Source organism: Dactylosporangium sp. NPDC051087 (assembly GCF_055586325.1).
The window spans coordinates 7,501-122,843 of record NZ_JBVJIJ010000029.1 but is presented as its reverse complement, the minus strand read 5'-3'; the positions used below and the strand labels follow the sequence as shown (position 1 = coordinate 122,843).

97 protein-coding genes and 2 pseudogenes (1 of these 99 running past the window's edge) are annotated in these 115,343 nt (G+C 70.5%); 32 read left to right on the top strand and 67 right to left on the bottom strand.

The features are described from left to right. The 5 genes from ACZ6TV_RS42735 to ACZ6TV_RS42715 form a co-directional block, all read right to left on the bottom strand. A protein-coding gene (locus tag ACZ6TV_RS42735; RefSeq protein WP_465305022.1) for a hypothetical protein crosses the window boundary here: on the bottom strand, positions 1–290 show its 5' end (the start). Its footprint begins 946 nt before the window's first position; the window shows 290 of its 1,236 coding nt (coding positions 1–290); the start codon lies at positions 288–290; its stop codon lies beyond the left edge, outside the window. After that, a complete protein-coding gene (locus ACZ6TV_RS42730; protein WP_465305020.1) occupies positions 281–823 on the bottom strand; it encodes a hypothetical protein in 543 nt (180 codons plus the stop codon). The genes ACZ6TV_RS42735 and ACZ6TV_RS42730 overlap by 10 nt, the downstream gene beginning before the upstream one ends. Positions 824–909: 86 nt before the next feature. Further along, positions 910–3,267, bottom strand: a complete 2,358-nt coding sequence (locus tag ACZ6TV_RS42725; RefSeq protein ID WP_465305018.1) for a sodium-translocating pyrophosphatase — start codon at positions 3,265–3,267, stop codon at positions 910–912. A gap of 253 nt (positions 3,268–3,520) precedes the next feature. After that, a complete protein-coding gene (locus ACZ6TV_RS42720; protein WP_465305016.1) occupies positions 3,521–4,003 on the bottom strand; it encodes an ATP-binding protein in 483 nt (160 codons plus the stop codon). Positions 4,004–4,007: 4 nt separating this feature from the next. Beyond that, positions 4,008–4,370, bottom strand: coding sequence for an STAS domain-containing protein (locus ACZ6TV_RS42715; RefSeq protein WP_465305014.1), 363 nt, complete (start codon positions 4,368–4,370; stop codon positions 4,008–4,010). Between the two features lie 174 nt (positions 4,371–4,544). Here ACZ6TV_RS42715 and ACZ6TV_RS42710 point away from each other — a divergent pair, with 174 nt between their 5' ends. Then, the gene (locus ACZ6TV_RS42710; RefSeq protein ID WP_465305070.1) at positions 4,545–7,373 is read left to right on the top strand and encodes a DEAD/DEAH box helicase; all 2,829 of its coding nucleotides are present in this window, start codon (positions 4,545–4,547) and stop codon (positions 7,371–7,373) included. A gap of 116 nt (positions 7,374–7,489) precedes the next feature. Here ACZ6TV_RS42710 and ACZ6TV_RS42705 read toward each other — a convergent pair whose 3' ends face one another. The 7 genes from ACZ6TV_RS42705 to ssd form a co-directional block, all read right to left on the bottom strand. Next, the gene (locus ACZ6TV_RS42705; protein WP_465305068.1) at positions 7,490–7,894 is read right to left on the bottom strand and encodes an Rv3654c family TadE-like protein; all 405 of its coding nucleotides are present in this window, start codon (positions 7,892–7,894) and stop codon (positions 7,490–7,492) included. 292 nt (positions 7,895–8,186) lie between these two features. Next, on the bottom strand, positions 8,187–8,486 hold the full coding sequence (locus ACZ6TV_RS42700) for a TadE family type IV pilus minor pilin (RefSeq protein ID WP_465305012.1): 300 nt from the start codon (positions 8,484–8,486) through the stop codon (positions 8,187–8,189). 110 nt (positions 8,487–8,596) lie between these two features. Continuing rightward, on the bottom strand, positions 8,597–8,776 hold the full coding sequence (locus ACZ6TV_RS42695) for a DUF4244 domain-containing protein (protein ID WP_465305010.1): 180 nt from the start codon (positions 8,774–8,776) through the stop codon (positions 8,597–8,599). Between the two features lie 50 nt (positions 8,777–8,826). After that, complete coding sequence (locus tag ACZ6TV_RS42690; RefSeq protein WP_465305008.1) at positions 8,827–9,432, bottom strand: type II secretion system F family protein; 606 nt, start codon at positions 9,430–9,432, stop codon at positions 8,827–8,829. Then, the gene (locus tag ACZ6TV_RS42685; RefSeq protein ID WP_465305006.1) at positions 9,432–10,502 is read right to left on the bottom strand and encodes a type II secretion system F family protein; all 1,071 of its coding nucleotides are present in this window, start codon (positions 10,500–10,502) and stop codon (positions 9,432–9,434) included. Before ACZ6TV_RS42685 ends, ACZ6TV_RS42690 begins: the two co-directional genes overlap by 1 nt. Continuing rightward, positions 10,499–11,785, bottom strand: coding sequence for a TadA family conjugal transfer-associated ATPase (locus ACZ6TV_RS42680; RefSeq protein ID WP_465305004.1), 1,287 nt, complete (start codon positions 11,783–11,785; stop codon positions 10,499–10,501). The genes ACZ6TV_RS42685 and ACZ6TV_RS42680 overlap by 4 nt, the downstream gene beginning before the upstream one ends. After that, on the bottom strand, positions 11,782–12,864 hold the full coding sequence (ssd, locus tag ACZ6TV_RS42675; protein ID WP_465305002.1) for a septum site-determining protein Ssd: 1,083 nt from the start codon (positions 12,862–12,864) through the stop codon (positions 11,782–11,784). Before ssd ends, ACZ6TV_RS42680 begins: the two co-directional genes overlap by 4 nt. Positions 12,865–13,530: 666 nt before the next feature. On the opposite strand from ssd, the gene ACZ6TV_RS42670 reads away from it, so the two are divergent. Continuing rightward, the gene (locus ACZ6TV_RS42670; protein ID WP_465305000.1) at positions 13,531–14,343 is read left to right on the top strand and encodes an HAD family hydrolase; all 813 of its coding nucleotides are present in this window, start codon (positions 13,531–13,533) and stop codon (positions 14,341–14,343) included. Positions 14,344–14,585: 242 nt separating this feature from the next. Here the strand turns inward: ACZ6TV_RS42670 and ACZ6TV_RS42665 are convergent, their stop codons facing one another. Then, positions 14,586–15,329, bottom strand: a complete 744-nt coding sequence (locus ACZ6TV_RS42665) for a Fic family protein (protein WP_465305066.1) — start codon at positions 15,327–15,329, stop codon at positions 14,586–14,588. A gap of 151 nt (positions 15,330–15,480) precedes the next feature. Between ACZ6TV_RS42665 and acs the strand changes: the two genes are divergently transcribed. Beyond that, on the top strand, positions 15,481–17,445 hold the full coding sequence (gene acs / locus ACZ6TV_RS42660) for an acetate--CoA ligase (RefSeq protein WP_465304998.1): 1,965 nt from the start codon (positions 15,481–15,483) through the stop codon (positions 17,443–17,445). A gap of 841 nt (positions 17,446–18,286) precedes the next feature. On the opposite strand, the gene ACZ6TV_RS42655 is transcribed toward acs, so the two are convergent. The 3 genes from ACZ6TV_RS42655 to ACZ6TV_RS42645 form a co-directional block, all read right to left on the bottom strand. Beyond that, a complete protein-coding gene (locus ACZ6TV_RS42655; protein ID WP_465304996.1) occupies positions 18,287–19,660 on the bottom strand; it encodes a DUF1501 domain-containing protein in 1,374 nt (457 codons plus the stop codon). Positions 19,661–19,686: 26 nt separating this feature from the next. Continuing rightward, positions 19,687–21,663, bottom strand: a complete 1,977-nt coding sequence (locus tag ACZ6TV_RS42650; protein ID WP_465304994.1) for a DUF1800 domain-containing protein — start codon at positions 21,661–21,663, stop codon at positions 19,687–19,689. 278 nt (positions 21,664–21,941) lie between these two features. Beyond that, complete coding sequence (locus ACZ6TV_RS42645; RefSeq protein WP_465304992.1) at positions 21,942–23,090, bottom strand: C45 family autoproteolytic acyltransferase/hydolase; 1,149 nt, start codon at positions 23,088–23,090, stop codon at positions 21,942–21,944. Positions 23,091–23,150: 60 nt separating this feature from the next. On the opposite strand from ACZ6TV_RS42645, the gene ACZ6TV_RS42640 reads away from it, so the two are divergent. Next, the gene (locus ACZ6TV_RS42640; protein WP_465304990.1) at positions 23,151–24,074 is read left to right on the top strand and encodes an alpha/beta fold hydrolase; all 924 of its coding nucleotides are present in this window, start codon (positions 23,151–23,153) and stop codon (positions 24,072–24,074) included. Here ACZ6TV_RS42640 and ACZ6TV_RS42635 read toward each other — a convergent pair. Then, the gene (locus ACZ6TV_RS42635) at positions 24,071–24,433 is read right to left on the bottom strand and encodes a hypothetical protein (RefSeq protein WP_465304988.1); all 363 of its coding nucleotides are present in this window, start codon (positions 24,431–24,433) and stop codon (positions 24,071–24,073) included. The two genes, ACZ6TV_RS42640 and ACZ6TV_RS42635, sit on opposite strands and share 4 nt — an antisense overlap. Beyond that, positions 24,430–26,727: an SseB family protein gene (locus ACZ6TV_RS42630; protein WP_465304986.1), complete on the bottom strand. Its 2,298-nt coding sequence runs from the start codon at positions 26,725–26,727 to the stop codon at positions 24,430–24,432. The genes ACZ6TV_RS42635 and ACZ6TV_RS42630 overlap by 4 nt, the downstream gene beginning before the upstream one ends. A 1,804-nt stretch (positions 26,728–28,531) precedes the next feature. Between ACZ6TV_RS42630 and ACZ6TV_RS42625 the strand changes: the two genes are divergently transcribed. Both ACZ6TV_RS42625 and mycP read left to right on the top strand, forming a co-directional pair. After that, the gene (locus tag ACZ6TV_RS42625) at positions 28,532–28,897 is read left to right on the top strand and encodes a hypothetical protein (protein WP_465304984.1); all 366 of its coding nucleotides are present in this window, start codon (positions 28,532–28,534) and stop codon (positions 28,895–28,897) included. A gap of 514 nt (positions 28,898–29,411) precedes the next feature. Next, positions 29,412–30,650 (top strand): type VII secretion-associated serine protease mycosin, encoded by a 1,239-nt coding sequence (gene mycP / locus ACZ6TV_RS42620; protein ID WP_465304982.1) that lies wholly within the window; start codon positions 29,412–29,414, stop codon positions 30,648–30,650. Positions 30,651–30,717: 67 nt separating this feature from the next. Here mycP and ACZ6TV_RS42615 read toward each other — a convergent pair whose 3' ends face one another. Beyond that, complete coding sequence (locus ACZ6TV_RS42615; protein ID WP_354781498.1) at positions 30,718–31,014, bottom strand: WXG100 family type VII secretion target; 297 nt, start codon at positions 31,012–31,014, stop codon at positions 30,718–30,720. A gap of 16 nt (positions 31,015–31,030) precedes the next feature. Then, positions 31,031–31,348: a WXG100 family type VII secretion target gene (locus ACZ6TV_RS42610; protein ID WP_465304980.1), complete on the bottom strand. Its 318-nt coding sequence runs from the start codon at positions 31,346–31,348 to the stop codon at positions 31,031–31,033. Positions 31,349–31,474: 126 nt separating this feature from the next. Between ACZ6TV_RS42610 and ACZ6TV_RS42605 the strand changes: the two genes are divergently transcribed. Continuing rightward, complete coding sequence (locus tag ACZ6TV_RS42605) at positions 31,475–32,272, top strand: DNA adenine methylase (RefSeq protein ID WP_465304978.1); 798 nt, start codon at positions 31,475–31,477, stop codon at positions 32,270–32,272. On the opposite strand, the gene eccB is transcribed toward ACZ6TV_RS42605, so the two are convergent. Continuing rightward, a complete protein-coding gene (eccB, locus tag ACZ6TV_RS42600) occupies positions 32,259–33,566 on the bottom strand; it encodes a type VII secretion protein EccB (protein ID WP_465304976.1) in 1,308 nt (435 codons plus the stop codon). The genes ACZ6TV_RS42605 and eccB overlap by 14 nt on opposite strands. 67 nt (positions 33,567–33,633) lie before the next feature. Between eccB and ACZ6TV_RS42595 the strand changes: the two genes are divergently transcribed. From ACZ6TV_RS42595 to rarD, 3 genes and pseudogenes are all read left to right on the top strand, one after another. Then, entirely contained in the window at positions 33,634–35,379 is a 1,746-nt protein-coding gene (locus ACZ6TV_RS42595) for a type VII secretion protein EccE (RefSeq protein ID WP_465304974.1), read from the top strand. A gap of 602 nt (positions 35,380–35,981) precedes the next feature. Next, positions 35,982–36,341, top strand: a pseudogene (locus tag ACZ6TV_RS42590) (phage holin family protein); the annotation flags it as partial. Between the two features lie 155 nt (positions 36,342–36,496). After that, on the top strand, positions 36,497–37,444 hold the full coding sequence (rarD, locus tag ACZ6TV_RS42585; protein WP_465304972.1) for an EamA family transporter RarD: 948 nt from the start codon (positions 36,497–36,499) through the stop codon (positions 37,442–37,444). Here the strand turns inward: rarD and ACZ6TV_RS42580 are convergent. Then, positions 37,441–38,109 carry a zf-HC2 domain-containing protein gene (locus ACZ6TV_RS42580; RefSeq protein ID WP_465304970.1) on the bottom strand — a complete coding sequence of 223 codons (669 nt, stop codon included), beginning with the start codon at positions 38,107–38,109 and terminating at the stop codon, positions 37,441–37,443. The two genes, rarD and ACZ6TV_RS42580, sit on opposite strands and share 4 nt — an antisense overlap. 19 nt (positions 38,110–38,128) lie before the next feature. Then, positions 38,129–38,653 (bottom strand): sigma-70 family RNA polymerase sigma factor, encoded by a 525-nt coding sequence (locus ACZ6TV_RS42575; RefSeq protein WP_465304968.1) that lies wholly within the window; start codon positions 38,651–38,653, stop codon positions 38,129–38,131. 141 nt (positions 38,654–38,794) lie between these two features. Between ACZ6TV_RS42575 and ACZ6TV_RS42570 the strand changes: the two genes are divergently transcribed. Further along, the gene (locus ACZ6TV_RS42570) at positions 38,795–40,909 is read left to right on the top strand and encodes a PhoX family protein (RefSeq protein WP_465304966.1); all 2,115 of its coding nucleotides are present in this window, start codon (positions 38,795–38,797) and stop codon (positions 40,907–40,909) included. Between the two features lie 153 nt (positions 40,910–41,062). On the opposite strand, the gene ACZ6TV_RS42565 is transcribed toward ACZ6TV_RS42570, so the two are convergent. From ACZ6TV_RS42565 to ACZ6TV_RS42485, 17 genes are all read right to left on the bottom strand, one after another. After that, positions 41,063–41,839 (bottom strand): IclR family transcriptional regulator, encoded by a 777-nt coding sequence (locus ACZ6TV_RS42565; RefSeq protein ID WP_465304964.1) that lies wholly within the window; start codon positions 41,837–41,839, stop codon positions 41,063–41,065. Between the two features lie 410 nt (positions 41,840–42,249). Then, a complete protein-coding gene (locus ACZ6TV_RS42560; RefSeq protein ID WP_465304962.1) occupies positions 42,250–43,323 on the bottom strand; it encodes a polyprenyl synthetase family protein in 1,074 nt (357 codons plus the stop codon). A gap of 64 nt (positions 43,324–43,387) precedes the next feature. Next, on the bottom strand, positions 43,388–44,926 hold the full coding sequence (gene nuoN / locus ACZ6TV_RS42555; protein ID WP_465304960.1) for an NADH-quinone oxidoreductase subunit NuoN: 1,539 nt from the start codon (positions 44,924–44,926) through the stop codon (positions 43,388–43,390). After that, the gene (locus ACZ6TV_RS42550; RefSeq protein ID WP_465304958.1) at positions 44,923–46,452 is read right to left on the bottom strand and encodes an NADH-quinone oxidoreductase subunit M; all 1,530 of its coding nucleotides are present in this window, start codon (positions 46,450–46,452) and stop codon (positions 44,923–44,925) included. The genes nuoN and ACZ6TV_RS42550 overlap by 4 nt, the downstream gene beginning before the upstream one ends. Continuing rightward, complete coding sequence (gene nuoL / locus ACZ6TV_RS42545; RefSeq protein WP_465304956.1) at positions 46,449–48,359, bottom strand: NADH-quinone oxidoreductase subunit L; 1,911 nt, start codon at positions 48,357–48,359, stop codon at positions 46,449–46,451. The genes ACZ6TV_RS42550 and nuoL overlap by 4 nt, the downstream gene beginning before the upstream one ends. Positions 48,360–48,369: 10 nt before the next feature. Continuing rightward, positions 48,370–48,669 carry an NADH-quinone oxidoreductase subunit NuoK gene (gene nuoK, locus ACZ6TV_RS42540; protein ID WP_033363255.1) on the bottom strand — a complete coding sequence of 100 codons (300 nt, stop codon included), beginning with the start codon at positions 48,667–48,669 and terminating at the stop codon, positions 48,370–48,372. Further along, positions 48,666–49,439: an NADH-quinone oxidoreductase subunit J gene (locus ACZ6TV_RS42535; protein ID WP_465304953.1), complete on the bottom strand. Its 774-nt coding sequence runs from the start codon at positions 49,437–49,439 to the stop codon at positions 48,666–48,668. Before ACZ6TV_RS42535 ends, nuoK begins: the two co-directional genes overlap by 4 nt. Next, positions 49,436–49,984 (bottom strand): NADH-quinone oxidoreductase subunit NuoI, encoded by a 549-nt coding sequence (gene nuoI, locus ACZ6TV_RS42530; RefSeq protein ID WP_344509025.1) that lies wholly within the window; start codon positions 49,982–49,984, stop codon positions 49,436–49,438. The genes ACZ6TV_RS42535 and nuoI overlap by 4 nt, the downstream gene beginning before the upstream one ends. A gap of 82 nt (positions 49,985–50,066) precedes the next feature. After that, complete coding sequence (gene nuoH / locus ACZ6TV_RS42525; RefSeq protein ID WP_465304951.1) at positions 50,067–51,416, bottom strand: NADH-quinone oxidoreductase subunit NuoH; 1,350 nt, start codon at positions 51,414–51,416, stop codon at positions 50,067–50,069. After that, on the bottom strand, positions 51,413–53,872 hold the full coding sequence (locus ACZ6TV_RS42520; protein WP_465304949.1) for an NADH-quinone oxidoreductase subunit G: 2,460 nt from the start codon (positions 53,870–53,872) through the stop codon (positions 51,413–51,415). The genes nuoH and ACZ6TV_RS42520 overlap by 4 nt, the downstream gene beginning before the upstream one ends. Then, positions 53,872–55,194 carry an NADH-quinone oxidoreductase subunit NuoF gene (gene nuoF / locus ACZ6TV_RS42515; protein WP_465304947.1) on the bottom strand — a complete coding sequence of 441 codons (1,323 nt, stop codon included), beginning with the start codon at positions 55,192–55,194 and terminating at the stop codon, positions 53,872–53,874. The genes ACZ6TV_RS42520 and nuoF overlap by 1 nt, the downstream gene beginning before the upstream one ends. Then, positions 55,191–55,985 carry an NADH-quinone oxidoreductase subunit NuoE gene (gene nuoE / locus ACZ6TV_RS42510; RefSeq protein ID WP_465304945.1) on the bottom strand — a complete coding sequence of 265 codons (795 nt, stop codon included), beginning with the start codon at positions 55,983–55,985 and terminating at the stop codon, positions 55,191–55,193. Before nuoE ends, nuoF begins: the two co-directional genes overlap by 4 nt. Further along, the gene (locus ACZ6TV_RS42505) at positions 55,985–57,301 is read right to left on the bottom strand and encodes an NADH-quinone oxidoreductase subunit D (RefSeq protein WP_465304943.1); all 1,317 of its coding nucleotides are present in this window, start codon (positions 57,299–57,301) and stop codon (positions 55,985–55,987) included. The genes nuoE and ACZ6TV_RS42505 overlap by 1 nt, the downstream gene beginning before the upstream one ends. Beyond that, a complete protein-coding gene (locus ACZ6TV_RS42500; RefSeq protein WP_465304941.1) occupies positions 57,298–57,996 on the bottom strand; it encodes an NADH-quinone oxidoreductase subunit C in 699 nt (232 codons plus the stop codon). Before ACZ6TV_RS42500 ends, ACZ6TV_RS42505 begins: the two co-directional genes overlap by 4 nt. Continuing rightward, a complete protein-coding gene (locus tag ACZ6TV_RS42495) occupies positions 57,993–58,664 on the bottom strand; it encodes a NuoB/complex I 20 kDa subunit family protein (RefSeq protein ID WP_033363264.1) in 672 nt (223 codons plus the stop codon). Before ACZ6TV_RS42495 ends, ACZ6TV_RS42500 begins: the two co-directional genes overlap by 4 nt. 3 nt (positions 58,665–58,667) lie before the next feature. Continuing rightward, complete coding sequence (locus tag ACZ6TV_RS42490; protein ID WP_354785618.1) at positions 58,668–59,033, bottom strand: NADH-quinone oxidoreductase subunit A; 366 nt, start codon at positions 59,031–59,033, stop codon at positions 58,668–58,670. 204 nt (positions 59,034–59,237) lie between these two features. Further along, the gene (locus ACZ6TV_RS42485; RefSeq protein ID WP_465304938.1) at positions 59,238–60,512 is read right to left on the bottom strand and encodes a geranylgeranyl reductase family protein; all 1,275 of its coding nucleotides are present in this window, start codon (positions 60,510–60,512) and stop codon (positions 59,238–59,240) included. A gap of 417 nt (positions 60,513–60,929) precedes the next feature. Here ACZ6TV_RS42485 and ACZ6TV_RS42480 point away from each other — a divergent pair, with 417 nt between their 5' ends. Then, the gene (locus ACZ6TV_RS42480) at positions 60,930–61,673 is read left to right on the top strand and encodes a hypothetical protein (RefSeq protein WP_465304936.1); all 744 of its coding nucleotides are present in this window, start codon (positions 60,930–60,932) and stop codon (positions 61,671–61,673) included. Positions 61,674–62,516: 843 nt separating this feature from the next. On the opposite strand, the gene ACZ6TV_RS42475 is transcribed toward ACZ6TV_RS42480, so the two are convergent. Beyond that, a complete protein-coding gene (locus ACZ6TV_RS42475) occupies positions 62,517–63,209 on the bottom strand; it encodes a demethylmenaquinone methyltransferase (protein ID WP_354785612.1) in 693 nt (230 codons plus the stop codon). After that, positions 63,206–64,444 carry a cyclic dehypoxanthinyl futalosine synthase gene (mqnC, locus tag ACZ6TV_RS42470; RefSeq protein ID WP_465304934.1) on the bottom strand — a complete coding sequence of 413 codons (1,239 nt, stop codon included), beginning with the start codon at positions 64,442–64,444 and terminating at the stop codon, positions 63,206–63,208. Before mqnC ends, ACZ6TV_RS42475 begins: the two co-directional genes overlap by 4 nt. Before the next feature lie 80 nt (positions 64,445–64,524). On the opposite strand from mqnC, the gene ACZ6TV_RS42465 reads away from it, so the two are divergent. After that, positions 64,525–65,472, top strand: a complete 948-nt coding sequence (locus tag ACZ6TV_RS42465; protein WP_465305064.1) for an aldo/keto reductase — start codon at positions 64,525–64,527, stop codon at positions 65,470–65,472. On the opposite strand, the gene ACZ6TV_RS42460 is transcribed toward ACZ6TV_RS42465, so the two are convergent. The 7 genes from ACZ6TV_RS42460 to paaA are packed head-to-tail and all read right to left on the bottom strand — an operon-like array spanning position 65,462 to position 70,372. Next, complete coding sequence (locus ACZ6TV_RS42460) at positions 65,462–66,163, bottom strand: anti-sigma factor (RefSeq protein ID WP_465304932.1); 702 nt, start codon at positions 66,161–66,163, stop codon at positions 65,462–65,464. The two genes, ACZ6TV_RS42465 and ACZ6TV_RS42460, sit on opposite strands and share 11 nt — an antisense overlap. Then, positions 66,163–66,771 (bottom strand): ECF RNA polymerase sigma factor SigK, encoded by a 609-nt coding sequence (gene sigK, locus ACZ6TV_RS42455; RefSeq protein ID WP_465304930.1) that lies wholly within the window; start codon positions 66,769–66,771, stop codon positions 66,163–66,165. The genes ACZ6TV_RS42460 and sigK overlap by 1 nt, the downstream gene beginning before the upstream one ends. A 39-nt stretch (positions 66,772–66,810) precedes the next feature. Then, on the bottom strand, positions 66,811–67,899 hold the full coding sequence (gene paaE / locus ACZ6TV_RS42450; protein ID WP_465304928.1) for a 1,2-phenylacetyl-CoA epoxidase subunit PaaE: 1,089 nt from the start codon (positions 67,897–67,899) through the stop codon (positions 66,811–66,813). After that, positions 67,896–68,348 carry a 1,2-phenylacetyl-CoA epoxidase subunit PaaD gene (gene paaD, locus ACZ6TV_RS42445; RefSeq protein WP_465305062.1) on the bottom strand — a complete coding sequence of 151 codons (453 nt, stop codon included), beginning with the start codon at positions 68,346–68,348 and terminating at the stop codon, positions 67,896–67,898. Before paaD ends, paaE begins: the two co-directional genes overlap by 4 nt. After that, positions 68,342–69,097, bottom strand: coding sequence for a 1,2-phenylacetyl-CoA epoxidase subunit PaaC (paaC, locus tag ACZ6TV_RS42440; protein ID WP_465304926.1), 756 nt, complete (start codon positions 69,095–69,097; stop codon positions 68,342–68,344). The genes paaD and paaC overlap by 7 nt, the downstream gene beginning before the upstream one ends. Further along, the gene (gene paaB, locus ACZ6TV_RS42435; RefSeq protein WP_465304924.1) at positions 69,094–69,384 is read right to left on the bottom strand and encodes a 1,2-phenylacetyl-CoA epoxidase subunit PaaB; all 291 of its coding nucleotides are present in this window, start codon (positions 69,382–69,384) and stop codon (positions 69,094–69,096) included. Before paaB ends, paaC begins: the two co-directional genes overlap by 4 nt. Next, on the bottom strand, positions 69,353–70,372 hold the full coding sequence (gene paaA, locus ACZ6TV_RS42430) for a 1,2-phenylacetyl-CoA epoxidase subunit PaaA (protein ID WP_465304922.1): 1,020 nt from the start codon (positions 70,370–70,372) through the stop codon (positions 69,353–69,355). The genes paaB and paaA overlap by 32 nt, the downstream gene beginning before the upstream one ends. Positions 70,373–70,611: 239 nt before the next feature. Between paaA and ACZ6TV_RS42425 the strand changes: the two genes are divergently transcribed. Then, entirely contained in the window at positions 70,612–71,490 is an 879-nt protein-coding gene (locus ACZ6TV_RS42425) for a serine hydrolase (protein WP_465304920.1), read from the top strand. Positions 71,491–71,499: 9 nt separating this feature from the next. On the opposite strand, the gene ACZ6TV_RS42420 is transcribed toward ACZ6TV_RS42425, so the two are convergent. After that, the gene (locus ACZ6TV_RS42420) at positions 71,500–72,357 is read right to left on the bottom strand and encodes a menaquinone biosynthetic enzyme MqnA/MqnD family protein (protein ID WP_465304918.1); all 858 of its coding nucleotides are present in this window, start codon (positions 72,355–72,357) and stop codon (positions 71,500–71,502) included. A gap of 65 nt (positions 72,358–72,422) precedes the next feature. Here ACZ6TV_RS42420 and ACZ6TV_RS42415 point away from each other — a divergent pair, with 65 nt between their 5' ends. Further along, on the top strand, positions 72,423–73,274 hold the full coding sequence (locus tag ACZ6TV_RS42415; RefSeq protein WP_465304916.1) for a serine hydrolase: 852 nt from the start codon (positions 72,423–72,425) through the stop codon (positions 73,272–73,274). On the opposite strand, the gene ACZ6TV_RS42410 is transcribed toward ACZ6TV_RS42415, so the two are convergent. Both ACZ6TV_RS42410 and ACZ6TV_RS42405 read right to left on the bottom strand, forming a co-directional pair. Continuing rightward, positions 73,180–74,427, bottom strand: coding sequence for an MFS transporter (locus ACZ6TV_RS42410; RefSeq protein WP_465304914.1), 1,248 nt, complete (start codon positions 74,425–74,427; stop codon positions 73,180–73,182). The genes ACZ6TV_RS42415 and ACZ6TV_RS42410 overlap by 95 nt on opposite strands. A 45-nt stretch (positions 74,428–74,472) precedes the next feature. After that, complete coding sequence (locus tag ACZ6TV_RS42405) at positions 74,473–75,060, bottom strand: ArsR/SmtB family transcription factor (RefSeq protein WP_465304912.1); 588 nt, start codon at positions 75,058–75,060, stop codon at positions 74,473–74,475. A 92-nt stretch (positions 75,061–75,152) separates the two neighbouring features. Between ACZ6TV_RS42405 and ACZ6TV_RS42400 the strand changes: the two genes are divergently transcribed. Beyond that, entirely contained in the window at positions 75,153–75,923 is a 771-nt protein-coding gene (locus ACZ6TV_RS42400) for a VOC family protein (protein ID WP_465304910.1), read from the top strand. On the opposite strand, the gene ACZ6TV_RS42395 is transcribed toward ACZ6TV_RS42400, so the two are convergent. Continuing rightward, positions 75,855–76,367 carry a MarR family winged helix-turn-helix transcriptional regulator gene (locus tag ACZ6TV_RS42395; protein WP_465304908.1) on the bottom strand — a complete coding sequence of 171 codons (513 nt, stop codon included), beginning with the start codon at positions 76,365–76,367 and terminating at the stop codon, positions 75,855–75,857. The two genes, ACZ6TV_RS42400 and ACZ6TV_RS42395, sit on opposite strands and share 69 nt — an antisense overlap. Before the next feature lie 75 nt (positions 76,368–76,442). Here ACZ6TV_RS42395 and ACZ6TV_RS42390 point away from each other — a divergent pair, with 75 nt between their 5' ends. The 7 genes and pseudogenes from ACZ6TV_RS42390 to ACZ6TV_RS42360 form a co-directional block, all read left to right on the top strand. Further along, positions 76,443–77,471: an LLM class flavin-dependent oxidoreductase gene (locus ACZ6TV_RS42390; RefSeq protein ID WP_465304906.1), complete on the top strand. Its 1,029-nt coding sequence runs from the start codon at positions 76,443–76,445 to the stop codon at positions 77,469–77,471. Next, on the top strand, positions 77,468–78,076 hold the full coding sequence (locus ACZ6TV_RS42385; RefSeq protein WP_465304904.1) for an NADPH-dependent F420 reductase: 609 nt from the start codon (positions 77,468–77,470) through the stop codon (positions 78,074–78,076). Before ACZ6TV_RS42390 ends, ACZ6TV_RS42385 begins: the two co-directional genes overlap by 4 nt. 155 nt (positions 78,077–78,231) lie before the next feature. Beyond that, entirely contained in the window at positions 78,232–80,367 is a 2,136-nt protein-coding gene (locus tag ACZ6TV_RS42380; RefSeq protein WP_465304902.1) for a carboxypeptidase regulatory-like domain-containing protein, read from the top strand. Between the two features lie 143 nt (positions 80,368–80,510). Then, entirely contained in the window at positions 80,511–81,452 is a 942-nt protein-coding gene (locus ACZ6TV_RS42375) for a ricin-type beta-trefoil lectin domain protein (protein WP_465304900.1), read from the top strand. Between the two features lie 107 nt (positions 81,453–81,559). Further along, positions 81,560–83,086: a S8 family peptidase gene (locus ACZ6TV_RS42370; RefSeq protein WP_465304898.1), complete on the top strand. Its 1,527-nt coding sequence runs from the start codon at positions 81,560–81,562 to the stop codon at positions 83,084–83,086. A 123-nt stretch (positions 83,087–83,209) separates the two neighbouring features. Beyond that, positions 83,210–84,529, top strand: a complete 1,320-nt coding sequence (locus tag ACZ6TV_RS42365) for a glycoside hydrolase family 18 protein (protein ID WP_465304896.1) — start codon at positions 83,210–83,212, stop codon at positions 84,527–84,529. 193 nt (positions 84,530–84,722) lie between these two features. Then, a pseudogene (locus ACZ6TV_RS42360) lies at positions 84,723–85,337 on the top strand (AAA family ATPase); the annotation flags it as partial. Between the two features lie 36 nt (positions 85,338–85,373). Here ACZ6TV_RS42360 and ACZ6TV_RS42355 read toward each other — a convergent pair. After that, complete coding sequence (locus ACZ6TV_RS42355) at positions 85,374–85,931, bottom strand: Uma2 family endonuclease (RefSeq protein ID WP_465304894.1); 558 nt, start codon at positions 85,929–85,931, stop codon at positions 85,374–85,376. A 100-nt stretch (positions 85,932–86,031) separates the two neighbouring features. Beyond that, the gene (locus ACZ6TV_RS42350; protein ID WP_465304892.1) at positions 86,032–89,013 is read right to left on the bottom strand and encodes a DEAD/DEAH box helicase; all 2,982 of its coding nucleotides are present in this window, start codon (positions 89,011–89,013) and stop codon (positions 86,032–86,034) included. Between the two features lie 278 nt (positions 89,014–89,291). On the opposite strand from ACZ6TV_RS42350, the gene ACZ6TV_RS42345 reads away from it, so the two are divergent. Next, positions 89,292–91,232 carry a HelD family protein gene (locus ACZ6TV_RS42345; protein WP_465305060.1) on the top strand — a complete coding sequence of 647 codons (1,941 nt, stop codon included), beginning with the start codon at positions 89,292–89,294 and terminating at the stop codon, positions 91,230–91,232. A gap of 54 nt (positions 91,233–91,286) precedes the next feature. Beyond that, a complete protein-coding gene (locus tag ACZ6TV_RS42340; RefSeq protein ID WP_465304890.1) occupies positions 91,287–92,027 on the top strand; it encodes a VOC family protein in 741 nt (246 codons plus the stop codon). A 27-nt stretch (positions 92,028–92,054) separates the two neighbouring features. On the opposite strand, the gene ACZ6TV_RS42335 is transcribed toward ACZ6TV_RS42340, so the two are convergent. From ACZ6TV_RS42335 to mqnE, 3 genes are read right to left on the bottom strand one after another with little or no spacing between them, the layout of a single operon-like run. Further along, positions 92,055–93,842 (bottom strand): M14 family zinc carboxypeptidase, encoded by a 1,788-nt coding sequence (locus tag ACZ6TV_RS42335; RefSeq protein ID WP_465304888.1) that lies wholly within the window; start codon positions 93,840–93,842, stop codon positions 92,055–92,057. Positions 93,843–93,885: 43 nt separating this feature from the next. After that, positions 93,886–94,170: a DUF4229 domain-containing protein gene (locus ACZ6TV_RS42330; RefSeq protein ID WP_465304886.1), complete on the bottom strand. Its 285-nt coding sequence runs from the start codon at positions 94,168–94,170 to the stop codon at positions 93,886–93,888. Positions 94,171–94,179: 9 nt separating this feature from the next. Beyond that, positions 94,180–95,349: an aminofutalosine synthase MqnE gene (mqnE, locus tag ACZ6TV_RS42325; RefSeq protein ID WP_465304884.1), complete on the bottom strand. Its 1,170-nt coding sequence runs from the start codon at positions 95,347–95,349 to the stop codon at positions 94,180–94,182. A gap of 344 nt (positions 95,350–95,693) precedes the next feature. Between mqnE and ACZ6TV_RS42320 the strand changes: the two genes are divergently transcribed. Next, positions 95,694–97,172, top strand: coding sequence for a C40 family peptidase (locus tag ACZ6TV_RS42320; RefSeq protein WP_465304882.1), 1,479 nt, complete (start codon positions 95,694–95,696; stop codon positions 97,170–97,172). A 2,708-nt stretch (positions 97,173–99,880) separates the two neighbouring features. Here the strand turns inward: ACZ6TV_RS42320 and ACZ6TV_RS42315 are convergent. Continuing rightward, the gene (locus tag ACZ6TV_RS42315; protein WP_465304880.1) at positions 99,881–101,041 is read right to left on the bottom strand and encodes a hypothetical protein; all 1,161 of its coding nucleotides are present in this window, start codon (positions 101,039–101,041) and stop codon (positions 99,881–99,883) included. Here ACZ6TV_RS42315 and ACZ6TV_RS42310 point away from each other — a divergent pair. The 3 genes from ACZ6TV_RS42310 (at position 101,040) to ACZ6TV_RS42300 (ending at position 103,978) form a co-directional block, all read left to right on the top strand. Next, positions 101,040–101,897, top strand: a complete 858-nt coding sequence (locus tag ACZ6TV_RS42310; RefSeq protein ID WP_465304878.1) for a hypothetical protein — start codon at positions 101,040–101,042, stop codon at positions 101,895–101,897. The genes ACZ6TV_RS42315 and ACZ6TV_RS42310 overlap by 2 nt on opposite strands. A gap of 113 nt (positions 101,898–102,010) precedes the next feature. Beyond that, positions 102,011–103,303 carry a DEAD/DEAH box helicase gene (locus ACZ6TV_RS42305; protein WP_465305058.1) on the top strand — a complete coding sequence of 431 codons (1,293 nt, stop codon included), beginning with the start codon at positions 102,011–102,013 and terminating at the stop codon, positions 103,301–103,303. A 69-nt stretch (positions 103,304–103,372) separates the two neighbouring features. Then, on the top strand, positions 103,373–103,978 hold the full coding sequence (locus ACZ6TV_RS42300) for a putative glycolipid-binding domain-containing protein (RefSeq protein WP_465304876.1): 606 nt from the start codon (positions 103,373–103,375) through the stop codon (positions 103,976–103,978). Here the strand turns inward: ACZ6TV_RS42300 and ACZ6TV_RS42295 are convergent. Further along, a complete protein-coding gene (locus ACZ6TV_RS42295; RefSeq protein ID WP_465304874.1) occupies positions 103,975–104,421 on the bottom strand; it encodes an Lrp/AsnC family transcriptional regulator in 447 nt (148 codons plus the stop codon). The two genes, ACZ6TV_RS42300 and ACZ6TV_RS42295, sit on opposite strands and share 4 nt — an antisense overlap. A 187-nt stretch (positions 104,422–104,608) precedes the next feature. Here ACZ6TV_RS42295 and ACZ6TV_RS42290 point away from each other — a divergent pair, with 187 nt between their 5' ends. Further along, positions 104,609–104,836, top strand: a complete 228-nt coding sequence (locus ACZ6TV_RS42290; protein ID WP_033363294.1) for a BldC family transcriptional regulator — start codon at positions 104,609–104,611, stop codon at positions 104,834–104,836. Here the strand turns inward: ACZ6TV_RS42290 and ACZ6TV_RS42285 are convergent. Further along, positions 104,799–105,425 (bottom strand): UbiX family flavin prenyltransferase, encoded by a 627-nt coding sequence (locus ACZ6TV_RS42285; RefSeq protein ID WP_465305056.1) that lies wholly within the window; start codon positions 105,423–105,425, stop codon positions 104,799–104,801. The genes ACZ6TV_RS42290 and ACZ6TV_RS42285 overlap by 38 nt on opposite strands. A gap of 91 nt (positions 105,426–105,516) precedes the next feature. On the opposite strand from ACZ6TV_RS42285, the gene ACZ6TV_RS42280 reads away from it, so the two are divergent. Beyond that, positions 105,517–106,977 (top strand): menaquinone biosynthesis decarboxylase, encoded by a 1,461-nt coding sequence (locus ACZ6TV_RS42280; protein WP_354785533.1) that lies wholly within the window; start codon positions 105,517–105,519, stop codon positions 106,975–106,977. Next, positions 106,974–107,876, top strand: coding sequence for a menaquinone biosynthesis prenyltransferase MqnP (gene mqnP, locus ACZ6TV_RS42275; RefSeq protein ID WP_465304871.1), 903 nt, complete (start codon positions 106,974–106,976; stop codon positions 107,874–107,876). Before ACZ6TV_RS42280 ends, mqnP begins: the two co-directional genes overlap by 4 nt. A gap of 1,465 nt (positions 107,877–109,341) precedes the next feature. On the opposite strand, the gene ccsB is transcribed toward mqnP, so the two are convergent. From ccsB to hemL, 6 genes are read right to left on the bottom strand one after another with little or no spacing between them, the layout of a single operon-like run. Continuing rightward, positions 109,342–110,271 carry a c-type cytochrome biogenesis protein CcsB gene (gene ccsB / locus ACZ6TV_RS42270; RefSeq protein ID WP_465304869.1) on the bottom strand — a complete coding sequence of 310 codons (930 nt, stop codon included), beginning with the start codon at positions 110,269–110,271 and terminating at the stop codon, positions 109,342–109,344. Then, the gene (gene resB, locus ACZ6TV_RS42265; protein WP_465304867.1) at positions 110,271–111,821 is read right to left on the bottom strand and encodes a cytochrome c biogenesis protein ResB; all 1,551 of its coding nucleotides are present in this window, start codon (positions 111,819–111,821) and stop codon (positions 110,271–110,273) included. Before resB ends, ccsB begins: the two co-directional genes overlap by 1 nt. After that, the gene (locus tag ACZ6TV_RS42260; protein WP_465304865.1) at positions 111,821–112,573 is read right to left on the bottom strand and encodes a cytochrome c biogenesis CcdA family protein; all 753 of its coding nucleotides are present in this window, start codon (positions 112,571–112,573) and stop codon (positions 111,821–111,823) included. The genes resB and ACZ6TV_RS42260 overlap by 1 nt, the downstream gene beginning before the upstream one ends. A 3-nt stretch (positions 112,574–112,576) precedes the next feature. Continuing rightward, a complete protein-coding gene (locus ACZ6TV_RS42255) occupies positions 112,577–113,113 on the bottom strand; it encodes a TlpA family protein disulfide reductase (protein ID WP_465304863.1) in 537 nt (178 codons plus the stop codon). Then, on the bottom strand, positions 113,113–113,763 hold the full coding sequence (locus ACZ6TV_RS42250) for a histidine phosphatase family protein (RefSeq protein WP_465304861.1): 651 nt from the start codon (positions 113,761–113,763) through the stop codon (positions 113,113–113,115). The genes ACZ6TV_RS42255 and ACZ6TV_RS42250 overlap by 1 nt, the downstream gene beginning before the upstream one ends. After that, positions 113,760–115,100, bottom strand: coding sequence for a glutamate-1-semialdehyde 2,1-aminomutase (hemL, locus tag ACZ6TV_RS42245; RefSeq protein ID WP_465304859.1), 1,341 nt, complete (start codon positions 115,098–115,100; stop codon positions 113,760–113,762). The genes ACZ6TV_RS42250 and hemL overlap by 4 nt, the downstream gene beginning before the upstream one ends. Between the last annotated feature and the right edge of the window lie 243 nt (positions 115,101–115,343).

The following is a 115,343-nucleotide window of genomic DNA, read 5'->3' as shown; positions in this document are numbered from 1 at the left end:
CAGCGGGCCGCGAGAGGGGCCAGCAGCGCGGCATACGCGGTCCGGACCGTCCACCGGTCCTCGACCCCGGTCGGCTCGCTGGCCACGACCAGCCCCCGCTGCTCACACTCGGCGCGCAGGACGTCGGCCCGCCAAGCGTCCTCGACCTCGATGGACACCTTCGCGGTGCCGCCCATCCGGCCGACCTCGCCCGCGCCGGCCAGCAGACCCTCGAGGTCCATGGGGGTCGGCGGGCGCGCCTCGACCCCGAACAGCGACAGTTGCCGGCTCCGGGCCGGCGTCACCGACACTCGGGCACCTCGCTGAAGGCCTTCTGCAGATCCTTCTGGCCGACGTGCTTCGGGTCGATGGCGCTCTGCTCGTATTCCTCCTTGAGGACCGCGAACGCCGTCCCGACCGAGCCGTAGAACGCCTTCGCGTCAGCGGTCGGCAGCCCCTCGACCGAGCGCTTCGCGTTGCCATACGCGTCGCGGGCCTTCGACAGCGAGGCGGTGAACTGCTGCGCCACCTTGTCGCCGCCGGAGACGTCCGGTACACCAGCGCCGCTGATGCCGAGCCTGGCCTTCTCACTGGCGGTCTCGGCCCCGGCGAGCAGGTCCACGATGTTGGTCTTGGTCTGCGCGGCGGTTTTCGCCGCCTGGAGCTGCTGCTGGGCCTTCGTCGTCAGGTCGGAGATCTCGGCCCGCCAGGGGGCGAGCGCCGTGCACACCTGCTGCGCCCACACCTTCGGCGCCACGTCGCCGGCACCGTCAGCGCCGCAGCCACCCGTTCCCGCCGAAACGAGGACGAAAAGGAGGCCGGTGGCGACGAGGCGGATGTGCATGAATGGAAGCCTAGAACCGATCGTCTGTTCGACAAATACGACGCCCCGGCCGGAATGATCCGGCCGGGGCGTCTGGGTGTCGCGAGTCAGGCGGTGACCCGCTCCGGGGCCGCCTCCTGCGAGGGGGTGTCGTCGCCGTTACCGGCGTCGACCGAAACCGGCTTGCGCTTGTTGATGATCACGGCGGCGGCGATGATCAGCGCCGCGCCGATCGCGATGGAGAACCGGATCCCCGGGTTGCCATCGCCGGTGGTGTAGACGACCACGGCGGGTGCGATCAGCAGCGCGACCAGGTTCATCACCTTGATCAGCGGGTTGATCGCCGGGCCGGCGGTGTCCTTGAACGGGTCACCGACGGTGTCACCGATGATCGTCGCCTCGTGCGCCGGCGAGCCCTTGCCGCCGTGCGTACCGTCCTCGACGAGCTTCTTGGCGTTGTCCCATGCCCCACCGGAGTTGGACAGGAAGACCGCCATGAGCGTGCCCGCGCCGATCGCACCGGCGAGGTAGGCGGCGAGCGGGCCGACACCGAGGCCGAAGCCGACCGCGATCGGCGCCATCACCGCGAGCAGACCAGGCGTGATGAGCTCACGCTGGGCGTCCCGGGTGCAGATGTCGACGACCTTGCCGTACTCCGGGCGCTGGCTGTAGTCCATGATGCCCGGGAACTCGCGGAACTGACGACGCACCTCGATCACGACCGAACCGGCCGAGCGGGCGACGGCGTTGACGGCCAGGCCCGAGAAGAGGAACACGACCGCGGCACCGATGAGCAGGCCGACCAGGTTGCCCGGGTTGGCCACGTTCAGGAACTTGTCCACCTCTACCTGGGTGAACTCCTTCAGGATCGAGTCGGTGTAGGACCCGAACAGCGCCGTCGCGGCGAGGACCGCCGTGGCGATCGCGATGCCCTTGGTGATCGCCTTGGTGGTGTTGCCGACCGCGTCGAGCTCGGTCAGCGTGCGGGCGCCGCGCTCGTCGATGTCACCGGACATCTCGGCGATGCCCTGCGCGTTGTCGCTGATCGGGCCGAACGTGTCCATCGCGACGATGACGCCGACGGTGGTGAGCAGGCCGGTGCCGGCCATGGCGACCGCGAACAGCGACAGCGTGATCGAGCCGCCGCCGAGCAGGAACGCGCCGAACACGCCGGCGCCGATGACGAGTGCGGAGTAGACGGCCGACTCGAAGCCGACGCTGATGCCGGCGAGCACCACGGTGGCGGGACCGGTGAGCGCGCTCTTGCCGATGTCCTTGACGGGGCGGCGCTCAGTCTCGGTGAAGTACCCGGTCAGCGCCAGGACGACGGCGGCGAGCACGATGCCGATGGCGCAGGCGATGATCGCGGTGACGTTCGGGCCGAACGGCGGGGCGTCGCCGCCGGCCAGCGCCTTGATCGCCTTCAGGCTGTCGCTTTCGCCGGTCAGGCCGGACCACTTGGCCGGCAGGTAGAACAGCGCGGCACCGGCGACCAACACGATGGAGACGACGGCGGAGATGTAGAACGCCCGGTTGATGGCGACCAGGCCGTTGCGGTCGGACGGGCGCAGGCGGGTGAGCGCCACCCCGAGGATCGCGACGATGACGCCGATCGTGGAGACGATGAGCGGGAAGACCAGGCCCTGCTCGCCGAACGCGGCGCGGCCGAGGATCAGCGCGGCGACCAGGGTCACGGCGTAGGACTCGAAGAGGTCCGCGGCCATGCCGGCGCAGTCACCCACGTTGTCACCGACGTTGTCGGCGATGGTGGCGGCGTTGCGCGGGTCGTCCTCGGGGATGCCCTTCTCGATCTTGCCGACCAGGTCGGCGCCGACGTCGGCGGCCTTGGTGAAGATGCCGCCGCCGACCCGCATGAACATCGCGAGCAGCGCGGCACCGAAGCCGAAGCCCTCCAGGACCGTCGGGGCGTCACTCTTGAAGATCAGCACGACCAGCGCCGCACCGAACAGGCCGAGGCCCACGGTGAGGAAGCCGACGACGCCACCGGTGCGGAAGGCGATCTGCATCGCCTTCTCCCGGCCGCCGTCTTCCCGGGCCGCCGCCGCGACGCGCAGGTTGGCGCGGGTGGCCAGCGCCATACCGGCGCCGCCGATGAAGGCCGAGAAGACCGCGCCGACGATGAAGAACGCCGACCTGCCGATCTTGATCATGGTCTCGTTGTCCCCGGTTTCACCCACGGGGAGCAGGAACAGCACCACAACGGCGATGACGACGAAGATGCCGAGGGTCTTGAACTGGCGCGTGAGGTACGCGGTCGCGCCCTCCTGCACCGCCCCGGCGATCTCCTGCATCTTCGGGGTGCCCCGACCGGTTGCGAGGACAGCCTTGACCAACGCGGCCGCGAAACCCAGCGCCACGAAGGCGATGACGAGCGCGACGACGACATAGGTCAGGTTGTTCCCGCTGAGGGAAATCTCGTCGGCTGCGACGAGTGTTGCGGACATTCGTTGTCCTCCTGTACCGACACATGACAGCGCCGCGAGCGGTCAGGCCGGCGGCGGGTTCTCCCCAAGGGGAGTCGTGTTGGACGGTCGAGGTACCCAATGACCAGGCCCGTCATACACGATCGCCGTACTCTAGCCGCAGAGCGTGTCTGTGGTCACACCGACTTGCGCGTTTCAGGAGATCGCTTTTCGTCGATCGACCCTCGTCGGTCGCGCTTTGGTGCGCCTTTGTCGGCCCGTGTGCCCGCTCGTCCTACTCCGCCGGACGCTCCAACGGCCACGACATCCGGACCTGCGTCCCGACGCCTTCGGCCAGCTCGGACACGTTGAGATCATCGACGAGCCCGGCAAGCAGGGCCAGCCCCATCCTCGCCGCGACCGCCTCCTCCGCCAGCAGGTCAGGCGGGGTGGTCAGCGGCAGCGCCGGGTCCGACAGCACGATCACTTCATCACCGGTTTCACCCTCGGTCCGGGCCACCATCGCCCCGTTCGCCGCGCGGTCCACCACCAGCACGGTGAAGCGGTCGCCGTCGGCCATCGCGACGTCGACCAGATCATCCAGCCCGTGCGACCGGTGCAGGGCCACGGCACGGGAGCAGGCCTCACCGATCGCGAGCCTGACCTCTTCCAGCAGCTCCTCAGCGACGCCGGCGCGCCGCGCGACAGCCACACCGACCAGACGGGCGGTGCGGACGTGTGCGGCCGCCGGCGAGAACGAGAGCCTGACTGTGGGCATGAACCTACGCCGTGGGTTCGGTGTCCGAGCCGGCCGCGGCGGTCGCGGCGGCCACGGAGTCGTACAGGGAGAACACCCGATCCAGGGCGGTGATCCGGAAGATCTTCAGGAGCCTCTCGTGCGCGCACACCAGCCCGAACGTGCCGTTGACACCCCGCAGCCGCTTCAACGCGCCGACGAGCACACCGAGCCCGGTCGAGTCGAGGAACTCCACCCGGCTCAAATCGACCACGACGTGACGGGCACCCGCCTCGACGAGCTCGACCAGCTTCTCGCGAAGCCGCGGAGCGGTGTACACATCCACCTCACCGCCGACTTCGAGCACTGTGTGGTCGCCGGAGTCGTACGTCGACAACGACAGCTCCATGCGGACCTCCTCTTCTGGCGGTTCGGGGCTTCACTGCTCTTCCGCGGACGTCGCCCGCATTGAGCCTCTCGGGCATCTAACCATCGACGCCCCCACAAGGCGACGCGTCCACCCTGTTTCCCACAATTGCCACACGTGTACCGCGCCATCTCTTCGAACATTTGTCTTAGAGTGCTGGACGTGACGGCCGTGCTTCCGCTCTCTTTCCTACCGTCCCGCCGCGCCGAGTCGCTCACCCATGTCGAGCACGTGCCGCCCCGGGCCGGGTCGACCGCTCCATGGCCCTCGTGGGCACCGCCCGCGCTCACGGCCGCGTTCGGCGTCGCGCTCCCGTGGACCCACCAGGCGACCGCAGCCTCGCTGGCGTGGTCCGGCACCCACACCGTCATCGCCACCGGCACGGGGTCCGGCAAGTCCCTCGCCTACCAGCTGCCGGCCCTCGCCGCCCTGCTGCGCGACGACAAAGCGACCGTGCTTTACATCTCACCGACGAAGGCCCTGGCCGCCGACCAGCTCCGCTCGCTCCGCGCCCTCGACCTGCCCGGCATCCGCCCCGCAACGTACGACGGCGACACCTCCCGCGAGGAACGCGACTGGGTCCGCCAGCACGCCCGCTTCGTCCTCACCAACCCCGACATGCTCCACCACGGCATCCTGCCCAACCACGCCTCGTGGACCCGTTTCCTGCGCGGCCTGCGCTTCGTGGTCGTCGACGAGTGCCACACGTACCGCGGTGTCTTCGGCTCCCACGTCGCCCACGTCCTGCGCCGTCTCCGCCGGGTGACTGCCCGCTACACGCCGCGCGGCCTGCCCGCTCCGTGCTTCGTCCTGGCCTCGGCGACCTCAGGCGACCCCCAGGCGTCGGGGTCCAGGCTGGTCGGCCTGCCGATGACCGCCGTGACCGAGGACTCTTCGCCACGGGGCGGGGTGACGTTCGCGCTGTGGGAGCCACCACTGCTGCCCCCGGAGCCGGACTTCGCTGATTCTTCGCTTTCCTCGTCGCCTTCTTTGTCGTCTCCCTTGTCGCTTTCGTTGTCGACTTCCTCGTCGCCTTCTTCGTTCGAGGGCGTTCTTTCGGGCGTTGCCGGCTCGGGCTTCTCCGAAAGCCCTGTCTTCGCCACCGTCGCGGACGCGGTCACGGCCGCCACCGTCGCGGACGCGGTCACGGCCGCCACCGTCGCGGACGCGGTCACGGCCGCCGCCGTCGCGGACGCGGTCACCGCCTCCGCCGCCGTCACGGACGCGGTCACGGCCGCCGCCGCGGACGCGGTCTCGGCCGCCACAGGCGTCGCGGACGCGGTCACCGCCTCCGCCGCAGGCGTCGCCCTTGCCGCCAGACCACATGACGCCGCCCTCTGCGCCGCCGGCAACACCCCCGCCGGCAGCTCACGTGACGCCGCCCTGGCCACAGTCCCCAGCACAGACTTCGGTGACGCCGCCACCGGCGAAGCCGGCCTCCCCACACTGCCCGGCGCCGGTGTCGCTGTTGCCGCCGAGCGGGTTGCGGGCTTCGCGGTGCGGGACGCGGAGCCGGTGCGGCGGTCGGCGTTGCGGGAGACCGCTGACCTGCTGACCGAGGCGGTCATCACCGGCGTACGGACACTCGCCTTCGTCCGGTCACGCAAGGGCGCCGAGGTGGTGGCCAGCATGACCCGCCGGTCGCTCGACCACGCCGTGCCGGGCCTCGGCGAACGGGTCGCCGCCTACCGCGCCGGCTACCTCCGCGAAGAGCGCCGCGCCCTCGAACGCGACCTCATGGACGGCACCCTGCTCGGCCTCGCCTCCACCAACGCCCTCGAACTCGGCGTCGACCTCGTCGGTCTCGACGCGGTCCTGATCTCAGGCTATCCAGGCACCCTCGCCTCCCTGTGGCAACAGGCCGGCCGCGCCGGGCGGGCAGGCCGCGACGCGATGTGTGTACTGGTCGCGCGGGACGACCCGCTGGACACCTACCTCGTGCATCACCCCGAGGCCCTCTTCGGCAAGCCGGTCGAGGCGACCGTCCTCGACCCCGCCAACCCGCACGTCCTCGGCCCCCAACTGTGCTGCGCCGCCGCCGAGATGCCGATCACCCCGGCGGATCTGCCGCTCTTCGGCCCGACCGCCGAGGAGACGCTGGACGCCCTCGTCGCCGCCGGGATCCTGCGGAGGCGGCCCAGCGGCTGGTACTGGACGGAACGCCAACGCCCCGACGTCGACCTCCGTGGTGCGGGCGGCGGACCGATCGCCGTTGTCGAGGAGGCCACCGGCCGGCTGCTCGGCACCGTCGACACCGGCTCCGCGCATCACCAGGTCCACACCGGTGCGGTCCATCTGCACCAGGGCACGGCGTACGTCGTGGACAAGCTCGACCTGGCCGACTCCGTCGCTCTCGTCCACGCCGAGGAACCCGACTGGAGCACCCATCCCCGCGACGTCACCTCCCTCACCGTCCTCTCGGTCCGCCAGACCCGCACCGCGGGCCCGGTCACGCTCTCGCTCGGGGAGGTCGAGGTGACCTCGCAGGTCGTCAGCTACCAGCGCCGCCGCATCTCCAGCGGCGAGGTCATCGACACCTGCCAGCTCGACCTCCCCGAACGCATCCTCAAAACCGTCGCCGTCTGGTGGACCGTGTCCCCCGAGGCCTTGGACGCGGCCGGCATCGCCGAGGTCGACTGGCCGGGCGCCCTGCACGCCGCCGAGCACGCGTCGATCGGCTTGCTGCCGCTCGTCGCCACCTGCGACCGCTGGGACATCGGCGGCCTGTCCACCGCCCTGCACGCCGACACCGCCCTGCCGACCGTCTTCGTCTACGACGGTCATCCCGGCGGCGCCGGCTTCGCGGAACGCGCCTTCGACGTGGCCACCGACTGGCTCGGCGCGACCCGAGCCGTCGTCGCCGAATGCCGCTGCGAGCAGGGCTGCCCATCCTGCGTGCAGTCCCCCAAGTGCGGCAACGGCAACAATCCACTCAACAAACACGACGCCGTCCAAGTCCTGTCACTCGTCCTCGCCTCGCTGTAGCGCTTCTCAGTCGCCACTCGTCAGTCCGCGACCCACTGCCCCCGCCGGTGTGCGCCGCCCCGCCGGGCATGATCGGTCAACGTCAGGGGGTCAGTCTCATCGGCGGCTGTGCAAGGTCATTCACCGTCGGCTCCCGTGCCGAAGTCGCGGACCGGCCCGGCACGGGCGCTTGCTCTGCCCGCGGGTATCCCGTCGCCCATGGGGACCTCGACGGTCACGCGGACGTCGAGCCCGTCGACCGCGCAACTGACCAGTCTGGCGTCATTGGCCGCAACCACCCGGCCGGCAATCGCACAGGCGGCCTGCGAACCGTCGACCGCCCACACCGCGCCGGCCAGCGCACCCGCGTCGGCGGCGTTCTGCGCCCTGTGCCGCGCGACGCGGGTGCCACCCAGCCCGAGCCCGATGACGAGCGCCGCGACGCACACCACCCCGACGATGACCATCACCAGCGAGATCGACCCTCGATCCCGCTCCGCGGCACCCTGCCCACCGACCGTGCCACCGCCGACCCGAGTCACGACCTCCCGCAGCCGGGTCATTGCTCTTCTGTCCTGCATCACAACTCCCCGCAAGCTGCCAACGACTCCTCGCCCCAGGCCGCGGACCACCGAAGGCGGCGAGCGGCCCTTCGGGCCTGGACCACCAACTCCCGCAAACGGCCTACGACAACGACCTCCCACAGCCGGCTATTGACCCCTCGACCGCCGGCCACGACCTTCCGCAGGCGGCTATTGACCCCTCGACCGCCGGTCACGACCTTCCGCAGGCGGCCGGTGGGCGCTCGGCCGCCTGCTGCGGCTGGTTCGCGGGTCATGGGGTGTTGCTTTCGGGTTCGGCCAGGGCGGTTGCCTGCTCGTGGAGGGTGATCGAGGGCAGCGGGCCGAGGCTGACGCGTTGGCGCACTGTCACCCGCACGAGGTCGCCGTCGCGGTGGACCGAGATCGTGGCGCCCGCCGGCATGGTGTCGCGGGCGATGGACTCCTGCGGCTCGCCGCGGGCCGCCGCCCGTGCCGCCAGACCTGCCGCGTCGGTGAGGCGCACCTTGGCCGCTAAGGCGCTCCATCCGGCGAGGAAGATCAGCAGCAGGACGACGACTCCAGGAAGTGCCACGGCGAACTCGACCGTCGCCGACCCGCGGTCGTCGGCGCGGCCGGTGCGAAGCGTCCATCTCCGCCGGCGCCACGGACCCCCACGGCAGGCGCCACGATCCCGGTCGTCTCTCATCCCAGCGCTCCGCCGATCAGCCGGAACATGGCGGCATACGTCGAATCCGACATGACCACCTTCAGCAGCACCGCGGCGAGTGCCACCCCGACGCCGATGACCAGGACGTATTCGATGCTGTGCGATCCACGGTCTTCCCTGCGCAAGGCACGGAAACGGGCGCGGAGGTTGGGCACTGGTGCTCCTTCACGGTGACGCTGGACGAAATCAATCGACGAACTACGACTCACAGCACCCTCACCAGGTCGCGGATGACGGCGGCGACGACCGGCACGACACCGATCAGCACGAACGCGGGAAGGAAACACACCCCGAGCGGCAGCACCACCAGCACGCCGACCCGGCGCGCCGACGCCTCGCCGGCGGCGGCCTTCGCGACCCGCAGGTCGGCCGCCTGACGCTCGAGGGCCTGGGTCAACGCCGTGCCACGGTCGGCGCTGCGGGCGGCGACCCGGGAAAGCCGCCGCCCGCCGGGCAGGTCGGCCAGGTGCGCCCAGGCGTCCCGCGGCGACGCACCGAGCCGCAGTGCCCGTCCGACGAGCGTCAACCTGGACCCGACCGGCCCGCCGACGGCCTCCCCGACCACGACCGCCGCGCGGTCGGGTGGCGCGCCGGTCCTCAACGCCGCGGCGAGCAGCTCCGTCGCGAACGGCAGGTCTCCCTGGGCCTTGACCCTCTCCTGCCGCACACGCCGGGGCTCGACCCGCCGCAGCAGCCGCTCCGCCGCGACCATCGCGACGGCACCGGCCACGACACCCCCGATCCCGCCGAGCAACAGCCCGACCGCGATGCCGCAGCAGGTCGCATACAGCCAGCGGCGCCCCCGGCTCATCACCGCACCTCCTCGACGACGGACCGGACCATCCGCCCGGTCCAGAGCAGACCGGCGCACTGCAATGCGACGGCGACGATCGCGCAGGCCGCACCGAGCGGCGTGTGCAACAACTGACCGACGGGATCGACCCCGATGCCGGCGCCGAGCCACAAGCCGGCCACGGGCAGCCCGACGAGCAACGTCGTCGTGGTCTGCGCCCCGGACGTCTGCGCGGCGAGGTTGAGTCGCAGCGCCTGCCCGGCGCGCAGGTCGGACTCGACCTGGTCGAGGAGGTCGGCGAGCGGCGTGCCGAGCGCCTCGCTGACCCGGTGCGCGGCTTCGAGTCTGGCCAGCGCGACCGAGACAGCCGCGCTCTCCCGCCGACCGGCCCGACCGACCGGGGCGGGCGCCACCTGACCGACCGGCGCGGACGCCGCCTGACCGACCGGCGCGGAGGCCACCCGACCGACCGGCGCGGGCGCCACCCGACCGACCGGCGCGGGCGCCACCCGCCCTGCCTGTGACGACCCGCCCACCGCAGAGCCGCTGCCGGCGGCTGGGTTGTCGGACGCCTCCCAGATCCGGCGAACCGTCGCCCCGAGACCGCCCTCGCCGATGTGCCGGCCCGGGACGGGAGCGGAATACAGCTCCACGTCGGCTCCACCCGGATAGGGCGCGGCACTCGTGAAGGGGACGATGCCCGCCCGCAGGTCGCCGACGGCGTCCTCGATGCTGTCGAGCAGCTCCGCGACCGCCCGGTCGGCGGCCCGCCGCAGCAACTGCCGGCGCACACCGATCAGGGCGACCGTCACATACGCCGCGGCCAGCACAGCGGCGACCGGGCCACCGGCCAGCAGCCCGATGCCGCCCGTGACCGCACCGCCGGCGGTGATGGCCGCGCCGGGCCGCTCGACGAGCACTGCCGGCAACCGCTCCGCCGTCGACCACCGGCGGTGGGTGCCTGTGGTCCTGCGGTGCCGGGAGAGCCGGTCGAGCCGTGTCCTTGTGCGTCGCCTGCGGAGCAGGAGCAGTCCGCAGGCGACGGTCATCGCCCCACCCACGGCCAGTGCCAGGTCGATCGCGCTCATTGCCAGCCCTTCCCCGGCACGAACCGCCAGGGACCCGACGGCCGGGGCGGTGTGACACCCCGGTCGTCGATCAGCATCTCCAGCTGGTCGGCGGCGGCTGCCCGGCCGGTGCCGCGCCGCCAGGCGGTGAGCACGACGGTGGTCCGCTGCTCCGGATGCGCGTCCAGGACGCAGATCTCGCTGAGATACCGCATGCCGTCGCAGTCGCGCTGCAGATGCACGACGACCCGCAACGCGGGATGGACGAGGGCGTGCAGCGCCGCCCGTGGCACGCCGCCGAGCAGCCCGAGCGCCTCCAGCCGGGCCGGCACGTCGGCCGGCGAGTTGGCGTGCAGGGTCGCGGCGCCGCCCTCGTGGCCGGTGTTGAGCGCGCCGAGCAGGTCGACGATCTCGGCGCCGCGGCACTCGCCGACGACCAGCCGGTCCGGACGCATCCGCAGCGCCTGCCGGACAAGGTCCCGCAACGTGATCTCGCCCGCGCCCTCCACGTTGGACAACCGGGACTGCAGCGCTACCACGTGCGGGTGCGCGAGCCGCAGCTCGGCCGCGTCCTCGACGACGACGAGCCGCTCGGCGGGCGGGGACAGGGACAGCAGGGCCGCGAGGACGGTGGTCTTGCCGGTGCCCGTGCCGCCGGTCACGAGGAACGGGATCCGTGCCGCCACGATCGACGCCAGCAGGCGGGCCGCACCTGGGTCGAACGTGCCGCGCGCGATGAGCTCGTCCATGGTGAACGTCTGCCGCCGGAACGTCCGCAGTGACAGATATGGCCCCTCGCGGCCGATCGGTGGCAGGACCGCGTGCAGCCGGGTGCCGTCGGCCAGCTGTGCGTCGACGAACGGGGACGCGTCGTCGAGGCGCCGCCCGGCGCTCGCGGCGAGCCGCTGGGCCAGCCGGCGCACCTCGCCAGCGTCGCCGAACTGGCCGGTGGCCCGGCGCAGCCCGCCGCCGCGATCGACCCACACCTCGATGCCGTTGACCAGGACGTCGGTGACGGCCGGGTCGGCGAGCAGCGGGGCGAGCCCGCCCGCGCCGATCATCTCGCCGATGAGCCGGTCGGCGACCTGCCGCAGCGTGCCCTCTCCGAGCAGCGCCGCGCCGGGCTCGGCGCGCACCGCCGCCAGCACCGCTGAAGGCGTCGGCTCGACACTGTTGACGGTCATGCGCAGCCGGACTCGCTCGACGAAGTCGTCGATCGGCAGGGTGACGGCCCCTCCGCCGGCCGTCACGAGCCGCCCGCCGGACGCCGGCCTGCTGCGCTCGTCGAGCATCAGCGCGCTCATGCCGCCGCTCCGTTGGTCAGGCCGAGGTCGCCGATGATGCGGCGGCACAGGTGGGCGAGGGGGCCGCGGCCGTTGCCCGCGGGTGGGGTGCCCTGCTCCAGCCGTCGTGGGAGGTCGGGCTCGGCGCGCAGGGTGCCGGCGAGCGGCAGGCCGAGCGAGCGGGCGATCTGCTTGGTGCGCAGCCGGCCCGGTGCCGGGCCGCGGACGACGATCCTCAGCTCGTCGGTGTGGGGCGTGACGGTCGCCGCGACCCGGGCGGCGGCGACGCAGGCGCGCAGCTCCGCGGGCACGACGAGGAGGACCTGGTCGGCGGCGCGCAGGGCGAGAACGGCCGCGTCGTCGAGGGATCGGGGCAGGTCGGTGACGACGAGGTCGCGGCCGCGGCTGCCGGCGTCGAGCGCGGCGGCCATCGCGTCCTCGGACAGGCCGCCGGGCTGACCGCGGTCGCAGGACAGCACCGCGACGTCGCCGCGGCTGGGCAGCGCGGACACGAGTGCGGGCGGGTCGACGGCGCCGCTCGTCGCGGCCAGTGCCGGCCAGCGCAGGCCGGCGACGTCTTCCCAGCCGAGGATGAGGTCGGCGCCGCCGCCGAGGGGATCGGCGTCGACGAGCAGGGACCTCAGGCCGACATTGCCGGCCGTGATGGCGAGACCGGCGGCGAGGACGCTGGCGCCCGCGCCGCCGCGACCGCCGAGGACGGCAAGGATCCTGCCGCGGGCGGCGACCGTGACGGCGTGCCCGTGGGCGACGGTGGCGAGGCGGTCCATGAGCCATGCGGCGCCGTCGGGGAACCTGACGATCTGCTCGGCGCCGACCGCGTCGGCGAGCGCCATCGCCCGGTCCATGCGCTGGTCGCGGGTGAGCAGGACGACCCCTCGCCGGTGAGGCAGGTGGGCCTGGGCGCAGGCCTGCGCCGCGGCGTCGCCGATCAGGACGATCGGCGCTTCGGGATATCGCGCCCGGGCAGGCTCCGGGCCGGACTCGACGTCGACGTCGAGCGGGACGCCGGCGGCGAGACTGAGCACGTCGTCAAGCAGGTCGAGGTCGTCGGTGACGAGCAGTGGTCGATGTCGTGCCACAACGTGCTCCACGGGGTAGTCGGGCTGGTGGACCCGCACACCATGGCGCCGACGCGGCACCTGCCGCTCGACCGTCGGCCCGCTTCTGTGGATAACCGGCCACTTGTGGACAGCCCCCACCGCGCGCAGTCGATCTGCTAAGAAAGTCCGGACAAACAGGGTTGAAACGGCGTTGGCATCGCTGGGTCGTACCAGCGGAATTCCAAAGCAGTGTCAAAACGGTCGAAGCCGCGAAATTTGTGAACGCTCAACAAAGCATCGAGCGTCAATGCTCCATAACCTGACCATTAGTGGGGCCAGCGAGCGAAACGCCATGCGACGGCCGAGATACAAAGGGGACGACCCCCGCCGGGGGGTGACGGGGGTCGCCGGGGTTCGGCTCCGGGGGGGTCGAGCCGAACCCACTCAGCGGCTACGGGGGGTGCAACCGCTGAGAGTCAATAACGGGTCGTTGTCGCTTGGACGTGAAACCTCGTCGCAAACATAAGCATGCCTGAGTGGACCGCCATACGTCGAGTGGGACCGGCCCGCAACACGCCCAGAACGCCAATCAATATTTCACCCTGCGGTAATCATGAGTGATCAACCCTTTGCCCAGCGTGATCCGTGGCCGGGTTCGCAGGTCTGGGCCCCACGCCATGCCTGTCAACGCTACACTTGCCCGCCGTGGGGCGTAGCGCCGCGTTTTTCGACCTGGACAAAACGGTGATCGCCAAGTCAAGCGCCTTGGCCTTCGGTCGACCGTTCTATCGCGATGGACTGATCAGCCGCCGCGACGTGATCAAGGGCGCCTACGCACAGCTGCTCTTCCGCGTCGGTGGCGGCTCCGACGAGCAGACCATGGCGAAGACGCGGGACTACCTGGCGGCCCTGGTCAAGGGCTGGCGCGCCGAGCAGGTGCGGCAGATCGTGCGGGAGACGCTCGAGGAGCTGATCAGCCCCTACATCTACGCGGAGGCCGTGCTGCTCATCGAGGAGCACCGGGCCGCCGGCCGCGACGTCGTCCTGGTCTCGACGTCGGGCGACGAGATGGTGCGGCCGATCGGCGAGCAGCTGGGTGTCACCGACATCGTCGCGACCCGCATGGTCATCGGCGACGACGGTTGCTACACCGGCGCCGTCGACTTCTACGCCGCGGGGCCCAACAAGGTCGTGGCGGTCAAGGAGCTCGCGGCCGAGCGCGATTACGACCTCGCCAGCTGTTTCGCCTATTCCGACTCGGTGACGGACGCGGGCCTGCTGGGCCTTGTCGGACACCCGACGGCCGTCAATCCCGACCGGGGCCTTCGCAAGATCGCCATCGAGCGCGGCTGGCCGATGCTCGCGTTCCGCCATCCGATCCCCCTCGGCCGTCGCCTGCGGGAGCGGCCGGCGGTGCCGGTGACGGCCGCCGCGATCGGTGTCGGCGTCGGTTTGGCCATCGCGTTCGCCCTGTACAGCAAGCATCGCCGGACCAAGGCAGCCATCACCGCGGCCTGATCACACCGGCACCATGCGTCACATTCTGTCGCCGAGGACTTCCGCTCGTGGAGGTCACGGCGTAGAAAAGAAGAGCGGGACCCGACATGGATCTCGTGCACGGCCACCGGGCACCCACGAGCGATCAGCCGCGGTAGGCGCGTTGCGGCGGCTCTCGCAAGGACCGCCGACAAACGGACTCAAAGTGCACGCATGGTAACCCGGTAGGACGTGTGTGACGGCGCCTCTGCATGAGGCGCCGTTCACTGTGCGTATACGCCGCTGTCGCAGATCTCGACCAGCTCCTCCGCCGCCCGCTCGGCCGCGGTCGCGTAGTGGCGCAGCCACGAGCGCAGGCCGTCCGGGGTGCCGGTCGCAAAGGCGTTGGCCGCACCGACATACTCCGGCTCCCGGCTACGGTGCCCGACGTCCATCGCCAGCAGGCCGCGGGGGTCCAACCCGCCGCCGATCAGGGTCAGTCGCGCCGCGGCACGCGCCACCACCCCGTTCGGCCCCTCAAAAGCTTTCAGTGCCAGAAGCTCCCCATGTACGACAGCCGCCTGCACCAACACGGGAACCTTTGTGCCGCCGGTCACAATTGCCGACAGCGCCTCCAACCGTGCCGCCGCCTGCGGTCCGTCCGGGCGGCCGAGCGACGCCTCCGGCACCACGTCGCGCGCGATCAGCGTGTGGAGCCTGGCGAGTGCCTGCCGGGGCGCTTTGGACCAGGTCGCCGTGAGCCCGTCCAACGCGGCGGTCGCCCGCAGCGCGCCATGGACCACCGGATCCGTGACGACACCCGCTCGCACTCCCTCGAGGTCGAACCCGTGCGTGTCCAGGGCCGCGCTCGCGACCGACGAACGCAGCGCCACCTCGGCCGCGACGGGCCCGCCGGAGCGGCGCAGGGCACGGTGGCGCATTGCCGCGTCGACGGCCTGGCGCGCCGAGTCGAAGGCCGGCCTGACGTCGGCGAGATCCAACAGCGGAGCGAGTGGGTCAGCTTGCACGGGCAAACGGTATCGTGCCTCTACTGGTAACAATGCTTACAGAAGAGCCCGGCGCTCCACAGGCGCCACTCAGCGCAGAACACTCGCAAACTGTCACACCCCCCAACTAGCCTGCTTGCGAGAGCTGGACCACATCGAGGAGCCATCACCGATGAGCGAGACCTTGGAAAACCTTCTCAACGAGACACGGCAGTTCCCCCCGTCTGCCGAGTTCGCCGCCGCCGCCAATGTGACGGAGGGTGCCTATGACGAGGCACGGCAGGACCGGCTCGCCTTCTGGGAGCGCCAGGCCCGCCGGCTGAGCTGGGCCAAGGACTGGGACCAGGTGCTTGACTGGAGCAACCCGCCGTTTGCGAAGTGGTTCGTGGGCGGCCAGCTCAACGTGGCGTACAACTGCCTCGACCGGCACATCGAGGCCGGCCGCGGCGACAAGGTCGCCATCCATTGGGAGGGCGAGCCCGGCGACACCCGCACGATCACCTATGCCGACCTGCACCGGTCGGTGTGCCAGGCCGCCAATGCGCTGACCGACCTCGGTGTCGCCGCCGGCGACCGCGTCGCGATCTACATGCCGATGATCCCCGAGGCGGCCGTCGCGATGCTGGCCTGCGCCCGCATCGGCGCGACCCACAGCGTGGTCTTCGGCGGCTTCTCCGCCGACGCGCTCAGCGGCCGGGTCGACGACGCCAGCGCCAAGGTCGTCATCACGGCCGACGGTGGTTTCCGCCGGGGCAAGCCCAGCGGGCTCAAGACCATCGTCGACGAGGCCGCGGCCAAGTCGTCGAGCATCGAGAAGGTCATCGTGGTGCGCCGCACCGGCCAGGACGTCGAGTGGGACGACAGCCGCGACCTGTGGTGGCACGACGTCGTGGAGACCGCGTCCGCCGAGCACACGGCGCAGCCGTTCGACGCTGAGCACCCGCTCTTCATTCTGTACACGTCCGGCACCACGGCGAAGCCCAAGGGCATCCTGCACACGACCGGCGGCTACCTGACCCAGGCCAGCTACACGCACAACGCGGTGTTCGACCTGAAGCCCGACAGCGACGTGTATTGGTGCACCGCCGACATCGGCTGGGTGACCGGCCACAGCTACATCGTCTACGGGCCGCTGTCCAACGGCGCCACGCAGGTCATGTATGAGGGCACGCCCGACACCCCGCACCGCGGCCGCTTCTGGGAGCTCGTCCAGAAGTACAAGATCACCATTCTGTACACGGCGCCGACCGCGATCCGCACGTTCATGAAGTGGGGCGACGACATCCCCGCCGGGTTCGACCTCTCCTCGCTGCGCCTGCTGGGCTCTGTGGGCGAGCCGATCAACCCCGAGGCCTGGATGTGGTATCGGGAGCACATCGGCGGCGACCGCTGCCCCGTCGTCGACACCTGGTGGCAGACCGAGACCGGCGCGATCATGATCTCGCCGCTGCCGGGCGTCACCGCCGCCAAGCCGGGTAGCGCCATGCGCCCGCTGCCGGGCATCGCCGCCGACGTCGTCGACGACCAGGGCCAGTCCGTCCCCGACGGTGGCGGCGGCTACCTGGTCCTCCGCGAGCCGTGGCCGTCGATGCTGCGCACGATCTGGGGCGACGACGAGCGCTTCAAAGAGACGTATTGGTCCCGCTTCCAGGGCATGTATTTCGCCGGTGACGGAGCCAAGAAGGACGCCGACGGCGACCTGTGGCTCCTCGGCCGGGTCGACGACGTCATGCTCGTCTCGGGCCACAACATCTCCACCACCGAGGTCGAGTCCGCGCTCGTCAGCCACCCGAAGGTCGCCGAGGCCGCGGTCGTCGGCGCCACCGACCCGACGACGGGGCAGGCGATCGTCGCGTTCACCATCCCGCGCGGCGGTGTGGAGACCGAGGGCGACGCCGGCGAGGCGCTCATCCAGGAGCTGCGCAACCACGTCGCGAAGACCCTCGGGCCGATCGCCAAGCCCCGCCAGATCATGCTCGTGCCCGAGCTCCCGAAGACCCGCTCCGGCAAGATCATGCGCCGTCTGCTCCGCGACGTGGCTGAGAACCGCAGCCTCGGCGACGTCACCACCCTGCAGGACTCGACCGTCATGGACCTGATCTCGTCAGGCCTCCAGTCGGGCAAGTCCGAGGACTGACCGCTCCGACCGGGCTGGCGGGGGTCTCCCCCGCCAGCCCGTCACGGAGGTCCTGCCGCACGATGCGCGGTCGGCTGGCGACGAGAGGAAGCACGGGGGAAAGCACGACCAGGAAGCTCCGACCAGGCAGCTCCGACCAGGAAGGTTGGGCGCAGGATCCTGGGCGCGGCGGTCGTGGGCGCACGCGTCCCGGCCCTGCACGCAACGCGTGGGTGGAGGGCTGGGCGGGGTTTACGTCCGGCAGGTTCGAGGCCGACCCCGCCGGGTGCCGTGCCGCCGAGGCCGATCGGGACACGAGACCGATCCGGACACGAGGCCGATCGGGACACGAGACCGATCCGGACACGAGACCGATCCGGACACGAGACCGATCCGGACACGAGACCGATCCGGACACGAGACCGATCCGGACACGAGACCGATGCCGCGGGTTGACGGCACCCAGTGTTGGCGGGCAAGCGCACCAGGGCGAGGCGGTCACGGGCGCACGGGAGCCCTTCCGTCGGGCGCGCGGTTTTGTGAGAGGCATGCAGGTCCGTGCCCACGAAAGCCTGCGGTGGTCACGGAGCCGGGGGTGCACGAAAGCCTGTCGGTGCACACGAAGGCCTGAGATGGTCGCGGCTGTCCGCATCGCGTCGCCGGCAGGGCGAGGGGCGACTCCGAGAATGCCGGACCAGGCGAATGCCTACGCCCGCCCACCCACGGAAGGCGCAGGCCGGGCGCCTGTCGCGCGATCGGCTGGCAGCGGAGAGCAGCGATCGACCAGAGACTGTGCGAGGTCGGGCATAGGAAAGGGGCGGCTCCCGGGACCGGAGCCGCCCCTGTTCACGCGTAGGTGGAGCTACGCGTAAATCTTGACCGGCGTGTAGGTCTGGCGGGGGAAGATCTGCCCGACCTCAGCGTCGGTCAGGCCGAAGCGGCCCTGGGCCACTGAGCCGAACACGCTGAACATGTTGTTCATCTCGGGGACGTCACCGTTGGTGAGGGTGCCGAGGCCGTCCCACTTGCCGAGGAGCTTGCCGGCGAGCTTCTTGCCGGAGAGGACGATGACGCCGCCGCCCTTGCCGTGGTCGGTGCCGCCGCCGTTTTCGGCGACGCGGCGGCCGAACTCGGTGGAGACCATGACGGTGACGTTGCCGGCCAGGTCGCCCAGGTCGTCGAAGAAGGCGGCCATGCCGGCGGCCAGCTCGCCGTAGTGCTGAGCGACGTAGCCACCGCGGGTGCCCTGGTTCTCGTGGGTGTCCCAGCCGCCCATGCCGATCGTGGCGATGCGGACGTTGGCGCCGCCCTTGATGAGCTGGGCGAGTTCCTTGAAGGCGTTGCCCACGCCGGCGTACTTGACGCCTTCGGTGGGGGTGTAGCCCTTCTGCGCCAGCGAGGACGCCAGGGTGAGCGCGTCGATGCCGGCCTTCACGGGGGTCTCGATCGGGTGGTTGGTGCCGGTGAAGAGCTTCTGGATCGCGTCGACGGTGGCCTGCTTGAACTTGCCGTCGCCGTTCACGTTGAGGGACGCCACGTTGTTGAGCGCGAGCGCGCCGCCGCCGCCGACGAGGGAGCGGGGCAGGGTCGAGCCGATGCCGATGGCGCGGAAGGCGGTGCCGGGTCCGAGCTTGTCGGCCAGGTTGGTCAGCCAGCCCATGCCGCCGGTCTCGGCGGGGAGGCCGCCGAGCTGGCAGATGTCGGTCGCGCTGAAGTGGCTGCGGTCCAGCCGCCGGTCGCTGACGGCCGGGATGAAGGCCAGCTGGCCCGCGTCCAGGTACTTCTTCAGCGGCGTGAAGGACTGGTTGAGGCCGAAGCCGCGGTCCAGGGCGATCGAGCCGTTCTCCGGCAGCGTGAAGCTGGGCCGGACCCGCTGCAGCACCGCGTCGTTCATCGGGGCGAACAGCGAGAGGCCGTCGGCGCCGCCGTAGAGGAACACGTGGATGAGCGTGCCCGTCGGGGTGGCCGCGAAGGACGCCTGCGTGGTCAGGAACTGGCTGGTGGCGAGGGCGGTCGTGGTGGCCGCCGCGCCGACGAAGAACCGCCGGCGGGTGACGCCCTTGCCCTCGTCCTGCTCGTCTTCCTGGCGGGACAGCTCGAGGTATTCGTCCCGGGTCGCCTTCTGCTCCTCCTGTACCGCGACAGCCTCGGCACGCAGGGCGGCTTCGAAGCGGTTGGGGCCGAGCTTCAGCAGGTCGGGGCACTCAGGGTGCAGTGACGGGTGAGGTGCGTTCACTGTCTTCTCCATTGGTATGCCTCGACTTACCGAAGGTGGTGGTGGGGAGTGGCGAAGATGGCCCGGATGATCGCGGCGATCGCGCCGTTGAAGGTGGCGTCGACCGGCGTGCTGGCCGTCGTGGCCGGGCCGAGGATGTGCAGGATCGCCAGGCGGCGCTCGTTGTCGAGCGTGACGTTGATGAGCTTCTTCGTCAGCGCGTCGAGGTAGGCGCCCGCGGTCGCCGGCGGGCTGGCGATGATCGCCTCGGGCTTCTGCCAGGTGAACTGGCGCCGGCCGCCGGTGACGGCGGTGTAGGCGTCGTTCCACTGGTTGACCATGGTGCCGGCGGAGGTCCACGCGACGTAGACGTCGGGGTAGCCGTTGGGGGTCGGCAGCTCCATCGGGGCGTGGCCGTATTCCTCGAGCTTGCGCTTGATGTCGCCGAGCCCCTGCACCATCGGGCTGAGGTTCATGTTGTTCGAGGTGAAGCCGGCCGGGGCCTCGGCGCCGATCTCCAGCGCGCGGTAGGTCGCGGTCAGGTACTCCCCGGGGCGGCGCGCCTTCTGGCCGACGGACGCCCAGAACTCGGTGCGGCTCAGCATCGTCATGAGCACGGCCGGGATGTTGCTCTTCTTGTCCAGGTACGTCTTGGCCATCGCGTCGACCAGCGTCTTCGGCGGCACGTCGGAGACGAAGCGGGTCGCGAGGTTCTGCGCCATGTACCGCGCCGTGTTCGGGTGCAGCGCCAGGTAGCGGAAGTACGCCTCCTGGACGGCCTCACCACCGGCGGCGTCCGGGTTCGGGTGCGAGAAGCCCATGATCTTGATCGGGCCGACGTAGTGCTGCTCCGGGCGGTACACGTACTGGTTGTCGCGCACGCTGCGGCCGGTCTGCAGCATGGCCGCCTGCCGGACGTCGGTCTCGGTGTACCCGTTGAAGGCACCGACCGTGTAGAGCTCGAGGTTCTCGCGGGCCAGGTTCTCGTTGATCTGGTCCTTGGAGGACTCGTCCTGGTCGAGGTACTTCAGCAGCGCCGCGTGCTTGTTGCCGGCGACGAACATGTCCACGTAGTTGCCCAGGGCGTGCTTGCGGATGACGTCGCGCTCGAAGGAGGCGCGGGTCAGCTCGTTGCCCTCGTGGAAGGCCGCGACGTGGAAGTAGTCGCCGAAGAAGTCGACCATCATCTCGAAGAGCTGGCGGTCGGAGAAGAGCTGCTTGGCGATCGCGTACCGGACGTTCTGCTCGTCCGCCTGGATGCCCTTCTTGTCCAGGTCCTCGCGCTGCGCCTTGAGCTGCTCGTACGACATGGCCCAGGTGACGAGCTCGGCGTCGGCCTTCTGCTCGCCGCGGGTCAGCGGGATCGTCTCGGGCTTGAGCTGCTTGGCGATCCAGCCGTTGATGCCGAGCTTGTTGATATCGGCGATCGTCTTGGCGTTGGGGCCGAAGGTGAGCCGCGAGGCGAGGTGCCGGACCGGGTCCTTGGTCGGCAGCACGGTCTTCGCGGTGACCTTGGCGTTCTTGGCCGCGTCGGCCGGGGTCCCGAAGGAGTTGCCCGTGGTCGGCGTGTTCTTGCGGATGCCGAGGCCGGCCTGGCCGTTCATCAGGCTCTGGTTCTGGTCGACGTACGCGGGGGCCGCGGTGTCGACGGGCGTCTCGGCGGCCGCGTTCGACGGGTCGGTGCCCTCGCCGAAGAACTGGGTGACGGCGTAGGCGCCACCACCGATGAGGGCGGCCGCGCCACCGCCGATGGCGATCATCGCCGTGCGGCGGCGCCAGTTCGACGGCTCCTCGTCCTCGAAGTCCTCGTCCTCGATGTCGGGCAGGCCGGCACCGCCGCCGTAGTTGCGAGCGGCCGTGCTCGGGTCGTAGAAGTGCGGGCCGGAGCCGCCGCGGTCGGCGGGCATGGCGCGGGAGGCCTGCGGGCGCCGGGCCGGCTGGTCCTCGTAACCGGACTCGTAGTACGAGTCGGCGTACGGGTCATAGTTACCGTCAGGGCCCTGTCCCGGGCGCCGTCTCGGCACGTCTCGCTCGTTCATCTACAAATCCCGATTCCGACGATGTGGGGGCTCACGTGCGTCGATCGGGAAGGTAGTGCGTGCCAGGAGCAGGGACAAGCCGCGTATGAAGCGCTCTGACCAGGACTTAAGGAGCCTTGCGGCGACCCAGCGTGAAGGTCACCTCCAGGCGGCCGCACTTAACCGAGCTGAGCTGCGAAAACGTGCCTTTCAGAGCGAGCGCCGAAGGCCCGCGCAAGCGAGATCAGCACAGGTACATTTAAGGTGGCTCTGCACCATAGCGATCAGGCGAAAAGTCCGGTTAGTCGGACCTCGTGATACGTATCGGCGTGACACGGCGGGCCGGCGGCGATGGACATCCGGCGCTCGTCGAGGTCGAGAATCACGGCATAGAGCGACTCCGACCGGTCCTCCTCCGTCGAGGCGCCCACGTCGTGCCGGCAGATCGCCTGCGGGTAGCCGCCGTGATCGGCGAGGACCGATTGCAGGTCCTTCTCCCCGATCACCGAGGTCCCCAGCAGGCGACGCGCCCGGGCACTGCGGAAGAGCGACGAGCCGCCGAAGTCACGCAGCGTGTCGTGCACCGTCGACAGCGCCTCGAAGTGGTTGGCATGGGTGATCACGCCATCGACCGGATGCAGCGCGCCCACATCACCGGGAGCCACCTCCAGATCGATGACCTCCCCCGGTACACCCGCCGCGAACGCCTGACCGATCAGCAGGTTGATGCTCGCGCCGCGCGGAGTGGCGCACGCGACCCGTAGCGCCGATCCGAGCACGCGCTGCTCCAGGACCGCGCGCAGCAGGACGTGATAGGGCACCCCACCGGGCCTGCCGTCGCGGTCGCAGGTGAGCATGTTGACGCACACGCCCAGCCCGGCGTCGTTGAACCCGGCCTTGGCCAGCATGCCGGCCTCGGTCAGCGTGAGCACCGTCGATCCCTGCTCGTCCCGGGTGGCCAGCAGCAGCGTGTACGGACGCTGCGCCGGATGCCAGTCCCAGTTCTGGGCCAGGAGGGTGTGACCGGTGGCGCTCCGCGAGTCCAGAACGCCGATCGAGGTGCACTCCGAGGAGGAAACGGACCCGTAGAGCAGCTCGGTCCGCGCGTTGAGGGCGTAGATCTCGTCCACCGGTACACCGGCACCCTCGGCGACACCGTCGAGCATGTCGGCCACGCGGGGTGCGTGCTGCCGGGACGCGGCGCGGAAGAGGCTGCCGGCGCGCCGGACGGCCGGACGGTCGAGGCCGACCGCCGCGAACCGCTCCAGATAGTTGGCGGTGTTCGCGGCGATCGACGAGCGAGCGGCAGCACCGTAAGCGACGCCACACTCACCGGGTGTGCCCGAGACTTCGACCAGCGGCAACGGCAGGCTCATGGCCTGAACGCTAAGCGTGACCTCCCCCTGCACAGAACCCTCGGCCTTGAAGATCACAGCGGATCACAGCCGGTCGCCTGGCAGGGATCTGAGCTCCGGGGACCTACGCTGAGCAACATGAACCCCTCGGTTGACGACACGTGCGTCATGATCGACGGGCCGTGGTCGCACCGCTTCGTCAGCGCCAACGGCACGAGGTTCCACGTCGTGGAAGCCGGCACCGGACCGCTGGTGCTGTTCCTGCACGGCTTTCCCGAGTTCTGGTACGCGTGGCACAACCAGCTCACCGCGATCGCCGACGCCGGCTTCCGGGCCGTGGCCGTCGACCTGCGCGGCTATGGGGCAAGCGACAAGCCACCACGCGGTTACGACGGGTACACGATGGCGGGTGACGTCGCCGGCCTGATCCGCGCCCTCGGCGAACGCGCCGCGCATCTCGTCGGCGCCGGGTACGGCGGCATGATCGGCTGGGCGACCGCCGCCTTCCACCCGAAGCAGGTCCGGCGCCTGGTCGTCCTCGGCGCGGCACACCCGCTGCGGCTGCGCGCGGCGCTCGCCGCCGACCCGCGCGGGCAGCTCGCCGCCGCCCGGCCCGTGCTGAAGTTCCAGCTGCCCCGCTTCGAGCACGTCCTGACCAGGCACAACGCTGCGCTGGTCGGCGAATACCTGGCGATGTGGGGCGGGCCGGCGTGGGTCGGCACCGACGAGTTCCGCGACTATGAGCGCTGCTGCCGGGAGGCGATGCGCATCCCGCAGGCCGCGTTCTGCGCGCTGGAGACCTACCGGTGGGCGGCACGATCGGCGTTGCGGCTGCAGGGGTACCGCTTCGTCAAGCAGCTCCAGCGGCCGATCACCGCGCCGGTGCTGCAGCTGCACGGCGCCGTGGACACGGCCGTGCTGCCGCGGACCGCGCAGGGCTCGGGCCGCTACGCCCAGGCCGAGTACGAGTGGCGCCTGCTACCCGACGTCGGACATTTCCCTCACGTCGAGCAGCCTGAGCTGATCACCGGGGAGATCCTGCGCTGGATCAAAACGGGCTAGACCCGATACTCCCGGAGCTCACTGACGTCGGCGCGAGGGGCCCAGCCCTGGTAGACGCCGTAGTCGAACTCCTCGAGGCCGAGCTCGGCCGCGACGGTCGCCTTGCCGCCGGTGTATTCGACGCGCAGCCATCCGTCGTGCTCGCCGAGGACGATGAACGGCTCGTCGCGCCAGAAGCACGTTGTGCGGACATACGCGAAGTCCACCTCGCCGAGCGGCACCACCCGGCGGAACCGGCCGGGCCGGACCTCCTCGAAGCCGTCGCTCGGATCCGGCCGGTACAGGCGGACGCTGTCGCCGTCGGGGCTGGCCTCATACTCGGCGCCCTGCCAGCGGGCCGCGTAGCCGTCGCGGATCACGAGTCTTGGCCCTTCCGCCAGGCCGGCCCGTCAGCGTCGAGCCTGGCGATCAGCTCCTGGGTGCCGTCGCGGCGCAGGCGCCACAGCTCCGCGTGATGCGGCAGCCGCGCACTGTCCACCTTGAACTCGGCGATCACGTCACTGGTCTCGCTCGGCGCGAACCCGTTGCCGCGGAACGGCGGGCGCTCGATGACCCAGCCCTCCATCGCCCGCATGCCGGCCTCGTGCGAGCCGCCGTACGGGATCCGGTACAGGTCGCCGCGGTACGCCTTCCAGCGCAGCACGTACGCCTCCTCGGCGTCCGGCTTGAACGACGAACCCGCGTACCCCAGACCCAGCGCCTGATACAGCTGCTCAGGCGTCTGCAGGTGGGCCACCTCGCCGGCCCGGTGCACGAAGCCTGACACCCGGTCGTAGCCGCGCTCCAGGTAGTACGACAACTGCTCCGGCGAAATGGGCTTCTGCATCAGCAGCGGCCCGCTGGACGCCGCGGGCTCGAACGCCGGCCGCGGCTGCTGCGCCGACTTCTGCTGCTGTGCCGGCTGCGGCGGCTCGGGCTCGTCGACGCCCAGGCCCAGCTCGGCGGCCCACGTAGCGAGCTGCACGACCTCCGTGCCGGGCAGCACCGCCCCGACCGGCGAGTCCGGGTTGACCGCGAACGCCAGTTGGTCGCCGGGCGGCCAGTTCCGGATCAGCCGGGTGAACTTGATCCAGCTGCCCTGCGCGTCGCCGCCGAGCCGGTCCGCCATCCGCTCCGCGGACGTGAAGACGACCAGGTGCGGCAGGCCGTTCATGTGCTCGGTCCGCCACGTCGCCGGGTCGATCAGACCCTCACCGGACCAGCCCGGCACGAGGATCTTGGCCAGCAGCAGCGTCGACAGGAAGCGGTCGGTGCTGTTGGCCTGGACCGCCTCGAACAGGTCCTGCTCCACGGTGTTCGCCGGCCGGAAGTCCCTCGCCTGCGCCGCGGCCGACTTCACCGGGACCGTCGCGGCGGGCACCTGCACGACCTCGGCGTCGATCACGTCGTCGTGCGGGCGCGCCGGCGGCTCGTCGACGACGTCGGGCTCGTAGACCGTCTCGAAGAAGGACCTGACCTCGCTCGACGGCGCCGCTCCCGTCGCGTTTGCGGCAGGTGTACCGTCAGCGCCTTCCCCGCCCGCGAAGAACGACACCGGCGTGGCGCGCTCCTCGCCCAGCAGGCCGATGGCCTGAGTGGACTCGCTGTCGGCGCGGGCCGGGTGGTCTTCCCGCTCGTCCTCGCCGCGCAGCCGGGTGTCCTGGCCTGCGCTGGACCTGGCGACGCGCTCCTCGATGGCGCGCAGCTGCTCGGCCAGCTCGCGGGCGGCCTCTTCCTCGGCGGCCCTGGCCTGGGCGGCGCGCTCCTCGATCGCCCTCAGTTCGGCTGCGAGGTCGAGACCCATCGAGGCTTCGGACGGGCGCCAGGGCTCGTACGCGGTCTCGTGGCGGGCTTCTTCCTCGGCGCTGTCCGCGCTCTCTCGGGCGGCTTCCTGCGCCGCGAGGTCACGGGCCTGCTGGGCGACGAGCTCCCGCGCGGCTTCCTGCGTGGCACGCTCTCGGGCCGCTTCGCGCTCGGCCTCCCTGTCCGCTTCCCGGGCGGCTTCTCGGGCCGCCTCCTGAGCGGCTTCGTGCTCGGCCAGTCGGCGGGCCTCGTCACGGGCGGCCTGCTCGCGGACTTCCTGCTCCCGGGCTTCCTGGGCGCGCGCTTCCTGGGCGGCTTGTTCCCGCTCGGCCTGCTCACGTTCGGCCTGCTCACGGGCCGCTCGGGCGGCCTGCTCACGGGCAGCCTGCTGGAGCGCCTCCTGCGCGGCCAGCTCGCGCGCTTCCTGCGCGGCCAGTTCGCGGGCTTCGTGGGCTGCCTGGTCGCGGGCCTCTTGCGCGGCCTGCTCGCGGGCTTCGTGGGCTGCCTGGTCGCGGGCCTCTTGCGCGGCCTGCTCGCGGGCGAGCTGGTCGCGGCCCGGCTGGTCGAAGGCGTCCGGACCCCAGGGGGCCTGCTCACGGGGTGCCTGCTGGCGCTGGTCACGGTCCGGCGCCCCGAACACCGGCCGGTCGAACTCGGACGGCTCGGAGTCGGCGAAGAACGGGTGATCGTCCAGGTCGGAGGTCCGCCCGAACCCGGCCGCCTTCGCCCGCCCCTTGACCGGGCCGAACAGGGACCTGGGCTCGTTGACGGGCGCGTCGACCGACGCCGCGGGCGGCTCGTCGACCTCGGGCGCCTCGATGTCCAGGCGGCTGAACCCTGGCCGGTCGAACACCGGCCGGTCGAACGGCAACGGCGGCTCCTGACCCCGCGGTCCGGCCTCGCCGGATGTGGGGCTCGACAGGAACCCGCCCTGCTCACCGGCGCGCGAGCCGGATCCCCCTTGCCGGGGGTCGTCGTCATGGAACGCGGCGGGCTCGTCGGCCCTGCCCCGTCCCGGTCCGAAGCCACCGGCCCCGGACTGCAGGAATCCACCCTCGCGAGCCCCGGACTGCGACGGGCCGCTCTCCCCGGGCCGGAACGCGCCAGGATCGACCAGCCCGGGCCGCAACGGCAACGAACCGGCGTCGCCTTCACCACGACCATCGCCCGGCCGCGACGGCAACGAACCAGGAGCACCCTGCTCACCGGCCCCGGGCCGCGACGGCAACGAACCGGGGGCAGCGCCCTGCCCGGCCCCGGGCCGCGACGGCAACCCGCCAGGAGCACCCGAAACGGGGGCGCCCGGAGCCCCGTGCCCGCCGAATGCACCGGCCTCGCCTGGACCACCCGGCGCACCGAAAGCACCCTGACCACCTGGCGCACCGGGGCCACCCGGACCACCAGGCGCGCCGAAGGCACCCGGACCACCTGACGCGCCTGGACCGACCTGACCACCAGGCGTGCCGGGGCCGCTCGAACCAGCCGGCGTGCCGGGACCGCTTGGACTACCGAAAGCGCCCCGAGCACCACCGAAGCCGCCGGGATGACCGGAGGTGCCCTGACCACCGAAGGAGCCGGGAGCGCCCGGACCGCCGAACCCGCCGGGGCGGGAGCCGGGGTCGCCGGGACGCGAAGGCCCATCGCCAGGACCGGGGCGCGACGGCAGCGGGCCATCGGCGCCGGGACGGGACGGCAACGCGCCCGCCTCGCCCGGAGCGGGTCGGGACGGCAGCGCGCCGCCCTCGCCGGACCGGAACGCCACAGGTGCCTCGGCCTCGGAGCGGCCGCCCGGCTGGCGGGTCGGCAGCGGCGGGGCGGTCGACTGCGGCAGGTCAGGGGGTGGCTGCCACGCGGCAGGGATCACCGGGTCGGCATGTTCGGTGAAGATCTCGCCGAGGCTGCGGGCGGGTTCGCGGCGGGGCCAGTACCGACGGGGATCGCCCTCACGGTCGTCCTGATCCTGGCCTTCGGAGCCGGCAGGGGCGCCACGGGCCGGCAGGCCGCCGCCGGGGCCGCCCGACGCCAACGGCCGCGCGGGCAGGCCGGACGAGCTGCTGAGCGCCGTGGACGGGCGCGACGACAGCCCTGGCGAGCCCCCGGCGGGCGAAGTGGGCCGCATCGGCAGCCCTGACGAGCCGGCGTCACCCGGACGCGACGGCCCACCGGCAGAACCCGGCGCGGGCGAAGTCGGCCGCATCGGCAGGCCCGACCCATTACCGCCAGGCCGCGACGACAGCCCGGACTCACCGCCACCGGGACGCGACGGAAGGCCCGACGGCCCATTGGCAGAGCCCGGAGCGGGCGAAGTCGGCCGCATCGGCAGGCCGGACTCGCCGGCACCAGGCCGCATCGGCAGGCCGGACTCACCGCCACCAGGACGCGAAGGCAGACCGGACTCGCCGGCACCGGGACGCGACGGCAGGCCGGACGGCTTGGCGGGGTGCGCCGGGCGCGTGTCTGCACCGGGCGACCAACCCGGCGAACGACCAGGCGTGTCAGGCTTCAGTTCGCCGAACAGCTCGCGCTCGCCCGGCACGTCCAGCGAGGACCGGTCCGAGTCATCGAAAAGCCCCCCGCGCCCGGGCGGCGCGGCGGCGGCCGGTGGCATCGGCGGCCGAGGACGGCGGAAGTCGGCGGGCCGGTCATAGCCGGCCGCACCGGTCGTGCGCTCGTAGTTGACCGGGCGGTCCGCCCGCGTCGGCAGGAACGCCCCGGGCGGCGCCACGTCGGGCGGCGGCACGTCACGCTTCGGCGGGGGCCCGGAAGGCGAACGGCCCGCGGGTCCGCCAGACGTCGGGAAGCCCTGCTGGCCGTCCAACGGCCCGGGCGGGGCGGAGGTCGGCGCCGACTCGGCCTTCATCCGCTGGCGCTCGATCGGGGTCGGCGCGGGCTGGTTGGGCACGCTGCGGACCGGCACCTGGGCCGTCGCGCGGGCCCGCGGACCGGACGCCTGCTCGATCCTCGCCCGGGCGCCGAGCGTGCGGCCGGGCAGGCGGACGTCGCCGCGGGTGATCTGGGTCACGAACCACGAGGGCAGATAGCCTTCGATCGGCAGGCCCGGATTGACGGCGAGCCACCACTCGACATTGGGCCAGATGCCCGCCAGGTCACGGAACGGCACCCGCCGATGCGTGCCGGGATGCCCGGCGAGGCACTCGCGGAGCGCTTCGGGCGACGTGAACGCCAGCACGTGCGTGCGGCCCTCGGTCGTCCAGGTGCCCCAGCCCGAGTCGCCGTTCTGCACGCCTTCGGGCGCGATGGGCAGCATGATGTCCGTGCGGGCCAGGATGCGGAAATACTGCTCCTGGTCGTTAGCGCGCAGGGCGTCACGCATGGCGCCTTCGGCCTCGGTGGCCGGCTCCCACTCGCTCACGGGCCACCCCCTCTGTCGGGCTCGGAACCGCCGCGCTCGCGAAACTTAACCTATACGGCCACGGCAATCCGAGGGGTGCGACCCTGCAAGCGCTCCGGCCAGCATAGCGATCGAACTGCCTTTCGACCCAGGCCTGTCTCACGAGCGTCACCGTCCGAGGGTGCAACCACTACCATCTGCGCATGCCGCAGCTCGTCCGATCGGCTGTTCTGAGTCTTTCATGCCTGCTTGTCGGGTTCACTGTCGCACCTCCGACGGCTGGGGCACAGGCCCCACCGCCCTGTGCCACCCCGGTCCGGCCACAAGTTCCGGCACCGACCTCGTTGCCTTGGCCTTCGCAGGTGTACGACCAACGCAAACTCAGCCCTCTCGCCGACGGTCGTGGAGTGACGGTCGCGGTCGTCGACTCCGGTGTCGACGCCGGACACCCCCAGCTGCGGGGCGCCGTGCGGGCGGGCCCGGACCAGCTCGACGGCGGCGGCTCACTGGCCGACTGCGTCGGGCACGGCACCGGGGTGGCGGGGATCATCGCCGCCCGTGCCGTCGCGGGCTCCCCGATGCAGGGCCTCGCTCCCGGCGTCACGATCCTGTCGCTTCGCGTGAGCGAGCTGGTCGAGCTCGAAGACGGCACGACCGCAGGCCGGCGCGGCACCCCCGCCGGCGTGGCCGCGGCGATCCGGTCAGCCGTCGACCTCGGCGCCGACGTGATCAACCTGTCCCTGGTGTCCTACCAGGACGTCCCCGCCGTCCGGGAGGCGGTCCAGTTCGCGGTGGCCCGGGACGTGGTCCTGGTCGCCGCCGCCGGAAACCGCTTCGCGGAGGGGAACAGGACCCCGTTCCCCGCGGCGTACGACGGCGTCCTCGGCGTCGGCGCCATCGGCGCGGACGGTCAACGCCTGCCGTCCTCCCAGACCGGCCCGTTCGTGGACCTCGTGGCGCCCGGCGGCCGGGTCGTCACGACCGCGGCTCCGCACGGCCTCACCACGGTCGAGGGCACCAGCTTCGCCACCCCGTTCGTGTCCGCCGCTGCCGCTTTGCTCCGCCAGTACAAGCCGGAACTCACGGCGAAAGAGATCGCCGCCCGCCTCACGGCAACCGCCGACGGCGGCGAGGCCGGCCCGGGCTACGGCGCGGGCGTCCTCAACCCCTATCGCGCCCTGACAGAGGAGCCCGGTGCGCGACCCGTGCCGACCGGCCAGGCCCTGGCCCCGCTCAAGAACGATCCGCGGGCGGCGGAGCGGGCCGCGGCGGAGGACCGGACGCTCCTCTTCTCCGGCCTGGGCGTCGGGCTGGCCACGACCCTGCTGCTGATCGCCGTCGTGGTGCCGCGGGGACGGCGCCGCGCCTGGCATCCGGGCGTCCGGCGCCTCCCCGCCCCGGACCGGCCCACGCCTGCGTTTACGCCTCACGCCCGCCGCTGACCCGTCTTGCGGGCATGGTGATGGCCCGGTCCGCGGCTTGGCTGCGGACCGGGCCTTCGGGAGCTGCTCAGCGTTGCGGGAACAGGTGCCGGTTGCGGTGCTCCGTCTCCAGGTAGCGACGCATCGACTCGTCGAGGGCGACCTTGATCTCCCGCAGCGTCGCGGCCAGGTCACCGCCGGCGCGCTCCCAGTTGGCCTGGCGGGCGGCATACGCCTCGCGGGACTCGCCCTGCCATCCGGCGGTCAGCCGGCGGCCGAGCTGGGTGACCTCCTCGAGCCTGGCGTTGAGCGTGTTGAGCGCGCTCTGGATGGACTGCCCGGCGTGGTCCATGGCGGCGAAGTTGACCACCAGTGTGTCGTCCATGGGTGTCTCCCCCGACTCAGAGCGGCAGCTGCTGGTTGCCGATGCCCCTGAAGCGGGTGCCGGCATCGGTGTCGGTGACCTGGTAGTTACGGCCGGCGGATCTGAGGCCCTCGGCGGTCTCGAGCAGGCTCTTGTTCAGCGTGTCCTGGTCGCGTTGCCAGGCGTGCTTGACCGTGTCGAAGGACCGGCCGCCCGCGCCCTGCCAGCCGGTCCTGGTCGTCTCCAGCTGGCGCATCAGCGTGCTCAGCATGCTCTGCAGCTCGCCGTTGACCTGCTCGAATCTCGCGGCCGCCGAATGCAGCTCGGCCTGCTGCGCCTGTGTCGTCTGTGCCACGGTGCTCACCCCGTCTCTCGTATCACGGACTCGCCGACGGTATCGGCAATCACCGATCGACAACCAGACGTAATTCCTCCCTGTGGATAACTTCCGGCATTTCACCCTTCAATTACGATGGACCGCGTGGCGGATGGCCGGTCGTTCATCAAGTGGGCCGGTGGGAAGACCCGGTATGCGGCGCAGCTCGTTGCCGGGGCGCCGCCGTTCACGGGCTGCTATTGGGAGCCCTTCATGGGCAGCGCCGCGGTGTTCTTCGAGTTGCGCCCCGCCAAGGCCGTGCTGTCGGACGCCAATCCGGAGCTCGTCGCCTGCTTCCGCGCCGTCGCGACGCAGCCTGAGGCGGTTATGGAGCGCCTCGACGCGCTGCCGAACACCGTTGAGCGGTTCGCCGCCGTGCGCGCGCAGAATCCCGCGGAACTGAGCGACCTCGATCGTGCAGTCCGGGTCATCTACCTCAACAAAACCGCGTTCCGCGGGCTGTGGAGGGTCAACCGGCGGGGCGGTTTCAACGCTCCTTATGGCGCTTATGACCGGCCGTACTATCGCCGCGAAACACTGCTGGCGGCCTCCGCGGCGCTCGCCGGGGTCGAGATCCGGCTGTGCGATTTCGAGGAGCCGCTGCGCGAGGCGGCGGCGGGCGACTGGGTGTTTCTCGACCCGCCGTATCTGCCGGAGGGCGGGTTCGCGGACTTCAAGCGCTACACGGCGGGCCAGTTCCGCGACGCGGACCACGAGCGCCTGGCCGCGGCGATGCGCGTCGCCACCGGACGCGGGGTCCTGATCACCATGACCAACAGCGACACCGACGCGACCCGCCGCATCTACAGCGACTTCACCGCGACGACGATGGCGACGCGGCGCGACATCAACCTGCGCTCGGACGCCAGGGCCAGCTCGGACCTCATCCTCACGAACTACTGAGCGCCCGCTGCGGGTCCAGCGCCGGCCCGGCCGGGAGCAGCCCGACGAACTCGCCCGGCACCACGACCGGCTCCACGCCCTGATAGCCGAGGCCGGCAAGGACGCCCGCGTCCGGAAGCGCGTGCCGGCGGCCGAGATCCGTCACCAGCGTGAGGCTTCCCGTGTCGGTGCGGACCAGCGCCCCGCCCCCTGGCGCCACCACGATCCTGTCGGCCAACACGGCGCCCGCATCCGACGTCGACGACGTTATCAGCGCCGCGCCGGGCCCGGGCAGCGTGTTGCCGACCGTGATGGTGGCGTCGCTGGTCGTACAGGCGGCGCCGAAACCGTCGTCGAGAAGCTCCGGCACCTCGGCCGGCATGCCCGCGCCGGACGGCAGGGGCCGGACCTGACGGTCCTGGACCAGCGCGGCGAACTCCCCCGGCGTGAGCGGCTGCGCCTTGACCTGCAGGAGTGCGGCCTGCAGCGGCGTCACGGAGGCGAGGCCGTCGACGGTCAGCACGAACGCGTCGACCCGGTCGCCGGTGCGCACCTCGAACAGCTGCCCGACCGTCCCGCCCGCGACTTTGCGGCCGCGCCCTTCGACGGCGGGGACGACCAGGTCGGCGCCGGATGCGATGGCGTGCAGGAACGCCTGCGCGACCGGGGTCTGCGGCCGTCCCGACCAGACGAGGGCGGGGAGGATTGCGGATGGCTGCCTGATTTGATGTTTCCGCTGGTGTACGACCAGATACAGGCCCAGCGTCCGATCCGTGACGAGCAGTGCGCGATCTTCGAGCCTCGTGCCGTCCCGTGGCGCCTTCGCGTCTATGAACAGCGTTGATGCTTCGCCTTGGGTGCAGATCTCCCACGGCCGGCGGTGCAGCTTGGCCTTCGCCGGAAGCGACGCCGGCGCGCCGGGGATGCCGAGCGGCGCGCCGCGGGGGGCCTCGGCGATCGCGGTCCGGCTGACCTCGATCGTCTTGGTGCCGGCGCGGTTGAGGATGAGGAGCGCGGAGGCCTGATTGAGGACCGGGTGGAGTCGTTCTTCGCGGTATATGAAAAGCGCACCCGTATCTTTCTCGACAATGATCGCTGTTTCGTCGCGCCATTTGCTGGAGGTGCTCGGGACAATCAGCGCATACGCCGCAGCACCGCCGATGCCCAAAGCCGCGATCAGCACGCCGACCAGCGTCGCCCCTGCTACCCGCCGAAACGGCGATCTCGGCGGGTCGGTCTCACGCATGACCAACGCGGCAACCACGCGCTGGACCATGAACTGGTACGAATGCAGCTGGTCCTGCCGCGACGCCATGCACCCCTCCGAAAATGTCGTACCGGCGCTTTACGATATTCGCTGAGTCGCATAGGCGGGGGGCGATATGAAGAAGGTTGTCCACGTGGTGCTGGCGCAGGCCGCGCTGGCGCTGTCGGTCCTGGCGTGGACGGTGCATCCGGCGTGGGCGCTGGGCTTCGCGCTGGCACCCGTCGGGCTGCTCGGCCTCCGGTCCGGGCGACTGTCCGGCGTGGACCTGCTGGGCACGGTCCGCCCCGGCGCCTTCATGTCGTCCGTCGACATCGACGGCGTCGACGTCGGCGTGGTCGAAGATGCCGACGGGCTCGCCGCGACGATCCGGGTCGGCGACCTGTCCGCACTGCTCGGCGACCCATTGCCCCCGTTACCGCCGCTGACCACGCTGCTGCCCCCGGCCGCCGCCGACCTGCCGGCCGCACGGCTCCAGCTGCTGGTCAGCGCGACCGCGCCCGCTGACCGGGGCCCTCCGGCCACGTCATATCGGCAGCTCACCGAGGGCAAGGTCCCCGCACACCGCCGGGTCCTGCTCAGCGTGCGCATCCGCCGCGCCGGCGGTTATCAACGCGAGGACCTGGAGCGCAGCCTCGTCGCCGCGGTTCGCCGCGCCTGCCGCCAGCTCGGCAAGGCGGGCGTGGCGACCCGCCCGCTGTCGACGCCTTCGGCGCTGGCCGCGCTGTCCGAGACCGCCCACCACGAGCCCGACCTTCCGCTGCGCGAGACGAGGCGCGGCCTGGAGGCCGGCGGCCTGCAGCAGGCGGTGTTCCGGCTCCGCCGCCGGCCGCGGGAGGGCCCGCTCGCCACCGAGGTGCTCACGCTGCCCTGCTCCGCGGTGACGGTCGCCCTCACCACCACCGGCGCCGACCCCGGCGCGACCTGCCGGGCGGAGCTGGCCGTCCGTCTCGCGGCCGCCACCCCGTCCGCCCTCGACCAGGCCATCGCGGCGCTGCACCGCCTCGCGTCGACCCACGACGCCACCGTCACGCGTCTGACCGGCGCCCAGTTCGACGCGCTGGCCGCCACGCTCCCCCTCGGCGGCGGCGCCCCTGCCGACGCGGCCGCCCTGGCCGGCCTGCTCACCGGCCGGGACGACCTGACCGCCGACGGCGCTCCCACCCCATCCGTCAACGCCGGGCAGCTCGCCGCACTGACACCCACCACCGGCCCCGCCGGCCTGATGCTCGGCACCAACCGGCACGGCGCCCCGGTCACCATCCATCCGTTCCGCCCCGAGCCCACCCGCACCGTCCTGATCGGCGGCCTGCCCTGCGCGCAGATGCTGGCCCTGCGCGCCCTGGCCCTCGGCGCTCACGTCACCGTCCAGTCGACCCGCCCTGCCGCGTGGTCCCTGTTCTTGCGAGCACTGGGCGGCGAGCAGATCACGCTGCTCCCGGCCGGCGTGCCCGCCGCTCTACCCCCGCCGACCCCCACCCATCCCCAACTCCTGATCCTCGACCCCACGCCGCCCACGCGCCGCCCGACCCCCGCCACGACCGCCTCGGCTGCCGCCGCGGCGGCCAACGCCGCTTCGGCGGTCGTCGAGTCGGCCTGGCGATCCACGCTCGTGATCCGCGACGAGCTCACCCGCGGCGACGCCGACCTGCTGACCCGCGCCGACCTCGTCTTCCTCCAGCCCATGACCCCGGCCGAGGCGGTCATCGCCACCGATGTGCTCGGCCTGGAAGCCTCAGCGTCCTGGCTCACACGCATCCCCCCGGAGATGCTCGGCGTCGTCGTCAGCCGTCACACCGTCCGCTGGGCCCACATGTCCCCGACCCGGATCGAGCTCCAACTCACAGGCGGTCCCGCCCGCTGACCCGTCCTCCACGCCCAGACCCGACGGGCCAGGTCCGACGCCACTCGCCGCTGCCATGGCCGTCGCGCCTGACCAGAGGCACGAAGCTCCGCCCATCATCCCAAGGTCGCAGACCGACGGCCCGACCGGCAGCGGGACCCGGGGCACAGGATCGAGGTCGGCGTAGGACTTGGTGGCACCGTCCTGCCGGATCGCCCAGACCGCACGATGGCCGGACCGCACGACTGCAGCACCGCTCAACCGTCCAACCGCAGGATGGCACGGACGCACGACCGCAGGAGCGTAAGAGCGCGCGATCGCCCGGACCGCACGACTGCAGGACCGCTCAACCGTCCAACCGCGGGACCGTGCGAGCGCACGGCTGTAGGAGCGTAAGAGCGCGCGAAAGCCTGGGACGCGATCTCTGGGCAAGGCGACGAACGCGACGTCGGACGCCAGCCGGGGCGGATGGTGCGCGCACGCGCGGAAGCTGCCGCGCGCACGCGCAGGCAGTGCGAGCGCAGCGAGCATGGGGGTGCGGGTGGGAACCCCCGCCCCGCGCGACAGCGCGGAGTTAGCAGGGTGTCTTGGCTGGGGGCAGGTGCAGTGGCACGATCACCGGCATGGGAATCCTCATCCGGCTCGGCGTGAGTGCGTTCACGGTGTGGCTGGCGACGCTGGTGATCCCGGGCATCACTGTTGACGGGACCACTGGGCGCCAGGTGCTCACCGTGGTTGTCGTTGCCGCGATCTTCGGGATCGTGAATGCCGTGTTGCGCCCGATCATCAAGACCATTGGCTGTTGGGCGTATCTGTTGACGCTCGGGTTGATTTCGCTGGTCGTCAACGGGTTGCTGTTGATGCTGACGAGCTGGATCGCCGGGAAGCTCGACCTGGCGTTCCACGTCGACGACTTCTGGCCGTCGGCGGTGCTCGGGGCGTTGTTCATCGGCATCGTCAGCTGGGTCATCAACCTCGTGATCCCCGACGGTGGCGACAAGGACAGGAACCGCCGCCAGCCTCCGCCGCCTCAGCCCCGCCAGCAGTACCGGCCGCAGAACAACTACTACCGGTAGCCAGCAGCTCCGGACGAACCCGGTGAGGGGCGGTTTGCAGACCGCCCCTTACGGTGGGGGGCGTGGAACCGCTGCGCCGTGGGTATTTGTCCGCATTGTCCGCCAACATCATGTGGGGCGTGTTCCCGCTGTACTTCCGGGCGCTGCGGCCTGCGGGTGCCGTGGAGGTGCTGGCGCACCGCATCGTGTGGTCGCTGGTCTCGGTCGCGGTGCTGCTGACGGCGCTGTCCCGGTGGAAGGCGCTGAAAGCGCTGGTCAAGGACCGCAGGCGGCTTGCGGGGATCTCGGTCGCGGCGGTCTTCATCGCCGTCAACTGGGGTGTCTACATCTTCGCCGTGGACACGGACCACGTCGTCGAGGCGTCGCTGGGGTACTTCATCAACCCGCTGTTCGTGATCCTGCTCGGCGTGCTGGTGCTGCGGGAGCGGCTGCGCGGCCTGCAGTGGGTCGCGCTCGGGGTCGGGCTGGTCGCGGTGGTGGTCCTGAGCGTGGACAACGGTCGGGTGCCGTGGATCGCCTTGACGCTCGCCGGGTCGTTCGGGACCTACAGCCTGATCAAGAAGCAGCTCGGCCTGCCCGCCGGCGAGGGGCTGTTCCTCGAGTCGGCGGTGCTGACGTTGCCCGCGCTCGCGTTCCTGGCGTGGCTGGCGACGCGTCATCAGCAGACGTTCGGGACCGTTTCGGTGTGGCACACGGTGATGCTGGCGGGTAGTGGCCTGCTGACCGCGGTGCCGTTGCTGCTGTTCGCCGAGGCGGCCAACCGGGTGCCGCTGTCCGGTCTGGGGATCCTGCAGTACCTGACGCCGACCCTGCAGCTGATCCTCGGCGTGCTGGTCTTCCATGAGCCGATGCCGCCGGGGCGCCTCGCCGGTTTCGTGATCGTGTGGCTCGCCCTGTCGATCTTCACCGTGGACGCGATCCGGCACAGCAGGCAACGGAGGGCGACGGAAGAAGCGGCCGCCGCGAAGGAGCCGACGACCGCCACCAGTGTGAGTCAGACGACGATCTAGGCGTTCAGGACGAGCAGTGGGGTGCCGTCGCCCTTGCGGATCTCGACCTTCTGGATGTTGTCGCGCTGGTACTGGCTGTGCGCCTTGAGCTCGTACTCGTCACCGGCGCCGGCGGTCCAGGAGTCGAGCTCCTCGGGTTCGCCGGATTTCGGCACGACATAGAGCTTGTAGGTCCACTTCCCGTAGCCGCCGCCCGGCTTGTAGGCGCACCGCATACGGACGAGAGTCCCGTCGCCGAGGCCTTCGAGGGCGAGGCTGGCGGTCACCGGTACCGTCGCCGCAACCTCCTGCATGGCGACGAAATCCGGCTGTCCGACCCCGGCGGAGCGCACCCCGAGGACGGCGAGCACGCCGAGGCAGGCCGCGACGAGCGCCGTCCCCGCGGTCTGCCAGCGCCGGCGGCGCCGGTCGGTGCGGCGGCCACGCTCCGCACGGTCCAGGACGCGGGGAAGCAGGGCGGCGACGGAAGGACCGGCCCAAGCGGCGTCGGGGGAAGGAGCGGCGGACGGCCCGGCCCAGGACGCGGCGACCGCTGGGTCCAGCTTGCTGAGCAGCGGCGGCAGCTCGCCGAACTCCGACACCGCGGCCCGGCAGTCCGCGCAGGACGCCAGGTGCCGCTCATATTCCTCGCGCTCTTCGGGCGACTGCGCCCCGAGCACGTACACGGCCGAGTCATGAAGGTGCTCACACCTCATGGCCCACCCCCAACTCCTCTAGGACGACCTTCAGCGATCGCAGTGCGTAGTAGGTCCGCGACTTGACGGTGCCCGGGGGCACGCCCAGCCGTTCGGCCGCCTCGGCGACCGAGCGTCCCTGGTAGAAGCACTCCACCAGGACCTCGCGGTGCGGTCGGGAAAGTCGGGTCAGCGCCTCAGCGATGACCCAGGACTCCACCGCGCGCTCGGTCTCGTCGACCACCACCGGGGACTCCGGCATCTGGTCGGTGAAGACCTCGCCCACCCGTGCGGAGCGTCGCCGCCACGCGTCGATGGCGAGGTTCCGGGCGGTGGTGAAGAGCCAGGCTCGCACCGAGCCGCGGGCCGGGTCGAGCGCCTCCGGGTGTTGCCAGGCCCGCAGCAGGGTCTCCTGCACGAGGTCCTCGGCCCGTTGGCGGTCTCCGCCGGTCAGTCGCAGCGCGTGGGCGAACAGCGCGTCTCCATGCTCCTTGTGGAGCGCCTTCAGCAGCAGGTCAGCATCGTCTGTACTCACGCTTTGGCACTATCCGCATCCCTTCCACTGGCTTCTACGCACTAATACGCACAGTGGTTCAAGGCGGCGTCACATGTCATTCACCCGACATCCCTAGGGTGCGGCTCATCTCGTCGCTGTCCAGGATCAGGAGCCCCAGAGATGTCGGACAACCCACGCCGGTCGTTACCCATGGCCGTCTCGCACGGCGGTCGCGACCGCATGACCTGCCTGTACCGCTGCGGCAACGCCTGCGACCACCCGGTCCCGAACCAGTCGGCCAACCCGTACTTCACCGATGAGGTCAACGCGGTGTCGCGCCGTGGGGTCATGCGCGCCGGTGCGCTCGTGCTCGGTCTCGCCGGTGCCGGTGCGGCCGTCGGCACCCCGGCGTTCGCCTCGCCCGCTGGGGAGGCCGGCGAGCCTGACGTCGTCGTGCCCGAGGTCGACACGTACGCGGCGAAGACTTCGGAGCCGTCGCAGCTGAGCTTCAAGGCCGTGACCCCCAACCAGGTCGACGGGATCGTGGTCCCCAACGGCTACGACCACGCCGTCGTCATCAAGTGGGGCGACGAGGTCGTGCCGGGCGCGCCGCGCTTCAACGTGGCGAAGCAGTCCGCCGACGCGCAGTCGAAGCAGTTCGGCTACAACAACGACTTCGTCGCGGTGCTGCCGCTGGACCGTCGTGGCGAGCGGGCGCTGCTCGTGTGCAACCACGAGTACACCAACGAAGACCTGATGTTCCCGAACTTCCCGGGCATCGACGGGCTGTCGGTCGAGCAGCTGCGCACCACGATGGCCGCGCACGGCATGTCGGTCGTCGAGCTGGAGCGGGTCGGCGACTCTGGTCGCTGGACGCCGGTGACGCGCGGGTGGCGGCGGTACAACCGCCGGGTCACCGCCCTGTCGACGCACTTCAAGGTTACCGGCCCCGCGGCTGGCTCCGCGCTGCTGAAGACGTCCGCGGACCCGTCGGGTCGCGACGTGATCGGCACGCTCAACAACTGCGCCGGCGGCGTGACCCCGTGGGGCACGATCCTGTCGGGCGAGGAGAACTTCAACCAGTACTTCGTCGGCGCCGAGACGGCCGTCGAGCCGGCCAAGACCCGGTTCAACCGCTACGGCATCGACACGGTCAACCGGTACCCGTCGGGCAGCCGCAAGTGGGACCGCGCCGACGCCCGCTTCGACCTGACGAAGAACCCGAACGAGGCGAACCGCTTCGGCTGGGTCGTCGAGATCGACCCGTTCACGCCGGGCTCGACCCCGCGCAAGCACACGGCGCTCGGCCGGGTGAAGCACGAGGGCGCCAACATCATCATCGCCAAGAACGGCAAGGCCGTGGCGTACATGGGCGACGACGAGCGCTTCGACTACCTGTACAAGTTCGTGTCGGACAAGAAGTTCGACAGCGGCAAGTCCTACTTCGCCCGCCGGCACAACCTGACGCTGCTGGAGTCGGGTTCGCTGTACGTGGCGAAGCTCGGCTTCACGTCGGCCGCGGAGATCGACGGCAGTGGCAAGCTGCCCGCCGACGGCGCGTTCAACGGCACCGGCGAGTGGGTCGCGCTGGTGAAGGACGGCAAGTCGCAGGTCCCCGGCATGACGGTCGAGGAGGTGCTGGTCTTCACCCGGCTCGCGGGTGACGCGGTCGGCGCGACCAAGATGGACCGTCCCGAGGACGTCGAGCCCAACCCGAAGACCGGCAAGATCTACGTCGCGCTGACGAACAACACGGCGCGCGGCCCGGCCGGCAAGGCCCCCGCCGACGAGGCGAACCCGCGCACGAACAACAAGCACGGCCACATCTTCGAGATCACCGAGGACAAGGGCGACCACACAGGCACCACGTTCACCTGGACGATCCCGATCGTCTGCGGCGACCCGAAGGACCCGGCGACCTACTTCATGGGCTACGACAAGACCCAGGTGTCGCCGATCTCCTGCCCTGACAACGTCGCGTTCGACGGCGCCGGCAACCTGTGGATCTCCACGGACGGCAACGCGCTCGGCACCAACGACGGCCTGTTCGCGGTGCCGCTCGAAGGCCCGGAGAAGGGTCACCTGAAGCAGTTCCTGACGGTGCCCTACGGCGCCGAGACCTGCGGCCCGTGGATCCACGGCGACAACAAGAGCGCGTTCGTCGCGGTGCAGCACCCCGGCGAGATCACCGGCGCGTCGGTGGAGAAGCCCGCGTCGAACTGGCCCGACGGCGACTTCGCCAAGCCGGGCATCGCGGTGGCGTGGCGTCTGGACGGCCGCAACATCGGCGTCTGACCGTCGTCTGACCGTTCTCTGCGTTGCGGGCGTCTCCCCATGTACGAGGGGAGGCGCCCGTTCGCACGTACCCAGACCATCGCCGTGCGGCTGCGCGGTGGCGCCGCCCGGGTCGCCCTTGACACTCGCCGCGCCGCGCAGGACGGGACCGTCCTATTCGGCCAGGACCGTCGCCAGGTGGTGGGCGGTGGCCAGCAGGCGGGTCCGCACGACCTTCGCCGAAGACATCAGCTCCGCGGGCGGCAGCGCGCATGCCAGGACGACCCGGCGGTCGGGATCGCGGTCGTTGACGACCATGACGGCCGCGCACGCGAGCCCCTGGCGGAACTGGCCGATCTCGATCTGCATCCCGCGGCGGTCGCCGGCGGCGAGGTCGGAGTCGAGCGCCTCCGGCGAGGTCAGGGTTGCCGAGGTGTATGCCCGCATCCCGTATTCCTTCAAGAAACGCCACCGCTGGTCCGCGCTCATGGTCGCGAGCAGCGCCTTGCCCAGCGCGGTCGCGTGCGCGGCGTCGTCGTAGCCGGGCACGAGCTCGTCGAGCGGCGGGGTCCGCGGACCCTCGGCCGACGCCGTCACGGCGATCCTGCCGCCGATGAAGCGCCCGAGATAGTGGCTGTAGCCCGTTTCCGTCGCGGCGCGGCGCAGGCGGTCAGTGACGGCGCTGGGCCCACGGAACGCGAGGACGAGCTCCCGGTAGCGGTCGGCGATTTCCAGGCCGACCACGTAGGTGCCGTTCTCCCGGCGGATGACGTAGCCCTCGTACGCGAGCGTGCGCACCAGGTGATAAGTAGTAGCGACCGTGAAGTCACATCGCCTGGCGATCTGCTTCACGGTGAGGCCGCGTGGTGATTGACCCACGGCCTCCAAGACTCGTAGTGCCCTCGACACGCTCCGGATGAGGTCCGAGGGTTCGGCCTGTGGATCCCGCACCGCCGCCCTCCCCAGCCGCAGCAGTAACTGGATTCACACCATATGAAACTGGAGCGGGTCCAGGGAACAGTTTGATCATTTCTGGCGCGAGGTGAGGGAATCCGAACGCGCTGCACATAGCGATGAATGGCCCATAGCGGACATCGGCTCTGTGCAGTCATGTGATCGACACGCCGAGTTATGTGAGTAATGCCCGAGCAAGCGCCTCTGAGTCTGTGGAAGTAATGGCGGATCGCTTGAGTAACCGCCGCGCGAGTCCAGCTCGGCCGCTCCTGGCTGTCATCACGCCGTTGCGAGTTGTTGCGAAGGCAGGTACCAGCGCCATATGGCATTGAGCAATACAGCCGAGGACAGACGTCAACGCCGGTGCGGCCTAGGCCACACCGGCGGACAGGTCAGAACAGGGTCAGTTAGTTGGTGCGGTCGGCGATGAAGTCGCAGAGCGACTCCAGGGCGGCGCGCGCCGGCACGTGCGGCAGGGGCGCCAGGGAGGCCCGTGCGCGGTCCGCATAGCCCCGGACGGTCTCGCGGGCCTGCTTCAGCGCCGCGGACTCCCGCAGCAGCCCCAGGGCCTCCGCGTGCAGCGCGTCATCCGTGACCGGCCCCGAGGAGAGGATCTCGCGGAGACGGATCGAGGCCGCGTCGTCGTCGCCGGAGGCGAGCGCATAGAGCACCGGCAGGGTCGGCACGCCCTCGCGGAGGTCCGTGCCCGGGGTCTTGCCCGACTGGGTGCTCTCGCTGGCGATGTCGATGAGGTCGTCGGACAGCTGGAACGCGATGCCGAACGTCTCGGCGAACGTGGCCAGGGCCTCGATCTCCTCGTCGCTGCAACCGCCGAACATGCCGCCGAAGCGGGCGCTGGTGGAGATCAGCGAGCCGGTCTTCTGCGAGATGACCCGCAGGTAGTGCGAGATCGCGTCCTCACCCTGCAGCGGGCCGGCGGTCTCGGCGACCTGGCCGTGCACGAGCCGGGAGAAGGTGCTCGACTGGATCTTGACCGCTTCGAGCCCGAGCTCGGTGGCGGCCGCGGCGGCGCGGGCGAAGAGATAGTCGCCGATGAGAATGGCGAGCGAGTTGCCCCAGCGGGAGTTGGCGCTGGGCGCGCCGCGGCGCACGTCCGCCTCGTCCATGACGTCGTCGTGGTAGAGGGTGGCGAGGTGGGTCAGCTCGACCACCACGCCAGCCATCACGACGTCGCGCGAGCTCGGGTCACCGAAGTGCGCGGCGAGCGCCACCAGCAGCGGACGGAAGCGCTTGCCACCCGCGTTGACCAGGTGGCGGGCCGCCTCGGTCACCAGCGGGTTCGCGCTGTGGACAGCGTCGACCAGCACCGTCTCGACGTCCTGGAGGATCGCCATGACGCTGCTTTCCAACGCCGGATCGGCGAAGGTCAGGCCGACAGACGCACCCGATTGCACGGTTCCCGTACTCACCACAGCTCCAACGATGCCATAACCCGTTCGAACGACTTGCGGCGCCCTCATACAGCGACGTCCCCACGTGGTTGGCCACGGGGGACGTCACGGGACGCAAGGTTCGACACGGAACTTATTTGCCGATGAACATCCCCGCGTGCTCGGTCGCCTCGATCAGCACGCTCGGGGCAACACCCAGCACCAACGTCGCGACGGTCCCGATGACCAGCGCCGCTGCCGTCATCGCGCCCGGGATCGACACCGCAGGGGTCGCCTCGCCCGGCTCCGACAGCCACATCATGACGACCACGCGCAGATAGGGGAAGGCCAGAATGGCGCTGCTCACCACGCCGGCGATCACCAGCCACGTCTGGCCGGCGTCGATCGCCGCCGCGAAGATGCCGAACTTCGCGGTGAAACCGCTGGTCAGCGGCAGACCGGCGAAGGCCAGCAGAATGAACGTGAACAGGGTCGCGTACAACGGCGACCGCTTGCCCAGACCGGCCCAGCGGGACAGGTGGGTCGCCTCGCCGTCCGCGTCGCGGACCAGGGTCACCACCGCGAACGCGGCGAGGACCGTGAAGCCGTACGCGACGAGGTAGAACATCGAGCTGGCCAGGCCCCGCTCGTTGAGCGCGAGGACGCCGAGCAGCAGGTAGCCCGCGTTGGCGATCGAGGAGTAGGCGAGCAGCCGCTTGATGTCGGTCTGCGTCACGGCCAGGATCGCGCCGACGAGCATCGTGATGACCGCCACGGCGCCGAGCACCTGCTGCAGCTCCCACTCGGTGCGGGAGAAGCCCACGTAAGCCAGCCGCAGCAGACCACCGAACGCGGCGACCTTGGTGCAGGCCGCCATCAGCGCGGTGACCGGCGTCGGCGCGCCCTGGTAGACGTCCGGCGTCCACACGTGGAACGGCACGGCCGCGGCCTTGAACAGCAGGCCGATCGACAGCATCGCGAGGCCGACGTAGAGCAGGATGTCGTCGTTGGCCGAGCTCTGGATCGCGGTGTCGATCGCCTTGAAGTCGACCTGGCCGGCGTAGCCGTAGATGAGCGCGACGCCGAACAGGAAGAACGCCGAGGCGAACGAGCCGAGCAGGAAGTACTTGAGCGCGGCCTCCTGCGACAGCAGCCGCCGGCGCCGGGCGAGCGCGCACAGCAGGTACAGGGGCAGCGAGAAGACCTCGAGCGCCACGAACATCACCAGCAGGTCGTTCGCGGTGCAGAAGAGCAGCATGCCGGCGAGCGCGAACATGGTGAGCGGGAAGACCTCGGTCGCCCCGGTCGTGCGCGTGGCCTGCTCGCGGTCGGCGTCGGTGTTGGCGGTCACGGCGGCCTGGGCGACGAACGCGCCGCCGGTCTCCAGGGTCCGCTCGCCGATCAGCAGCAGCGACACGATGCCCAGCACGATGACCGCGGCGGACAGGAACAGTCCGGGGCCGTCGATGGCGACCGCGGTCTGTGCCGTGATCACGTCCTTGCTGCCCTGGCGGATCACCATGACGAGGGCGGCGACGAGGCCGACCAGCGACAGGGACAGCTGCACGGTGTGCCGCAGCCGCCGCGGTACGAAGCCCTCGACGAGCACCCCGAGGCACGCGACACCGAAGAGGATCAGCATCGGCGACAGGGCCGCGTAATCCAGGTTCGGCAGTTGGAGTTTGTCGTTCACTTGCCGGCCTCCACGGTGCCTGCGGTGGCTTTCGGGTCGGTGACGTGCATGTCCGACATCGTCGCCTTGATCGCCGGGTCGATCACGTCGATGACCGGCTTCGGGTAGAAGCCGAGCACGAGGATCAGCGCGATCAGCGGCGTGACGACGGCGGCTTCACGCAGCGACAGGTCGCGGCTCATCGCCTTGATCTCGAGCAGCTTCGGGTTCGTGTTGCCCTGCGTGGTCCGCTGGATCATCCAGAGCACGTAACCGGCGGCGAGGATGATGCCGGCGGTGGCGATGACCGCGACGGTCTTGTTGACCGTGAACGTGCCGATCAGTACCAGGAACTCCGAGACGAACGGCGACGTGCCCGGCAGGGCGAGCGAGGCGAGACCGGCGACGAAGAACACGCCGGCCAGCACCGGGACGAGCTTGCCGGCGCCGCCGAAGTCGCTCACCAGCGCGCTTCCGCGGCGGGTGACCAGCATGCCGACGACCAGGAAGAGCAGGCCGGTCGCGAGGCCGTGGTTGACCATGTACAGCACGGCGCCCGTGCCGGCCTGGGTGGTGAAGGCGAAGATGCCGATGCCGATGAAGCCGAAGTGGGCGATCGACGTGTAGGACACCAGCCGCTTCAGGTCCTGCTGGCCGATCGCCACCAGCGCGCCGTACACGATGCCGACCAGCGCGAGCGTGAACCCGAGCCAGGCGAAGTGCTTGGACGCGTTGGGGAACAGCGGCAGGCAGTAGCGCAGGATGCCGAACGTGCCGACCTTGTCCATGACGCCGACGAGCAGCGCGGCCGAGCCGGCCTGCGCCGCGCCACCGGCGTCCGGCAGCCAGGTGTGGAACGGGAAGAACGGCGCCTTGATCGCGAATGCGAGGAAGAAGCCGAGGAACAGCCAGCGTTCGGCGTTGACCCCGAAGTCCGCGGACAGCAGCGTCGGCCAGTCGAACGTGTGGCCGCCCAGCACCCACAGCCCGACGACCGCGGCGAGCATGAACAGGCCGCCGACGAGGGAGTACAGGAAGAACTTGACCGCCGCGTACTGCTTCTGGTGCCCGCCGTAAGAGCCGATGAGGAAGTACATCGGCACGAGCATGACCTCGAAGAACACGTAGAACAGGAACACGTCCTGCGCGGCGAAGACGCCGATCATCGTGGACTCGAGGGCCAGCAGCAGCGCGAAGTACGCCGGCACCGACCGCTTGCTCTTGTCCGCGTCGTGCCAGGACGCGAGCACGACCAGCGGCACCAGCAGCGCGATCAGCGCGATCATCACCAGGGCGATGCCGTCGATCGCGAACGTGAACTTGGCGCCCCACTGCGGGATCCACGTGTAGGACTCGCGGAACTGGAAGCGCTCGCCGGTCGGCTTGAACTGCACCCACAGCCCGACGGCCAGCGCCAGCATCAGCAGCGACCAGCCGAACGCGACGCGCTTGGCGAGTTCCGGCTTGTCCTTGGGAAGGAACGCGATCCCGGCTGCGCCGACGAGCGGCGCGGCCGTGAGCACGGTCAGATACGGAAAGGAGCTCATCCGAACGTCACCGCCAGCATGGCGGCCACCACGAGCACCGCGCCTCCAAGGATGGACAGGGCATAGGAGCGCACGAACCCGGTCTGCGCCCGGCGGAGGCGGCCGGAGCCGCCGCCGATGCCCGCGGCGAGCCCGTTGACCAGGCCGTCGATGCCGCGGTTGTCGAGGTAGACCAGCGCGCGGGTCAGGTAGCGGCCGGGCGCCTCGAAGACCGCCTCGTTGAACGAGTCGGTGTAGAGGTTCTTGCGGGCCGCGGTGACCAGCGGGCCGGCCGGCTGCTCCTGCAGGGCGGTGCCCTTGTTGAACAGCGCGATGGCGAGACCGGCGCCGGCGAACGTCAGCACGATCGACAGGATCGTGATGAGCGTGTGGCTCATGACCGGCTCGTGCTCGACGTGCTCGCTGCCGTAGACCGGGGTCAGCCACTCGGGCACCGAGGTCGACAGCAGGTAACCGGCGCCGACCGAGCCGACCGCCAGCAGGATCAGCGGGATCGTCATGATGGCCGGCGACTCGTGCGGGTGGTGGATGTCCTCGGTCCAGCGCTTCGGGCCGTGGAACGTGAGCCAGAACAGCCGGGTCATGTAGAACGCGGTCAGCCCGGCGCCCAGCAGCGCGGCGCCGCCGAAGAGCCAGCCCTGCCAGCCCTCACGCTCGAAGGCCGCCGCGATGATCGGCTCCTTCGAGAAGTAGCCGGACAGGCCGGGGAAGCCGATGATGGCCAGCCAGCCGAGGCCGAAGGTCACCCAGGTGATCTTCATGTATTTCCACAGCCCGCCGAAGCGGCGGATGTCGACCTGGTCGTGCATGCCGTGCATGACCGAACCGGCGCCGAGGAACATGCCGGCCTTGAAGAAGCCGTGCGCGAGCAGGTGGATCAGGGCCAGGCCGTACGCCGCGCCGCCGAGACCGACCGCGAGGAACATGTAGCCGATCTGGCTGACCGTCGACCAGGCCAGGACCCGCTTGATGTCGTCCTTGGCGGTGCCGATGATGCAGCCCATCAGCAGCGTCAGCGCGCCGACCGAGACCACGATCACCTGCGCCGTCTCGTTGGCGTCGAAGATCGCGTGCGACCGGGCGACCAGGTAGACGCCGGCGGTGACCATCGTGGCGGCGTGGATGAGCGCCGACACCGGGGTCGGGCCCTCCATGGCGTCCGGGAGCCAGGCCTGCAGCGGGAACTGGCCGGACTTGCCGGCCGCGCCGAGCAGCAGCAGGATCGCCATCGTCAGGATGACGCCACCGCTGAGCGTGTCGATCCGGTTGAAGACCTCGGCGTAGTCGACCGTGCCGAGGTAGGCGAACATCATGAAGATCGCGATCGCGAAACCGGCGTCACCGACGCGGTTCATGAGGAACGCCTTCTTACCGGCGGTCGCCGCGCTCGGCTTCAGGTACCAGAACGAGATCAGCAGGTAGGACGCGAGACCGACGCCTTCCCAGCCGAAGTACAGCATCACGTAGTTGTTGCCGAGGACCAGCAACAGCATCGCCGCGACGAACAGGTTGAAGTAGCCGAAGAACTTCCGGCGACCCGGGTCGTGGTCCATGTAACCCACCGCGTAGAGGTGGATCAGCGAACCGACGCCCGTGATCAGCAGGACGAACATCGCCGACAGCGGGTCGAACAGCAGACCCAGTTCGACCTTGAAGTCCCCGACGCTGATGAAGTCCCACAGCTTCAGCTCGACGCCGCTGCGGTTCTCCAGGCCGCGGAGCGTGAAGAAGTAGGTCAGTCCCAGCACGAAGGACGTGGCGACGCTGAGCACGCCGAGCCAGTGTCCCCAACGGTCGGCGCGCTTGCCGAGCAGCAGCAGCACGGCCGCGCTCGCCAGCGGGATCGCGATGAGCAGCCAGAACGTGCCCAGCCACCCGCTCGCCGCCGTGTAGGCGATTTTGTCCACAACCCGCTCCCTAGTACTTCAGCAGGTTCGCGTCGTCGACGCTTGCGGAGCGTCGAGTCCGGAAGATCGACATGATGATCGCCAGGCCGACGACGACCTCGGCCGCCGCGACGACCATGACGAAGAACGCCATGATCTGGCCGTCGAGCGTGCCGTTGATCCGGCTGAACGTGACCAGCGCGAGGTTGGCCGCGTTGAGCATGAGCTCGATGCACATGAACAGCACGATCGCGTTGCGCCGGATGAGCACGCCCACCGCGCCGATCGTGAACAGGATCGACGCCAGGACGATGTAGTACGTCGGTGTCACTTCTCGGTCCCCTTCGGTGCGACGTCTGCCGACGTCAACTCCCGGGTCGGGAGGATCTTGGAGATGCTGCGGTCCGACGGCGTACCGTCGGGCAGCCGCGCGGGCGTCGCCACCGAGTCGGAGGTGGAGAACACGCCCGGGCCGGGCTTCGGCGCGGGGTAGTTGCCCGGCTGGAACCGGGCGAGCATCCGCTCCGGCTGGCTAATTTTCTCTTCCTTGCGCTTCTCGATGTGCGCCAGGATCATCGCGCCCACCGCCGCCGTGATCAGCAGCGCCGAGGTCACCTCGAACACGTAGACGTACTTGGTGAAGATGAGCCTGGCCAGGCCGGTCACGTTGCCGGCCGCGTTCGCCTCGGCCAGGCCCTTCGGGTCGCTGTCGCCGAGCGCGCGGTACAGCGCGATCCCCAGCAGCAGCGAGAGGCCGACGCCGAGCGTGATGGCCACCATCCGCTGGCCGCGCAGTGTCTCGATCAGCGAGTCGGAAGAGTCCCGGCCGACGAGCATGAGCACGAACAGGAACAGCATCATGATGGCGCCGGTGTAGACGATGATCTGCACCATGCCGATGAACGGGCCGGCCTGCAGGACGTAGAACACGCCCAGGCAGAGCATCGAGACCACCAGGAAGAGCGCGGAGTGCACCGCGTTGCGCGCCCAGACCATGCCGATGGCGCCGAGGACCGCGATCGGGGCGAGGATCCAGAAGGTGACGGCCTCGCCGCCCTTCACCTCGCCCGCGGCGGCCAGCAGCTCCAGGGAGTAGTTCACGCCTGACCCCCCTTGTAGTGCTCGGCGCCCGCGGACGTGCCGGGGTTTTCGAGCGCGCCGACGTAGTAGTCCTTCTCGGTGTCACCGAGGCGCATGTCGTGCGGCGGGCGCTCCATGCCCGGCAGCAGCGGCGCGAGCAGCATCTCCTTGGTGAAGATGAGGTCGCGCCGGTTGTCGCGGGCCAGCTCGTACTCGTTGCTCATGGTCAGCGAGCGCGTCGGGCAGGCCTCGATGCACAGGCCGCAGAAGATGCAGCGGGCGTAGTTGATCTGGTACGTCTGGGCATACCGCTCACCGGGCGAGAAGCGCTCGTCCTCGGTGTTGTCGGCGCCCTCGACGAAGATCGCGTCCGCGGGGCAGGCCCACGCGCACAGCTCACAGCCGATGCACTTCTCCAGGCCGTCCGGCCACCGGTTGAGGATGTGCCGTCCGTGGTACCGCGGGGCCGGAGGCTTGCGCTGCTCCGGGTACTCCTCGGTGACCACCTTCTTGAACATGTGCGAGAAGGTGACCCCAAAGCCTTTAAGGGTTCCACCGATGCTCATGCCGCCACCTCCGCTGCGCTCCGGCGTCGGCCTGAGCTCAAACCGTCACATGATGAGCGGCCCGAGCCGCTCCGCTGGCCGCTCATGCCTTCTCCTTGCCGGTCGAGACGGGCTCCCGCTCGACGATCACGCGCTTGGCCCGCGGGCTGGGCGGGACCTCGAGGTTCATCGGCGGCAGCGGGAAGCCCTTGCTGCCACCGACGCGGCCGCCGGGGTGCGCCTTCGGGATCTCGACGACCTGCTTGTTGCGGCGCGACATCGCGATCGCGACGAAGCCGAGCGCCAGGGCCGCGACGATGATCGCGACGGAGACGCCGAACTTGGCGCCGGAGCTGAGGCTGTCGCTGTTGATCGTCAGCAGGATGCCGGCGAGGGTCAGGATCCAGATCAGGTTGGCCGGGATCAGGACCTTCCAGCCGAACCGCATGAACTGGTCGTAGCGGAGGCGGGGCAGCGTGCCGCGCAGCCACACGAAGACGAACAGCAGCAGCAGGACCTTGATGGTGAACCAGAGGACCGGCCACCAGCCCTGGTTGGCGCCGTCCCACAGCGAGATCGGCCACGGTGCCCGCCAGCCGCCGAGGAACAGCGTCGTGCACAGGCCGGAGACGGTGACCATGTTGACGTACTCGGCGAGGAAGAACAGCGCGAACTTCAGCGAGGAGTACTCGGTGTGGAAGCCACCGACGAGCTCCGACTCGGCCTCGGGAAGGTCGAACGGGGCCCGGTTGGTCTCGCCGACCGCGGCGGTGAAGTAGATGAGGAAGCTCGGGATGAGCAGGATGCCGTACCAGGCGGGAAGGTCCGCCTGCCAGCCGCCGATGTCGACGGTGCCGTTGCCGGCCTGCCCCTCGACGATCTGCGAGGTGGACATCGTGCCCGACACCAGGAAGACCGAGACGATCGACAGGCCCATCGCGACCTCGTAGGAGATCATCTGGGCGCTGGAGCGCAGGCCACCGAGCAGCGGGTAGGTCGAGCCGGAGGCCCAGCCGCCGAGGACGACGCCGTAGATGCCCATCGACGAGCAGGCCAGCACCAGCAGGACCGCCACCGGGATGTCGGTGAGCTGCAGCGGGCTGTGCGTACCGAAGATCGACACCGTCGGGCCGAACGGGATCACCGAGAACGCGGTGAACGCGCAGATCGTGGAGATCACCGGCGCGAAGAAGAAGACGACCTTGTCCGCGAGCCGCGGCATGATGTCTTCCTTGAACGCCAGCTTCAGGCCGTCGGCGAGCGACTGGAGCAGGCCGAAGGGGCCGTTGCGGTTGGGGCCGGGCCGGACCTGCATCCGGGCGACGACCTTGCGCTCGTACCAGATGGCGAAGAGCGTCATGACGACCAGGAACGCGAAGATCACGACGACCTTGGCGAGCACCAGCCACCAGGGGTCTTTGCCGAACTGGTCGAGGTTCTCGGCGAGGATCATGATTTGGTACCCCCAGTGCTGATCTCGACCAGCGCACCTTCGGCGACGCCGAGCGTGCGGCGCAGGGTCGAGCCGGGTGAGTTCGTCGGGACCCAGACGACCCCGTCGACCATGTCGGTGACCAGCGCCGGCAGGGTGATCGCGCCCCGCCCGGTGCCGACCGTCACCGCGTCACCGTCGACGACCCCGAGGTCGGCGGCGGTGCTCTTGGAGATCCGCGCGACCGGCGTGCGGGCGGTGCCGGCCAGGTGGCCGTCGCCGTCCTGCAGCGAACCGTTGTCGAGCAGGTGGTGCCACGACGCCAGGACCGCCTGGCCGCTCGTCGGCGATGCCGCCGAGCCGGCGGCGACCGTCGGGACCTCGGCCCGGACGCTGCCGCGCAGGGCGGTGCCGGACTCGGCGGTGCCGGGCAGCGGCAGGTCCGCGAGCGTTGCGAGCTGCGCCCGCGCCGCGGTGACGTCGCCGACGCCCAGCTCGATGCCGAGCTCGCGACCGAGCGCGTCCAGGACGCGGGCGTCGCTCATCGCGGCGGTCTTGAGCACCGTGCCGAACGGGCGGACCCGGCCTTCCCAGTTGACGTAGGCGCCGGTCTTCTCGACCGCGGGGGCGATCGGCAGGACCACGTCGGCGCGCTTCGCGACACTGCTGAGCCGAAGCTCGAGACTGACCACGAAGCCGACGGCGGCGAGCGCCTCCTCGGCGGCGATCGGGTCGGCCAGGTCGGCCGGGTCGACCCCGCCGACGAGCAGGCCGCCGAGCTGACCGGCCTTCGCGGCCGCGATGATCGCGTCCGTGTCGCGACCCGACGCGCTGGGCAGAACGCCCGCGTCGAGCTGCCACGCCGCCGCGACCTCGCTGCGCGCCGCCGGGTCGTACACCGGACGGCCACCGGGCAGGAGGGTCGGCAGCGCACCGGCCTCCACCGCACCGCGGTCACCCGCGCGTCGCGGCACCCAGGCCAGCTTCGCCCCGGTCTCCTCAGCGACCCGCGCCGCGGCGGACAGGCCGCCCTCGACGCCCGCCAGCCGCTCGCCGACGAAGAGGATCGCGCCCTCGGCCGACAGCGCCTCGCGCAGCTGCTCGGACGTGCCGAGCACCTCCGCCTCGGCGCCGGGCGCGGTGAGGATGACGGTGGCGCCGAGCTTCTCGAACCCGCGGCTGACGAACGGGGCGAGCGCGTAGCTGGCCAGTCCCCGCTTCAGGTAGGTCTTGCGGGCCCGCAGGTAGATGATCGGGCACTCTTCTTCGGGCTCCAGCCCGACGAAGACGACCGCGCCGGCCCGCTCGATGTCGGCGTACGTGACGTCGACACGGCCGGCCACCGACGAGCCGAGGAACTCGGTCTCCTCGGCGGACAGCGGGCGGGCCCGGAAGTCGATGTCGTTGGTGCCGAGCGCGACCCGGGCGAACTTCGAGTACGCGAACGCGTCCTCGACCGTCAGCCGGCCGCCGGTGAGGACGCCGACGCCGCCGTTGTCCTTCGCCGCGGCGAGGCCGGCGGCCGCGACCGTGAGGGCCTCGGGCCAGCTCGCCTCGCGCAGCTCACCGGTCTTCGCGTCGCGCACCAGCGGCTTGGTCAGCCGGTCGGTGGCGTTGGTGTACTGGAACGCGAAGCGGCCCTTGTCGCAGTTCCACTCCTCGTTGACCGCCGGGTCGTCACCGGCCAGGCGGCGCATGACCTTGCCGCGGCGGTGGTCGGCCCGCTGGTCGCAGCCGGCGGCGCAGTGCTCACACGCGTTCGGCGTGGAGACCAGGTCGAACGGCCGGGCCCGGAAGCGGTACTGCGCGCTGGTCAGCGCGCCGACGGGGCAGATCTGGATCGTGTTGCCGGAGAAGTACGAGTTGAAGGGGGCGTCGTCTTCGGGCGACTCCGGGTTGCCCCGGAAGACGCCGATCTGCTCGTTGGACGAACGCTCCATCAGGTCGATGAACTTGTCACCGGCGATCTCGTCGGAGAAGCGGGTGCAGCGCTGGCACAGCACGCACCGCTCGCGGTCGAGCAGCACCTGGGTGCTGATCGGCAGCGGCTTCGGGTATTCCCGCTTGTGCTCGACGAACCGGCTCTCGGACTGGCCGTTGCTCATCGCCTGGTTCTGCAGGGGGCACTCGCCGCCCTTGTCGCAGACCGGGCAGTCCAGCGGGTGGTTGATCAGGAGGAACTCCATGATGCCCTCTTGGGCCTTCTTGGCCACTTCGGAGGTCACCTGGGTGCGGACCACCATGCCCTCGGCCACCGGCTGCGTGCAGGAGGCGACCGGCTTGCGCTGGCCCTCCACGTCCACGAGGCACTGGCGGCACGCGCCGGCGGGAGCCAGCAGCGGGTGGTCGCAGAAGCGGGGGATGGAGATGCCGATCTGCTCGGCGGCCCGGATGACGAGGGCGCCCTTGGGTGCCTCGACCTCGATGCCGTCGATGGTCAGCTTGACCGTGTCGACCTTCGGAACGACGTCCGTCATCAGTGGGCTCCTACCAGTTCGCCCTTGAACATCGGGGACTTGCGGCCCTCGATGTAGTCCAGGTAGTCCTGCTTGAAGTACTTGATCGAGGACGTCACCGGGCTGGTCGCACCGTCGCCGAGCGCGCAGAACGAGCGCCCGAGCAGGTTGTCGCAGGCGTCCAGCAGGGTGTCGAGGTCCTGGTGGGTGCCCTGGCCGGCGAGGATGCGGTGCAGGATCCGCACCATCCAATAGTTGCCTTCACGGCACGGGGTGCACTTGCCGCAGGACTCGTGGTGGTAGAAGGCGATCCACCGGTAGGTCGCGTAGACGATGTCGTCCTGGTTGGAGAACACCTGGACGGCGGTGGTGCCGAGCATCGTGCCGACGCTCATCATGCCTTCGAAGTCCATCGGCGTGTCGAGGTGCTCGTCGGTGAGCATCGGCGTCGACGAGCCGCCCGGCGTCCAGAACTTCAGCTCGTGGCCGGCCTGCATGCCGCCGGCCAGGTCGATGAGCTGCCGCAGCGTGACGCCGAGACCGCACTCGAACTGGCCGGGGTTGTTGACCCGCCCGGAGATCGAGTAGATCTTCGGGCCGGGCGACTTCTCGGTGCCCATGCTGCGGAACCAGGCCGAGCCGCCGAGGACGATGTACGGAACGCTGGCGATCGTCTCGACGTTGTTGACGACCGTCGGCGAGGCGTAGAGCCCGTGCGTCGCGGGGAACGGCGGGCGCAGCCGGGGCTGGCCGCGGTAGCCCTCCAGCGAGTCCAGCAGGGCGGTTTCCTCGCCGCAGATGTAGGCGCCGGCTCCACTGTGGACGACCAGGTCGAGGTCGAAGCCGCTGCCGAGGATGTTCTTGCCGAGGTACCCCTTGGCATATGCCTGCTCGACCGCGGCACGCAGCCGGCGGGCGGAGTGCACTGCCTCACCGCGGATGTAGATCGCGGCGAAGTTGGCCCGGATCGCGTAGGAGGCGATGATGACGCCTTCCACCAGCGCGTGCGGGTCCGCCATCATGAGCGGCAGGTCCTTGCAGGTGCCCGGCTCGCCCTCGTCGGCGTTGACCACGAGGTAGTGCGGCTTGCCGTCGTTCTGCGGGATGAAGCCCCACTTCATGCCGGTGGGGAAGCCGGCGCCGCCGCGGCCGCGCAGGCCCGAGTCCTTGACCAGCTGGATCAGCTCGTCGGGGTGCGCCTTGAACGCCTTGCGCAGTGCCGTGTAGCCGTCGAGCCGCTCGTACACGTCGATCTTCCACGCGTCGGGCGACAGCCAGCGCTTGGTGAGCACCGGCGTCAGCTTCGACAGCGACTCCTGCGAGGGCTGGTAGTCGAGGGTCACGCCTTCGCCTCCTTCACTGCGTCTTTCTGAGGCGTGGGACCGTCGTCGGCCGGCTTGGCGTCCGAGGCGGCCTTCGGCATCGTCTCGGTCGGCTTCGGCGCCGACTCTTCCTTCTTGGCGATCGGCGTCTCAGGGTCGAAGCCCGGCACCGCGATCCCGAAGCGCTCCGCGAGCCGGTTGCCGGCGAGGGTCGGCTCGCCCGCGGGGCCGTCGGCGATGACGTCGTCGCCCCGGTCGTCGGCGAAGCCGGCCAGCTGGACCGCCATCTCCTTGAGCGTGCAGAGCCGGGTGCCGCGGGTCGGCTGCGGGCGCTCCCCGTTCTGCAACTGCTTGACCAGGGTGAGCGCGCTGTCCTCGGTGATCTGGTCGAAGAACTCGTAGTTGACCGTCATCACCGGGGCGTAGTCGCACGCGGCCAGGCACTCGGCGTGCTCGAGCGTGATCTTGCCGTCCGCGGTCGTCTCGTCGTGCCCGACGCCCAGGTAGTCGTGCAGCGCCTCGTAGGCCTTGTCGCCGCCGAGGACGCCGCACATGGTGTTGGTACAGACGGAGACCAGCCAATCGCCGGTCGGCTTGCGCTTGTACATGGTGTAGAACGTCGCCACGGCGCCGACCTGCGCCTTGGTGATGTTCAGGACCTCGGCGCAGAAGGCGATGCCCTCCGGCGAGACATACCCCTGCTCCGACTGCACCAGGTGCAGCAGCGGCAGGAGCGCCGAGCGCGAACGGCCCTCGGGATACCGCGCGATGATCTGCCGCGCGCGTTCGCGCGTGACCTCACTGAACGCCATTAACGATCACACCCACCCATGACGGGGTCGAGCGAGGCGCCGCCCACGATGACGTCGGCGAGCAGCCCGCCCTCGGCCATCGCCGGAATCGCCTGCAGGTTGACGAAGCTGGGCTCGCGGTAGTGCACCCGGTAAGGGCGGGTGCCGCCGTCGGAGACCGCGTGCACGCCGAGCTCGCCGCGGGGCGCCTCGAGCGGCACGTACACCTGGCCGGGCGGGACCCGGAAGCCCTCGGTGACCAGCTTGAAGTGGTGGATCAGGGCCTCCATCGACTGGCCCATGATCTTCGCGACGTGGTCGAGGGAGTTGCCGAGGCCGTCGCCGCCGATGGCCAGCTGCGCCGGCCAGGCGATCTTCTTGTCGGCGATCATGATCGGGCCCGGCTCGAGACGGTCCATGGCCTGCTGGATGATCCGCACCGACTGGCGCATCTCGTTGAGGCGCACCATGTACCGGCCCCACGCGTCGCCGGTCGGCTCGGTGGGGACCTCGAAGTCGTAGGTCTCGTAGCCGAGGTACGGCTGCTGCTTGCGGATGTCCCAGCCGAGGCCCGCGGACCGCAGGACCGGGCCGGTGATCCCCAGCGCCAGGCAGCCGGTCACGTCCAGCACCGCGACACCCTGGGTGCGCTCGCGCCAGATCGTGTTGCCCGAGAGGAGGTCCTCGTACATGTCGATGCGCTCGGGCATCCAGCCGAGGAACTCGCGGATCTTGGCGAGGGCCTCCTCGGGGACGTCCTGCGCGACGCCGCCGGGCCGCACGTACGCCATGTTCATGCGCAGACCGGAGATCATCTCGAAGATGTCGAGGATGTACTCCCGCTCGCGGAACCCGTAGATCATCATCGACAGGGCGCCGAGCTCCATGCCGGTCGTCGCGAGCCACACGAGGTGGGAGGCGACCCGGTTGAGCTCCATCATCAGGACGCGGATGGTCTTGGCGCGGTCGGTGATCTGGTCCTCGATGCCGAGGAGCTTCTCCACCGCCATGCAGTAGCCGGTCTCGTTGAAGATCGGCGCCAGGTAGTCCATGCGCGTGACGAACGTGGTGCCCTGCGTCCAGTTGCGGAACTCGAGGTTCTTCTCGATGCCGGTGTGCAGGTAGCCGACGACGGTCCGGGCCTCGATGACCGTCTCGCCCTCGAGCTCCAGGACCAGGCGGAGCACGCCGTGGGTCGACGGGTGCTGCGGCCCCATGTTGACGACGATGCGCTCCTCGGAGCCCGCCTCGTTGACGACCGTGTCCCAGTCGCCGCCGGTGACGGTGAAGACCTTGCCTTCCGTGGTCTCCCGGGAGCTTGCGTAATCGGTGGTCACTGGTAACTCCTCCGCTGGTCCGGCGGTGGGATCTCGGCGCCCTTGTACTCGACCGGCACGCCGCCGAGCGGGTAGTCCTTCCGCTGCGGGAAGCCCTCCCAGTCGTCGGGCATGAGGATGCGGGTCAGGTTGGGGTGGCCGTCGAAGACGATGCCGAACATGTCGTACGTCTCCCGCTCCTGCCAGTCGGCGGTCGGGTAGATCTGCGTGACGCTCGGCAGGTGCGGGTCCTCGGCGGTGACCGCCGACTCCAGCCGGATGCGGCGGCGGAACGTCATCGAGGTCAGGTGATAGACGGCGTGCAGCCGGCGGCCGTCGGAGCCCAGGTAGTCCACGCCGGACACCGACGAGAGCAGCTCGAAGCGCAGCGCCGGGTCGTCCCGCATGATCTGCGCGACCTCGGCGATGCGCTCGGGCACGATGTGCAGCGTCAGCTCGCCGCGGTCGACGACGACCCGCTCGATCGCGTCGTTGAAGCCCGGGTAGGCCTCCTCGAGGCTGTCGACGACCTCGTCGAAATAGCCGCCGAACGGCCGGGGCGAGTCCAGCTCGACCTCCCGGCGCCGGCGCAGACCGCCGAAGCCGGACGTGTCGCCGGTGCCCTGCACGCCGAACATGCCCCGCCCGGCGGCGCCGGACGGCGGAAGCTGCGCCGGGGCGCCGAGTTCGGCGCCGACCGGTTCTACCTCAGTCACTTCGCTCCTCCGGACAGGTTCGCCCGCTCTTCCATCCACTTCTGGATGCGCAGCTGCTCCTCGCGGCCCTGGGCGACGGCCTTGGTCCACTCGGCGCGCTTGGCCTTGTCGAAGCGGTAGCTCGACGGCATCGCACCCGGGGCCACGATCGGCGCGCCGTCGCGCTCGACCCGCGCCTCGATCATGCGGCGCCGGCGGTCACCGAGCGGCTCGGCCATGACCTTGTCGTGCAGCCGCAGGATCGCGTCGATCAGCATCTCGGGGCGCGGCGGGCAGCCCGGCAGATACATGTCGACGGGCACGATGTGATCGACTCCCTGCACGATCGCGTAGTTGTTGAACATGCCGCCGCTGGACGCGCAGACGCCCATCGAGAGCACCCAGCGGGGCTCCGGCATCTGGTCGTAGATCTGGCGCAGGACCGGGGCCATCTTCTGGCTGACCCGGCCGGCGACGATCATCAGGTCGGCCTGGCGGGGGCTGGCCCGGAAGACCTCCATGCCGAAGCGCGCCAGGTCGTAGCGGGCGGCGCCGGTCGCCATCATCTCGATGGCGCAGCAGGCCAGACCGAATGTGGCGGGCCAGAAGCTCGCCTTGCGCGACCAGTTGACCAGCTTCTCGACGGTGGTCAGCAGAACGCCGGTAGGTACCTTTTCCTCGATGCCCATGGCTCAGTCCCAATCCAGCCCGCCGCGCCGCCACACGTAGGCGAACGCGACGAACACCGTGACGATGAACAGGACCATCTCCACGAACCCGAAGAGCCCGAGCATGCCGAAGTTCACGGCCCACGGGTACAGGAAGATGATCTCGATGTCGAAGACGATGAAGAGCATCGCGGTCAGGTAGAACTTGACCGGGAAGCGACCACCGCCGACGGGCTGCGGAGTGGGCTCGATGCCGCACTCGTAGGCGTCGAGCTTCGCCTTGTTGAAGCGGCGTGGCCCGACGAACGGCGCCGCCGCCACCGAGAACAGGGCGAACCCCGCGGCGAGGGCGAAGAGTCCAAGGATAGGTACGTACGGCGCGAGCGACATCGTGCTGCTCCGTCCTTTCGGCGAGCCCGGCGGGGCTGCCGCCCCTGGGGACCACTCAAGCTGTATGCGGTTTAGACAGTATTCGGTGAGCTTCGGACGGCTTCGTCCGGGGCAGTGCTTTTGGCAGCTCAGTTGCGGTTTTCGGGTTGTGCACCTGTTTGTCAGGCTTCCGTGCTTTGCTTCTGTGCTTTGCCTGCGCTTGCGTCAGGCGGCGGGTGCTACGCGGGTCATCGCGTTGATCACGCGGTCCATGGCGTCGCCGCCTCGCGGGTCCGTGAGGTTGGCGAGGAGCTTCAGGACGAACCGCATGAGCATGGGGTGTGGCATGCCGTGCTTGGTGGCCATCCGCATCACCTGCGGGTTGCCGATGAGCTTCACGAAGATGTTGCCGAGCCGGTAATAACCGCCGTAGCGCGCCTTGAGCTCGGCGGGGTAGTTGGCGAGCACCCGCTCGCGCGAGGTGCCCTGCGGGCGGGCCAGCGCCTGGATGGCGATCTCCGCCGCCAGCTCGCCGGACTCCATCGCATAGGCGATGCCCTCGCCGTTGAACGGGTTGACCATGCCGCCGGTGTCACCGACCAGCAGCACGCCCCGGGTGTAGTGCGGCACCCGGTTGAAGCCCATCGGCAGTGCGGCGCCCTGCGGCTTGCCCTCGGCGTTGGCCGGGTCGGCCAGGCCCCACTCCGCCGGCGTGTTGGCGACCCAGTCCGACAGCAGGTTCTTGTAGTTGGTCTTGCCATAGGCCACGCTGCTGTTGAGCACGCCGAGGCCGACATTGACCCGGCCGTCGCCGAGCCCGAAGATCCAGCCATAGCCGGGCAGCAGCTTGTCGCCGGACTCCTTGCTGCGCAGCTCCAGCCACGACTCCAGATAGTCGTCGTCGTGCCGGGCGTCACTGCGGAAATACTGACGAACGGCGACACCCATCGGCCGGTCCTCGCGCTTGGCGATGCCCAGCGCGAGGGCGAACCGGCCGGAAACCCCGTCGGCCGCGATGACCAGGGGCGCGCGGAACTCCAGCGGCTCCTTGTCGGGCCCGGTGGCGGTCACGCCGATCACGCGCCCCGTACGGTCGAGGATCGGACCGGTCACCGGGGTGCCCGTGCGCAGGATCGCGCCCGCGTCCGTCGCCGCCGTCGCCAGCATCTGGTCGAAGTCCATGCGGGTGCGGGTCAGGCCATAGTCGGGGAAGCTGGCGAGGTCTGGCCAGTCGAGCTCCAGCCGGATGCCACCGCCGATGACGCGCAGGCCGCGGTTGCGCAGCCAGCCCTTCTCCTCAGTGGTGTCGACGCCCATCTTGATGAGCTGCTTCACCGCACGCGGCGTCAGGCCGTCGCCGCAGACCTTCTCCCGGGGGAACTCGGTCTTCTCCAGCAGCAGCACCCGCAGCCCGTGCCGGGCCAGGTGGAACGCGGCGGACGAGCCGCCCGGTCCGGCGCCGACGACGATGACATCTGCGTCTTGTCGAGTCTCGGTCACAGCCGTCACCTCCTGCCCCTTGAGGCTCGTGAAAGTCTTCACAAAGTCAGTCTGTTGCGAGTCTAGAACCGTGAAGAGGTCGTCTGTCGGTTAGGCGACCCTAAGTTGTCACCCGAGCGGTCACCTAGATCCGCAAATCGGACGACAGGGCAGCGGACGGTCCAGTTCGACGGTTGGCTAGTCGCGATCATGGCCGTGGGTTATCCACAGAAAATTGTTGCGCGTCGACAGTGGGTCGGGGCGTGACGATCCTCGGTCATCATGAACCCCGGGCAGCCGGACCGTGACCGGCTCGACGCATATGCCGCTGACCAACGCGGACTGTTCACTCGTACACAGGCCTTGAGCTGCGGTTATACAAATCCGCGGATCAGGACCAAACTGCAGGCCGGCGACTGGACAGCTGTCGTCCGGGACGTGTTCGCCGACCGCGGGCTCCCGGTCACCCCACGCCTGCGCGACGTCGCCGCCCAGCTCGCCCTCCCCGGCGCGGTGCTCGCCGGCCCCTCCGCCGCCCGCTGGCACGGCTGGGAGGTGCCGAGCAGCGAGACCTTCGTGGCGTTTCTCTCCCGGCGCCCCCGCCTGCGCCACGTGCACGTCCTGCAGCAGGAGGTGTCGGAGACCGACGTCTGCGTCGTGGACGGCCTGCGCGTCACCACCCAGTCCCGCACCGTCTACGACTGCGCCCGCGCCCTGCCCGACGGCGCGGCGTCCGCCATGCTCGCCACCGCCCTGCAGGAGTGCTGGACGACCATGGCAGACCTCGCGACCCGCATCCGCGACGCGACCGGCCGGCACGGCACCCCGCGGCTGGTCAGGCTGATCCGGGTGGTCGCCCTGGGCAACCGCACCTCGGCGCAGAAGCTCGCGGGCAAGCTGCTGCAGCGGGCCGGGATCTGGGGCTGGTCACCCCACGAGCCGATCAGCGACCGCTGGGGGCTGATCGGCCTGGGCGACCTGGTCTTCCCCGAGGCCAAGCTGGTCATCGAGCTGGGCATCGACGAGCTGGAGCCCGCGCCGTTGCGGGAGCGGCACACCAGGCTGGCCGCTGCGGGCTGGACGGTCGTCAACTACTCCTGGAGCGACCTGACGACCCGGCCGTCGGAGGTGGTGGCGGAGCTGCGCCAGCACCTGGACCGCCTGACCCCGGTCCGCTGGTGACCGCTATGCCGCCACTGCCGCTCGCGCGCCGTTTCGCCTGCCGTGCTCTGCTCCACCGAAAACCCCGCCCGGCAGCCCGCCCACCGCCGCCGCCGCGAGTGACGGTCACCACCCTTCGGGGGACGTGCGGGCCCAGCAGGCGGGCTGGGCCCCACGCCGACTGCCGATGTTTGGGTGGCAGCTGTCCTGGTGGCTGTTGTCTGGGTGGCCGCTGCTTGGGGTGGCCGCTGTTGGGTGGCCGCTGGCCAGCCAGCGCCGTCAGAGCGGGTGCAGGTGACCGCCGTCAGGCACGACCGCCGTCAGGGTGGCGCGGCACAGGCCTTCGCGGGTCGGTGCCATTGAGAGGTCCCGGCTCGACGAGGGAGGTCACGTTCGGGAGCGAACAAGACATTGGTGGTGGCGCTGCTCACACGGTGATCCGGCGCGACCGAGGCAACGGCATCGTGAGACGGGGTCCGCTCGGCCGCCGTCCTTCGCTGCAGGCATGTCGACGGCAGGCACCGCAGGCACCGGCCCAGGGTGCGGTCGTCGACGCCGTGGCGGGGTGAGCTCCGGCCTGCCTTTCCTTAGGCGGCCGTATGCGGGTGACGGTCCCACGGCGGCCTGCGCAGGTCGGCCACGCTGAAGGCCGGCGCGATTGACCAGGTGCGGAAGCGTCGCGCGACCGCCGGTTGACCGGCCCGGGTGCCTCGCACGACGGCCCGCGCGGGTTGACCAGACGCGGGACGCCTCGCACGAAAGGCCAGCGCCCATAGCCGGGCGCGGGAGCCTCGCACGACCGCCCGCGCGGGTTGACCCGGGCGCGAAAGGCTCGCACGAAGGGCAGCGCCCTTGGCCGGGTGCCTAGATGCGGAAGCCTCGGTGGAGGGCTACGACGCCGCCGGTGAGGTTGCGCCAGGCGACCTTGCGCCAGCCGTTGGTGGTGATACGGGCGGCGAGGGATTCCTGGTCTGGCCAGGCGCGGATGGATTCGGCGAGGTAGACGTAGGCGTCGGGGTTGCTGGAGACGCGCTTTGCCACCTGGGGGATGGCCTTGACGAGGTAGCCGAGGTAGGCGCCGCGGAAGGGGCGCCAGGTCGGGTGGCTGAACTCACAGATGACCAGGCGGCCGCCGGGCTTCGTCACGCGGGCCATCTCGCGCAGCGCGGCGTCGGTGTCGACGATGTTGCGCAGGGCGAAGGAGATGGTGATCGCGTCGAAGGTCTCGTCGGCGAAGGGCAGGGCGAGGGCGTCGCCGGCGATGAGGGGCACGGCGGGGCGCTTGGCGTGGCCCGCCTGGAGCATGCCGATGGAGATGTCGAGGCCGACGGCCTGGGCGCCGGACTTGGCGAGCTCCTCGGTGGAGACGCCGGTGCCGGCGCCGAGGTCGAGGACGCGTTCGCCGGGCTTGAGGCCGAGGGCGAGCCTGGTCTCGCGGCGCCAGATGCGGTCCTGGCCGCCCGAGATGACCGTGTTGGTGAGGTCATACCGCTTGGCTACGCCGTCGAACATGGCGGCGACCTCGTGTGGCTCCTTGTCCAGCGACGCGCGGCTCATGAGGACACCGGGGTCAGCGGGATGGAGCGGCCGGTGCCGCCGCCGGGGATGGCGATCGAGGAGAAGTGTGACTGCACGCGGTCATCCGTGGGGTCGTCGGCGGGGGTCCAGTGGACCTGGAGGTGGCGGTACTGCGTGTCGCGCTGCGCCGGGATGCGGTCCGCGTCGCGGATCATCTGGACCAGCTCGGTGAGGCGGGAGCGGTGGCGGGCGCCGGCGGAGGAGATGACGTTTTCCTCCAGCATGATCGAGCCGAGGTCGTCGACGCCGAGGTGCAGTGACACCTGGCCGACGTCCTTGCCGGTGGTCAGCCACGAGGACTGCAGGTGCGGGATGTTGTCGAAGAACAGCCGCGCGACCGCGACGATGCGCAGGTATTCGAGGCTGGTCGCCTGCGTGCGGCCCTTCAGGTGGTTGTTTTCCGGCTGGTACGTCCAAGGGATGAACGACCGGAAGCCGCCGACGGTGCCGGCCAGGTCGGCCTCGACGGTGTAACCGTTGGCGACCGCCTTGTCCTGGACGTCGCGGATCATGCGCAGGTGCTCGATGCGCTCGGCGTTGGTCTCGCCGGTGCCCATCATCATCGTGGCGGTGGAGGAGACGCCGAGGCGGTGCGCCTGGGTCATGACCTCCAGCCAACGCTCGCCGGACTCCTTGAGCGGGGCGATGGCCTTGCGGGGGCGCTCGGGCAGCATCTCGGCGCCGGCACCGGCGATGGAGGCGAGACCGGCGGCCTTGATCCGCAGGATCGCGTCCTCGATCGAGACGCCGGAGACCTTGGCCATGTGCAGGACCTCGGAGGGCCCGATCGAGTGGATGACCAGCGAGGGGAACGCCTGCTTGACGGCGGAGAAGAGCTCCTCGTAATACTCGACGCCGTAGTCCGGGTGGTGGCCACCCTGCAGCATCACCTGGGTCGCGCCGAGGTCGACGGCCTCCTGGCAGCGGTGCAGGATCTCCTCGGTGCCGTGGGTCCAGCCCTCGGAGTGCTTCGGCGCCCGGTAGAAGGCGCAGAACTTGCACGCCGTGACGCAGACGTTGGTGTAGTTGATGTTGCGGTCGATGAGGTACGTGACGACGTTGTCCGGGTAGCGGCGGCGGCGCACGGTGTCGGCCGCCTCGCCGAGCGGGTGGAACGGGGCGTCGGTGTAGAGCAGCAGCGCCTCTTCCGCGCTGATCCGCCCGCCGTCGGCCGCACGCTGCAGGATGTCGCTGATCACCGGAGTCTCCGTCACGCCTTCGAGACTACGTGGGTTCACCTCGCCGTCGGCAGGCCCCCGCAACCTCGCGTGCCTAGGATCACCAAGTGACTGACATGCGCTATCGACGCCTCGGCTCCTCCGGTCTCACCGTCTCCGTGGTAGGCATCGGCTGCAACAACTTCGGCGGTCGCATCGACGCGGACCGCGCGGCGGGTGTCGTGCACGCCGCGATCGACCACGGCGTCACCCTGTTCGACACCGCCGACGTGTACGGCGCGACCCCGGGCGCGTCCGAGGAGGCGCTCGGTGCCGCGCTCGGCAAGCGGCGGGACGAGGTCGTCGTCGCGACGAAGTTCGGCATGGACGCGCGCGGCGCGAACGGGCCCGACTGGGGTGCGCGGGGCGGCCGGCGGTACATCGCGAAGGCCGTCGACGCTTCGCTGCGGCGGCTGAACACGGACTACATCGACCTGTACCAGCTGCACGCGCCCGACCCGCACACGCCGATCGAGGAGACCCTCGACGCGCTCAACGACGCCGTTGCAGCCGGAAAGGTCAGATATATCGGGCACTCGAACTTCAGCGGCTGGCAGACCGCCGACGCGGCGTGGACCGCCCGGACCAGGGGTCTCACCCCGTTCGTCAGCGCCCAGAACTACTACTCGCTGCTGGAGCGCAGCGTCGAGAAGGACCTGGTCCCCGCCCTGGAGCACTACGGCGTCGGGCTGCTGCCGTTCTTCCCGCTCGCCCACGGCCTGCTGACCGGCAAGTACAAGAGGGGCCAGGCCGCACCCGAGGGCACCCGCCTGGCGCGCGACGGCTTCGACAAGGTCCTCGCCGCCGCGCCGTGGGACACGATCGAGCGCCTCGAGAGGGTCGCCCAGGAGCGCGGCGTCGACCTGCTGACCGTCGCGATCGGTGGCCTGGCCGCGCGGCCGGCGGTCGCCAGCGTGATCGCCGGCGCCACCAGCCCCGAGCAGGTCAAGGCCAACGTCGCGGCCGGATCCTGGGTCCCCACCGGGGAGGATCAGGCCGCGATCGAGGCCGCCCTCACAGCTTGATCGCACCCACTGCGGGCAACGTGGGCCGCTCGGAACCGCCGGAAGGCTCGATGGTGACGGCGAAGTCCAAAGCGAGCTCGGAAATGTATTGCCGACCGGTCCCGCCAGGCACGACGCCGACAGACTTAGGACCGGCCCCACTGATCATCCAGAGCTGATAGTCCTTGTCGGCACCGGGATCGGCCAGGCCGTCCAGGACCGCCACCGCCGCGTTCCGGGAAGGCGACACGATCAGCGTCACCCGGCCGCCCGCCATCTCGGACGAGACCAGGCGGGCGTCCGGGGCGGCGAGGACCGCGTCGATCCGCGCGTTCTCCTGCCGGACGCTCTGCTCCGCGATCGTCCAGGTGCCGACGCCGACCCCCGCGGCCAGGACCGCCGCCGCCACCGCGCCGACCGTCCACCGCACCAGGCGCGAGCGCTGCGACCGGCCCGTGCCGGAGGCACCCCGGCGGGGGCGTTCCTGCGCCGTGCGGCCGACCTCCGCCAGTACCGACTCCCGCAACCGCGCGGGGGGTGCCTCGGCGACGGCATGGGTCAGCCACGACGCGGTCTCCCGCAGCTCGGCCACCTCGACCGCGCACGCCCCGCACTCCCGCAGATGCCGGTCGAACGCGGCCCGCTCCAGATCGTCCACCGCGTCGAGCGCATAGGCGCCCGCCAGCGCGTGGATGTCCACCGTCTCGGCCATCAGAACGCCACCCCCAAGCAGTCCCGCATCCGGATCAAACCGTCCCGCATGCGTGTCTTGATGGTCGGCAGAGCGGCCCCGAGCAGGTCGGCGACCTCGCGGTAGCTGTTGCCGTTGTAATACGCGAGGGTGATCGCCTCGCGCTGCAGGTCGGTGAGGCCGTCGAGGCAGCGGCGCACCTGCTGCTGCTCGATGCGGGCGGTCGCCGCCTCGACCACGTCGTCATACGGGGTGTCGACGCTGCGCGCGGCCACCCGCTGTGCCCGGTCGTTGCTGGCCTGCTCGGCCCGGACGCGGTCGACGGCCCGGCGGTGCGCGATCGTGAAGACCCAGGCGGTCGCGGAGCCGCGGGCGCCGTCGAAGCGGCCCGCGTTGCGCCACACCTCGACCATGACCTCCTGGCAGACCTCTTCGGACTGGGCGGGGTCACGCAGGACGCGGCGGATCAGTCCGTACACGCGTGCTGACAGCAGGTCGTAGAGCTCGGCGAAGGCCCGCTCGTCGCCGCGGGCCACCCGGCTGAGCAGCTCGTCGGCGTCGACGCGCCGCTGCGGGGTCGGCACGGCGACGAGCCGCTGAGTGGGCAGCTCCTCGTGATCGGGTCTCATGTCACTCATTCGGAGCGTCCACCGCCGCGGATTGGACCGTCATGCGTCGTAGTCCACCACGACCTTGTCCGTGATCGGCAGGGCTTGGCAGGTCAGGACATACCCGGCGGCGACCTCGTCGGGCTCCAGGGCGAAGTTGCGGGCCATCGACACCTCGCCGACGACGATCTTCGCGCGGCAGGTGGAGCAGACGCCGCCCTTGCACGCATACGGCAGCTCCGGCCGCTGCCGGAGCGCGGCGTCGAGGACGCGCTCATCAGGGCCCATCACGATGGTGGAGGTGCGCCCGTCCAGAATGATTTCGACCGTCAAGCCCGAGGCATCAGCGGTGTCCGAGGCAGGTCCGGCCGGAGCAGCCGGTGCATCAGCCACATGAAACAGCTCGGTGTGCACAGCGGCGTCGGCGACGCCCCGCACGCTGAGCGCGACCCGCGCGTCGAGCACCATGCCGTGCGGCCCGCACAGGAACCACTCGTCGACGGTGTCCGCCGGCAGCAGCGTGTCGAGGATCGCCCCGATGCGCTGCTCGTCGAGGCGGCCGGACAGCAGCGCCGACTCCTGCGCCTCGCGGGACAGCACGTGCACGACGTGCAGCCGCTCCCGATACAGGTCCTTGAGGTCGGCGAGCTCCTCGGCGAACATCACGGTGCCCGCGGCGCGGTTGCCGTAGACGACGGTGAACCGGCTGCCCGGCTCGACCTCCAGGGCCGTCGCGACCAGCGACAGGACCGGGGTGATCCCGGAGCCGGCGACGAGCGCCGCGTAGTGCCGGCTGCGCGACGGCTCGAACGCGCTGGTGAAGTGGCCCAGCGGCGGCATGACGTCGATCTCGTCGCCGGGGCAGAGGTCGGCGACGGCGAAGGACGAGAACGCCCCGCCGGGCACCGCCCTGATCCCGACCCGCAGGACCCCTTCGGCGGCGAGCCTCGACGGACTGGAGCAGATGGAATACGACCGGCGGATCTCCGACCCGTCGTGCCAGCGCCGCACGGTGAGGTGCTGCCCGGCCCGGAACGCGAACGCGGCCCGCTGCGACACGGCGACGTCGAACGTCACCACGACCGAGTCGTCGGTGAGCCGCTCGACGTCCACGACCGGCAGCCGCTGGAAGGTGGGGCGGGTCGTCATATCGCCTTCACCGCGTCGAAGGGCTCGAGGCAGCTGGTGCAGCGCCACAGGGACTTGCACGCGGTCGAGCCGAACCGGGACAGCTGCTCGGTCGCCGGCGATCCGCACCGCGGGCAGCGCACGGAGAGCTGGACGAAGACCTTGCCGGGGGGTGCGATCCCGGCCGCGGCGAGCTTCGACCGCCCCTCGTCGCTGATCATGTCGGTCGACCACGGCGGGTCGAGGACGGTGCGCACGGTCACGTCGGCGACGCCCGCACCGTGCAGGGCGGACTCGATGTCGGCGCGGATCAGGTCCATGGCGGGGCAGCCCGAATACGTCGGGGTGATCGTCACCGTGACGGCGTCGCCGTCGACCGCGACGTCCCGCAGGATGCCGAGCTCGGCGAGGTTGAGCACCCGCAGCTCGGGGTCCTTGACGGCGGCGACCACGTCGAACAGCGTCACCAGCGGACCCCCGGGTGCGCGCGGTGCAGGACCTGCATGTCGGCGAGCAGCGTCGCGAGCGCCTCGGTGTGCACGGACCGGTCCCCGGTCGGCTCATCGGCGGAGGCGGGCCTGGTCAGCGTCGCCTCGGCCAGGACCGCGTCGACCGTCTCCAGCCACGCCGTGCGCAGCGTCGACGGGTCGACGACGACGCCCGCCACGTCGAGCGCGCGCACGTCAGGGTCCATCGCGAAGAGCTGATGCGTGTGGGGCCACACCTGGTCGACGGCGGCCTGCATCCGGCGGTGGGACTCGTCGGTGCCGTCGCCGAGCCGCACGACCCATCGCGAGCTGTGGTCGACGTGATACGCCGACTCCTTCCGCGCCTTGGCGGCCACCGCGGCGATCCGCTCGTCACCGACGCCGATCGAACGGTCGTAGAGCAGCCGCTGGTAGACCGACAGGAAGAGCAGCTTGGCCATCGTGACCGCGAAGTCCCCGTTGTCGAGCTCCGCCAGCCTTACGTTGCGGAACTCGTGCTCGGAGCGCAGATAGGCCAGGTCGTCCTCGGTGCGGCCCTGACCCTCGAGCTCACCGGCGTAGCTGAGCAGCATCCTGGCCACGCCGAGCTGGTCGAGGGCGATGTTGGCCAGCGCGATGTCCTCTTCCATCTCCGGCGCGCGAGAGCACCACTCGCTGAGGCGCTGCGCGGCGATCAGCGCGTCGTCGGCGAGGCCGAGCACATACTTCGAGACGTATCCGACGGGGCTCATATGTGTGCCGCGCCTTCGGGGACGTCGTAGAAGGTCGGGTGCCGATACACCTTGTCGGCGGCGGGCGCGAAGAACGCGTCCTTCTCGTCGGGGCTGCTCGCGGTGATCTCGGCGGCGGGCACGACCCAGATCGACACGCCTTCCTGCCGGCGGGTGTAGACGTCGCGGGCGTTGCGCAGCGCCATCTCGGCGTCGGACGCGTGCAGGCTGCCGACGTGGGCGTGGGAGAGTCCGCGGCGTGGTCGGACGAATACCTCAAACAGCACTTTTCTCTCTTTTCGCCGCATATACCTGCGCCGCCTCGCGGACCCATGCGCCTTCTTCGTGGGCGCGCCGGCGATGGTCCATCCGCTCCTGGTTGCAGGGCCCGTCGCCCTTGATCACCCGCATCAGCTCGGCATAGTCGGGCTCGGTGTAGCGGTGCCGCTGCTCCACTTCGTCCCATCGCAGGTCAGGGTCGGGGATCCGGAGGTCGAGCACGCCCGCCTGCTGCACGCACATGTCGACGAACCGCTGCCGGAGCTCGTCGTTGGAGAAGCGCTTGATCTTCCAGGCCATCGACCGCTCGGAGTGGGTCGAGTCGCCGTCGGGCGGGCCGAACATCGCCAGCGACGGATACCACCAGCGGTCGACCGCGTCCTGCGCCATCGCCTTCTGCTCGGGCGTGCCGTGCGACAGCGTGTGCAGGATCTCGAAGCCCTGCCGCTGGTGGAACGACTCTTCCTTGCAGACGCGGATCATCGCGCGGGCATAAGGCCCGTAGGAGCAGCGGCACAGCGGCACCTGGTTGACGATCGCGGCGCCGTCGACCAGCCATCCGATCGCGCCGACGTCGGCCCAGGTCAGCGTGGGGTAGTTGAATATGGAGCTGTACTTCTGCCGGCCGTCGATCAGCATCTCGACCAGCTCGTCGCGGGAGATGCCGAGCGTCTCCGCGGCGGCGTAGAGATACAGCCCGTGCCCGGCCTCGTCCTGGACCTTCGCCAGCAGGATGGCCTTGCGCTTCAGCGACGGCGCGCGGGAGATCCAGTTGCCCTCCGGCTGCATGCCGATGATCTCCGAGTGCGCGTGCTGCGCGATCTGCCGGATCAACGTCTTGCGATAGGCGTCGGGCATCCAGTCGCGCGGCTCGATCTTCTGGTCCGCGGCGACGATCGAGTCGAAGTAGTCCTGGAGGTCGGATCCGGCCGCCACGTCACGGCCGGCGGCCTGCTGAAGGTCCCGCTCGGCGCTGTCCACCTGCTCGAGGAGCGGGGCGAAGTCGTTGCCGTACACCCTCCCAGTGTTACAGCAACCGACCGGCCCTGCAAGAAGGTGTCACAGGCATCGAGGCAACTACCAGCGACTTTTGAGCGCGTCCGGGCAGCGGGGAGCGCGTTGGAAGGGGAGACTGTCCGGGATCGTCACGTCTGGTCACCCCCTGACTGCTTACGACGTGGAAACACCGGCTACACCTGCTCATGACCAGCGGTCGATGCAATGGGAACCGACCGCCAGGGAGGGACCACCGACCCATGCGCAAGCGCGTCGGATTCACCGTGTTCATTTTGTTCGCCGTCGCAGTGATGGTCGGCGTGCCGTACATGTGGGGCAGCGACATGCTGGACGATCACGAGTCCAGCGCCGCCGCCCCCGCAGCGGTGACCGCGTCCACTTCGCCGCAGCCGGAGGCCACGCGCAAGGCCGCGCCGGCGGCACCGGCCGCGCCTTCACTGCCGCCGGCGCTGCTGCACCCCGCCCCGGTCGCCGTCAGCGCCACGGGCTTCTGGTCCTGGACGGTGCTGGACCGGCGCACCGGCGCGATGGCCGGATCCGACAACGCCGCCACCACCCAGCGCACCGCGTCGATGATCAAGGCGTGGCTGGCCGCGGACTACCTGCGCCGCACGCCGAACCCGAGCTCGTCGAACCTGCGCCAGCTCACGTCGATGATCCGCAACAGCGACAACACCGCGGCCTCGTACTTCTGGGGGCTCAACGGCAGGTCGGCCAGCATCACGCGGCTGGTGCAGATGTGCGGGCTGACGGACAGCAAGGCCTACATCGACTGGGCCAGCACCATGGTCTCGGCCCGGGACGCCGCGCGGATGGGCGCCTGCATCGGCGACGGGCGCGCGGCGGGGGCGAAGTGGACCGACTGGGTGCTCAACGAGATGCGCAACGTGGCCGGCAGCCAGGAGTTCGGCGTGGTGCCCGCGCTGCCGGCCGAGGAGAAGGCGTCGACCGCGGTCAAGAACGGCTGGATCGCCCGCAGCGACGGCAAGTGGCACGTCAACTGCATGGCGATCGGGACCGAGTGGGTGCTCAGCGTCCTGACGGTCTACCCGACGTCGAAGGGCATGAACTACGGCGCGGACATCTGCTCACAGGTCACCCGCCAGCTGCAGGCCTAGCCTTTCCCGTCAGCCTCTGAAGAAGGCCGGACCGTCGGCGGGCAGCGGCGGGACGGCGCCGCGGGCGGCGGCGCGGCGGGCGAACTCGCGGATGCCCGCCACCTGGCGGTCGCCGAGCGAGAAGTCCAGCACGCGGAAGTAGTGCGCGAGGGTCTCCGCCGACAGCGTCTCCCAGCGGGCCGCGGCCTCGGCGACCTCGTCGAGCTCGGTGAGGCACAGGTCCTTGGACCGCAGGAACGCCTCGTGCACGTCCTTGACCAGGCCGGGATGCGCCTCGGCGAACGCGCGGCGGACACCCCAGGCGGCGAAGACCATCGGCAGGCCGGTCCAGTCGTGCCAGGCCTGGCCGAGGTCGGTGACGGTCCAGCCGTGCTGTGGCGCCTCGTGCAGCGCGCGCAGCGCCACGTCGCCGATGATCACCGCGGCGTCGGCCTCGTCGAGCATGCGGGCCAGGTCGGGCGGGCTCTGGAAATACGTGGGCGTGACGCCGACCTTGGATTCCAGGTACATCTGCGCGAGCATGACGCCGGTGCGGGACGTGGCACCGAGGGCGACCTTCTGCCCGGCCAGCGCCTCCAGCGGCACCGTCGAGACGAGGTTGACCGACAGGACCGGCCCGTCGCTGCCGACCGCGATGTCCGGCAGGAGCAGCAGGTCCTCGGCGTTGCGCAGGTATTCCACGAGCGTGATCGGCCCCACGTCCAGGTCGCCGGCGACGAGCGCGGCGCTGAGCCGTTCGGGGGAATCCTTGTGCAGGTCGACGTCGATCAGCGCACCCGAGCGCATGAGGCCCCAGTAGAGCGGCAGGCAGTTCAGGAACTGGATGTGGCCGACGCGGGGCCGCTGCAATGCAGGCACACCGCCCATGGTGCCCCAGGATTCGCCGCTCAAGCGGGCGGGGCGGTCATTGTCACAGCGCGTACCCTCATGGGGTGCGACGCCCCCTCGCAGTGCTGACCTGCGCCATCATGCTGGCGGGATGCAGCACGCCCACCGATCGGAAGCCGCAGAACGCCGTCCAGCAGCCGAGCACCGCGGCCGCGGCGGCGACGCAGAGCGCGGAGCCCTCCCCGACGGCGAGCGCCCCGCTGTTCAGCCCGACCCAGCCGGTGGCGATGAACGTCAAGGGCTTCTGGTCGTGGGCGTTCTATGACCTGAAGGAAGACAAGATGTACGGGTCGACGCCGTACACCACGAGCGACACGGCGAGCATGGCCAAGGCCTGGGTCGCCGCGGACTGGCTGCGCCGGCAGGCCGAGCAGAACAAGCAGCCCGCGGCCGGCGCGCTGCAGGAGCTGTCGCGCATGATCCGTGACTCCGAGACGGAGAACACGTTCAAGTATCACGTCCAGAACGGCAACCTGACCTCGATCAAGCGCATGACCACGACCTGCGGCCTGACGGAGACCAAGGGCACGCAGAACTCGTGGAGCCTCACGCAGATGTCCGCGCGCGACGTGGCCCGCCTGGCGAAGTGCATCGGCGACGGCCGGGCGGCTGGGCCGAAGTGGACCGGTTGGCTGCTCAACGAGATGCGCAACGTGCGCGGGCCGGGCCGCTTCGGGCCGATCGAGGTGCTGCCGGCGGACGTCCAGAAGACGACCGCGATCAAGAACGGCTGGCTGGCCAGGGACGACGGTCAGTGGCACATCGCGTGCATGGCCGTCGGCGACGGCTGGACGATCGGGATCATGGCGCACTACCCGAGCACGCTGGGGAAGGACTACGGGACGAAGACGTGCCGGGAAGTGACGAAGCAGCTGCTGACCCAGCCGCCGCACTGACCCGCCACATCCAGCCGCCGAAGATCGCGACCCCGACGACGCCGGCCGCGCCGCAGCCGATGACGATGTGCCGCGGCTCGAACGGCCCGACGAGGACCCCGCCGGCGGCGTAGCCGATCAGGTTCGCGGCGTTGATCACGGCGCCGAAGCGGGCGAAGAACGTCCCTCGCACCTCGGCCGGGACCCGCCTGGCGGCGATGACGCCGAGGAAGTTGTTCTCCGCGCCGTTCACGGCACCGCCGAGCAGCCACAGCGGATACAGCAGCAGCACCGCGGGCACGAAGCCCGAGACCAGCACGATCAGCGCGGTCGCCAGGTGCATCACGGCCAGGGCGCGCCCCAGCGTGCCGTCGTCGCGGGCGCGCGCCGCGGCGAGCCAGCCGCCGCCGAGCATGCCGGCCGTCCACGCGGCCTCGACCAGGCCGAACTCGGCGGGACTGCCGCCCAGGGTGTCGCGGATGAAGAAGACGCCGACCACCATGTCGACGTTGATCGTGAGCACGATCGCCGCCACGAGGCAGGTCATCGCCAGGAGGAACCGGTCGTCGCGGATCTTCCACCGGGTACGGCCGGCGCCGGCCGCTCCGATCGGCGCCTTCCGGCGGGTGTGCAGCAGCAGCCCGGCGGCCGCGACGGCCAGATAGGTGACGGCGTCGATCAGCAGCGGGACGCGCAGCCCGAAGGCCCCGACCAGCACGCCGGCGAGGGCCGGCCCGGCCAGCGAGCCGACGGAGTTGGCGGTCTGCCCGATCGCCATCGCCCGGCCGACGCCGTCGATCCCCGCCGCGTCGGGCAGCAGCGCGTTGAACGTCGGGGTCGTGATCGCCACCCCGGCGGCGAGCGCCGCGACCAGCGCGATCAGCAGCCAGGTGCTGGTGGTCAGGGCCATCGCGGCGCAGCAGGCGGCCTGGGCGAGGCCGACGGTGGTGAGCAGGATGCGGCTGTCGGCCCGGTCGACGAGCCGGCCGACCAGCGGGGCGAGGGCGACGACCGGCACGACGGAGGCGATGAGGACGGCGGCGACGGCAGGTCCTCCCGCGCCGCGGTCCTGCAGCGCGAGCAGGATCGCGGTCGCGGCCATGAAGTCCCCGAGGAACGAGATGCCGCGCGCGACCGCGAGCAGGTACACATCACGGGCAGATGTGAAGGACATACTTCGAAAATAATCCTTCACATCTGATGATCGCCAGTGGTTTTCCTAAGTACGGGGAAAGGTCCGGTACGTCACGTTCACCTGCCGGGATCCCTCCGGCGGGTCGGCGCGGCGGGCCCGCGCGTAGCGCTGGAACAGCGCGAACACCTCGTCGTTGAGCGCCTTGAGCTCGTCCGCGGTGACTTGGATCTGCATGTCGGCCGAGGTCGCGGCCGTGTACCACTCGTAGGGCTCCTCGTCGCGGCGGCTCAGCCAGGCCCGCGCCCGGGCATCCTCGATCTCCAGGAACATCAGCGACAGCTCCTGGTCCGCGGCCCTCTCAGCGGCGCCGCCCTCCGGCCCGGCCTCGATGTTGAGCCCCTGCAGCTGGCTGCGCCAGACGCGCTCCCGCCCGTCGCCGCGGCTCGGCGCTTGCTCGATCAGATTGACCTTGGCCAGCTCGCGCAGGTGGTAGCTGGTCGCGCTGGGCGACAGCCCGCAGACCTCGGCGAGCTCGGTCGCCGTCGCCGGCTCGCCGTCGAAGAGCCGGTCGAGGATGGCGATCCTCGCCGGGTGCGCCAACGCCCGCATCGTCGAGGCGTCCCGGATCTGCGCGCGTGCCGGATCCAGCCGGACCGGAGTCTCATCAGCCACGTACCCAGGGTATTCATGACCCTTCGGATGATCTGAGGTCAGACCTTTTTTCTTATTGTGGGGCTCTTTGGATCTTCAACTTGGGAGACCTGGTGCGAGTACGTGGCTACGCCCCCGCGACGCCGTGCTGGACGGTGCTCACCAGCGCCGATGCCGGCGTCTCGGCGGACTTCTACAGCGGGCTCTTCGGCTGGACCACGGCAGCGGCCGACGACGGCACGACCACGTTCCTGCTGCGCGACCTGGCCGTCGCCGGGCTGGCCGCGGCACCGGGCAGCCGCTCGGCGTGGCTGAGCTACGTGTCCACAGAGGACATCTCGGCCACTGCGGGCCTCGTCACCGACGCGGGCGGCAGCGTCCTCGTCGCGCCGTTCGCCGCCGGTACGCGGGGGGACAGCGCCCTCTTCGCCGACGCGAGCGGCGCGGTCTTCGGCGCGTGGCAGCGGGGGACGTTCGCCGGCACCCAGGTCGTCAACGAGTCGGACACGATCTGCTGGAGCGAGGTCGTCACCCCCGACATCCCGGCCGCGGTCAGCTTCTACGGCAAGGTCTTCGGCTGGACCGAACGCGCCGGCTCCGCGGGCGCCAACCAGGAGTATCACGAGTGGGTCGCCACGAACCGGGTGGTCGGCGGCATGAGCCCGATGGGTGAGCTGTACCCGCCGGGAACGCCCGCACACTGGCGCACGATCTTCCTGGTGGACGACTGCGCCGCCACCGCGGCCCGGGCCGCGTCACTCGGCGGCCGGGCGATGGCCGGCCCGGTCGACGCGGGCATCGGCCTGGGTGCCTTCCTAATGGACCCGACCGGTGCGGCGTTCCTTGCCTTCGAGCTGCTCCCCGAGCTCCGCGACCACTTCTAGACGGTGCCGCAGCGCGCCGGCCAGCTCCCCCGCGGCGGCCAGCTGCTCGGCCGTGAGCGCGTCGACGAACAGCTCCCGGACGGCGCGCAGGTGCGGCACCGTCGCGCCGTGAAACGCCGCCGCGCCGGCCTCGGCGAGCACGATCTCGGCGCCCCGGCTGTCGCTGGCGCACTCCTCGCGGCGGATCAGCCCGCGCCGCTCCATCCTGCCGAGGTGGTGCGACAGCCGGCTGCGCTCCCAGCCGATCCCGGCGGCCAGCTCGGATGAGCGCATCCGCCGGTCGGGCGCCTCGCTGAGGGCGAGCAGGACCACGTAGTCCCCCGGGGACAGCGAGGTCTCGCTCTGCAGGCGCGACGCCAGCTCCGCCCGCAGCGCGTCCGCGGTCTCGATGAAGTCCCGCCAGATCCGCAGCTCGTCGGTGGTCGGCAGTGTGCGCTTCGTCATGGGCCCTCCAATTGACGTGTCAATCATACGGTGCACATAATTGACACGTCAATTACCGCGGAAGGAGCCCCGGCCATGTCTGATCTGGAGTTCGGCCTCGACACGTTCGGCGACGTCCCCTCGGACGACGCCGGCGCACCCGTCTCCCACGCCGCCGCGATCCGGCAGGTCCTCGAGGAGGCGGTGATCGCCGACGAGCTCGGCGTGGACGTCATCGCCCTCGGCGAGCACCACCGGCCGGAGTATTCGGTGTCGACGCCCGAGACGGTGCTCGCCGGGATCGCCACGCGGACCTCGCGCATCCGGCTCGCGTCCGGCGTGACCGTGCTCAGCTCCGACGACCCGGTCCGGGTGTTCCAGCGCTTCGCGACCGTCGACGCGCTCTCGAACGGCCGGGCCGAGGTCATCCTCGGGCGCGGCTCGTTCACGGAGTCGTTCCCGCTGTTCGGCTACGACCTCGCCGACTACGACATCCTCTTCGAGGAGAAGATCGACCTCTTCGTGAAGCTGCTCGACGAGCGGCCGGTCACCTGGAGCGGCACGACGCGCGCACCGCTGGTCGGCGCGGACGTCTTCCCGAAGACCGAGTCCGGCCGCCTCGACACCTGGGTCGGCGTCGGCGGCTCGCCGCAGTCGGTCGTGCGCACCGCCCGTTACGGCCTGCCGCTCATGCTCGCGATCATCGGCGGGAAGCCGGAACGCTTCAAGCCTTACGTGGAGCTGTACCGGCGCGCCGCCGACCAGCTGGGCACCACCGCGCACCCGGTCGGCATGCACTCGCCGGGCTTCGTCGCCGACACCGACGAGGAGGCCAAGGAGATCTTCTGGCCGCACTACCGGGTCATCCGCGACCGCATCGGAGCGCTGCGCGGCTGGCCGCCGATCCGCCGCGAGGAGTTCGACGCCGAGGTCGCCCACGGCTCCCTCTACATCGGCTCACCCACGACGGTCGCCCACAAGATCGCCGCCGCGGTCCGCGCTGTCGGCGTCGGCCGCTTCGACCTGATCTACACCGCGGGCGCCCAGCCCGTCAGCGCGAGGACGCGGGCGGTCGAGCTCTACGGCACGAAGGTGATCCCCATGGTCAAGGAGCTGCTGGCATGATCCTGGGCATCCTCGGCGCCGGCAAGGTGGGCACGGTCCTCGCCCGCCTTGCGGTGGCCGCGGGCCACCGGGTGCTCATCGCGGGCTCCGGTGACCCGTCGGCGATCGCGCTCACCGTCGACGTGCTCGCGCCGGGCGCGGAGGCCACCACGGCCCGCGACGCCGCCGCCCGCGCGGACGCCGTCATCCTCGCGCTGCCGCTCGGCAAGCACCGCGGCATCCCCGCGCCCGAGCTGCGCGGCAAGCTCGTCATCGACGCCATGAACTACTGGTGGGAGGTCGACGGCATCCGCGACGACCTCGCCTCCTCCAGCGAGGTCGTCCAGGCCTTCCTTCCGGGGTCGCGCGTGGTGAAGGCCTTCAACCACATGGGCTACCACGACCTGGAGGACTCGTCCCGCCCCGCCGGCGCCCCCGACCGCAAGGCCATCGCGATCGCCGGCGACTCGGACCTGCCCGCCGTCGCCGCCCTCGTCGACGCCCTCGGCTTCGACCCGGTGATCGTCGGCCCCCTCGCCGAGGGCGCCCGCCTGGGCCCAGGCACCGCCCCCTTCGGCGCCAACGTCGACGCCACCACCCTCCGGAGCATGCTGGAAATGCGGTGACGCCCGGAGGTCCGATGTGGACCAACGGGGAGATTCGCCACCAAGCACGCCGCATCCGGTTTTGTCCACTGTGGAGGAAAAGTCGCTGCGGTCCCACGGCCGCGGCCGCCTCGGGAAGTATCGATGCGCCACCCCTCAACTCTCCGGGAGCGCAGATGCGTAAGCATGTCCTGCGCCGTCCGCTGCTGTACGCGGCAGTGACGGCCACCTTCATCGCGACGGCGACGGCGATCACCGCCGCTCCGGCCACCGCGAGCGGCACCTCGTCCATCACCGGCCACCTCACCGACCCGACCGGCGCGCCCGCCGCCGGCGCCAGCGTGTGGGCCACCGCCCTCGACACCTTCGGCCAGCCCACGTTCACGCAGACCGACAGCGCCGGGGCGTACAGCTTCGGCAACCTCGAGGCAGGTCGCTACGCCCTGAGCTTCCGGGCGGCCGGCAGCTCCTTCGAGCAGTACGCGCACCAGAAGCTGCGGCTCAGCGAAGCCGACCCCGTCTCCGTGGCCGCGGGGGCCACGGCAGTCGCCGACGAGCAGCTGCTGGCGACCGGCCGGATCGCCGGCACACTGCGCAACGCCGACGGTTCGCCGGTCCAGGGGTACGCGGAGGCCTACACGGCCGAGGGCCAGCACTCCGTCAGCAGCACGGGTGTCGGTTTCGACGGCACGTTCGGGCTGGACCTGCCGCCGGGCGCCTACAAGGTCAGGTTCTACGTGCGGTACTCGTTCTACCAGTGGAACGGCGGCGCACCGAGCTTCGACAGTGCCGCCGCGATCCAGGTGACCGCCGGATCGGCGACCCCGCTGACCGAGACGGTATTGCCGACCGGGTCGATCGCCGGGCGGCTGACCAACCCCGACGGCACCCCGGCGGGCGGCGTCAGCGTCTTCGCCGAGTCCACGCAGTACAGCGACATCGCCCCGCGCTACGGGACCACGGACGCGGACGGGCGCTACCGCCTGGACGATCTCGTGCCCGGCGGCTGGACGGTCGGGTTCAACGGGCCGCGGTGGATTCCGCAGTACGCCCACAACACGCTCGACAAGGATGCCGCCGCGCACATCACGGTGACCAGCGGCCAGGTGACCACCGTGGACGAGCAGTTCCTGCCGCGGGGCACCGTGCGCCTCATCGCGCACGACGCCACGACCGGCGAGCCGCTGTCGCACTTCTGCGCCTACGCGACCATCAACACCAACCTCAGCGGCTGCGCGGACTCGACGGAGATCGTCCTGGACGACGTCCCCGCCGGCGCGTGGAGCTTCACCGTCAACATCAACGACCATCTGCACTTCGAGAACTCCGCCGCGACAGGCACCATCGTCGCCGGCCAGACCACGACGATCGACGTGCCCCTGCGCCGCGGCGCGACGATCACCGTGCCGATGGTCAAGCGGGCCGGCGGCGCGACCGCCGAGGGCTGCGCGACCGCGGCCAAGGTCGGCGTGCAGTTCCCGTACTTCGGTGAGCACCCCAACTACATCAGCACGTACTACTGCTCGGAGTGGGAGTCGCCGCAGGTCCCGGGCACCGTGGTCATCGGCCCGCTCGAGGCCGGCACCTACCAGCTCTTCGCCGACCCGACCGACGACGCGCTCGGGTCGCAGTGGGTCGGCGCGACCGGCGGCACCGGCGACCGCGGCGCCGCCGCGCAGGTCACGGTCGCGGCAGGGGGCCAGATCACGGCCCCGCTCGTGCGCTTCGACCAGTCCGGCACGATCAAGGGCAAGGTCACCGACGTCAACACCGGCGCTCCCGTCCAGGCCGTGTGCGTGTCGGTGATCGCCAGGACCCCGGGCTTCGCCGGCGACGGCTGCCCGGTCAGCACCGCCGAAGACGGGACCTACGTGCTGCCCGGCGTCGGACCGTACGCGTGGCCGGTGGAGTTCGCGACGAACGGCTACCAGTGGCGCTGGTCGGGCAACGCGGTGAGCCGGCCCGAGGCCACCCTGGTGACCGTCCGCGCCGGCAAGAACGTCACCAGCAACTACAAGCTGCGCACCGGCGGCGGCACGGTCACCGGCACGTTCCACGACGCCGCCGGACACCGGCTCGACGGCGGCGTGCTCGCCTACAACGCCGTCACCGGCGACGCCGTCTCGATCGGCGCGCAGGCGTACGACAACAATCCCTACGTGCTGGCCAACCTCGCACCGCAGCAGGTGAAGCTGCAGTGGTCGACCGGGGACGGCCATTACGGCTGGGTCGGCGGCACGAACTTCGCCTCCGCCACCCCGTTCCAGGTCAAGAACAACAAGACGCTGACCGTGAACATCCCCGTCAGCTGACGATCAGCCGGGCGGTCAGGGTCCACACCTGGCCCTGACCGCCCGGGCATTCTCACCCATGGCGGGTGAGTCCGAGGGTGGATTCGCAGGTTCACCCTCCGCGATCTCATCGGCACACGCCGATAGCCGTTACGTTCGGCGGCATGCGACCCGGGACCTATCCCAACGTGACGGATGCGGGCACGGCCGGGCCGGAGGTCGACGACGAGCCGCTTCTGATTCGTCCCTACGTCCGCATTCTTGAGCACCAGCACGCGGGCGAAAAGCCCCTGGATGACGCACCGGCGTCCGCCGGCCGACCCGAAGACGACGGCCCGCCCGCCGACATCCCTCTGACCCGCGCCGGCGCAGGGGCCGGCACGCCCCCCGCGCCGGCCGCCCCTCCGGTCAATCGGGCCCGGCGACGCCTCCTTGCCGCCGGCTCGGGCATGCTGATGCTCGCGCTGGGCGCCACCGTGCTTGCGCTGAGCGTCGGCGATCGGCCTGCGGCTCCCGCTCCGGGCGCGGCCGGGACCACAGCGCCGAAGAGCGGTCAATCCAGGACGGCTGCCGTGCCGGCCCCACCGGCGTCGCCGGCGTCGAACACGCCGGCAACGGCAAGAGCGTCGTCCGTCCTCGGGGGGCAGTCTCGGCCCAAGGCATCGCTCAAACCATCGGATGCCGCCCCGCCGGGCGGCAGCCCCGTGCTCAGCGGGCAGCCCGCCCTGTCGCCTTCGCATGGAGGCGAGTCCGGCACCGGCCGGATCACCAGCGTTTCCGGGCTGTGCCTGGACAGCAACGCCGGCCCCAACGGCGACGGGATCCGCAGGTGGGACTGCAACGGCACCTCCGGCCAGGCATGGACCGTGACGGACGGCGGCATCATTCGGGTCCTTGGCCGATGCCTGCAAGCATCAGGTGACCGGGTCCGTCTGCAGAACTGTGATGGTGGACCGGCCCAGCAGTGGCGGTCAGGACCCGCGGGTTCGCTGATCAATCAGGCTTCGGGACTGTGTCTCGGGGGACCGGGCGACGCAGACAGCAGAGCCCTGCAGCGGATGGCGGCCTGCGACCGGTCCGATGCACAACGATGGATCCTGCCTTAGCTCGAGGGAGCTGCCCCGACAGTGGGCCGGCACCGTGAGCACCCCGGACTGCCGTGACGCGATCTGATGTAACGCCGACCCGCCCGACCGCGCTCTTTTTTGCGGACGTGGCGTTACAACGCACGTCGATCGACAGTCCGACGGAAAGGTTCACCGTGAGACTATCTCGTCGCAAGGCACTGGCAGCCGCGTCCGCCGCCGCGGTCGGTGCCGGCGTCCTGACCGCCGCAGCGTTACCGACGCAGGCTTTGGCGGCAGGACCGGAAGGCACGTACATCGTGCTCGCGCCACAGGGTCGGTCAACAGCTCGAGCGGCAGACCGGATCGTCGCCGCCGGCGGCGCGGTCGTCGCGAACTACCGCCAGATCGGCGTGCTCGTGGCTCGCTCGACCAACCCGGCGTTCGCGACCGCGGTGTCGGGCGCGGGCGTGGATGCCGTCGCGTCCACCGCGGGTCTCGGCACCGCGCTCGAGGACAGCACCACCATGGAGGTCTCCGACCTCACGGTGCAGCAGGCCGGCGGCGACCCGACCGGCGAGCCGCTGTTCGGCCAGCAGTGGGACATGGCCCAGATCAATGTTCCGCAGGCGCACAAGGTGACCACCGGCAGCCCGAACGTGGTCGTCGGGGTCCTCGACAGCGGTATCTCCAGCTCCCACCCCGACCTCGCCACGCAGATCGCGAAGGACAAGAGCGCGTCCTGCGTCGGCGGCGTGGTCGACACGGCCGAGGCCGCCTGGAACCCGACCACCTCCGACCACGGCACGCACGTAGCCGGCACGATCGCCGCGGCCATCAACGGGATCGGCGTCGCCGGCGTGGCACCCGGCGTGAAGGTCGCCTCCGTGAAGGTGGTCAACGACGACGGCTTCATCTATCCCGAAGCGGCCGTCTGCGGCTTCCTCTGGGCCGCCGACCACGGCATGCAGATCACCAACAACAGCTACTTCATCGACCCGTGGGAGTTCAACTGCCGCAACGACTCGCGGCAGCGCCCGGTCTGGACGGCCGTCCAGCGCGCGATCCGGTACTCGCAGAACAAGGGCGTGCTCAACGTCGCCTCAGCGGGCAACTCCAACGTCGACCTGCAGCACAAGTTCATCGACAGCGGCAGCCCGAACGACGGCAGCTTCCCGGTCGAGGACCGTACGATCACCGGCGCCTGCATCGACCTGCCGGCCGAGGCGCCCGGCGTGGTGACCGTCTCAGCGGTCGGCCCGACCCGGTTGAAGAGCTACTACTCGTCGTACGGCCAGGGGGTCGTCGACGTCACGGCGCCCGGCGGCGACACCCGCTTCCGGAACCTCGGCTCCCCGTCGACGCCGGCCGACGGCATCCTGTCGACCACCTTCAACACGACGACGAAGACCAATGGTTGGGGCTACAAGCAAGGCACCTCGATGGCCGGTCCGCACGCGGCCGGCGTCGCCGCACTGGCGCTCTCCGCCCACCCGGGTCTGCAGCCGGGGGCCCTGGCGTCCCTGCTGGAGCGCACCGCGGACGCGCTGCCCTGCCCCAGTGGCGTGTACAACCCCGTCCCTCTCCTGCAGGGCTTCGAGGCGACGTGCTCGGGCGGGAACCGCAACGGCTTCTACGGTGCCGGTGAAGTGAACGCGTACAACGCCGTGCGATAGCACCGGCTGTACCACGTTGGGGTCGCCGGCCTACGAGGTCGGCGACCCCAACCGCATCCGCCCCAGCTCGGATGTCTGCGCAACACGCTCGATCGGTGCGCCCCACAACACAGGGAGGCCCAAATGAAGCCACGCGTCATGCGTGCCGCCGTCGCCGGCGCGATGCTGGCGGCCTGTATCGCCGTCGTCACGTCACCTGCAGCGGCCGCACCGGCAGCGGTCACTGCCGCGGCCAGCAATCCCATCAAGGTCGGCTACTTCACGCAGTGGGGCGTCTACCGCCGCAACTTCCAGGTCAAGAACGTGCACACCGCCGGAATGGCGGGCAAGCTCACCCACATCAACTACGCATTCGGCAACGTCGGGGCGGATGGCAAGTGCTTCGAGGCCAACGCGGCCGGTGTCGGTGACGCCTGGGCCGACTACCAGAAGGGCTTCAAGGCCGGCGAGTCGGTCGATGGCGTGGGCGACGTCTACAGCCAGCCGCTGGCAGGCAACTTCAACCAGCTCAAGAAGCTCAAGGCGATGTACCCCGGCCTCAAGGTGCAGATCTCCCTGGGCGGCTGGACCTGGTCGAAGTACTTCTCCGACGCGGCGATGACCGCAGCCTCCCGGCAGGCCATGGTGGCCAGCTGCGTCGACCTCTATCTCAAGGGCAACCTGCCGTTCATCGGCAACTCCACCCGAGGTGGCGTCGGGAGCGGCTACGGCGTCTTCGATGGCATCGACCTCGACTGGGAGTGGCCCGGCTCCGAAGGCAACGTCGGCAACGTGGTCCGCCCCGAGGACAAGCAGAACTTCACGCTGCTGGCGGCCGAATTCCGCCGTCAGCTCGACGCGTACGGAGCGCAGACCGGCAAGCACTACTCGCTGACCGCGTTCCTGCCCGCCGACCCGGCGAAGATCGCCGCGGGCGTCGAGATCGCCCCGTTGCTGGCCAGCATGGACTTCGTCACCGTGCAGGGTTACGACTTCGTCGGGCCGTGGAACGCCAGGACCGGGCACCAGTCCAACCTGTACTCCACCCCGCAGCACGCTTTCAGTGTCGATCTGGCCGTGCAGACCTACCTGAACGGCGGGGCGCCCGCGGCGAAGCTCGTCGCGGGCATCCCCTACTACGCCAAGGGCTGGGCCGGCGTGCCGGCGACCAACAACGGTCTGCTCCAGACGTCGACGGGCCCGGCTCGGGGCACCTACGAGGACGGCACCGAGGACTACAAGAAGGTGATCACGAAGCAGGGCGCGGTCCTCTACGACCCGGTCGCGGTCGCGTCCTGGAAGTACGGCAGCAGCACCTTCTGGTCCTACGACACCCCGCAGGTGATCGCTCAGAAGACGGCCTACATCAAGGCCAACGGCCTCGGCGGGGCGATGGCCTGGTCGCTGGACGGGGACACCGCCGCCGGAGAACTCACCACGGCCATCCACAACGGCCTGATGTGACAGGAGCCGGCCCGGGGCGCGATGCGTTCCGGGCCGGAACCTCCGGAACTGCGATATTCGGTGGATCGGTGGACGCGTCGCGCGTAAAGTGAACGACCGCTTGACGGCCGCGGTGAGGTAGGCACCGCAGCGGACGTCCCTACGCGCCGGGGGTGGACCTCGGATACGCGAGCGAGCAGCTGCTGAGATTCCCCTGAAGGAAATCAACGTGCCCGCACTGCAAGACGAGCTCGCCGCTGAGCGAGCGCATCTGGAAGCCTCACGCAAAGCGCTCCGCAGGATGCGGGAGCATGCCGAGGATCTCTACTCGACCGGTGACCAGGTCGCCGGGGACCCGTTCGCGGCGGAGACGCTCGGGCGGCATCTGGCCCGGCGGATCGCCGAGCTGGCCGACAGTCCCGACACCCCGCTGTTCTTCGGGAAGTTGAGCATCGACGAGGACAGGTTTCATGTCGGGCGGCGGCATGTCACCGACGTGGCCGGGGAGCCGATGGTGCTCGACTGGCGGGCGCCGATCTCCCGGAAGTTCTACCAGGCGAGCGTCAAGGACCCGCAGGACGTCAAGGCGCGGCGGCGGTTCGGGTTCGTCAAAGGGGAGCTGACCAGCTTCGAGGACGAGAACCTGCAGGCGGGTGAGGAGGTCGGCACCAGCCGGATCCTGCTGGAGGAGATCGAGCGGCCGCGCGTGGGGCCGATGCGGGACATCGTCGCGACGATCCAGCCGGAGCAGGACGAGCTGGTCCGGGCCGAGCTCGACGAGTCGATCTGCGTCCAGGGCGCGCCCGGCACCGGGAACCCCAACCCCGGAAACTGACACACTTCCGAGGCTCCCGGAGCAACCAGCCTATCGACGACGTAGCAGGGCGCGAGTATCGATTTCGATCGCGAACGGACCGTCGGCGGTCAGCGTCTCGCCGTCCTTCGCGACCGCATGCTCGATGTAGTGCTGACCGTCAAGCCGCAGCAGCCGCAGCGTCACCAAATCCGGCTGCTCAGGCTCGACAAGCAAATACCACTCGATCCGCGCGGCAGCGTAGAGCTGCATCTTCAACAGTCGATCGGCACCCGCGTTGCCGGGTGAGACGACCTCGCCCACCAGCGCCACATCCTCCGCGTCGATCATCGTGACGTCCTCAATGGGCGTCACCACGAGATCGGGGATGAAGATCCGGCCACTTGCCAGGCGGACGTTCACCGCTTCGTACACCCAGAGACCAGCCGCGTCGGCCGGCGTATCGATCACGTTGGCCAGGCGCCTGGAAATGTGCTGGTGGCGTGTGGTCGGTGCCGGGCTCACCAGCAGACTCCCGTCGAACAACTCGATCCGATTCGTGGTCTCACCGAGGGCGAAGTATTCGTCCTCGGTCCACGGACCGACATGCTCAAGCACGGCCACGCTCATCGGCGACTCACCCCCTGGCGGATCCTGCCACAAGGATGCCACGCCGACCGCACCGAAGGGACCAGTCCCGGTATCGAACCCGCCTGCCGCAGGGTACGTACTATTCGAGCAGGCTGCGGATGTCCGCGGCAGTCAGTTGTGCGGAGGCGAACTCGCCGCCGTCGACGACGCTGCTGAACAGTTCGGCCTTGCGCGCCTTCAGCGCCATGACCTTCTCCTCAATGGTCTCCTTCGCCACCAGCCGGTAGACCATGACGCTGCGGGACTGGCCGATGCGGTGGATGCGGTCCACCGCCTGCGCCTCGGTGGCCGGATTCCACCACGGGTCGAGCAGGATGCAGTAGTCAGCTTCGGTGAGATTCAGGCCGAATCCCCCAGCCTTCAGGCTGATCAGGAACACCGGGGCGGTGCCTTCCTTGAATGCGGTGAGCACGGCTGCCCGGTCACGGGTCTTGCCGTCGAGGTACGCGCATTCGATCCCGGCCTGCTCCAGCCGATCGCGGGCGGCGGTCAGAAACCGGGTGAACTGGCTGAACACCAGGGTCCGATGTCCTTCGACCACCAGATCGGAAATCCGTTCGGTCAACGCGTCCAATTTGGTCGACGGTATGCCGTGATGCCTGGCGTCGACCAGGCTGACGTCCAGGCTGGCCTGGCGCAGCAGGGTGAGCGACCGGAAGATCTCGAAGCGGTTCTTCTCCAGGTCACCGAGCAGGCCGAGGACCTTCTGCCGCTCGCGTTGCAGATACGTCTGGTACACCTTGCGGTGCTTACGGTCGAGTTCCAGTTCAATGACCTGCTCCTGCTTGTCGGGCAGGTCGACGGCGACGTCGGCCTTGCGGCGGCGCAGCATGAGCGGACGGAGCCGGCGGCGGAGCTGGGCGAGGCGATCGACGTCCCTGCCCTTCTCGATCGGGTTGCGGTAGTACTCGGCGAACCGGTCCGGCCGGGGCAAGAGCCCCGGGGCCGTGATGGAGCACAACGCCCACAGCTCGGTCAGGTTGTTCTCCATCGGCGTACCGGTGATCGCCAGCTTGAAGGAAGTTTGGAGCCGCTTCGCGCAGCGGTACCCCTGGGACTGCGGGTTCTTGACGAACTGAGCCTCGTCCAACACCAGACCGGCCCACTCGATGGCCTCGTACTGCTCGTATTCAAGACGGAACAAGGTGTACGAAGTGACCACGACATCCGCACTGGTCACGGCCTCGGCCAGCCCAGTGCCGCGCCGGGCGGCAGTCTGGGTGACCGTGGCGACCGTGAGGCCAGGTGCGAACCGGGCCGCTTCGCTCGCCCAGTTGTGGATCACGCTGGCTGGGGCCACCACAAGAAAGGGACCGCGCGAGCGGGCGTGGCAGATCAACGCCAGTGCCTGCAGGGTCTTGCCGAGCCCCATGTCGTCGGCAAGGATGCCGCCGAGCCCGTACTCACAGAGCGCCGCCAGCCAGCGGAACCCCTCTCGCTGATACGGACGGAGATCCGCGCGGATCAGGTCCGGCACCTCGTGTTCGGTAGCGGCGCCGGACTCGGCCAACGCCCGAACCGTCTGCTGCCACGCCGCTGCCTGACCAGTGACGATGCCGAGCTCGGCCAGTTCGTCCCACAGACCCACCTGGAAGCGGCCGACCCGAAGGATCCCTACCGGGGCATCCTCGAGCGCCCGCGACTCGGCGATGAGATCGCGGAGCTGCTGAAATTCCGGACGGTCGAGACTGAAGTACGCACCGCTGGGCAGGATGAGGTACTGCCGATCCTGCGCGAGCGCGACGAACAAATCGTCGAAGACGACCTGCTCGCCGCCGACACTGACCCGGACTGACAGGTCGAACCAGTCCTGCTGCGCCTCACCATCGGCACCGGCAAATGTGATGACCGGCGTTTCGTAGGTCTCGCGGTATTCCGGAACCGGCGCGTCCCGCGTCAGCACGACCTCGACACCGTCCACGTCCTCCAGCCTGGGCACCACCTCGCCCAGCAGTCGGATCATGGCGTCTCCGGCTACCACAGCCGCCTCGGCCAGCCTTGGACCAGTCGGGACGACCTCCAGGAGATCCGGCACCGGCTTGCAAACCAGATCCGCGACCCGCCGGACAATGTCGTCGCGGTGAGCCGCCTGGCCGGCGGGCGCAGGCACCCACAGCGACTCACGATGAAGGTGGTCGCCGACGGGAAGTGCCCAGTCCCACCGGACCGACATCCGTTGAGCAGGCAGCGGCGCCAACCTCAGCGTCAGCGCAGACAGCCCGACGACTGGCAGGCGCACCGACGCTCCGGCCGCAACGATGTCCACCTCGCGGAGCAGCTCCGGATAGAACGCCTTGAAGAACCGCTCCTCGTCACCCACCGGGATACGGATCGGTGCACCGCCCAGGGTCTTGATCATGCTCTTCGACAACGACCGCGCCAGCGGCGCCAACCGGAGCACCTGATCCTTGAGCGGCGGCTCGGCCTCCCCCCGGACTCCCCACCAGGCAATGCCGTGGGCGGGCTCACCGATCGGACGCGAACGGGCAAGGTCGACCGGCACACCATCGGCCATCAGCGTCGGAGCGAGCACCAGGTGTCCGTCGTCCCGATCTGCCTGGAGGGACATGCGGATCGGGCCGCGACCGACGATGACCGGTGCGGCCCACTTGCCGGGCTGCATGAACGGCATGCCGGCCTCCACGGCTTCCGCGAGCAGGTCCCAAATCCGCCGGCTCCCGATCGCGTCGAGATGGATTGCCTGCTGGGGGCCGTAGTAGTGATACGGGTCCGTTGTAGAGATCGACAGCTTCATGATCTCGGCGAGAAGCCGGCGGTGCCGCTCCGTGTCCCCGGAGCTGTCGTAGCGGCGATAGCCCAGATTGCTCCAGGACACACCGCCACGGACCCAGCCGGTGCGGCCCCGGACGACCGGGCGCATCGCAATCCGATGCTTCCGGCCTGCGGCAGTGCCGGGATCGAGGATCTCGAACTGCAGCCCGAGCTCGGCCTCGTCAGGCGCCGACCGAGGCGCCGGCGCGACCGCACCAACCAGGGCCGACAACGCCGCCTCCCAGCCTGCCTGGCCCGTCCCACCCTCGCCGCGCATCTGCCTCGCCATTGGCCGCCGCCTTCCTCCCCAGTCGCGGGCTACCGTAACCAACGCACCCATCTCCGGCACCGTGACGTGCCCCGATCGTGTACCCCCGACACCGCTTCGCGCCCGGGTGCAGCGCAGGTCCGCAACAGCGATAATTCGGTGGAGTCGCGCTATCCGCAGGCGTAATGTTGTGGACCGCTTGACGGCCGCGGTGAGGTAGCCACCGCAGCGGACGTCCCTACGCGCCGGGTTGGACCCGGATACGCGAGCGAGCAGCTGTTGAGATTCCCCTGAAGGAAATCATCGTGCCCGCACTGCAAGACGAGCTCGCCGTTGAGCGAGCGCACCTGGATGCATCACGCAAGGCGCTCCGCCGGATGCGGGAGCATGCCGAGGATCTGTTCTCCACCGGTGATCAGGTCGCCGGGGACCCGTTCGCGGCGGAGACGCTGGGGCGGCATCTGGCGCGGCGGATCGCTGAGCTGGCGGACAACCCCGACGCGCCGCTGTTCTTTGGGAAGCTGGCGATTGAGCAGGACAACTTCCACGTCGGGCGGCGGCACGTCACCGACGTCAAGGGCGAGCCGATGGTGCTCGACTGGCGGGCGCCGCTGAGCCGGAAGTTCTACCAGGCGAGCGTCAAGGATCCACAGAACGTGAAGGCCCGGCGCCGGTTCGGGTTCGTCAAGGGCGAGCTCACCAGCTTCGAGGACGAGAACCTGACCAGCGGTGAGGACATCGGCACCAGCCGCATCCTGCTCGAGGAGATCGAGCGGCCCCGCGTCGGGCCGATGCGCGACATCGTCGCCACCATCCAGCCCGAGCAGGACGAGCTGGTGCGCGCCGAGCTCGACGAGTCGATCTGCGTCCAGGGCGCGCCCGGCACCGGGAAGACGGCCGTCGGGCTGCACCGGGCGGCGTACCTGCTGTACCTGCACCGCGAGCGGCTCAAGCGGTCCGGGGTGCTGATCGTGGGGCCGAACAGCGCGTTCCTGAGTTACATCGCCAGCGTGCTGCCCGCCCTCGGCGAGATCGAGGTGCAACAGTCGACGATCGACGGGCTGCTCGGTACACCCGTGAAAGCCGTCGACGAGGAAGCCGCCGCCGAGGTCAAGCACGACCCCCGGATGGCCACGGTGCTCGCGAAGCGGCTCAACGGCAAGATCCGCAGGCCCGAGGAGCCGCTGACCGTTTCCGACGGGTCATACCGGTGGCGGGTGTCCACCGAGGCCTTGCGGCGGGTGGTCGACGACGTGCGGCGGGAGGCGCCGCCCTACGGGATCGGCCGCGAACGCGTGCGGGCGAGGATCGTGTCGCTGCTGATGCGGCAGTCGGAGGCGCGGCGCGGCGACTCGCCGAGCGAGGGCTGGCAGCGCCGGATGGGCAAGGCGCAGCCGGTGCTCGAGGTGCTGGATCACGCGTGGCCCGCGGTCACGCCGGAGCAGCTGGTGTTCGAGGTGCTCAGCGATCCGGCCGACGAGTTGCTCACCGAGGCCGAGCGGGCGGCGATCACCTGGTCCAGGCCGCCGAAGACCGCGAAGTCGGCCCGTTGGACCGCCGCGGATGCGGTACTGGTGGACGAGGCCGCGGGACTGATCGACCGGGTCGCGTCGTTCGGCCACGTGGTGCTGGACGAGGCGCAGGACCTGTCGCCGATGCAGGCGCGGGTGATCGCCCGGCGTTCGGAGCACGGGTCGATCACGCTGCTCGGCGACCTGGCCCAGGGCACCGCGCCGTGGGCCGCGCTGGAGTGGCGGACGCTGCTGGAGCATCTCGGCAAGCCGGCCGCGCGGGTGGTCCCGCTGACGACCGGGTTCCGCGTGCCGGCCGCGGTGGTCGCGCTGGCCAACCGGCTGCTGCCCGCGCTGGGGGTCGACGTGCCGGAGGCGCGGTCGCTGCGGACCGACGGTGCGCTGACGATCGGTGCCACGCCGTTGCGGGACGCGGTGCGCCGGGCGCTGGCGTTCGAGGGGTCGATCGGGGTGATCGCGGCGGACGCGGCGATCCCGGCGATCGCCGCCGATCTCAAGGACGTCGATCCCGAGCGGGTCACCGTGCTGCCCGCGAGCCTGGCCAAGGGTCTCGAGTACGACCACGTGATCGTCGTCGAGCCGGCCGACATCGTGGCGGCCGAGCCGCGCGGGCTCAACCGCTTGTTCGTGGTCCTGACCCGGGCCGTCTCGCGGTTGGACGTTCTGCACGAACGTCCGCTTCCTGCACCGTTGGATAGGGTGTCGTGATCACGTCCCGGATGTCACTATCTCGAAACAGTCTGACAACCGGGAGGACGCGGAATGCGAGTACGGGGTTACGCACCGGGCACGCCGTGCTGGGCCGAGGTCGGCAGTCCCGATCCCGTTGCCGCGCGGGCGTTCTACGGCGGTCTCTTCGGCTGGCAGTTCAATGACGACGGGCACTTCACGCACAACGGCCGCGCGGTGGCCGGCCTGCGCACCGCCGGCCGGCCCGCGTGGCTGATCTCGATCTCGACCGACGACCCGGCCGGCACGACGGAGGCGGTCCAGCGGGCCGGCGGTTCGGTGAAGCTGCCCCCGACCACCGTGCGCGACCTGGGGACCATGGCCGTGTTCGGCGACGCCGGTGGGGCGGTGTTCGGGACCTGGCAGCGCAGCAGGTTCGGCGGTGCGCAGGTGTCCTTCGAGCCGGGCGCGATCTGCTGGTACGAGCTGGCGTCCCACGACCTGGCCCGGACCGGCGCCTTCTACAGCGAGGTCTTCGGCTGGCACGCCGTCGAGACGGAGAACGCCGAGCCGTATTTCGAGCTGCATCACCACAACGACGCCGTCGGTGGGCTCCTGCCGATCGACGACAGGTTCCCGCCGGGGCTGCCGGAGCACTGGACGGTGTGCTTCATGGTCGACGACGCGGTCACGGCGTGTGAGCGGGTGGCCGAGTTGGGTGGCACGGTGGCCCGCAAGCCGATGGTGTCGTCGGCGGGTTGGTACGCCCGCGTCGCCGACACCACAGGAGCGCATTTCGCACTGATCGAGATTTCCGACGATTACCGCTTTTAGCTCCGAACGCTCGGGCTCGCGCCTTCGCTAACCTCGCTTGATCGACACGTCGTCCACGGCGGCCTCGATCAGGCTCGCGCCGGCCGCGTCGGTCGCCTCGATCAGCAGTTGGATCGTCTTGCCGGCATAGGGCGTCAGGTCGGCGCTCGCGGAATCCCAGACGGCGTCGCGGTCGACCGCGGCGCCGGCCTTGGTGAAGATCGCGGTTTTCGAGCCGTTCTGCAGCACGCTGACCTTGAAACTGTCGGCGGCGGACGCGTTCGCGGCGTGCGCGAAGTACCAGGACCAGCTCAGCTTCAGCGGGCCCTTGGCCGGCAGCGCGACGGACGGCGACCGCATCCCGGTGGTGCCGCCGTCGACGTCGTAGCTGCCCGCCGAGATGCCCGCCTTGCGCCCGGTCACCAGGTCGTTGTCGCCGCTGACGGCGGCGCCGAGCTGCTTCAGGCCGTTCTGCGTGGTCGCCTCCGGCTTGCCGCGCTCCCACAGGCCGCTGGTCGCGGTGCCGTTGGCGGCGGTCCAGCCGCTCGCGCTCTCGAAGTCGTCGGACCAGACGGTGTCGGCGCCGCAGTACTGGGCCTGCTTGCCGATGATCCGGTAGACGCAGTCGGCGTACTCCGCGAGCTGCAGGCTGGCCTCCTTGTTGCGGGCCGTCTGCGCGGAGATCACACTCGCCGGCGGGTAGAACCCGGCGCCGGAGTTGGGCCCGGGGTACATCTCGAAGGTGTAGGCGAAGACGCCCTGCGTCGCCCACAGCCAGTCGATGATCGAGCCGTCGGTGATGTACAGGTCGCTGGACTGCTCAGGCGTGTAGCCGTTGGACTTCGCCATCGTGGTGCCGAGGGTCCGGAACGCGGACTCCTGGTCGGCGTTGAGCCCGGCCGCCGTGTCGGTGCCGGTGTACCCGTACGGCCAGAGGATCAGCTCCGAGAACGTGTGGAAGTCGATGCTCGCCTTGATCTGCTGGACCCCGCCGATGCGCCGGCTGAGCACGAAGTCGCGCAGGTGCTGGGTCTCCGGCGCGGAGAAGGCCGAGTCGCCGTGGTAGGTCTCCGACGACGGGTTGCCCGACGAGCCGCCGCAGCAGGCGAACTTGAAGCTCCAGTTGCGGTTGAGGTCGGTGCCGATGCTGGTGGACCCGGCGTTGGGCTGGCGGTTCTTGCGCCAGCTGCGGTAGCTGCCGGTGGCGATGTCGTATTCGCCGCCGTCCGGGTTGAGGTCGGGCACGATCCACAGCTCGCGGCTGTCGACCAGTTTCGTGATGCGGGGATCCTTGCCGTAGCCGTCGGTGTACAGCTTCACCAGGTACAGCGCCATCTCGACGGTCAAGTGCTCGCGGGCGTGCTGGTGGGCGCCGTAGAGCACCTCAGGCTCGTCCTCGTCGACCGCGACGTTGTCGGAGATCTTGATCAATGGCATGTCGCGGCCCTGGTACGACTTGCCGATGCTGCTCTTGCTCGCGATCTTCGGATGGTCCGCGACAGCCTTGTCCAGCTCGGCGACCATCTCCGCGTAGTTGTGGTAGCCGGAGTCGGCGACCGGGAAGTCCTCGGTCAGCACCGGCTGGACCCGGTACCCCTGGCCGCGCAGCTTGCGGACCTCGGAGGGCAGCGCGGTGATCTCGGCCCGGCCGTGATCGACCGTGTCGATGGCGGCGCCGCTGCGGGCGACCTGGTTGCGGTCCTGCACGGTCCGCACGCCGTCGACGACATATCTGCCGGACCGCTCGGCGGGCGCCGCGCCGGCGGGGTTGACCCCCACGAGCAGCAGCAGCCCCACACCGGCGAGCGTGAGCGAAACGGACAGCCTGCGGCCCATCGTGCGCCTCCCTGGGTGGTCTGCACCAACCAAGGTTTAAGCGCTATTGGTCCGCTTTGGTGGTGCTTTCACCCCCATCATCATCCCCGTTGAGCGCGGCGCGCAGTCGTTCGCGCTTTTCGGTGCGGCGCGCGGCGGCGCCGACCGCCTGCACGGAGGCCTCCTCGCGGAGCCCTTTCAACAGGAAGAAGGCGAGCGCGGCGGAGACCACCACGGCGATCATCAGCTTGAGCAGCACGCTGATGTCGAGCGGCACGGCGAACATCGCGCCGGCCGCCAGGACGAAGAGCCCGAGCCGGGCAAGGGTGTACTTCAGCAGTGCGGACATGATGCCGTTTTACGCCCAGACCTGCTGCGGCTCCGCCCGGCGCGCGGCCAGCGGCGTCGGCTTCTCGTACTCCCGGACGACCTCATACCGGGTGTTGCGCTCGACGGGCTGGAAGCCCGCGTCCCAGATCAGGTGCAGCAGGTCCTCGCGGTGCATCGTGTTGGGCGTGCCGTAGCTGTCGGCGTCGTGGGTGATCTTGTACTCGACGACCGAGCCGTCGAGGTCGTCGACGCCGAAGTTGAGCGAGAGCTGGGCGACGGACAGGCCGTGCATGACCCAGAAGCACTTCACGTGCGGCACGTTGTCGAACATCAGCCGCGACACGGCGAAGGTCTTGAGCGACTCCGCGGGCGAGGCCATCTTCGTGCGGGCCTGCAGCTTGTTGCGGATCTTGCCGTCGGCCGAGTCGACGAAGTCGTGCTGGTAGCGCAGCGGGATGAAGACGGTGAAGCCGCCCGTCTCGTCCTGCAGCTCGCGCAGCCGCATGACGTGGTCGACGCGGTGCTTGGGCTCCTCGATGTGCCCATACAGCATCGTGGAGGGCGTCCGCAGGCCCTTGCTGTGGGCGAGGCGGTGGATCCGCGACCAGTCCTCCCAGTGGCAGGCGTGGTCGACGATGTGCTGGCGGACCTCCCAGTCGAAGATCTCCGCGCCGCCACCGGTGAGCGACTCGAGGCCGGCGTCGATGAGCTCGTCGAAGATCTCGTCGGCGGGCAGCCCGCTGATCTTCTCGAACCACTGGATCTCGGTGGCGGTGAACGCCTTGAGCTTGACGTTGGGCAGCGCGCCCTTCAGCTCGCGCAGGACCTTCGGGTAGTACTTCCACGGCAGGGTCGGGTGCAGGCCGTTGACGATGTGCAGCTCGGTGAGCTGCTCGTCCTCCATCTCCTTGGCCTTGGCGACCGCCTCGTGGATGCGCATCGTGTACGCGTCCTTTTCGCCCGGCTTGCGCTGGAAAGAGCAATATGCGCAGCTTGCGGAACAGACATTGGTGAGATTCAGGTGCCGGTTGACGTTGAACATGACCCGGTCACCGTTGAGCTCGGTGCGCTTGTGGTGGGCCAGCCTGCCCAGCCAGACAAGATCGTCGCTCTCGTACAGCGCGACGCCGTCTTCCCTGCTCAACCGCTCGCCGGCGATGACCTTGGCTTCGAGTTCACGCTTCACACCTGCATCCACGGGGCCAGCGTACGTCGGGCCGGACCCGACCGAAGAGGGCCCCGCGTTAGTGCGGGATTCATCTCGCCGGGACGAAGCTGACATTGATCAGCTCTCGACGCTGATTGCTTCGGTGAGGTAAACAAAAGTGGGCAGAAACACGGTCGGGCGGCAGACCGACTGATCGATCGATCCTGATCGACCATTGGCGGGGCGGACCGACTGGGGACGGTGGCATGGACGGGCTTGTGTTGAGGGCGGCGAGTTATCCCGGCGACAGCTGGGTCCCGCCCGCCGAAGCTGAGGCATCCGCGCAGGTCGCGGCGATGATCCCCAAGCAGAGGGGGCGCCACCGGCGTGGGTCGATGTTCGTCGCCACGATCGTCTGCACGCTGCTGTGCTCCCTCATCCCGCGCCCGGCGTATGCGGATCCGGGCGGCGCGATCCCCGACACCGGCTCCCGGCCGATCGCCTCCGGCACGCTCCAGATGCCCGGCGCCGGCGGCACGTCCGCGCCCACGACCGTCGGCGGGACCAACACCTCGCTGCGCGGCCCGCTCGCCACCCAGCTCGCCAAGCTCGAGATCGACGTCAGCACACTCGGGCAGAAACGCCTGCAGGCGCAGCTCGACCTGGAGATGTCGCAGACCGCCGCGACCGACGCCCAGGACAAGCTGCGCGTCGCCACCGCCCTGGTCGCGGAGCTGCGCAGCCGGGCCGACTCGGCCGCCGCGGAGGCGTACAAGCGCGCGACGGGTCTCGGCCCGCTCGACGGCTACGCGCACGACCTGCACCAGTTCGGGCTGCTCGCGCCGGGCATCGGTCAGCAGCCGGGCAGCCAGCAGGACGCCCGTGACCTGCTGCGCGCCGAGCAGGAAGAGGCCGCCGCCAAGCAGCAGTACGAGCTGGCGCAGTCCACCTACCTCAAGGCGCAGGGCGTGTTCTCGCCGCTCGACGCCCAGTTCCAGGTCAAGGACGCCGAGTACCAGAAGGTCAAGAAGGACAACGAGGCAGCCGTCCTGGCCATCGCCGCCGCGGACGCCGCCGCCGAGCAGAGCCTCGGCACCGTCGCCAACGTCCCGGTCGAGGGGATGGTGGCAAACCCGAAGGCGCTCCAGGCGCTGAACTACGCCATGGGCAAGATCGGCAGCTGGTACGTGTGGGGCGACGAAGGCCCGAACACGTTCGACTGCTCGGGCCTGGCGTATTGGGCGTACGGGCAGGTCGGGGTCCGCGTGCCGCGGGTCGCCAACGACATGTACCACGGCACCCCGGCGATCCGGGCGACCAAGGTCCAGCTCGGCGACCAGCTGCTCCCCGGCGACCTGGTCTTCTTCGCCAGCGACTCCGGCGACTGGCGCTCGATCTACCACATGGGCATCTACATCGGCGGCGGCAAGATGCTGCACGCGCCGACGACGGGCGAGAAGGTGAAGACCGCGCAGGTCAAGTGGTCGCGGTTCTTCGGCGCCACGCGGATCTTCCCGGCGGTGCCGGCCCCTAACTCGACCACCACGGCGACGCCCAGCTCGTCGTCTCCGTCGACCACCACGTCGCCGTCCTCGTCGTCCTCGGCCTCGCCGTCGTCCTCGGCCTCGCCGTCATCCTCAGGCTCGGCGTCACCGACGCCGACCGAGACGACGCCGCCGCCTTCGACGCCGCCGGCCTCCACGCCCCCCGTCTCGACGCCGCCGGCCAACCCGGAGCCTTCGGAGCAGCAGACGTCGAAGGCGCCGAGCGCGCCGGCCACCACGGCCGCCGCACCGTCGAAGTCGGCCGTCAAGCCGTCGACCGCGGGTGCCAGTACATCGGCACAGAGCACAGCGTCAGCCTCAGGCAACTGAGGCCTCGGGTTTCGTTGGGGCGGTCGTTCGTTTCCGGACGACCGCCCCGCTCTATTGGAGCCGGTGATCCAAAACCCGACGCAGTCCGGTCCAGCGTTCCGTGACTCGATGTGGCACCGTGGACCCGTGACTGGCGGAGGGGGCGCGCCGGGAGCGCAATGACGCCCGGGCAGGGCACGGTCATGGAGGGCTGCAATGGACGAGCGGGAGACACGGGACGGCGCACGCGACGAGGGGGTGCGGACCCACTCCCCGTTCGGGTTCCCGCCCGGCGCGCAGCCGCAGACGACCGGTGCGGCCGCCGAGCCGGACGCACTCGACGGCGGCGACCTGCCGCCGCTGCCGCCACCACCGCCGGTCGGTGCCGAGCTGCCTGCGGACATCCAGGAGGAGGTCGTCCCCGACGCGGCGTACGAGCTCCCGCCCACCCCGGTCGACGGCGCCCTCTGGCCCGGCGGCGACCCCTTCGCGGACGCCGAGGACGAAGAGGACGACCCGGAGGTCGCGGCGATGGTCGCGGCGTTCAGCTCCACCGACTCGGCCGGGTCGTCCGGCGCATCCTCGGGGCTCTCCGAGGCACCCGACGAGCCTTCCGGGGTTGAGGCCGGGGTGACGCCCGCCTCCACCGGGGTGGATTCAGGGGTGAGTCCCGCCTCCGCCGGCACGAGCGGGCTGAGCGAGGCGCCCGACCAGCCGGCGGGTCCCGACGGGCCGCGCCGCCGCGCCGAGCCGGAGGCCGACGTCATCGCCGCCGCACTCTCCGGCGAGCCACCGGCGTTCCAGCTGCCGGGCGCCGACTCCGTCTCCTCGACGTATGGCCCCCCACCGGACTCGGAGATCCACCCCTCGGAGCCGGTGCCCTCCGACGTGGCGGCGCCGCCGTTCGCGCCGGTGCCGGTCTCGGGGTTCGGCGCTCCTGCCGCGTCCATCGACCCTCCCGCTCCGCCGGCGCCTGCCGCCGAGGAGCCGTTGCCGCCGCTGCCGAGCCGGGCGCGGGCGCCCAGGCAGCTGCCGGAGTCCTCGTGGGACGCGTTCGCCCGGCCGTGGAGCGCGCCTGCCGATCCGGAGCCCGCGCCTGCCGCCGAGCCGCAGGTGGTGCACCCGTTCGCGGTGCAGCGCCCGCCCGCAGAGGTCGCTCCTCCTGCCGTACCGGCCGCTGAAGCCGCTCCGGTGCCTCCGGCCGCTGAGGCCGCGCCTGTTGCTGACCCTGTCCTGGCGCCGATCGACCGTCCGGTCGTCGACGTGCCGGCCGAGCCGTTGATGGCACCCGCGTCCTCGTCTCCGGTTTCTTCTTCGCCGGCCGCGGAGCCGGTTGTGCTGCCGATGGCCGGGGCGTTCGCTGCCGCTGTGGTGGCCGCCCGGGCGAGCGCCTCGGTGCCCGGCATCCACTCGGTGAGCGCCGAGGAGGCCGAGCAGGCCGCCCGCGCCACCGCTACTCCCACCGTCTACCGCACCTCCATGGCCCTTCCGCACACCATGGCCGCCTCTGGCAGCTCCGCCTCCGGCGTTTCCGGTGCGGTTGCGGCCGGCGACGGCGAGGAGGAGCCCGCGCCGCCGGTCGAGCCGATCCCGGGCCCGGAGCCTTCGCCGTTCCCGAGCCCGGAGCCGGTGCCCACGCCGGAGCCGACCCCGTTCCCGCCGGCACCTGAGCCCGAGCCGATCCCGACGCCGTTCCCGCCGGCACCCACTCCCACGCCGGTGCCTGAACCGGAGCCGGCACCTCAACCGTTCCCGGGTCCTGGCCCGCAGCCCGAGCCGGGCCCGTTCCCAGGCCCGCCGCCGGGTCCGCAGCCGCTCCCGGGTCCTGGTCAGCCCGGGCCGGGGCCGTTCCCGGGGCCGCCGCCGGGTCCGCAGCCGCCTGCGCCGTTCCAGTCGCCGGCGCCGTACACGACGCCGTCCTCCCAGCATCCGTGGGGCACCGCCGACTCCGGCCAGGCCGCCGCTGCTGCTGCCCCCGCCGGTCCGTCGTGGGCGCAGCCTCCCGCGGCGCCGCAGCCTCCTGTCGCGCCCCAGCCTCCCGCGGCGCCGCAGCAGTGGCAGGCACCCCCGGCCCAGCAGAACCCGGCGCCCGGCCTGTACGGCACCCCCGTCCAGCAACCACCCGCCTACCAGCCCCCGGCCCCGTACGGCACCCCTCAGCCGGGCCAGTACGGCACCCCGCCGCAGCACGGCCCGGCGGGTCAGCACCCTGCGCCGGGCCAGCCGGGCCAGTACGGCCCTCCGGGTCAGCACGGCGCTCCGGGTCAGCCGGCTCCTGGCCAGTACGGCACGCCGCAGCCCGGTGTGTACGGAACCCCGAGCCAGCCAGGCCAGCAGGGTTGGGCCGCACCGCCCGCACCGCCCGCGCAGGGCGCTCCGGGCGCTCCGGGCGCTCCGGGCGCTCCGGGTCAGCAGGGCTGGGCCGCACCGCCCGCGCAAGGTGCGCCGGGTCAGCAGGGCTGGGCGGCACCGTCCGGCCAGCCGGCGTCGACCCCGCCCGCACCGGGCTGGGCCCCACCTCCGGCCTCAGCGCCGCCCGCGGGCGCGCAGGGTTGGACGGCTCCTCCGGTGTCGACGCCACCCGCGCAAGGCTGGAACGCACCCCCGGCCTCAGCGCCGCCCGCCCAGGGTTGGAACGCACCACCCGCGTCGGCGCCGCCAGCGCAGCAGGGCTGGGCCGCACCTCCGGCACCGGCGCAGCCCGGTTGGCAGCAGCCGCCCGCCGCCCCTCAGGGTGAGCAGAGCTGGGCAGCCGCACCCGGCCAGGGCTGGGCTCCCCCGCCCGCCGCACCGCAGTCACCTGCCGCCCCGCAGCCGTGGCAGCAGGTGGGCAACACGGGCGACCAGCCCTCGAACCCACCTGCGCCGTCCTGGTCACCGGCGCCGGCTTCGGCCCCTCCCGCCTCCGGTGGCCCGGCGTTCGCACCCCCGGCCTCGGCGCCACCGGCGTTCGCACCGCCGACCTCCGGAGCACCCGCGTCCGGCGGCCCGGCGTTCGCACCTCCGGCATCGGCTCCCCCGGCGTCAGCGCCGCCCGCGTTCGCACCGCCGGCCTCCGGAGCACCTGCCTCTGGCGCGCCCGCGTACGCACCGCCGCCGTTCGCGCCACCGTCTGCGGGCAGCCCCGCTTTCGACCCACCGGCGTCAGCGCCGCCTGCCTCGGCGCCGCCCGCGTTCGCACCGCCGGCATCTGCCCCGCCCGCATTTGGGCCGCCGACGTCCGGAGCACCCGTTTCTGGCGCGGCCGCGTTCGCGCCGCCGCCGTTCGCGCCGCCGTCCGCAGGCGGTCCCGCGTTCGCGCCGCCGTCAGCGAGTGGTCCTGCGTTCGCGCCGCCGGAGTCGGCACCGCCGGCATCTGCGCCGCCCGCGTTCGGGCCACCGACGTCCGGAGCACCTGTGTCCGGGGCGGGCTCGTTCGCGCCGCCCGCTTCGGCGCCGCCGGCGTTCACCATGCCGTCCGCGTCGCCGTCGGAGTCGATGCCGCCGGTCTCGGGGCCGCCGGCTTCCGCGCCGCCCGCGTTCACCATGCCGTCCGCGTCGCCGTCGGACTCGATGCCGCCGGTCTCGGGGGCGCCGGCCTTCACGCCGCCCGCTTCGGCGCCGCCGGCATTCACCATGCCGTCCGCATCGCCGTCCGAGTCGATGCCGCCCGTCACGGGTGGGCCGGCTTTCGCGCCGCCCGCTTCGGCGCCGCCGGCGTACACCATGCCGTCCGCATCGCCGTCCGAGTCGATGCCGCCGGTCTCGGGGGCGCCGGCTTTCGCGCCGCCCGCTTCGGCGCCGCCGGCGTACACCATGCCGTCCGCATCACCGTCCGAGTCGATGCCGCCCGTCTCGGGTGGGCCGGCTTTCGCGCCGCCGCAGGGGGGCGGGCATGGGTCGTACACCATGCCGTCCTCGACACCGTCGGACGCATTGCCGCCCGTGTCGACGCCGCCTGCCTTCTCGATCCCGTCGGCGAGCCCTTCGGAGTCGACGCCGCCGGTCTCCTCGCCCCCGAGCTGGGCGCCTGGTGGGCAGGCCGCGCAGGGCTGGACGCCGCCCCCGCCGGCGGGCGATTCGGTCTCGGCGCCGTTCGCGCCGAGCTGGGCCGCACCCCCGGCGCCCGCCGGAGAGGCGCCGGCGGCACCTGGCTGGGCGCCACCGCCCGGTGAGGGCCAGCAGCAGGCCTACTCCCTGCCGACCGACCGGCCCGGGGTGCCCCCGCTGCACCAGAGCGGCTGGGGAGCCCAGGAGCCGTCAGGTGCCGGCCCGGAGCGCGACGACCGGGCGCAGAACGACAGGACGCCGGGCACGGTCTACCCGTCGAGCGGAGCCCCGGCCAACCCGGCTCCCCCGGCGCACCAGCAGCCGCCCGCGATCCCCCCGCCTGCGGCCGACGAGACCCAGGTGGTGAGTGACGCGGGCCCTTCGCCCGCGGCCGACAGCTACGGAAAATGGGCACGGAACCATCGCGGCTCTGCGGGCACAGTCTATGGCGGGCAAGGTGTCACCCCGGTGACAACGACCTCGGCCGACGGCGGCAGCAGCCCTATGGAGAACTCCGGCTCACTGACCGGGCACATTTTGAGCCAAGGTACGCAGGAAGAGGACGAGGACGACGATGAGCCGGCCGGGTCCAGCAACCTGAAAGTCATGATCATCATCGCGATCATCGTGGTGGTGCTGCTGGTGGGCGGCTATCTCGCGGTCACGTTCTCGAAGTCGTTCATCGATGACATGTTCAGCGGCGTACCGCAGAAATAGTGAACCGCGACACCTCGACGCGGGGTCGGCGGGCGAGATCGGATAAGCTGAAGGGTCTCCAATCGGAAGGTCCCAGCTCCTTGCTGCTCGCTGACCCCAGTTCGTTTCCCTCCATTTTCGAAGCCGAAGCCACCGACGAGCCCGAGGCCGGGCCCGGTTTCGCTGGCCTAGGACTGCCCAACAAGTTGGTGCGTGCGCTTGCCAACCAGGGCATCACCGATCCGTTCCCCATCCAGGCCGCGACCGTCCCTGACGTGCTCGCGGGCCGTGACGTGCTGGGCAGGGGGCGCACCGGCTCGGGCAAGACGCTCGCCTTCGGCCTGCCGTTGCTCGCCCGGCTGGCGGCCAGCGGGCGGTCCCGTCCGCATTCGCCGAAGGCGCTGATCCTCGTGCCGACGCGCGAGCTCGCGATGCAGGTCAACGACGCGTTGACGCCGCTTGCGAAGACGCTCGGCCTGTTCTGCAAGACCGCCGTCGGCGGTGTGCCGTATGACCGGCAGATCTGGTCGCTCGAGCGGGGGGTCGACGTGCTCGTCGCGACGCCCGGCCGCCTCGGTGACCTGATCAAGCGCGGCGTCTGCCGGCTCGACTCGGTGGAGATCACCGTGCTCGACGAGGCCGACCAGATGGCCGACATGGGCTTCCTCCCGGAGGTCACGGAGATCCTGCAGCAGACCCCGGCCACCGGCCAGCGCCTGCTCTTCTCCGCGACCCTCGACAAGGATGTCGACACGCTGGTCCGGCGCTTCCTCGTCGACCCGGTGACGCACTCGATCGAGCCTCCGACGGCCTCGGTCGGCTCCATGGACCACCACGTGCTGCTGGTCCCGCCGAATGACAAGTTCGCCATCGCCGCGTCGATCGCCGCCCGCAAGGGCCGCACGATCCTGTTCGTGAAGACGCAGATGGCCGTCGACGAGCTGGTCGACCAGTTCGCGGCCGTCGGCGTGCGGGCAGGCGCCCTGCACGGCGGCAAGACGCAGCGGGTGCGCACGCGCACGCTGGCCGAGTTCAAAGAGGGCACGTGTGACGTGCTCGTGGCGACCGACGTCGCCGCCCGTGGGATTCACATCGACGATGTGTCGCTGGTCGTGCATGTCGATCTCCCGCGGGACCAGAAGGACTACCTGCACCGCGCCGGTCGCACCGCGCGGGCCGGGGCTGCAGGCACGGTCGTGACGCTGGTGCTGCCGCGGCAGCGTCGGCGGGCGGCGGCGCTGCTCGCGAAGGCCGGGGTCACCCCGACCGAGCTGCGGGTGCGGGCCGGCGATCCGGCGTTGGCCGAGGTCACGGGCGCCCGGCAGCCGAGCGGCGTGCCGGTGCGAATCCAGCGCAGTGCTCCTTCGCACGGCGGCCGTCCGGCGCGGCGGCCGAGTCACGAACATGATCGTCGTCCACGGCGTTAGGTGACGACAGGGCGGTCCGCGAACGGCGCGGACCGCCTTTTTGTCGTACCGGTCGGATAGCGTCGATGCATGACGGTGCTTCCTCGGGCGTTTGCTTGGCAGCGGACCGACACGACCGGCGGTGAGTTCGTCACCCTCGACGACCGCCGGGGCCTCTATGCGAAGGGTGTGGCCTTCGCTGCCGACAGTGCTCTCTATTCCTGCCGCTATGACCTGCACACCGACGAGAGCTGGGCCAGCACGCGGCTGGAGGTGACGGCCGAGGGAGCCGGCTGGCGACGGACGCTGCGGATGGAGCGCGCCGCCGGGCGATGGCGGGTCACCACCGGCGAGCAGGGCGACCTGGAGCGGGTGCTGCCGACGGCGCCGTTCTCCGGCATCGAGGACCCTGACCGCCTTCATCAGGTCCTCGACGTCGATCTCTACAACTCCCCGCTGACCAACACGTTGCCGATCCGCCGGCTGGGCCTGCACCGGGCCGAGCCCGGCACCACGTCGACGATCGAGGCGGCTTGGATTCTCCTGCCGAGCCTCGCGGTTCTGCCCCTCCAGCAGGTGTATGAGGTGCTCCCCGGCCGGCGGGTGCGCTATTCGTCGGAGGGTTTCACGGCGGAGCTGGAGCTCAACGCCGATGGCTACGTCGTGGAATATGAGGGGCTGGCGACGCTGGCTTAGCTCGCGGCCTGAGGCCGGCCCTCCCATTTCGTGGAGAGGGCGATCGCGGTGCGGGTGCGGGCGACGCCTTTGACGCGGTTGAGGTCGATGATGAGCCGTTCCAGGTCGCCGATCGTCTTCACGCGCGCCTTGCACAGAAACGATTCCTCGCCCGCCATGAAGTAGCAGGACTCGATCTCCTGGTGCCCGCGCAGCGCCTCGAGGATGTCGTCGGTGTCGCCGCTGCTGTCGTGCACGATGCCGATGACAGCGGTCAGCGGCAGCCCCACGGCCTCCGGGTGGACCTCGGCCCGGTAGCCCTGGATGACGCCCGACGACTCGAGCTTGCCGACGCGTTCATGCACGGCCGGCGCCGACAGGCCGACCTTCCGGGCCAGCTCCGCATATGGAAGACGGGCGTTGTCTCGAAGCAGGTCGATGAGTTGTCGATCGATCGCATCCATCCCGTCCAGCCTAATGGTCAGCGTTTTAGCACAGCTAATTACCCAACACGTGCGATTTCCTCGTTTCCCGGACACGGCACGCTAGCGGTGCTGTAATGGGCGTACATCCCAGGATGACTCGTGCTTTCAGCTTGCCGCATGGGGGTGCGCGGGCCCGATCGAGCCACCCATGGGTTAAGGAGGGGCCGTGGAGACGGGAGATCGTCTGCTGACGCCCGGCGAGGTCGCTGCCTTGTTTCGTGTGGATCCTAAAACGGTGACACGCTGGGCGGCGGCCGGCCGGATCAGCAGCATCCGAACCCCGGGAGGACACCGGCGGTTCCGGGAATCCGAGGTGCGGGCGTTGCTCGAAGGGGACGACGCGCTCGACGACACCTCTAACGGGAATGGCCGAGTTCACCCGACCAACGAGTGAACAAGGTGTGAGACACGCCGGCAGCGTCGAGGACTTTGCCGGCGATGAAGTCGACGAGTTGGGCGGCCGTGGCCGCCGCTCCGGCCGAGTAGAAGCCGGGGCTGGCGGGGAGGACCACGGCGCCGGCGTCGAGCAGGGCGATGAGGTGCTCCAGGTGGCTGCGGGTCACCGGGGTCTCCCGCGGGACGACGACCACCGGTCGCCGCTCCTTGAGGTTGACTTCGGCCGCCCGCTGCAGCAGGTCCTTGGAGAGCCCGATCGCGATGCCCGCGCACGCCGCAGTGCTCGCCGGCACGATGATCATGCCCTTGACCTGGTACGAGCCGCTGCTCGGCCCAGCGGCGAGATCACCGGCCGGCCAGTAGACGACGTCGTTGATTTCCGTTCCCAGCCACGTGGCCAGGTCATCCTTCCAGTGCGCGTCACGGAAGGCAACACCGGTCTCGTCGAGGATCGTCAGCCGGGCGGCGCGTGACACCACGAGGTCGACGGCCTCGCCCGCGTCGAACAGTGCCCGGATCACCGCGGCCGCATACGGCGTGCCCGACGCCCCGGAAACTCCGACGACCCAGGGCCTGCGCTGATCCACCACGCGGTCAACTCTGCCACGTTCTTTGAGCTGTGCCTCATCTGACCGGCCCGCGCGGGAAAGTGTCATACCGGGTTGGCAGGATGGGTACATGGCACGCGGCTTTCCATATGCAGACCTCAACGAGTTCCTTGCCGCCCTCCAGCGGGCGGGTGAGCTGCATCGCGTGACCGCGCCGGTCGACCCGCACCTGGAGATCAGCGAGGTCGTCACGCGCACCGTCCGGGCCGGCGGGCCGGCGCTGGTGTTCGACAAGCCGACGCGCGGCGACATGCCGGTCGCGATCAACCTGTTCGGCACCGAGCGGCGCATGGCGATGGCGCTCGGCGTCTCCCACCTCGACGAGGTCGGCGAGCGCATCGGGGCGCTGGTCAAGCCGGAGCTTCCGGTCGGCTGGGCCGGCATCCGCGACGGCATCGGCAAGCTGCTCCAGCTCAAGGCCGTGCCCCCGAAGCACGTGAAGACCGCCCCGTGCCAGGAGGTTGTCTACAAGGGCGACCAGGTCGACCTCAACCGGCTCCCGGGCCTGCAGATCTGGCCCGACGACGGCGGGATCTACCACAACTTCGGCCTCACCCACACCAAGCACCCAGAGACCGGCAAGCGCAATCTCGGGCTCTATCGCCTGCAGCAGCACAGCCACAACACGCTCGGCATGCACTGGCAGATCCACAAGGACTCCACCGCGCACCACGCGGTGGCCGAGCGGCTCGGTCAGCGCCTGCCGGTGGCGATCGCCATCGGCGCCGACCCGGTCGTCTCCTATTCGGCGAGCGCCCCGCTGCCGTCCGACATCGACGAATACCTGTTCGCGGGGTTCCTGCGCGGCGAGCGGGTCGAGATGGTCGACTGCCTGACCGTGCCGCTGCAGGTGCCGGCCAATGCGCAGATCGTGCTCGAGGGCTATCTGGAGCCCGGCGAGCGCCTGCCCGAGGGCCCGTTCGGCGACCACACCGGGTTCTACACGCCCGTCGAGGACTTCCCGGTGCTGCACATCGAGTGCATGACGACCCGCAAGCAGCCGATCTACCACTCGATCATCACGTCGAAGCCGCCGCAGGAGGACCTCGGCCTCGGCAAGGCGACCGAGCGCATCTTCCTGCCCCTGCTGAAGATCATGATCCCCGACATCGTGGACTACGACCTGCCCGCCGCCGGCGTCTTCCACAACTGCGTGATCGTGTCCATCCGCAAGCGCTATCCGAAGCACGCACAGAAGGTCATGAGCGCCATCTGGGGCGCCCATCTGCTGTCCCTGTCGAAGCTCATCGTGGTCGTCGACGAGGACTGCGACGTGCACGACTATGCGGAGGTCGCGTTCCGCGCCTTCGGCAACGTCGACTACAAGCACGACCTGCTGATCACCGAGGGCCCGGTCGACCACCTCGACCACTCGTCCTATCAGCAGTTCTGGGGTGGCAAGGCCGGCCTCGACGCGACCCGCAAGGGCCCCTCAGAGGGCTACCATCGCGGCTGGCCGGAAGAGATGATCATGTCCCCCGAGGTCGTGGCGCGGGTCGACAAGCGCTGGAGAGAGTATGGGTTCAAGTGACGCTCGCTGAGGCACCTCCGAGCCGGGTCAAGGCATTCCTGCGGCTCGTCGCGATCGAGCACTCGGTGTTCGCGCTCCCGTTCGCCTACCTGTCGGCGCTGACCGCCATGACCATCCACGGTGGCCGGGTCAACTGGATCGACCTGCTCCTGGTGACGATCGCCATGGTCGGCGCCCGCACCTTCGCCATGGCCGCCAACCGGATCATCGACCGCCACATCGACGCCCGCAACCCACGCACCTCCCAGCGCGAGCTCGTCACCGGCGCCGTCAGCGTCCGCACCGCGTGGACCGGCGCCGCCGTCGCCCTGGTCGTGTTCCTCGGCGCCGCCGCCCTGCTCAACTGGCTCTGCCTGGCCCTCGCCCCGCTCGCCGTCGTGCCGCTGATCCTCTATCCGTATGGCAAACGCTTCACCAACTGGCCCCACGCCCTGCTCGGCCTCGCCCAGATGGTCGGCCCGGTCGGTGCCTGGCTCGCCGTCACGGGTGACCTGCACGGCTCCGGCCCCGCCTGGGTCCTCGGCGCCGCGGTCGGCCTGTGGATCGGCGGCTTCGACCTCATCTACGCCTGCCAGGACGCCACCGTCGACCGCGAGATCGGCGTCCACTCGGTCCCCTCCCGCTTCGGCATCCCCTTCGCCCTCCACCTCTCCACCGCCGCCCACGTCGTGACGTTCGCGCTGTTCGTGTGGTTCGGCCAGCTCGTCGACCTCGGCTGGCTCTGGTGGATCGGCCTCGCCACCACCGCCGCCGCCTTCATCTACGAGCACGCCATCGTCCGCCCCACCGACCTGTCCCGGGTCAATCGGGCCTTCTTCACGGCGAACGGGTTTGTGGGGATCGCCTTGTTCGTCTTCGCCCTTCTCGACCTGACCATCCTGGGCGGCCTCCGGCCCTGACAACCCACCACCTCAGACGCACCAGCCGGGCAACGCCGGTCGGCTGTCGCCGCTTGGCCGTACCTGGGCGGCCTCAACCCACCACGTAAGACGAACCGGCCGGGTCATGCCGGTCGGCTGTCGCCGCTTGGGCCGTACCTGGGCAGCCTCGACCCACCACCTCAGACGGACCGGCCTCGCAATGCCGCCCGCCGTCGCGCTCTGGCCGCACCTGCGACAACCCACCACCTCAGACGAACCAGTTGGGCAATGCCGGTCGGCCGTCGCCGCTTGGCCGGCGTGGGTGCTCCGGTTCCTTCCGCGGGAGCCGCGTTCCTGCGCGACCTCCGACCCTGACGACCTGCCGCCCCAGCCAACTCCAGTCGCTGCCGCCCGAACAAGCCTGCCCAGCTCCGCCCCTGCGCCGCCTCCGCTTCAACCGGACCGCCGGACCGACCGCAACGAACTGTCGATTGATCGCCGGCGCCAGACTGCCGCCGGACCGCCGCCGCAGCTCGGGCAGGGTGAGCCCCGCCTTCGCGAGCGCCACGTGACTGCCGGGCCAACGAACTGCTGAACCGACCAGCTGCGGGGCGACGGCTGCCGGCCGAACTGGTAGCTGGGCTGGCGGGCCGACGCGCCGACCCTGCTGCTGCCGGGCCGAGGGACGGCCAGGCCGACCTGCTGCCGGATCAGACGGCCGCTGGACCAGACGGCCGCCGGACCAGACAGCCGCTGGACCAAACGGCCGCCGGGGCGCTGGGCCGCCGGACAGCCAGACCAACCGGCTGGTAGACCAACCAACTGCCGGCTGGCTGCCAGACCAGCCAACTACCGCCCGGCCGCCAGACCGACCTGCCGCGGCCGACCAACTGCCGCGGCCGATCAAACTGCCGGGTAGACCAACCGCCGGGCCAGCCCCTTGCCACGCCGACGGGCTGCCCGACTGGACTGGCTCCAGACCTGAGGGACTAGGGGCCGACCTGCCAGGCCGCCATGCCACGGTCAGATGCGGCGCGGCCCATCTCAAGGCCTCGGCCACGGCGGGCTCGGCGCGCATGTCGGTGCTCAGGCCCAAGTGCGCAGCACCGGGGCGCCGCTGACCCGCGGTCGCCGAAGTCGCGCACAGAAACCATGTCGGGGCGATGCACCTCTGACAGCCAGGCCATCCTGGCTGGCGCGTTCCAGCTCCTGGCCAACCTGCGCAGCCGCCACCCCGACGGACCGAGGGGCAACAGGCTGCGTATCCAAGGCTTCGGCTGGATGCGGCGCAGGATGGGTTCTTGCCGGTCACCCCGTCGCGGGGATCGTCAGGCAGCGCGGGCAGGAGACGGCCAAGGTGTTCGCCGCCGGTCGACAAAGCTCCTCGACGCGGCCAGACTCGCTCACGCCCCTGGGCCACCCTGCGCTGCTTCCGCTCGGACCGGCAGATACAGCGAACCCCGGCGGCCCGCAAGGAGTGGGCGCCGGGGTTCGGGTGAAGTGGTCAGACGCCGGCGTACGAGTGAAGGCCGCTGGCCACGAGGTTGACGCCGAAGAGGTTGACCAGCATGGTGACCCAGCCGAGGACGGCGATCCAGGAGGTGATGCGGCGGCTGACGCTCGGGGTCGAGCGGGCGTGCAGGTAGCAGGCGTAGACGACCCAGGCGATGAACGACCAGACCTCTTTGGGGTCCCAGTTCCAGTATCGGCCCCACGCGGCTTCGGCCCAGATGGCGCCGGCGATGACGCCGAAGGTCCAGATGGGGAAAGCGAAGGCGTGGACGCGGAAGGTGACGCGCTCCAGGACGCCGGCCTGGGGGATGCGTTCGCCGAGGCTGTAGGGGAAGTTGCGCTTGCCCTGGTCGTGGCCGAGGCGGATCAGGTGCATGGCGGCGGCGACGAAGCCGACGAGGAAGATGCCGGAGGCGATCGACGCAGCGCCGACGTGGATGACCAGCCAGTAGGACTGCAGGGCCGGGACGAGGGGGCCGACCGGCACGTACAGCGTCATGCCGGCGATCGCGAGCAGAATCGAGGCGACCAGGGTGACGAAGAGGCCGAGGTGGCGCAGGTTGCGCCATTTCGCCAGGACGACCAGCCATGCCGAGACGCCGACCAGGGTGGCGGTCATGACGAACTCGTACATGTTGCCCCAGGGGGCCCGTTCGGCGGCGATGCCGCGGGTGACGAGGGCGCCGAGGTGGGCCAGGTAACCCAGGACGGTCAGGCCGACAGCGGCGAGGCCTGCCCGGCGAGCGGCAGGAAAGGCTGTGTCCGAAATGTCCGATACCGTGTCAGGGCCGCCGGCGCCGACCAGGACCCGCTGGCCGACCACGCTTCGCGCGCCGAAGGCGTATTCGACGGCATACGCCAGCATGGCCAGGACATAGCTGAAGATCGTGACGACCAGCAGCTGATTCGACAATCCACCCATCAAACGACCTCCTTGACGTCAGTCTGCGCCACCTGGTCGGGCACGCTCACGGCAGGGGCCACCGCGGCGACGATCGCGGCGAACTCCTCCGCGAAGCCGGGGTAGTCGCCGCGGGGCAGGCCGCCGGCCGACATGCCGGTCGGGGTGATGCGGAAGAAAACCCGGCGGCGCTTGCCGGTGAGCGAGCCGAGCAGGCCGATCAGCAGCGCGGCGGCGCCGACCAGGACGATCGGCGAGCCGGGGTCGTGCCGGATCGAGATGCTGATCCACTGCTCGGTGCCGACGAACTCGACGGTCGTGCCGTCAGGGAGGGTGCCTTTGTCGCCGGGCTTGAGCATGATCGGGTCGCCGAACTTGTTGAGGCGCTTGGCGTCGATCTGGCGCTGGTCGAGCGTGTACACGGAAAGGGGCGCGCCGGCGTCGAAGCCGAGGACACCCTGGTACGCCTGCAGCATCAGGCGCGGGTCGTTCTCCGCCGGGAAGGCCGACGAGGCAACGGACGGGTCCGACGGCAGCGTGGGCAGGTAGACGCCGGAGAAGCCGATCTGCGCCTTTTCGTCGCGTGTGCCGGTGTCGGGGTTGAGGTTCACGTCCGGGAACGTCGCGACGCCGTCGCTGGTGAGCATGCCGTCCTTGGGTAGGAAGGCGGCGACCTGCTCGTGTGTTTTGCCGTACTTGTCGGTGTAGCGCAGCCGCGGGGCGTAGCCGTGGCCGAGCAGGGAGACGTTGGCGCCGTCGAGCCGCACCGGGTCGTTGACCTGCAGGACGTGCTTCGAGGAGCGGCCGTTCTGCGTGACGGTCACATCGGCCTTGTAGGTGACGGGCTGGCCGTTGTCGAGGTAGGCCGCGGAGAACTTGTCCATCCGGACGCAGAAGCGCGGCAGGTCCCCCTCGCCGACCTGGGCGCCGAGGGCGTGCTCGTCGTAGTTGAGCAGCGTGTTGCAGAAGGCGAAGTCCTGCCCCTGGATGAGCAGCCGGTTGCCGTGCCAGCCGAACCACGACCCGTAGGCGACGCCGAGGAGCAGCGACAGCAGCGCGAAGTGGAAGACGAGGTTGCCGGTCTCCTTCAGGTACCCCTTCTCCGCGCTGATCTCGGTGACGTCGCCGACCTCCCGGACAACGGTCCGGAACCGGCGGCGGCGCAGCACGGCGACGACGGAGGAAGCGGGCACGGCGGGCAGGTCGCCGGAGGAGGCCGGGAGCCGGGAGAACCGCGCGGGAGCGGACGGGGGCTTGCGCAGCATCGCCACGAAGTGCGCCCGGAAGCGGGGCACCAGGCAACCTACGAGCGAGACGAACAGCAGGATGTAGATCGCGGAGAACCACGGCGACGCGTACACGTCGAAGAAGAAGAACCGGTCGAGCGTCGGACCCCACTCGGCGTTGTCCCGCAGATACTGGCGGACCTGCTCCGGCGACACGTTGCGCTGCGGCAGCACCGAGCCCGGGATCGCGGCCACGGCCAGCAGGAACAGCAGCACCAGCGCGGTGCGCATCGAGGTGAGCTGGCGCCACGCGCGCCGGCACACGGAGATGATCCAGCGCATCATCAGAGCGGCACCAATCCGGGCCCGAGGTTGGCCGTGAGGGCGATCATGAGGTCGTGCCAGACGCCGGTGATGAGCGCGACGCCGACGAGGACGAGCAGCGCGCCACCGACGCGGGTCACCCAGCGGCTGTTGCGCCGGATGAACTTGATGACGCCGATGAGCCGCTGGAAGCCCAGCCCCACGGCGAGGAACGGCAGGCCGATGCCGAGGCTGTACGCGACGGCGAGGGTCACCGCCCGGGCCTGCGAGCCGCTGGTGGAGCCGAGCGCGATCATCGCGGCGAGCGTCGGGCCGGTGCACGGCGCCCACGACAGCGCGAAGACGACCCCGAAGACCGGGGCGCCGACGAGCCCGGCGGCCGGCAGCTTCTGGATCCGCCATTGCCGCTCCAGCCCTGGTACGAGCCCGATGAAGGCCAGACCGAGGACGATGACGATCACGCCCGCGACGATCTCTATCGTGCGGCGGTGGACCATGAGCTGCATCGCGGCGCTGGTGGCCAGGACGATGAGGGTGACGAAGACGGCCGTGAACCCGGCGATGAAGAGCGAGATCCCGGCGATGACCCGGCCGCGGCGCTGCCCGGAGTCGAGGTCGGCGCCGGCCAGGCCGGTGACGTAGGAGAGGTAGCCGGGCACCAGCGGCAGGATGCACGGCGACAGGAAGCTGGCCAGCCCGGCGAGGACGGCCACCGCGACCGCACCGACCAGCGGCCCGCTGGTGGTGAAGTCAAAGACGCCGGCGAGCAGCATCGGTCAGGCCTGCTCGGCGAGCAGCTCGCGCACGATCGGCTCAAGGAGCTTCTGGTCGACCTGCATACGGATCACGGCGGCGATCCGGCCGGCGCGGTCGATGACGAGGGTCGCCGGGATCGAGTTGGGCGGCACCGCGAACTCCTGCGCGATCGACGCGGAGGGGTCGAAGATGCTGCCGTACGTCGGCTTGATGTCGGCGAGGAAAGCCTTGGCGGGGTCGCGCTGGTCGTGCACGTTGACACCGACGAAGAGGACCCCGGCGTCGCGGGTCGCGGCGTACACCTTCTCCAGCTCCGGAGCCTCGGTGCGGCATGGCGCGCAGTAGGACGCCCAGAAGTTGACGACGACGACCTTGCCTTTTTGCTGGGCGAGGTCGAACGAGCCGGCGACGTCCATGTAGTCGCCGCGCACCGCGGGCGCGGCGACCCGGTCCGAGACGGAGATCTTGCGGCTGCCGAGGGCGTTCTGCGGGGTGGCGCTGTCGCAGGCGGCCAGCAGGACAAGAGCGACGAAAGCCCCTAAAACCCGGTAGAACATCAGGCGCCCTTCGCGTCACGCGCCGTCGGCGACATGGCGACCAGGTGCGCGGCCGGTTCGCTGTACGCCACTCCGACGATCTTCGTGTCCTCGAAGTGGAAGCTCGTGTAGCTGGCGAGGTTGCACTCGCGCTTGCGGGGGTCGTGCCACAGGCGCTTGCGCTCGACGTGCCGCCGCAGCGTCCAGATCGGCAGCTGGTGCGACACGCACACCGCCTCGTGGCCCTCGGCGGCCTCCCTGGCGGCCATCAGCGCGGCGAACATGCGCGCGGCGATCGCCGTGTAGGGCTCGCCCCAGGACGGGGTCATCGGGTCGCGGAGCACCCACCAGTTGCGCGGGTCGCGGAGCGCGCCGTCGCCGGCGCCGACCCGCTTGCCCTCGAAGAAGTTGCCGCTCTCGATGAGCCGCTCGTCGACGGCGATCGGCAGCCCGAACTGCTCGGCGATCGGCGACGCGGTCTGCTGGGCACGCTCCAGCGGGCTGGCCACCACGTAGGTGATGTCCTTCTCCGCGACGGCCTGGGCGGCGGCCTTGGCCATCTGCACGCCGAGCTCGGAGAGGCGATACCCGGGGAGGCGGCCGTAGAGGACCTTCTCGGGGTTGTGCACCTCGCCGTGCCGGAGGACGTGCACGATGGTCTTGGTCGTCATGAGAGCCCCGCTGAGGCGGCGGCCGCGGCGCGCGCGGCGTGTGGGAGTGCGGCTGAGATGACGTCCAGCGCCTCGGCGCCGATCGCGGTGGAGACGAACCACGACTCGTAGGCGCTCGGCGGCAGGTAGACGCCGCGGGACAGCATCGTGTGGAAGAAGGCCTTGAAGGCGGCGACGTCCTGAGTGCGGGCGTCGTCGTAGTTGTGCACCGGCTGCGCGGTGAAGAAGATCGAGAACATGCTGCCCGCGGTGGCGAGCGTGTGCGGTACACCCGCCGCCGCCAGCGCATCTGAGGACAGCTTGCCGATCGTGGCCGCCGTCGCGTCGAGCTGCGCGTAGACCTCGGGGGTCGCGAGGCGCAGGGTCGCGAGGCCGGCGGCGCAGGCCAGCGGATTGCCCGACAGGGTGCCCGCCTGATAGACGGGGCCGGCCGGGGCGAGCTGCGCCATGATCGTGGCGCGCCCGCCGAACGCGGCGGCGGGCAGGCCACCGCCCATGACCTTGCCGAAGGTCCACAGGTCGGCGTCGACGGGCTCGAGGCCGGTCCAGCCGGCGCCGCTGACCCGGAAGCCGGTCATGACCTCGTCGAGGATGAGCAGCGCGCCGTGCCGGTGGGCGATCTCGGCGAGCTTCGCGTTGAACCCGTCACGGGGCGCGACGACGCCCATGTTGCCGCAGGCGGCCTCGGTGATGACCGCGGCGATCGACTGGCCCTCGGCGGCGAAGGCCGCTTCGACCGCGGCGACGTCGTTGTACGGCAGCACGATGGTGTCCCCTGCCGCCGCGCCGGTGACGCCGGGCGAGTCGGGCAGCGCGAGCGTCGCCACGCCGGACCCGGCGGCGGCGAGCAGCGCGTCGACGTGGCCGTGGTAGCAGCCGGCGAACTTGACCACCTTGGACCGGCCGGTGAAGCCGCGGGCGAGCCGCAGCGCGCTCATCGTGGCCTCGGTGCCGGAGTTGACCAGGCGGACCTGCTCGACCGGGGTGCGCGCGACGATCTCCTCGCCGAGTGCCACCTCGCCCGGTGTCGGGGTGCCGAAGCTGGTGCCGTGCGCCGCCGCCGCGGTGATCGCGCCGACCACCTCGGGGTGCGCGTGGCCGAGGATCAGCGGCCCCCACGAGCAGACGAGATCGACATAGCGTCGCCCGTCGGCGTCGGTGAGCCAGCAGCCCTCGCCACCGACCATGAACCTGGGGGTGCCACCGACCGCGCGGAACGCCCGGACAGGTGAATTCACCCCGCCCGGCACGATGGCTTGAGCGCGGTCGAACAGTGCCTGCGAAGCCGGAGCGTCACCCGCATAGGGGCCGAGGCCGGCGGAGTCAATACCTGTCACAGCCTGCCCATTCTGACAGCCTGCCCAGGGCGACGCCGACCGGCCCCGGGCGGCCTGTGCCCGACGCCACTGCGGGCGCTGAACCACGTTAGGCTGTCAGCGTGGATCGACCGGACCTTTCCGTGACCGTGGGGGGGGGGGGGGGGGGGGAAGGGGGGGGGGGGGGGGGAGGGGTGGGGGGGGGGGGGGGGAAAACAACTGCAACCCCCCTCCCCCCCCTTCCGCTGTGGGACGTGTGCACTT

Excerpts from the sequence above, each read along its gene's own strand:
- ACZ6TV_RS42730 (WP_465305020.1), bottom strand. The coding sequence starts at position 823 with ATGCACATCCGCCTCGTCGCCACCGGCCTCCTTTTCGTCCTCGTTTCG.
- ACZ6TV_RS42725 (WP_465305018.1), bottom strand. The coding sequence starts at position 3,267 with ATGTCCGCAACACTCGTCGCAGCCGACGAGATTTCCCTCAGCGGGAAC.
- ACZ6TV_RS42720 (WP_465305016.1), bottom strand. The coding sequence starts at position 4,003 with ATGCCCACAGTCAGGCTCTCGTTCTCGCCGGCGGCCGCACACGTCCGC.
- ACZ6TV_RS42715 (WP_465305014.1), bottom strand. The coding sequence starts at position 4,370 with ATGGAGCTGTCGTTGTCGACGTACGACTCCGGCGACCACACAGTGCTC.
- ACZ6TV_RS42690 (WP_465305008.1), bottom strand. The coding sequence starts at position 9,432 with ATGAGCCGGGGGCGCCGCTGGCTGTATGCGACCTGCTGCGGCATCGCG.
- ACZ6TV_RS42685 (WP_465305006.1), bottom strand. The coding sequence starts at position 10,502 with ATGAGCGCGATCGACCTGGCACTGGCCGTGGGTGGGGCGATGACCGTC.
- ACZ6TV_RS42680 (WP_465305004.1), bottom strand. The coding sequence starts at position 11,785 with ATGAGCGCGCTGATGCTCGACGAGCGCAGCAGGCCGGCGTCCGGCGGG.
- acs (WP_465304998.1), top strand. The coding sequence starts at position 15,481 with ATGAGCGAGACCTTGGAAAACCTTCTCAACGAGACACGGCAGTTCCCC.
- ACZ6TV_RS42640 (WP_465304990.1), top strand. The coding sequence starts at position 23,151 with ATGAACCCCTCGGTTGACGACACGTGCGTCATGATCGACGGGCCGTGG.
- mycP (WP_465304982.1), top strand. The coding sequence starts at position 29,412 with ATGCCGCAGCTCGTCCGATCGGCTGTTCTGAGTCTTTCATGCCTGCTT.
- ACZ6TV_RS42615 (WP_354781498.1), bottom strand. The coding sequence starts at position 31,014 with ATGGACGACACACTGGTGGTCAACTTCGCCGCCATGGACCACGCCGGG.
- eccB (WP_465304976.1), bottom strand. The coding sequence starts at position 33,566 with ATGGCGTCGCGGCAGGACCAGCTGCATTCGTACCAGTTCATGGTCCAG.
- ACZ6TV_RS42595 (WP_465304974.1), top strand. The coding sequence starts at position 33,634 with ATGAAGAAGGTTGTCCACGTGGTGCTGGCGCAGGCCGCGCTGGCGCTG.
- ACZ6TV_RS42570 (WP_465304966.1), top strand. The coding sequence starts at position 38,795 with ATGTCGGACAACCCACGCCGGTCGTTACCCATGGCCGTCTCGCACGGC.
- ACZ6TV_RS42560 (WP_465304962.1), bottom strand. The coding sequence starts at position 43,323 with ATGAGGGCGCCGCAAGTCGTTCGAACGGGTTATGGCATCGTTGGAGCT.
- ACZ6TV_RS42550 (WP_465304958.1), bottom strand. The coding sequence starts at position 46,452 with ATGAGCTCCTTTCCGTATCTGACCGTGCTCACGGCCGCGCCGCTCGTC.
- nuoI (WP_344509025.1), bottom strand. The coding sequence starts at position 49,984 with ATGAGCATCGGTGGAACCCTTAAAGGCTTTGGGGTCACCTTCTCGCAC.
- nuoH (WP_465304951.1), bottom strand. The coding sequence starts at position 51,416 with ATGATCCTCGCCGAGAACCTCGACCAGTTCGGCAAAGACCCCTGGTGG.
- ACZ6TV_RS42520 (WP_465304949.1), bottom strand. The coding sequence starts at position 53,872 with ATGACGGACGTCGTTCCGAAGGTCGACACGGTCAAGCTGACCATCGAC.
- nuoE (WP_465304945.1), bottom strand. The coding sequence starts at position 55,985 with ATGGCGTTCAGTGAGGTCACGCGCGAACGCGCGCGGCAGATCATCGCG.
- ACZ6TV_RS42495 (WP_033363264.1), bottom strand. The coding sequence starts at position 58,664 with ATGGGCATCGAGGAAAAGGTACCTACCGGCGTTCTGCTGACCACCGTC.
- ACZ6TV_RS42490 (WP_354785618.1), bottom strand. The coding sequence starts at position 59,033 with ATGTCGCTCGCGCCGTACGTACCTATCCTTGGACTCTTCGCCCTCGCC.
- ACZ6TV_RS42475 (WP_354785612.1), bottom strand. The coding sequence starts at position 63,209 with ATGAGCCGCGCGTCGCTGGACAAGGAGCCACACGAGGTCGCCGCCATG.
- ACZ6TV_RS42465 (WP_465305064.1), top strand. The coding sequence starts at position 64,525 with ATGCGCTATCGACGCCTCGGCTCCTCCGGTCTCACCGTCTCCGTGGTA.
- ACZ6TV_RS42460 (WP_465304932.1), bottom strand. The coding sequence starts at position 66,163 with ATGGCCGAGACGGTGGACATCCACGCGCTGGCGGGCGCCTATGCGCTC.
- sigK (WP_465304930.1), bottom strand. The coding sequence starts at position 66,771 with ATGAGACCCGATCACGAGGAGCTGCCCACTCAGCGGCTCGTCGCCGTG.
- paaE (WP_465304928.1), bottom strand. The coding sequence starts at position 67,899 with ATGACGACCCGCCCCACCTTCCAGCGGCTGCCGGTCGTGGACGTCGAG.
- paaC (WP_465304926.1), bottom strand. The coding sequence starts at position 69,097 with ATGAGCCCCGTCGGATACGTCTCGAAGTATGTGCTCGGCCTCGCCGAC.
- paaB (WP_465304924.1), bottom strand. The coding sequence starts at position 69,384 with ATGCGGCGAAAAGAGAGAAAAGTGCTGTTTGAGGTATTCGTCCGACCA.
- ACZ6TV_RS42425 (WP_465304920.1), top strand. The coding sequence starts at position 70,612 with ATGCGCAAGCGCGTCGGATTCACCGTGTTCATTTTGTTCGCCGTCGCA.
- ACZ6TV_RS42420 (WP_465304918.1), bottom strand. The coding sequence starts at position 72,357 with ATGGGCGGTGTGCCTGCATTGCAGCGGCCCCGCGTCGGCCACATCCAG.
- ACZ6TV_RS42410 (WP_465304914.1), bottom strand. The coding sequence starts at position 74,427 with ATGTCCTTCACATCTGCCCGTGATGTGTACCTGCTCGCGGTCGCGCGC.
- ACZ6TV_RS42395 (WP_465304908.1), bottom strand. The coding sequence starts at position 76,367 with ATGACGAAGCGCACACTGCCGACCACCGACGAGCTGCGGATCTGGCGG.
- ACZ6TV_RS42390 (WP_465304906.1), top strand. The coding sequence starts at position 76,443 with ATGTCTGATCTGGAGTTCGGCCTCGACACGTTCGGCGACGTCCCCTCG.
- ACZ6TV_RS42385 (WP_465304904.1), top strand. The coding sequence starts at position 77,468 with ATGATCCTGGGCATCCTCGGCGCCGGCAAGGTGGGCACGGTCCTCGCC.
- ACZ6TV_RS42380 (WP_465304902.1), top strand. The coding sequence starts at position 78,232 with ATGCGTAAGCATGTCCTGCGCCGTCCGCTGCTGTACGCGGCAGTGACG.
- ACZ6TV_RS42375 (WP_465304900.1), top strand. The coding sequence starts at position 80,511 with ATGCGACCCGGGACCTATCCCAACGTGACGGATGCGGGCACGGCCGGG.
- ACZ6TV_RS42365 (WP_465304896.1), top strand. The coding sequence starts at position 83,210 with ATGAAGCCACGCGTCATGCGTGCCGCCGTCGCCGGCGCGATGCTGGCG.
- ACZ6TV_RS42355 (WP_465304894.1), bottom strand. The coding sequence starts at position 85,931 with ATGAGCGTGGCCGTGCTTGAGCATGTCGGTCCGTGGACCGAGGACGAA.
- ACZ6TV_RS42350 (WP_465304892.1), bottom strand. The coding sequence starts at position 89,013 with ATGGCGAGGCAGATGCGCGGCGAGGGTGGGACGGGCCAGGCAGGCTGG.
- ACZ6TV_RS42340 (WP_465304890.1), top strand. The coding sequence starts at position 91,287 with ATGCGAGTACGGGGTTACGCACCGGGCACGCCGTGCTGGGCCGAGGTC.
- ACZ6TV_RS42335 (WP_465304888.1), bottom strand. The coding sequence starts at position 93,842 with ATGGGCCGCAGGCTGTCCGTTTCGCTCACGCTCGCCGGTGTGGGGCTG.
- ACZ6TV_RS42330 (WP_465304886.1), bottom strand. The coding sequence starts at position 94,170 with ATGTCCGCACTGCTGAAGTACACCCTTGCCCGGCTCGGGCTCTTCGTC.
- ACZ6TV_RS42320 (WP_465304882.1), top strand. The coding sequence starts at position 95,694 with ATGTTCGTCGCCACGATCGTCTGCACGCTGCTGTGCTCCCTCATCCCG.
- ACZ6TV_RS42310 (WP_465304878.1), top strand. The coding sequence starts at position 101,040 with ATGCCGTCCTCGACACCGTCGGACGCATTGCCGCCCGTGTCGACGCCG.
- ACZ6TV_RS42315 (WP_465304880.1), bottom strand. The coding sequence starts at position 101,041 with ATGGTGTACGACCCATGCCCGCCCCCCTGCGGCGGCGCGAAAGCCGGC.
- ACZ6TV_RS42300 (WP_465304876.1), top strand. The coding sequence starts at position 103,373 with ATGACGGTGCTTCCTCGGGCGTTTGCTTGGCAGCGGACCGACACGACC.
- ACZ6TV_RS42295 (WP_465304874.1), bottom strand. The coding sequence starts at position 104,421 with ATGGATGCGATCGATCGACAACTCATCGACCTGCTTCGAGACAACGCC.
- ACZ6TV_RS42280 (WP_354785533.1), top strand. The coding sequence starts at position 105,517 with ATGGCACGCGGCTTTCCATATGCAGACCTCAACGAGTTCCTTGCCGCC.
- ccsB (WP_465304869.1), bottom strand. The coding sequence starts at position 110,271 with ATGGGTGGATTGTCGAATCAGCTGCTGGTCGTCACGATCTTCAGCTAT.
- resB (WP_465304867.1), bottom strand. The coding sequence starts at position 111,821 with ATGATGCGCTGGATCATCTCCGTGTGCCGGCGCGCGTGGCGCCAGCTC.
- ACZ6TV_RS42260 (WP_465304865.1), bottom strand. The coding sequence starts at position 112,573 with ATGCTGCTCGCCGGCGTCTTTGACTTCACCACCAGCGGGCCGCTGGTC.
- ACZ6TV_RS42255 (WP_465304863.1), bottom strand. The coding sequence starts at position 113,113 with ATGTTCTACCGGGTTTTAGGGGCTTTCGTCGCTCTTGTCCTGCTGGCC.
- ACZ6TV_RS42250 (WP_465304861.1), bottom strand. The coding sequence starts at position 113,763 with ATGACGACCAAGACCATCGTGCACGTCCTCCGGCACGGCGAGGTGCAC.